This is a genomic window from Psychrobacillus sp. NPDC093200 (genome assembly GCF_050280345.1).
In the GTDB taxonomy this organism is placed as follows: Bacteria; Bacillota; Bacilli; order Bacillales_A; family Planococcaceae; genus Psychrobacillus; species Psychrobacillus faecigallinarum.
The window spans coordinates 751,519-866,861 of sequence record NZ_JBNNVC010000001.1; the positions used below are offsets into that span (position 1 = coordinate 751,519).

Annotated in this window: 100 protein-coding genes and 1 pseudogene (1 of these 101 running past the window's edge); 79 read left to right on the forward strand and 22 right to left on the reverse strand. The window is 36.7% G+C overall.

Features of this window, described 5'->3' with window-relative positions; all coding sequences use genetic code 11:
* From ACQKNZ_RS03765 to ACQKNZ_RS03795, 7 genes are all read left to right on the forward strand, one after another.
* Positions 1–502, forward strand: the final stretch of a protein-coding gene (locus ACQKNZ_RS03765; protein ID WP_144540347.1) for a DegT/DnrJ/EryC1/StrS family aminotransferase. Its footprint begins 626 nt before the window's first position; 502 of the gene's 1,128 nt are visible here — the last part of the coding sequence; the start codon falls outside the window, past its left edge; the stop codon is at positions 500–502.
* Positions 503–762: 260 nt separating this feature from the next.
* Entirely contained in the window at positions 763–1,818 is a 1,056-nt protein-coding gene (locus ACQKNZ_RS03770) for a sugar-transfer associated ATP-grasp domain-containing protein (protein WP_195761947.1), read from the forward strand.
* Positions 1,819–2,734: 916 nt separating this feature from the next.
* Positions 2,735–3,211: a DUF2628 domain-containing protein gene (locus ACQKNZ_RS03775; protein WP_427658218.1), complete on the forward strand. Its 477-nt coding sequence runs from the start codon at positions 2,735–2,737 to the stop codon at positions 3,209–3,211.
* Between the two features lie 161 nt (positions 3,212–3,372).
* On the forward strand, positions 3,373–3,798 hold the full coding sequence (gene fabZ, locus ACQKNZ_RS03780; protein WP_151113754.1) for a 3-hydroxyacyl-ACP dehydratase FabZ: 426 nt from the start codon (positions 3,373–3,375) through the stop codon (positions 3,796–3,798).
* A gap of 197 nt (positions 3,799–3,995) precedes the next feature.
* Positions 3,996–4,436: a hypothetical protein gene (locus tag ACQKNZ_RS03785; RefSeq protein ID WP_340862688.1), complete on the forward strand. Its 441-nt coding sequence runs from the start codon at positions 3,996–3,998 to the stop codon at positions 4,434–4,436.
* Between the two features lie 84 nt (positions 4,437–4,520).
* Positions 4,521–4,700, forward strand: a complete 180-nt coding sequence (locus ACQKNZ_RS03790) for a hypothetical protein (RefSeq protein WP_427658220.1) — start codon at positions 4,521–4,523, stop codon at positions 4,698–4,700.
* 405 nt (positions 4,701–5,105) lie between these two features.
* Positions 5,106–5,261 (forward strand): hypothetical protein, encoded by a 156-nt coding sequence (locus ACQKNZ_RS03795; RefSeq protein WP_154311391.1) that lies wholly within the window; start codon positions 5,106–5,108, stop codon positions 5,259–5,261.
* A gap of 439 nt (positions 5,262–5,700) precedes the next feature.
* On the opposite strand, the gene ACQKNZ_RS03800 is transcribed toward ACQKNZ_RS03795, so the two are convergent.
* Entirely contained in the window at positions 5,701–6,189 is a 489-nt protein-coding gene (locus ACQKNZ_RS03800; protein ID WP_144537252.1) for a hypothetical protein, read from the reverse strand.
* A 351-nt stretch (positions 6,190–6,540) separates the two neighbouring features.
* Between ACQKNZ_RS03800 and ACQKNZ_RS03805 the strand changes: the two genes are divergently transcribed.
* From ACQKNZ_RS03805 to ACQKNZ_RS03830, 6 genes are all read left to right on the forward strand, one after another.
* Entirely contained in the window at positions 6,541–7,845 is a 1,305-nt protein-coding gene (locus ACQKNZ_RS03805) for an ABC transporter substrate-binding protein (RefSeq protein ID WP_427658223.1), read from the forward strand.
* A gap of 80 nt (positions 7,846–7,925) precedes the next feature.
* A complete protein-coding gene (locus ACQKNZ_RS03810; RefSeq protein WP_144537256.1) occupies positions 7,926–8,873 on the forward strand; it encodes a carbohydrate ABC transporter permease in 948 nt (315 codons plus the stop codon).
* 107 nt (positions 8,874–8,980) lie between these two features.
* Entirely contained in the window at positions 8,981–9,712 is a 732-nt protein-coding gene (locus ACQKNZ_RS03815; protein ID WP_427658910.1) for a carbohydrate ABC transporter permease, read from the forward strand.
* Between the two features lie 27 nt (positions 9,713–9,739).
* On the forward strand, positions 9,740–10,768 hold the full coding sequence (locus tag ACQKNZ_RS03820) for a LacI family DNA-binding transcriptional regulator (protein ID WP_427658225.1): 1,029 nt from the start codon (positions 9,740–9,742) through the stop codon (positions 10,766–10,768).
* Between the two features lie 4 nt (positions 10,769–10,772).
* Positions 10,773–11,684, forward strand: a complete 912-nt coding sequence (locus ACQKNZ_RS03825; RefSeq protein ID WP_427658227.1) for an ROK family protein — start codon at positions 10,773–10,775, stop codon at positions 11,682–11,684.
* 13 nt (positions 11,685–11,697) lie between these two features.
* On the forward strand, positions 11,698–13,137 hold the full coding sequence (locus ACQKNZ_RS03830; RefSeq protein ID WP_154311388.1) for a glycoside hydrolase family 1 protein: 1,440 nt from the start codon (positions 11,698–11,700) through the stop codon (positions 13,135–13,137).
* 22 nt (positions 13,138–13,159) lie between these two features.
* On the opposite strand, the pseudogene ACQKNZ_RS03835 reads toward ACQKNZ_RS03830, so the two are convergent.
* A pseudogene (locus ACQKNZ_RS03835) lies at positions 13,160–13,243 on the reverse strand (hypothetical protein); the annotation flags it as partial.
* Positions 13,244–13,454: 211 nt separating this feature from the next.
* Here ACQKNZ_RS03835 and ACQKNZ_RS03840 point away from each other — a divergent pair.
* From ACQKNZ_RS03840 to ACQKNZ_RS03910, 15 genes are all read left to right on the forward strand, one after another.
* Positions 13,455–14,663: a M20 metallopeptidase family protein gene (locus tag ACQKNZ_RS03840; protein ID WP_427658229.1), complete on the forward strand. Its 1,209-nt coding sequence runs from the start codon at positions 13,455–13,457 to the stop codon at positions 14,661–14,663.
* A 42-nt stretch (positions 14,664–14,705) separates the two neighbouring features.
* The gene (locus ACQKNZ_RS03845; protein ID WP_427658231.1) at positions 14,706–16,253 is read left to right on the forward strand and encodes an ABC transporter substrate-binding protein; all 1,548 of its coding nucleotides are present in this window, start codon (positions 14,706–14,708) and stop codon (positions 16,251–16,253) included.
* A gap of 110 nt (positions 16,254–16,363) precedes the next feature.
* On the forward strand, positions 16,364–17,281 hold the full coding sequence (locus ACQKNZ_RS03850) for an ABC transporter permease (protein WP_144537270.1): 918 nt from the start codon (positions 16,364–16,366) through the stop codon (positions 17,279–17,281).
* A 36-nt stretch (positions 17,282–17,317) separates the two neighbouring features.
* Positions 17,318–18,193: an ABC transporter permease gene (locus ACQKNZ_RS03855; RefSeq protein ID WP_144538221.1), complete on the forward strand. Its 876-nt coding sequence runs from the start codon at positions 17,318–17,320 to the stop codon at positions 18,191–18,193.
* Between the two features lie 19 nt (positions 18,194–18,212).
* Positions 18,213–19,223, forward strand: a complete 1,011-nt coding sequence (locus ACQKNZ_RS03860; protein ID WP_144537272.1) for an ABC transporter ATP-binding protein — start codon at positions 18,213–18,215, stop codon at positions 19,221–19,223.
* Entirely contained in the window at positions 19,195–20,232 is a 1,038-nt protein-coding gene (locus tag ACQKNZ_RS03865; protein WP_144537274.1) for an oligopeptide/dipeptide ABC transporter ATP-binding protein, read from the forward strand. Before ACQKNZ_RS03860 ends, ACQKNZ_RS03865 begins: the two co-directional genes overlap by 29 nt.
* Positions 20,219–21,355, forward strand: a complete 1,137-nt coding sequence (locus tag ACQKNZ_RS03870; RefSeq protein WP_427658234.1) for a M20 family metallopeptidase — start codon at positions 20,219–20,221, stop codon at positions 21,353–21,355. Before ACQKNZ_RS03865 ends, ACQKNZ_RS03870 begins: the two co-directional genes overlap by 14 nt.
* A gap of 546 nt (positions 21,356–21,901) precedes the next feature.
* A complete protein-coding gene (locus ACQKNZ_RS03875) occupies positions 21,902–22,243 on the forward strand; it encodes a hypothetical protein (RefSeq protein ID WP_144537278.1) in 342 nt (113 codons plus the stop codon).
* Positions 22,244–22,319: 76 nt separating this feature from the next.
* Entirely contained in the window at positions 22,320–22,535 is a 216-nt protein-coding gene (locus tag ACQKNZ_RS03880; RefSeq protein WP_144537279.1) for a hypothetical protein, read from the forward strand.
* Between the two features lie 207 nt (positions 22,536–22,742).
* The gene (locus ACQKNZ_RS03885; RefSeq protein WP_144537281.1) at positions 22,743–23,600 is read left to right on the forward strand and encodes an alpha/beta fold hydrolase; all 858 of its coding nucleotides are present in this window, start codon (positions 22,743–22,745) and stop codon (positions 23,598–23,600) included.
* Between the two features lie 383 nt (positions 23,601–23,983).
* On the forward strand, positions 23,984–24,472 hold the full coding sequence (locus ACQKNZ_RS03890) for a hypothetical protein (protein ID WP_151111141.1): 489 nt from the start codon (positions 23,984–23,986) through the stop codon (positions 24,470–24,472).
* A gap of 139 nt (positions 24,473–24,611) precedes the next feature.
* Complete coding sequence (locus tag ACQKNZ_RS03895; protein ID WP_225215883.1) at positions 24,612–24,779, forward strand: hypothetical protein; 168 nt, start codon at positions 24,612–24,614, stop codon at positions 24,777–24,779.
* A gap of 26 nt (positions 24,780–24,805) precedes the next feature.
* Positions 24,806–25,120 (forward strand): GNAT family N-acetyltransferase, encoded by a 315-nt coding sequence (locus tag ACQKNZ_RS03900; protein ID WP_225215882.1) that lies wholly within the window; start codon positions 24,806–24,808, stop codon positions 25,118–25,120.
* A gap of 258 nt (positions 25,121–25,378) precedes the next feature.
* Entirely contained in the window at positions 25,379–25,777 is a 399-nt protein-coding gene (locus tag ACQKNZ_RS03905; protein WP_427658238.1) for a hypothetical protein, read from the forward strand.
* A 74-nt stretch (positions 25,778–25,851) separates the two neighbouring features.
* Positions 25,852–26,352 (forward strand): HEAT repeat domain-containing protein, encoded by a 501-nt coding sequence (locus ACQKNZ_RS03910; protein ID WP_154311381.1) that lies wholly within the window; start codon positions 25,852–25,854, stop codon positions 26,350–26,352.
* A gap of 176 nt (positions 26,353–26,528) precedes the next feature.
* On the opposite strand, the gene ACQKNZ_RS03915 is transcribed toward ACQKNZ_RS03910, so the two are convergent.
* From ACQKNZ_RS03915 to ACQKNZ_RS03925, 3 genes are all read right to left on the reverse strand, one after another.
* On the reverse strand, positions 26,529–27,908 hold the full coding sequence (locus ACQKNZ_RS03915) for a Glu/Leu/Phe/Val family dehydrogenase (RefSeq protein ID WP_191696586.1): 1,380 nt from the start codon (positions 27,906–27,908) through the stop codon (positions 26,529–26,531).
* 749 nt (positions 27,909–28,657) lie between these two features.
* Positions 28,658–29,296, reverse strand: a complete 639-nt coding sequence (locus ACQKNZ_RS03920; protein ID WP_427658240.1) for a hypothetical protein — start codon at positions 29,294–29,296, stop codon at positions 28,658–28,660.
* Positions 29,286–29,798, reverse strand: a complete 513-nt coding sequence (locus ACQKNZ_RS03925; protein ID WP_229653935.1) for a sigma-70 family RNA polymerase sigma factor — start codon at positions 29,796–29,798, stop codon at positions 29,286–29,288. The genes ACQKNZ_RS03920 and ACQKNZ_RS03925 overlap by 11 nt, the downstream gene beginning before the upstream one ends.
* Positions 29,799–30,158: 360 nt before the next feature.
* Here ACQKNZ_RS03925 and ACQKNZ_RS03930 point away from each other — a divergent pair, with 360 nt between their 5' ends.
* The 9 genes from ACQKNZ_RS03930 (at position 30,159) to ACQKNZ_RS03970 (ending at position 38,737) form a co-directional block, all read left to right on the forward strand.
* A complete protein-coding gene (locus tag ACQKNZ_RS03930) occupies positions 30,159–30,983 on the forward strand; it encodes a phosphate ABC transporter substrate-binding protein (RefSeq protein WP_144537289.1) in 825 nt (274 codons plus the stop codon).
* Positions 30,984–31,022: 39 nt separating this feature from the next.
* A complete protein-coding gene (gene pstC / locus ACQKNZ_RS03935) occupies positions 31,023–31,934 on the forward strand; it encodes a phosphate ABC transporter permease subunit PstC (protein WP_144537291.1) in 912 nt (303 codons plus the stop codon).
* A gap of 1 nt (position 31,935) precedes the next feature.
* A complete protein-coding gene (gene pstA, locus ACQKNZ_RS03940) occupies positions 31,936–32,760 on the forward strand; it encodes a phosphate ABC transporter permease PstA (RefSeq protein ID WP_144537293.1) in 825 nt (274 codons plus the stop codon).
* 15 nt (positions 32,761–32,775) lie between these two features.
* Positions 32,776–33,585 carry a phosphate ABC transporter ATP-binding protein PstB gene (gene pstB, locus ACQKNZ_RS03945; protein ID WP_151111126.1) on the forward strand — a complete coding sequence of 270 codons (810 nt, stop codon included), beginning with the start codon at positions 32,776–32,778 and terminating at the stop codon, positions 33,583–33,585.
* A gap of 18 nt (positions 33,586–33,603) precedes the next feature.
* Positions 33,604–34,257: a phosphate signaling complex protein PhoU gene (gene phoU / locus ACQKNZ_RS03950; RefSeq protein WP_144537296.1), complete on the forward strand. Its 654-nt coding sequence runs from the start codon at positions 33,604–33,606 to the stop codon at positions 34,255–34,257.
* Between the two features lie 513 nt (positions 34,258–34,770).
* Positions 34,771–35,853 carry a Gfo/Idh/MocA family protein gene (locus tag ACQKNZ_RS03955; protein ID WP_144537298.1) on the forward strand — a complete coding sequence of 361 codons (1,083 nt, stop codon included), beginning with the start codon at positions 34,771–34,773 and terminating at the stop codon, positions 35,851–35,853.
* 169 nt (positions 35,854–36,022) lie between these two features.
* Entirely contained in the window at positions 36,023–36,874 is an 852-nt protein-coding gene (locus ACQKNZ_RS03960; protein WP_154311380.1) for an STAS domain-containing protein, read from the forward strand.
* Positions 36,875–36,973: 99 nt separating this feature from the next.
* Positions 36,974–37,423: a VanZ family protein gene (locus ACQKNZ_RS03965; protein ID WP_427658245.1), complete on the forward strand. Its 450-nt coding sequence runs from the start codon at positions 36,974–36,976 to the stop codon at positions 37,421–37,423.
* Positions 37,424–37,450: 27 nt separating this feature from the next.
* Entirely contained in the window at positions 37,451–38,737 is a 1,287-nt protein-coding gene (locus ACQKNZ_RS03970) for an MFS transporter (protein WP_154311378.1), read from the forward strand.
* Positions 38,738–38,913: 176 nt separating this feature from the next.
* Here the strand turns inward: ACQKNZ_RS03970 and ACQKNZ_RS03975 are convergent, their stop codons facing one another.
* Positions 38,914–39,552: an SGNH/GDSL hydrolase family protein gene (locus tag ACQKNZ_RS03975; protein WP_427658247.1), complete on the reverse strand. Its 639-nt coding sequence runs from the start codon at positions 39,550–39,552 to the stop codon at positions 38,914–38,916.
* A 421-nt stretch (positions 39,553–39,973) separates the two neighbouring features.
* On the opposite strand from ACQKNZ_RS03975, the gene ACQKNZ_RS03980 reads away from it, so the two are divergent.
* The gene (locus tag ACQKNZ_RS03980; protein ID WP_195761946.1) at positions 39,974–42,658 is read left to right on the forward strand and encodes a 5'-nucleotidase C-terminal domain-containing protein; all 2,685 of its coding nucleotides are present in this window, start codon (positions 39,974–39,976) and stop codon (positions 42,656–42,658) included.
* 46 nt (positions 42,659–42,704) lie between these two features.
* Positions 42,705–47,219 (forward strand): endonuclease, encoded by a 4,515-nt coding sequence (locus ACQKNZ_RS03985; RefSeq protein WP_427658250.1) that lies wholly within the window; start codon positions 42,705–42,707, stop codon positions 47,217–47,219.
* 266 nt (positions 47,220–47,485) lie between these two features.
* On the opposite strand, the gene pruA is transcribed toward ACQKNZ_RS03985, so the two are convergent.
* Positions 47,486–49,030 carry an L-glutamate gamma-semialdehyde dehydrogenase gene (gene pruA, locus ACQKNZ_RS03990; RefSeq protein WP_427658252.1) on the reverse strand — a complete coding sequence of 515 codons (1,545 nt, stop codon included), beginning with the start codon at positions 49,028–49,030 and terminating at the stop codon, positions 47,486–47,488.
* Positions 49,031–49,263: 233 nt separating this feature from the next.
* Between pruA and ACQKNZ_RS03995 the strand changes: the two genes are divergently transcribed.
* On the forward strand, positions 49,264–50,595 hold the full coding sequence (locus ACQKNZ_RS03995; RefSeq protein ID WP_144537309.1) for a sigma 54-interacting transcriptional regulator: 1,332 nt from the start codon (positions 49,264–49,266) through the stop codon (positions 50,593–50,595).
* Between the two features lie 104 nt (positions 50,596–50,699).
* Here the strand turns inward: ACQKNZ_RS03995 and ACQKNZ_RS04000 are convergent, their stop codons facing one another.
* On the reverse strand, positions 50,700–51,671 hold the full coding sequence (locus tag ACQKNZ_RS04000) for a proline dehydrogenase family protein (RefSeq protein WP_427658254.1): 972 nt from the start codon (positions 51,669–51,671) through the stop codon (positions 50,700–50,702).
* 243 nt (positions 51,672–51,914) lie between these two features.
* Between ACQKNZ_RS04000 and ACQKNZ_RS04005 the strand changes: the two genes are divergently transcribed.
* Positions 51,915–52,895: a proline racemase family protein gene (locus ACQKNZ_RS04005; RefSeq protein ID WP_427658256.1), complete on the forward strand. Its 981-nt coding sequence runs from the start codon at positions 51,915–51,917 to the stop codon at positions 52,893–52,895.
* Positions 52,896–52,947: 52 nt separating this feature from the next.
* Complete coding sequence (gene brnQ / locus ACQKNZ_RS04010) at positions 52,948–54,297, forward strand: branched-chain amino acid transport system II carrier protein (RefSeq protein WP_427658258.1); 1,350 nt, start codon at positions 52,948–52,950, stop codon at positions 54,295–54,297.
* A gap of 161 nt (positions 54,298–54,458) precedes the next feature.
* On the opposite strand, the gene ACQKNZ_RS04015 is transcribed toward brnQ, so the two are convergent.
* Complete coding sequence (locus ACQKNZ_RS04015) at positions 54,459–55,175, reverse strand: YHYH domain-containing protein (protein WP_427658260.1); 717 nt, start codon at positions 55,173–55,175, stop codon at positions 54,459–54,461.
* A gap of 156 nt (positions 55,176–55,331) precedes the next feature.
* Positions 55,332–57,845 carry a LuxR C-terminal-related transcriptional regulator gene (locus ACQKNZ_RS04020; RefSeq protein WP_427658262.1) on the reverse strand — a complete coding sequence of 838 codons (2,514 nt, stop codon included), beginning with the start codon at positions 57,843–57,845 and terminating at the stop codon, positions 55,332–55,334.
* An 823-nt stretch (positions 57,846–58,668) separates the two neighbouring features.
* Between ACQKNZ_RS04020 and ACQKNZ_RS04025 the strand changes: the two genes are divergently transcribed.
* The 8 genes from ACQKNZ_RS04025 (at position 58,669) to ACQKNZ_RS04060 (ending at position 70,489) form a co-directional block, all read left to right on the forward strand.
* Positions 58,669–59,361: an ABC transporter ATP-binding protein gene (locus tag ACQKNZ_RS04025; protein ID WP_225215878.1), complete on the forward strand. Its 693-nt coding sequence runs from the start codon at positions 58,669–58,671 to the stop codon at positions 59,359–59,361.
* Positions 59,358–60,683, forward strand: coding sequence for an ABC transporter permease (locus ACQKNZ_RS04030; protein ID WP_427658264.1), 1,326 nt, complete (start codon positions 59,358–59,360; stop codon positions 60,681–60,683). Before ACQKNZ_RS04025 ends, ACQKNZ_RS04030 begins: the two co-directional genes overlap by 4 nt.
* A gap of 166 nt (positions 60,684–60,849) precedes the next feature.
* Positions 60,850–61,893: a GDSL-type esterase/lipase family protein gene (locus tag ACQKNZ_RS04035; protein ID WP_427658266.1), complete on the forward strand. Its 1,044-nt coding sequence runs from the start codon at positions 60,850–60,852 to the stop codon at positions 61,891–61,893.
* Positions 61,894–62,094: 201 nt separating this feature from the next.
* Positions 62,095–63,645, forward strand: coding sequence for a PucR family transcriptional regulator (locus tag ACQKNZ_RS04040; protein WP_427658268.1), 1,551 nt, complete (start codon positions 62,095–62,097; stop codon positions 63,643–63,645).
* A 52-nt stretch (positions 63,646–63,697) separates the two neighbouring features.
* Positions 63,698–64,930 (forward strand): amidohydrolase family protein, encoded by a 1,233-nt coding sequence (locus ACQKNZ_RS04045; protein ID WP_427658270.1) that lies wholly within the window; start codon positions 63,698–63,700, stop codon positions 64,928–64,930.
* A 21-nt stretch (positions 64,931–64,951) separates the two neighbouring features.
* The gene (locus tag ACQKNZ_RS04050) at positions 64,952–66,091 is read left to right on the forward strand and encodes a M24 family metallopeptidase (RefSeq protein ID WP_427658272.1); all 1,140 of its coding nucleotides are present in this window, start codon (positions 64,952–64,954) and stop codon (positions 66,089–66,091) included.
* A 22-nt stretch (positions 66,092–66,113) separates the two neighbouring features.
* Positions 66,114–67,514, forward strand: a complete 1,401-nt coding sequence (locus ACQKNZ_RS04055; RefSeq protein WP_154311368.1) for a sodium:solute symporter family protein — start codon at positions 66,114–66,116, stop codon at positions 67,512–67,514.
* A gap of 383 nt (positions 67,515–67,897) precedes the next feature.
* Complete coding sequence (locus tag ACQKNZ_RS04060) at positions 67,898–70,489, forward strand: bifunctional 2',3'-cyclic-nucleotide 2'-phosphodiesterase/3'-nucleotidase (protein WP_427658274.1); 2,592 nt, start codon at positions 67,898–67,900, stop codon at positions 70,487–70,489.
* 60 nt (positions 70,490–70,549) lie between these two features.
* Here ACQKNZ_RS04060 and ACQKNZ_RS04065 read toward each other — a convergent pair whose 3' ends face one another.
* A complete protein-coding gene (locus ACQKNZ_RS04065; RefSeq protein ID WP_144537333.1) occupies positions 70,550–70,738 on the reverse strand; it encodes an acyltransferase in 189 nt (62 codons plus the stop codon).
* A 98-nt stretch (positions 70,739–70,836) separates the two neighbouring features.
* Positions 70,837–71,661 (reverse strand): DUF2599 domain-containing protein, encoded by an 825-nt coding sequence (locus ACQKNZ_RS04070; protein ID WP_427658277.1) that lies wholly within the window; start codon positions 71,659–71,661, stop codon positions 70,837–70,839.
* Between the two features lie 316 nt (positions 71,662–71,977).
* Here ACQKNZ_RS04070 and ACQKNZ_RS04075 point away from each other — a divergent pair, with 316 nt between their 5' ends.
* The 4 genes from ACQKNZ_RS04075 (at position 71,978) to ACQKNZ_RS04090 (ending at position 76,331) form a co-directional block, all read left to right on the forward strand.
* Entirely contained in the window at positions 71,978–72,436 is a 459-nt protein-coding gene (locus ACQKNZ_RS04075; RefSeq protein WP_144537337.1) for a hypothetical protein, read from the forward strand.
* A gap of 427 nt (positions 72,437–72,863) precedes the next feature.
* Positions 72,864–75,074: a hypothetical protein gene (locus ACQKNZ_RS04080; protein ID WP_427658279.1), complete on the forward strand. Its 2,211-nt coding sequence runs from the start codon at positions 72,864–72,866 to the stop codon at positions 75,072–75,074.
* Between the two features lie 172 nt (positions 75,075–75,246).
* A complete protein-coding gene (locus tag ACQKNZ_RS04085; protein WP_144537341.1) occupies positions 75,247–75,489 on the forward strand; it encodes a hypothetical protein in 243 nt (80 codons plus the stop codon).
* Positions 75,490–75,674: 185 nt separating this feature from the next.
* On the forward strand, positions 75,675–76,331 hold the full coding sequence (locus ACQKNZ_RS04090) for a ribonuclease H family protein (RefSeq protein ID WP_427658281.1): 657 nt from the start codon (positions 75,675–75,677) through the stop codon (positions 76,329–76,331).
* A gap of 88 nt (positions 76,332–76,419) precedes the next feature.
* Here ACQKNZ_RS04090 and ACQKNZ_RS04095 read toward each other — a convergent pair whose 3' ends face one another.
* From ACQKNZ_RS04095 to ACQKNZ_RS04105, 3 genes are all read right to left on the reverse strand, one after another.
* Entirely contained in the window at positions 76,420–77,244 is an 825-nt protein-coding gene (locus ACQKNZ_RS04095; protein ID WP_427658283.1) for an aldo/keto reductase, read from the reverse strand.
* A gap of 144 nt (positions 77,245–77,388) precedes the next feature.
* Positions 77,389–77,790: a hypothetical protein gene (locus tag ACQKNZ_RS04100; protein ID WP_342578124.1), complete on the reverse strand. Its 402-nt coding sequence runs from the start codon at positions 77,788–77,790 to the stop codon at positions 77,389–77,391.
* Between the two features lie 201 nt (positions 77,791–77,991).
* Positions 77,992–78,474, reverse strand: coding sequence for a sigma-70 family RNA polymerase sigma factor (locus ACQKNZ_RS04105; protein WP_427658285.1), 483 nt, complete (start codon positions 78,472–78,474; stop codon positions 77,992–77,994).
* A 294-nt stretch (positions 78,475–78,768) separates the two neighbouring features.
* Here ACQKNZ_RS04105 and ACQKNZ_RS04110 point away from each other — a divergent pair, with 294 nt between their 5' ends.
* The gene (locus ACQKNZ_RS04110) at positions 78,769–79,212 is read left to right on the forward strand and encodes a competence protein ComK (protein ID WP_342578126.1); all 444 of its coding nucleotides are present in this window, start codon (positions 78,769–78,771) and stop codon (positions 79,210–79,212) included.
* A gap of 211 nt (positions 79,213–79,423) precedes the next feature.
* Complete coding sequence (locus ACQKNZ_RS04115; protein WP_427658287.1) at positions 79,424–79,936, forward strand: hypothetical protein; 513 nt, start codon at positions 79,424–79,426, stop codon at positions 79,934–79,936.
* A 266-nt stretch (positions 79,937–80,202) separates the two neighbouring features.
* On the opposite strand, the gene ACQKNZ_RS04120 is transcribed toward ACQKNZ_RS04115, so the two are convergent.
* Positions 80,203–81,516 (reverse strand): hypothetical protein, encoded by a 1,314-nt coding sequence (locus tag ACQKNZ_RS04120; RefSeq protein WP_427658289.1) that lies wholly within the window; start codon positions 81,514–81,516, stop codon positions 80,203–80,205.
* Positions 81,517–81,623: 107 nt separating this feature from the next.
* Between ACQKNZ_RS04120 and ACQKNZ_RS04125 the strand changes: the two genes are divergently transcribed.
* The 6 genes from ACQKNZ_RS04125 (at position 81,624) to ACQKNZ_RS04150 (ending at position 90,091) form a co-directional block, all read left to right on the forward strand.
* A complete protein-coding gene (locus ACQKNZ_RS04125; protein WP_225321714.1) occupies positions 81,624–83,159 on the forward strand; it encodes an AbgT family transporter in 1,536 nt (511 codons plus the stop codon).
* A 24-nt stretch (positions 83,160–83,183) separates the two neighbouring features.
* Positions 83,184–84,500, forward strand: coding sequence for an amidohydrolase (locus tag ACQKNZ_RS04130; protein ID WP_313955881.1), 1,317 nt, complete (start codon positions 83,184–83,186; stop codon positions 84,498–84,500).
* Positions 84,493–85,929 (forward strand): M20 family metallopeptidase, encoded by a 1,437-nt coding sequence (locus tag ACQKNZ_RS04135; RefSeq protein ID WP_427658291.1) that lies wholly within the window; start codon positions 84,493–84,495, stop codon positions 85,927–85,929. The genes ACQKNZ_RS04130 and ACQKNZ_RS04135 overlap by 8 nt, the downstream gene beginning before the upstream one ends.
* Before the next feature lie 381 nt (positions 85,930–86,310).
* Complete coding sequence (locus ACQKNZ_RS04140) at positions 86,311–86,739, forward strand: aldehyde dehydrogenase family protein (RefSeq protein ID WP_427658912.1); 429 nt, start codon at positions 86,311–86,313, stop codon at positions 86,737–86,739.
* 192 nt (positions 86,740–86,931) lie between these two features.
* Positions 86,932–87,411, forward strand: a complete 480-nt coding sequence (locus ACQKNZ_RS04145; protein ID WP_144537361.1) for a metal-dependent hydrolase — start codon at positions 86,932–86,934, stop codon at positions 87,409–87,411.
* 436 nt (positions 87,412–87,847) lie between these two features.
* The gene (locus ACQKNZ_RS04150; RefSeq protein WP_427658293.1) at positions 87,848–90,091 is read left to right on the forward strand and encodes a hypothetical protein; all 2,244 of its coding nucleotides are present in this window, start codon (positions 87,848–87,850) and stop codon (positions 90,089–90,091) included.
* A gap of 70 nt (positions 90,092–90,161) precedes the next feature.
* Here ACQKNZ_RS04150 and ACQKNZ_RS04155 read toward each other — a convergent pair whose 3' ends face one another.
* Entirely contained in the window at positions 90,162–91,460 is a 1,299-nt protein-coding gene (locus ACQKNZ_RS04155) for a S8 family peptidase (protein WP_154311357.1), read from the reverse strand.
* 110 nt (positions 91,461–91,570) lie between these two features.
* On the opposite strand from ACQKNZ_RS04155, the gene ACQKNZ_RS04160 reads away from it, so the two are divergent.
* A complete protein-coding gene (locus tag ACQKNZ_RS04160) occupies positions 91,571–92,791 on the forward strand; it encodes a helix-turn-helix domain-containing protein (protein ID WP_144537367.1) in 1,221 nt (406 codons plus the stop codon).
* A gap of 15 nt (positions 92,792–92,806) precedes the next feature.
* Positions 92,807–92,998: a hypothetical protein gene (locus tag ACQKNZ_RS04165; protein WP_144537369.1), complete on the forward strand. Its 192-nt coding sequence runs from the start codon at positions 92,807–92,809 to the stop codon at positions 92,996–92,998.
* 130 nt (positions 92,999–93,128) lie between these two features.
* Here the strand turns inward: ACQKNZ_RS04165 and ACQKNZ_RS04170 are convergent, their stop codons facing one another.
* Together ACQKNZ_RS04170 and ACQKNZ_RS04175 are read right to left on the reverse strand one after the other, a co-directional pair.
* Complete coding sequence (locus tag ACQKNZ_RS04170; RefSeq protein WP_144537371.1) at positions 93,129–93,893, reverse strand: Yip1 family protein; 765 nt, start codon at positions 93,891–93,893, stop codon at positions 93,129–93,131.
* Between the two features lie 20 nt (positions 93,894–93,913).
* Entirely contained in the window at positions 93,914–94,723 is an 810-nt protein-coding gene (locus tag ACQKNZ_RS04175; RefSeq protein WP_427658297.1) for an alpha/beta fold hydrolase, read from the reverse strand.
* Between the two features lie 107 nt (positions 94,724–94,830).
* On the opposite strand from ACQKNZ_RS04175, the gene ACQKNZ_RS04180 reads away from it, so the two are divergent.
* The 5 genes from ACQKNZ_RS04180 to ACQKNZ_RS04200 all read left to right on the forward strand — a co-directional run bounded on the left by ACQKNZ_RS04180 (position 94,831) and on the right by ACQKNZ_RS04200 (position 100,407).
* Entirely contained in the window at positions 94,831–95,787 is a 957-nt protein-coding gene (locus ACQKNZ_RS04180) for a bile acid:sodium symporter family protein (RefSeq protein WP_144538228.1), read from the forward strand.
* A 203-nt stretch (positions 95,788–95,990) separates the two neighbouring features.
* On the forward strand, positions 95,991–97,412 hold the full coding sequence (locus tag ACQKNZ_RS04185; RefSeq protein WP_427658299.1) for a serine hydrolase domain-containing protein: 1,422 nt from the start codon (positions 95,991–95,993) through the stop codon (positions 97,410–97,412).
* A gap of 120 nt (positions 97,413–97,532) precedes the next feature.
* Positions 97,533–98,489 carry a dipeptidase gene (locus ACQKNZ_RS04190; protein ID WP_154311354.1) on the forward strand — a complete coding sequence of 319 codons (957 nt, stop codon included), beginning with the start codon at positions 97,533–97,535 and terminating at the stop codon, positions 98,487–98,489.
* 70 nt (positions 98,490–98,559) lie between these two features.
* Complete coding sequence (locus tag ACQKNZ_RS04195) at positions 98,560–99,261, forward strand: gamma-glutamyl-gamma-aminobutyrate hydrolase family protein (RefSeq protein ID WP_144537378.1); 702 nt, start codon at positions 98,560–98,562, stop codon at positions 99,259–99,261.
* A 138-nt stretch (positions 99,262–99,399) separates the two neighbouring features.
* Positions 99,400–100,407, forward strand: coding sequence for a M23 family metallopeptidase (locus ACQKNZ_RS04200; RefSeq protein ID WP_154312341.1), 1,008 nt, complete (start codon positions 99,400–99,402; stop codon positions 100,405–100,407).
* A 32-nt stretch (positions 100,408–100,439) separates the two neighbouring features.
* Here the strand turns inward: ACQKNZ_RS04200 and ACQKNZ_RS04205 are convergent, their stop codons facing one another.
* A complete protein-coding gene (locus tag ACQKNZ_RS04205) occupies positions 100,440–100,778 on the reverse strand; it encodes a DUF5658 family protein (protein ID WP_144537380.1) in 339 nt (112 codons plus the stop codon).
* A gap of 357 nt (positions 100,779–101,135) precedes the next feature.
* Between ACQKNZ_RS04205 and ACQKNZ_RS04210 the strand changes: the two genes are divergently transcribed.
* On the forward strand, positions 101,136–103,256 hold the full coding sequence (locus ACQKNZ_RS04210) for a hypothetical protein (protein WP_427658302.1): 2,121 nt from the start codon (positions 101,136–101,138) through the stop codon (positions 103,254–103,256).
* Positions 103,257–103,541: 285 nt separating this feature from the next.
* Complete coding sequence (locus ACQKNZ_RS04215; protein ID WP_151111049.1) at positions 103,542–104,009, forward strand: divergent PAP2 family protein; 468 nt, start codon at positions 103,542–103,544, stop codon at positions 104,007–104,009.
* 96 nt (positions 104,010–104,105) lie between these two features.
* Here ACQKNZ_RS04215 and ACQKNZ_RS04220 read toward each other — a convergent pair whose 3' ends face one another.
* On the reverse strand, positions 104,106–104,585 hold the full coding sequence (locus tag ACQKNZ_RS04220) for a YusW family protein (RefSeq protein WP_144537386.1): 480 nt from the start codon (positions 104,583–104,585) through the stop codon (positions 104,106–104,108).
* Between the two features lie 245 nt (positions 104,586–104,830).
* On the reverse strand, positions 104,831–105,316 hold the full coding sequence (locus tag ACQKNZ_RS04225; RefSeq protein ID WP_427658304.1) for a YusW family protein: 486 nt from the start codon (positions 105,314–105,316) through the stop codon (positions 104,831–104,833).
* Positions 105,317–105,576: 260 nt separating this feature from the next.
* Here ACQKNZ_RS04225 and ytxJ point away from each other — a divergent pair, with 260 nt between their 5' ends.
* From ytxJ to ACQKNZ_RS04265, 8 genes are all read left to right on the forward strand, one after another.
* Positions 105,577–105,909 (forward strand): bacillithiol system redox-active protein YtxJ, encoded by a 333-nt coding sequence (gene ytxJ / locus ACQKNZ_RS04230; protein WP_144537390.1) that lies wholly within the window; start codon positions 105,577–105,579, stop codon positions 105,907–105,909.
* Between the two features lie 15 nt (positions 105,910–105,924).
* On the forward strand, positions 105,925–106,752 hold the full coding sequence (locus ACQKNZ_RS04235) for an STAS domain-containing protein (RefSeq protein ID WP_144537392.1): 828 nt from the start codon (positions 105,925–105,927) through the stop codon (positions 106,750–106,752).
* Between the two features lie 329 nt (positions 106,753–107,081).
* On the forward strand, positions 107,082–108,863 hold the full coding sequence (locus tag ACQKNZ_RS04240) for a mechanosensitive ion channel (RefSeq protein WP_427658307.1): 1,782 nt from the start codon (positions 107,082–107,084) through the stop codon (positions 108,861–108,863).
* A 237-nt stretch (positions 108,864–109,100) separates the two neighbouring features.
* Entirely contained in the window at positions 109,101–110,249 is a 1,149-nt protein-coding gene (locus ACQKNZ_RS04245) for an acyl-CoA dehydrogenase family protein (RefSeq protein ID WP_144537396.1), read from the forward strand.
* A gap of 21 nt (positions 110,250–110,270) precedes the next feature.
* Positions 110,271–110,855, forward strand: coding sequence for a TetR/AcrR family transcriptional regulator (locus ACQKNZ_RS04250; RefSeq protein ID WP_229653932.1), 585 nt, complete (start codon positions 110,271–110,273; stop codon positions 110,853–110,855).
* Positions 110,856–110,886: 31 nt separating this feature from the next.
* Positions 110,887–112,383 carry a class I adenylate-forming enzyme family protein gene (locus ACQKNZ_RS04255; protein ID WP_427658309.1) on the forward strand — a complete coding sequence of 499 codons (1,497 nt, stop codon included), beginning with the start codon at positions 110,887–110,889 and terminating at the stop codon, positions 112,381–112,383.
* 9 nt (positions 112,384–112,392) lie between these two features.
* Positions 112,393–113,577 carry an acetyl-CoA C-acetyltransferase gene (locus ACQKNZ_RS04260; protein ID WP_427658311.1) on the forward strand — a complete coding sequence of 395 codons (1,185 nt, stop codon included), beginning with the start codon at positions 112,393–112,395 and terminating at the stop codon, positions 113,575–113,577.
* A gap of 205 nt (positions 113,578–113,782) precedes the next feature.
* Positions 113,783–114,622, forward strand: a complete 840-nt coding sequence (locus tag ACQKNZ_RS04265; protein WP_186318104.1) for a 3-hydroxybutyryl-CoA dehydrogenase — start codon at positions 113,783–113,785, stop codon at positions 114,620–114,622.
* Positions 114,623–115,343 lie beyond the last annotated feature (721 nt).

Below are 115,343 nucleotides of genomic sequence, written 5' to 3' on the forward strand. Positions count from 1 at the left end.
AGCAGAGTTGTTACAGTCTCTAAAAGTACATGGAAAAGGAAGTAATAAATACGACAATGTAAGAATCGGTGTGAACTCGAGATTAGATACTATCCAAGCTGCCATTCTTCAAGTCAAACTAAAAGCCTTTGATAAGCATGAGGTTACAGATGTCAATCGTGTAGCAAGTCATTACAATGAACGCTTAAAGGATGTCGTTGAAATTCCTTATATTCCTGAAGGCTATGTTTCTAGTTTTGCTCAATACACGATTAAGCTTAAGAATAAGACTGAACGAGATAATCTCCAAAACAAGCTAAAAGAAGAGAATATCCCAAGTATGGTCTATTACGTCAAACCAATGCACAAACAAGAAGCATTTGAAAACTTAGAGTATATAGAAGAAGATTTCATCGTAACAAATGAGCTATGTGATACAGTACTTTCCTTACCGATGCATCCGTATTTGAGTGAAGCGGAAGTCGATCAAGTTTGTAAAGTTATTAAAGAATTTATGAGTTAAAATCATGAGCAGTCGAAGTAATTCGACTGCTTTTCTATACTTGATAAAGATCTAATTGGAAATTATTATTTGCTGATTTAGTTTCATAGTTTCATCAATTTAGATAAAGAAACAAAGAAGAATATTACTGGTTAAAGAAGTTAATGTGCATCTGTCACGCAATCAACCAAGTAATAAAAATTAGTACTTCACTGAACAAGTGTACTATCTATGAAATTAACACAGCTATTTATTTAATTCAAAAAGGTGGATGTGCTTTTATGATAAAGAATAAAGCGATTAATCTATACCGTCAAACTAATATCTATCGTACTTTTATGAAGAAAAACTTAAAATCCTCTGTGAATAAAGGAATTAGTAAGAAAATCAATTTTTCTAGAAAAGGTTTCTTAAGTGAGTCGGCGATAATTTATAATTTTACTAAAAATGATCCGAAAGAGTACTTATCCGATATCCAACGATTAAATACTAGATACTTAAATAGCCCTTATAGTTTTATTTTAGATGAAAAGTTAGTGTTCGAATCCATGTACAAGCAACATATTACTATTCCTAAAAATTTTAGTTTAATTGAAAAAGGAAAGTTTTTATGCTTAGAAAATGAGGAAAAAATTGATTCGGCATTTAAAATTTTAAATTACTTAGACAAACATAATGCCTGTGTTATTAAGCCTATACGCAATGGCGGTGGATATGGGATTTTTGTTTTAAAGAAAATCAAAGAAGAATATTACTTAAATGAAAAACAAGTAGATGAAAAAGAATTAGAAAAAGTAATTTCTAAGTTGCACAATTATGTAGTTAATGAGTTCGTAGGACAAAGTAATTTCAGTAAAGAGTTTTATCCAAAGACTACTAATACTATTAGAATCCTAACTATGATAGACCCAGTCACTAACAAACCTTTTATACCTATAGCTGTTCAAAGAATGGGGAACTTAACATCCATTCCTGCTGATAATTGGACGCAGGGCGGTTTAAGTGCAGAGATTGATCTGAATAGTGGAGAGTTAAGCGAAGGTGTGACGTATCCTAAAAACGGAAAACTAGAATGGTATAGTGAACACCCAGAAACTAAGTCTAAAATTAAGGGAAAGATAGTTCCCCATTGGCATGAAATTAAAGAAAGTATATTAAATGCAGCCTCTCTCTATCCATATATTAAATACGTTGGTTGGGATATTGTAATTACAGATGATGGATTTTCTGTACTTGAGGGAAATAATTTTAGTGACGTAAACTTATTACAGGTCCATCGACCATTACTAAGCGATGAAAGAGTATCAAAATTTTATAAATACCATGGAATCATATAGTAATGATTTCCGCTTTTATTTCTTTCCTCAGGATGAACAGTTAAAATTTTTTAGAAAGAAAATAAAGACGAGGTCACAGAAATCATTAATTCTGTGGCTTTTTTATATTTAAATGGAAAGTAAGTTTATAAAAACTATTAATTGTATCTAGTACAAGAAAGATGACAAAGCTTGGTGGGCCATATTGTATATGGTTGGGAACAGTAGATAGCTTAATGCGGTAAAGAGACATTGACAGTCTGGGGATAAAGTAAGGGCTACACGAAGCCGACCACAAAAATTGTGAAGCATTGTTAGTTGAATTGACGAAGATTCTAAGTGAACAATGACTAAGACAAAATTATATCATAGGAAAATCGTTTATAGAAAAAGAAGCAGTTATTTTGGTAGTCTAATTAGCTGCTTCAATTAGATTAGTTTTTAGAGTTAAACTCAAACCGTTTTATATAATTACAACCCTCACAAGCCATGCCAAGTTGTTTATTAGTTTCTGGATCGATAAAATAATATTCATCATAGCCACAAATTTCACATTCTTTTATGTGTAGAATTTTTCGAGGCCCAATCTCCTTGTCTAACTTAGAACGAAAGTCTGATAACAATCTTTACACCCCTTCATATAATCTCTTTTATTTCCCTTATAATTCGACAAAAATCTTGTGCATTTAATAATATTTTGTGCATATATTCGACGAAATCATGTCTTTTACTTTCAATTTTATCTTACAAGAAAATTAATCAGGAAAAATAGAAGTTTTAAAAATATAGATTTCATATTTTGTGATTCATTTCATAAATAAATTCATAAAATTAACATTTAAATAGATTTTTGTGTTTATGAAGTGGTGAAAATAGGTATAAAAGAAATGGTTCAAAAATATAATGAACATTAAAATTATAATGGGGAGGTACACAGGTGGTCAACAAGAATTTCCCAGAGATAGAAGAGAGGTTGCTAGGGGCTTATGTTGGAGCTAAAAACAGAGGGTATTATTTTAATAAATGGGCGAAGAGTGCTCAATCTTGGAACTGGGCAGCTTTTTTCCTTTCTTTTTTATGGCTAGGCTATCGTAAAATGTATTCCTATATTTTCATGGTGGTTGGTATTTTCCTTTTGTACGACATAATCATTGTTTTTAGTGGATTTGAATTTGGTATGGATAGCACGATAGGTATAACATTATCTGTTATTTGTGGGCTATTAGGCAATTATTTATATCTAATGCATGCAAACAAGGAAATAAAAAGAGTTACTGAACAGAATTCAGCGAGTATGGAAAATATTCATGCAGAGCTCGAAAAGCGTGGGGGAACTAGCTGGCTAGGGGGGCTAGTAGCTTTTGGAATGATAATTATGTATATCATACTAGCAGCATTTATATATGGAGTTTAATAAAATAATACTTTCGTAAAAACCGATGCAGTTACGTTACTGTACATCGGTTTTGTCGTTTTTAATACATAATGATTAATATTGAAATTTATAGTATCAACTATTAGGAGTAAGTGCTAATATAAATGGTAAAAGTATTATTAGGAGGAAAGAGTTTAATGATATTAGACATTCAAAAAATTAAAGAAGTAATCAGACATCGCTATCCATTTCTTTTAGTGGATAGAATTTTGGAATTAGAAGAAGGAAAACGAGCAGTTGGTATAAAAAATATTACTGCTAACGAGAATTTTTTTAACGGACATTTTCCGGATTATCCAGTGATGCCAGGTGTATTAATAGTGGAGGCATTAGCTCAAGTAAGTGCAGTTGTAATGTTAACAAAAGAAGGGAACGAAGGACGATTAGGGCTTTTAGCAGGTATAGATAAATGCCGTTTCAAAAAGCAAGTTAAACCAGGAGACCAACTTAGGCTAGAAATCGAGATTACAAGATTAAAGGGTCCTATAGGGAAGTGCAAAGGTATAGCAACAGTCGATGGAGAACTGGTTTGCGAAGCAGAAATAACATTTGCGTTCGGTGATTAAAAAATACTAGGGAGAACTTATTCAACTAACGGATGTTTAAAATTTGACCATCGTTTCGATGGTCTATTTTTATGTACAGAACATTAAGTTGATCCCAGATATGCATTGTGAGATGTTACACTTAGACTAACGGGCAGATTAGTTCGATAAGAAGATGTAAAATCAATGAATAGTATGTTTCAAAATGAGGTGATAATTTGTTATATCAAGATTTAATGAAGTTAAAAAACATTGACTTAATTGGAAAGACAGAACTACAAGTAAACAGCCTTAGACTCTTTTTTGAAAGGCGCAAAGTAATTGAAACAGAAGAGAAATATGTAATTGGAGATGTGTCGATTGAAGGATATCCTGTAACTACAGATGAAAGTTTACCTATCATTCAAATTCATTTCGAAAACTATATAAGCTACTCTGTAACGAATGAGTCCTTTACTCAATGGGATGAATACGAGGAATTTGAAGGAAAAGCATTTAGAGTTTATAGTAAATCACATTTCCTTGATTTTGTTCAATCCCATACGTTTGCATCAAAAGATTATCCAGGACCCTTTAAACATTATGGAATGATCTGTATTGACCATATTGTGAACATTGCTTCTACTTCCATACCTATCATTACCGAAGTAGAAAAATAGGTCATTTCATGTATTCTTACTCAACTAACGGCGCAGTTTAGTTCAATAAGAGGAAAAGTTAAAAATATTAATAGGAGTAAATTAATGCGTACAATAAATGATCTTAGAGAAATATGTAAAAGATTCAAAAATGGAGAATTTGATTTGCAAGAATTACAAGGAAGGTTAAACACTGTTGTAATGCCAGAGCCTGATCTACCTCAATTATCTAAGCTGTTATCAAGTCTAGAAAATGATATAGAAGAGATATTTTTACATCATTAGAAGGCGGTCAGCGTAAAAATGGCTTACAAGTTATTAGTGTTTTTTTACACAGACTTAATGATATAGCAAGAAATTTTTGACTATTCTAACGGGTGCTTTACTTCAAGAAGGAGTAAAGCCTTTTTTTCTAATTGAACTAAAGCGGCAGTTTAGTTTAATAAACACAAATGAAATTTTAATTGGAAATTAACGACTTATTATGAAAAGGGGGGAAAGCGTATTAGAATAAAATACTTTTTCTTTTTATTATTAGCTATTGCTTTCTTATCGGGTTGCACCAACGATTCAACAGCGAAAGAAACCACTGAAGAGCTCATAATCGGTGAACCTCTTCCACTGCAATGGATAAATTATGATGGTGAGAAGTATGTTTTTAACAGGATTATTCCAAAAGATGAAGTGGATATGAGTCAAATAGTCTCAACAAACACTTTAACAGCATTAGGAGATGGTGCTGAATCTGGTAATGAAATTTTTCTTTATAAGAAAGACGGTAGTTTATTCATAATAGATAACACAGGACCTACTGAACAATGGGCGAACTTCACTAAAAATGATTAAAAGTAGCTATTTTTCTTGTTGAACTAACGGGTGCTTTAGTAAAAAGGAAATCAAATTAAAATGAGCTTGGAGAAAATATCCCAGCTCATTTTTTGTGTCTTAAATCAACCTTTGCCTTTAACGTAGCTATATTAATTTAACTGAAGATGTCCTCTTTTATTTCTGAGATTATATACAGTTTTCACCTGAATAAAGAATTTTAGTTGTTTTGAGCAAGGCGGCGAATCCTAGGGGACAAGCGCGTAGGAGATACTACAGGCTCGCTCCGTGTCCCCAGAAAAGCGTTCACTGTAGCGGAGAACACAGCCTCTTGAATTTCTAAGAAAGGTTTTGCCCTAGCCTTTCAACTTCATAAAATGTTCATACAAGGATTCTAAGCGTCTCTTAAAATAGCTAATCAGTGAGGTGCAAAGAACCCCGGGCATCTATATTCGTCCTTCTAACACCAAACAATAATTTTATACGGCGTGGTTTGGGCAGGAATGCTTCGGGTGGTGGGGCCATAGATTACAATTAGATTTCGGTTTGCTGGACTTTTTGTAAAAGCTTGCCCGTTTGTCAAAATTATGGGGGTATACGGTGAAATATTTAAGCTCAATTGACCATCGCTACTAACAAACTGGCTGTTAAAGAAGTCAACTTTTACAAATTGATTTGGATTATTTTTTACTATAACAAGTGCCTGATATTGTGGTGGAAAGATTAAAGGAACGGGTGCATTTCCATCATAGTATCCAGTAACCCAATCTCCAACCCCTACCATTTCTTGGTCTACAAAATAAGTAGAGGGTGATACTACAAAATTTACTAAAGCCCCGTTACCGTTGTCTACTGACATTAACGTATAACAACCATCTTCTCCATTTAACCCTGTTGCAAAATCACTTATCATAGTAACAATCCCATGAAAAGATTGGAAACTCACCATACTTTATCCCTCCAACGCTATTTAAGCATTTCCTTATACATGTTATGCATTTCTAAGACTTTGTGTTATCCGTCCTCAGTTATGGAAAGCGTTTTCTAAAAGTATTAAGAAAATTCTTGATTTTATATCAATCTAGTTTTATAATTCAAATTGAAAGCGGTTTCACCTTCTAATAATCGCTCTTTTTCATCAAGTTTAGAAACCGGTTTCCGAAGTATGGTAAATAAGTTTAGTTTTTATGAGGAAAACAATATGGGAGGTGAATGATACAAAAATAATAACTTTCATTATTTTTGTTGAAGAATTACAACCTGTAAGAAAACATTAGTCAAAAAAATAGGGGGAATCAAATTGAAAGGTTTGAAAAAATTAAGTGCAATAGGCTTGTCAACAGTTCTTGCATTTTCATTGGCAGCTTGTAGTGGAACCGAAAAGGAATCGTCTAATAGAGAAAAAGGCGGAGACAAACAAGAACAAGTTACATTAAATTTTTGGACTTTTGGTGCTACTGGTTATGAAGACTTGGCGAAAGCATATGAAGAAGAAAACCCTAATGTGAAAATAAAAGTAAGAGCTGCTGAAACAGCAGAGCATCATGATGCATTATTTACGGCATTATCGGCTGGAAGCGGAGCTCCAGATATTACGATGTTAGAGATTGATCAATTAGACCGTTTTAAAGTAGCACAAGACCAATTTGAAAACCTCTATGATCTTGGTGCAAAAGATATTAAAGATCAATACCTGGATTGGAAATGGAACACAGGGGAGAATAATGCTGGGGATTTCTTAATCGGCTTACCAACAGATATTGGTCCTAAAGCTTTATACTATCGTACAGATGTATTTGAAGCAGCTGGTTTACCAACTGAACCTGAAGAAGTAACTAATTTAATCAGTACTCCAAAAGCTTTTGAAGAAGCGGGTATAAAGGTGAAGGAAAAGACAGGAAAACCATTCGTAGATAGTATAGAAATGGCATTCAGAGCTTACTTAGACGCAGCTCAAGAAACCTTCCTTAATCCTGAGGGTGAATTACTACTAGAGCAAGATGAAAATGCTGTTAAAGCAGCATATGATTACGCTGTACATTTAAATGAGCTTGGAATTGTTGGGAAATTTGAAATGTGGTCACCGGAGTGGGCAAATGCTGTGAATAAAGGTGAATTTGCAGCTGAATTAGGAGCTGGTTGGTTAAAAGGTTGGATGGAAGGTAATGCACCGGAAGCTGTTGGCAAATGGAGAGTAGCTACTTTACCAACTGAATTTGCTGCAAACTGGGGCGGTTCTTTTATCTCCATTCCAAAGGAAACTAAAAATGCTGATGAAGCTTATAAATTCGCAGAATGGTTAATCTCTCCAGACAATCAATTGAAATCATTCCAAACAAAAGGATTATTCCCATCTGCACCAGCTGTTTATGATATGGATGCCTTCAAAAACAATGAAGATGAATTCTTTGGAGGACAATCGACAGCACCAGTATTTGCAAAAGCTGCCCAAGACATTAATGGAGCAGTTTATAAAGGAGAGAAATACTTCCCACTTTATCAGGAAGTGTTGAATGCCTTGAAGAATGTTCAATCTAAAGAAGCAGATCCAGAAAAAGAATGGACATCGGCAGTTAAACGTGCAAAAGATTTATTAAATCGCTAGATAAAAAGATTACTAGATATGAAGGTGGATGAGGGGTTAATGAGCTCCAATTCCACCTTTGATAGGGATGAGGTGAGTACATGAATACTGTAAGTAATAAGGAAAAGGTAAGAAAAAAAAGGTACATGTCTGAACAGAAAAAAGATATGGCTTCAGGCTATTTATATATAGCCCCTTTCTTTATTATTTTTGCTATTATTGGGTTATATCCAGCATTATTTAGTATTTATTTAGGGTTTCAAAAATGGAACGGATTAAGTCCTATGACATTTGTTGGCTTAGCTAATTTTAAAATAGTCTTAACCGATCCTCTTTTTTGGAAATCAGTTTACAATACAATCGTCATGGGAATCATGGGTACCGCCCCACAATTGCTGTTCGGAATCATTTTTGCCTATTTGTTGAATCTTGCATTTCTTAAGTTTAAGAACTTCTTTAGAGTAACGATTTTTATGCCGTATATTACTTCCATGGTAGCTGTAGCTCTTATTTTCAGTGTGTTGTTTAGTGATCATGAATCTTCTTTAGCCAATTATGTGTTAAGTTTGGCGGGTCTAGATCCTGTGAACTGGAGCAGCTCTGAATGGGGAACGAAAATTGCCATATCGATTATGGTATTTTGGAGATGGGTAGGGTATAACACCATTATTTATCTTGCTGGTATTCAAAGTATTCCAAATGATTTGTATGAAGCTGCAACGATTGACGGAGCAAATAAATTTCAGCAGCTTATGTACATTACCATACCGATGCTTAAGCCATTTATCATCTTAACTGTATTCACATCGACTGTAGGGGCTTTGCAGTTATTTTCTGAACCAACTATCTTTTTAGGAACTAGTGCTTTCACAAGAGACGAAGGCATGACTATTGTGATGTATTTATATCGGGATGCCTTTAAATTACAATCTTTTGGAACAGCGTCAGCTACAGCTATTATATTATTAGTATTGATAACTGTTTTTGCTGCCATAAATACTTTCTTAACCTCAGGTATTGGCAGGAAGAAAAGAGGTGGAAACTATTGAATAAATCGGAGAAGGGAAAAAAACCGTCCATTAGCAGAATCCTTGCTTATGTACTATTATCCATTGCATCGCTACTTTCGTTGTTTCCGTTTTATTGGATGTTTGTAATGGCAACAAGCCCTAGTTCTGCTTACAATTCCATTCCACCAACGGTTACACCAGGGAGCTTGTTAATAGAAAATTTTAATAAGGTCTTGGATAAAATCGATTTCTTTCAAGCGATGTGGAACTCATTTATTGTTTGTTCCATTGTCACCATTGTGGTTTTATTTATTAGTTCATTAGCTGGGTTTGCCTTTGCGAAGTTTAAGTTTCGAGGTAAAAATGTACTTTTTACAGCTATCCTCTTAACGATGATTATACCGCCGCAATTAGGGTTAATCCCACAATATTTCCTGATTTCTAAGGCAGGATTACTTGATACATTACCAGGTGTGATGGTATTGTTCTTCCTTAATCCTCTAGGAATATTCCTGATGAGACAATATATTAGTCAATCTGTACCGGATGAGTTAATTGAAGCAGCAAAATTAGATGGGTGTTCCAATTTTAAAATTTATCGTAGTATTGTGCTTCCAATTATACTTCCGGCATTTGCAACTTTAGGGATAATTGTCTTCTCAGCTGCATGGGGCGAGTTTTTATGGCAATTTACCGTTTTAAGAGATCCAGAGATGTATACGATTCAAGTTGCTTTAGCCCAGTTAAGTAATACACAATATGCAGATTTTGGCATGATCTTATCAGGTGTTTTTTGGGCAACTGTACCACTTTTGATTATTTTCCTATTGTTTAACCGCTTATTTATATCAAGTATTACTGAAGGATCTGTGAAATAAAGTAACGTGAAATAGAAGGGATTAGAGATGAATTTAACAATTAAAGATATAGCGCAAATGGCAGGTGTTTCCCAAGGTACTGTTTCAAAAGTCATCAACAACTATGAAGGCATTAGTGAGAAAACAAAGAAACAAGTAATGGATGTCATTAACCAAAAGGGTTATGAACCCAACTTTTCTGCAAGATCACTGGCAACAAAAAAGTCAAACCTAATCGGACTGATCTATGCTGGGAAGATTAATGTTGAAATGACACATCCTTATTTTAATGAAGTTATATCAGCTTTCAAAAAGAATATTGGTCTACTAGGTTATGATATTATCATGTTTTCAAATGAACGCTTTCAAACGGGGCATGGCAGCTATTTAGCAAGATGTCGACATTTTCATGTCGATGGCTGTATAGTGATTGCGGGTGAGGAAGTGGAAGAGGCTATCTATGATGTGGCAAAGGAAGGAATTCCGTGTATTGGGATTGATATTGAGTTAAAAGGTCCAAAATCTAGTTACATCATGACAGATAACGTGGATTTATCGAGAAAAGTGATCGAATTTTTTTATTTACATTCTGTAAGAAAGATTGGTTATATAGGCGGCAAATGGGATTCAGCTATTTCTCGTTATCGGAAACAAGGTTTCTATGAAGCCATGCAACAATTTGGTCTTGAAATACGCGGAGAATGGATTCAGTATGGTGACTTTCATGAAGAAAGCGGATATGAAGCGATGAAGAAAATACTTCGATGCAAAGAGTATCCTGAAGCTGTTTTTGCCACATCTGACTTGATGGCGTTGGGTGCTCTGAGAGCGATAAAGGAAGAGGGACTTAGTGTTCCACAAGATATTCAAATTGTCGGGTGTGATGACATTGTAGCTTGCCGCTATAGCGAGCCAAAACTTACGACAGTAAAGCAGGATAAAGAAAAATTCGGGAAATTATCAGCTTATATGTTGAATGATTTGATAAATGGAGAAACACAATTAAAGCCAGTATTGATTGACTCAGAATTAATCATTAGGGAGTCGTGTGGAACGAAAAGGGTTGATAGGAGGTAATTGTGTGAATTACTACGCTGTTTTTGATGTTGGAGGTTCTTCTATTAAATATGCCCTTATGGATGAGGTAGGATTATTTATTGAAAAGTCCTCTGCTCCTACACCTGAGACTAGTCTTGAACTGTTTGTAGATACGGTAGAATCCATCGTGAAGAATTTTCAAAAAAGGTATGCATTAAAAGGTATCGCTATAAGTTTGCCTGGTGCAGTGAATGTAGAAACAGGACATATTGGTGGAGTCACAGCACTTCCGTATATCCATGGACCGAGTATAAAGGAACTTGTTCAGGAACGGACACATATACGTGTTGAAATTGAAAATGATGCTAATTGCGCTGGGTTAGCAGAAGGATGGATCGGTGCTGCAAAGGATGTCCAGGATTATATTTGTATTGTGATTGGCACTGGTATCGGAGGCGCGTTAGTTCTTGATAAAAAAATCCGGCATGGTAAGAATCGATTTGCTGGAGAATTTGGTTATATGATCATGGAGGATTATTTCGAAGAGCCAATGGGGAAAACATGGAGCACTTTAGCTGCAATCGGTGGATTGATCAACCAAGTGGCAAAACGAGAAGGAATGGATCCGAATTCACTTACCGGCAAAAACGTGTATGAAATGGCCGAAGATGGCAATAAAGAAATACGAGATGAGATAGATAAATTTGTGAAGCGATTAGCAGTAGGGATTTATAATTTACAGTATGTAATTGATCCGGAGAAAATCTTGATAGGTGGAGCCATCAGTACTCGAGAAGGTTTCATTGATCAGATTAATGAAACCTTAAATCAAATGAAACACAATAAGGATAGCTTAACCATCCAAGTAGAAAGATGTCAGTTTGGTAACGATTCTAATTTAATCGGTGCTTTGTATCACTTCTTACAGAGACAATCGATGAATGTGAAAAGATAGGAGGATGAAAACAGTGATACATCAAACGCTTAAACCGTTTCCAAAGGATTTCTTATGGGGAGCAGCCTCTGCAGCCTATCAAGTGGAGGGTGCTTGGGATGAGGATGGAAAAGGTGCTTCAAACTGGGATAAGTTTGTTCGTATACCCGGTAAGACCTTTAAAGGGACAACCGGTGATGTTGCAGTAGACCACTACCATCGTTATAAGGAAGATGTTCGTTTGATGGCGGAAATGGGTATGAAAACCTATCGTTTCTCTGTTGCTTGGACACGTATTTTCCCCAATGGTAGAGGAGAAATCAATCAAAAAGGCTTGGAATTTTATGATCACTTAATCAATGAATTAAAGGTAAATAAGATTGAGCCGATTTTGACATTGTATCACTGGGATTTACCACAGGCACTTCAGGATGAATATGGAGGCTGGGAGTCTAGGAGCATTATAGAGGACTTCACGAATTATAGTGTTGAACTATTTAAACACTTTGGTGACCGTGTGAAATATTGGGTTAGCTTAAATGAACAAAATATTTTCACGAACCATGGCTACCATTTGGCGACACATCCACCAGGTATTAAAGATGAGAAGTTATTTTATCAAGTCAATCACCATGCGAATCTTGCGAATGCTAGTGTGATTAAGGAATTCCATAAATATATTCCCGATGGAAAAATTGGCCCAAGCTTTGCCTACTCACCTTCCTATGCCGCATCTTCTAGTCCAAAAGATATTATGGCAGCTGAAAATGCCGAAGAGCTCAATAGTCATTGGTGGATGGATACGTATGTATGGGGCAAGTATCCAGAAGTAGCATGGAATTACTTAGAGGAAAAAGGACTAGCTCCTTTAATTGAAAAAGGCGATTTTGATTTATTAAAAGAAGGTAAGCCAGACTTTATTGGTTTAAATTATTATCAGACAACAACTTTTGAAGAGAATCCCTTAGAAGGCGGTATTGGTTCATCGGAAATGAATACAACCGGTAAAAAAGGAACATCCAAGGATTCTGGAATACCAGGACTGTATAAAACAATTGCCAATCCAAACTTGGAAAGAACGAATTGGGATTGGAATATCGATCCTCAAGGGTTAAGAATTGCTCTACGTAGAATGACTAATCGTTACGGACTCCCTATTTTGATAAGTGAAAATGGGTTGGGGGAATATGACAAGTTAGATGCGGATGGAGTAGTTCAAGATGATTATCGGATTGAATATCTGCGTTCCCATATAATCGCCATTCAGGAGGCAATTTCCGACGGAGTAGATGTAATGGGTTATTGTGTCTGGTCCTTCACTGATTTGTTAAGTTGGCTAAACGGCTTCCAAAAACGCTATGGGTTAGTTTATGTAAATCAGCATGAAGAGGGTGTACATGATCTCCGTCGCATAAAGAAGAACAGCTATTATTGGTACAAAAAAGTCATCGAATCGAATGGCACCTCCTTGTAGTTGATGAAAATAGTAAGTAAAGTTACACAAATAATTTAACGACTTCTAAGATCTGAGTTCGGTATTCTACTGGATTTAGGTCTTTTAATTTTGCCTTCATTCGTTTGTGGTTTTAATACTTGATATATTCATCTAGTTTTCCTTGGGATTAATAAGATTACTTTCAAGAGAATCGCTTTAAAAAAACAAAAAATGATGTCGAAAAATTGGGAAATTAGTCTTGACTAAAGAAATATTCTAAACTAGTATTAATACAATAATCAGAAAATACTTTTATTTCCGAATATTATATTAAATAAATTAAATAGGAGGATTAAATGAAACACAAAGTAGTAGAAGAAAACGTTTTGCTTAAAGAGGCACTCGACCTTAAGGATAATTTAATACAATGGCGTAGACATCTTCATGTTAATCCGGAACTATCATTTGAAGAATATGAAACTTCAAAGTTTGTTTTGGAAAATTTAAAAGAACTTGGTTTAGAAATTCAAGCACCAGTGGCGAAAACTGGAATAGTTGCTCTTCTACAAGGTACTCATCCAGGTCCGACTGTTGCTTTAAGAGCAGATATGGATGCACTTCCTATACAAGATGAAAAAAATGTTTCATACGCCTCGTCTGTTCCTGGGGTTGCACATTTATGTGGACATGACGCTCATACAGCCATTTTGTTGGGAGCAGCCAAATTACTAAGTAAACATAGACCGATAAAAGGGAATATCAAATTTATATTTCAGCCAGCAGAGGAAGGTTTAGCAGGGGCCCTACATATGGTTCAGGAAGGGGTGCTTAACAATCCTGATGTAGATGTTATTGCCGGTTTGCATGTACATCCTACAGCAAACACAGGATATATAACTGTTGCGAAAGATGTCGCAATGGCATGTGCGGATTCCTTTGACATAGAAGTGATTGGAGAGGGGGGGCATGCGGCTCATCCACATATGTCGATCGACTCGATAACGGTAGCAGCCGAAGTTATCTCTTCGTTACAGCAAATTGTGAGCCGATCAATAGACCCTCTAAAACCAGCTGTTTTGACAATAGGTAAAATAGAAGGTGGCTTTAAAAGAAATGTTATTGCACCGTCCGTCCGATTGGAAGGCACAGTTAGAGTCTTAGATCCTTCGTTAAGAGAGGTCATTTCTCAAAGAATGGAAAGATATATTAAAGGTGTCTGTGAAGGGATGGGGGCTAGTTATAAATTTGATTATCAATTTGGCTATCCTTCCGTTAAAAATGACAATACATTGATCCCATTATTAGATTCAGTTGCTGAGAAAATATTGGGTGCCAGTACGCTTTCAATTGTGAATCCGAGCATGGGGGGAGAGGATTTTGCTTACTATGCTGAGAAAGTGCCAGGTATTTTCTTTAGATTGGGTACTTACAATGAAACAAAAGATTGTATCTATCCAAATCACCATCCAAAATTTGATATTGATGAAGATGCACTGCCGTATGGCTCTGCTTTATTGGCCCAATTCGCTCTTGATTACATAGAGAATAATTCAACCGAACAATAAGTATTTGATTCATGAAAAATATATAGATAAAGGGGTATGAGTATGAGGAAATGGGTAGGGTTAGCTAGTTCTATACTTTTGACAGTGGGCTTGTTGGCAGCCTGTAATGGAGAGGAATCTTCCACTTCGACGCCAAAAAAAGAGGATGATAGAACATTAACGATTGCAATGGGAACGGACATGGTAACATTTGACGTTCATAATCATGTAAATACTTCCACAGAAGCAATTCACGTGAATATGTTTAACTATTTGTTTAAACGAGATAACGAAACTGGAGAGATTTTACCAGACTTAGCAGAAGGTTATGAAAAAATAGATGATAAGACTTGGGAAGTGAAACTAAAAGAAGGCGTTACTTTCCATAACGGCGAAACTTTAGATTCTGAGGATGTTAAATTCTCACTTGAACGTGTTGCACATGATTCAACACTTCTTGATCACATTAACTATAACTCTATTAAAGATGTACAAGTTATTGATGAACTTACAATCCGTATTATTACAAATGAACCAGATCCAGCTTTGCTAAATAGAATTTCAAGAATTGCATCTAGTATCCTTCCTTCCGAATATATTGAAGAAAATGGAATGGATTATTTCTTGGAAAATCCAGTTGGGACAGGACCATTTAAGTTTTCCAAATGGGTACGCGACGATAGAATTGTCCTAGAAGTATATGATGATTATTTTGAAGGAAAAAATGAAGAATGGGACGAAGTGGTATTCCGTGTAATCCCGGAAAACTCTACACGTGTCTCTGAGCTACTAACAGGTGGAGTTGATATTGCAACAAACATGCCTCCAAGTGAGTGGAAACGTATTGAGGATAACGATGGCACCCATTTATCACAAGGAACTTCTAACCGGACAATGATGATATTTTTGCGTTCAACTGAAGGATATCCAACTTCTGATCCTCGAGTTAGAGAAGCTTTGGACTTGACAATTGATAACAAGGCAATAACGGATAATTTATTAAATGGCGCAGGAATACCTACCATTACACGAGTAGCGCCAGGAAACTTTGGTTTTGCTGAAGATCTTTATGACACCTATAACTATGATGTAGAAAAAGCAAAAAAATTATTGGCAGAAGCAGGCTATCCTGATGGCTTTGAAATGACCTTCCATTCTCCAAAAGGACGTTATTTACAGGATGCTGAAATAGCTGAGATGGTTGCCGGAATGTGGACTGCGATTGGGGTAAAAGCAAATGTAGAATTCATGGAGTGGAGTAGTTTCGTTGAACTTCGTAATTCAGGCAAAAATAAGGATGCTTATTTACTAGCTTTGGGTAACTCTATGTTTGATGCTGCGAATGCATTAGATTGGTATAACTACGAAAGATTTAAAGGACAAATTGATTATTACAATGAAGAAGTAGAGGGATTATTGGCAGCTGCTGCTCAAAATATGGACCCAGAAGAAAGAGCACAGCAATATATTAAAGCACAACATTTATTAGCTGAAGACACAGCTCACATTGTTTTACATCAAGAATCTATTAACGTAGGTGTGAGTGATGCAATTGATTATACTCCTACAATGGATGAAATAATTTACGTGGATTCCATTAATAAAAAGTAGGTACGGTTATCGGTAGGGAGAGCTTGCTCTTCCTTCCTTTACTATTTGGTTGTGTAAAAAAATAGTAGGTTACAATAAATCATTTCAAAATATGTGTGAGGTGACAATTGATGAACAATTACTTTGTAAGGCGAATACTACAAATAATACCTGTTTTATTAATCATTTCATTTATTGTCTTTTCACTAGTCTTTATCGCGGGAGACCCAGTTGCATTAATGCTCCCTGATGACGCATCCCAGGAAGATGTGGAGCTATTAAGAGAATCCTTAGGTTTAAACGAATCCTTTATCGTTCAATACACTACATACCTTATGAACCTTGTACAAGGTGACTTTGGAGAATCCTACCGTTATGGTCAGGACGCTATGGAAATCGTCCTTGAGCGTCTCCCCGCAACACTTGAACTAGGTATCGCAGCGCTTATAATCGCAATTGTTGTATCGATTCCACTTGGTATTTGGTCTGCTACAAAACAAAACTCTAGTCTAGACTTAGTGGCGACGGGTGCGGCTGTCATAGGAAAAGCAATGCCGAACTTTTGGTTGGGTATCATGTTAATTTTATTGTTTTCTGTCACTTTAAGTTTCTTCCCGGTTTCAGGAAGAGGGACGCTGTTACATTTGGTTCTTCCTTCCATAACTCTTGCTACTGGGATAGCTGCGGAAATGACACGACTCATCCGGTCTAGCATGATTGAAACCTTGAATCAGGATTACGTACGGACAGCGAAGAGTAAAGGTTTAAAGGATAGAATCGTAGTTTATAAGCATGCTTTCCGAAATTCACTTATTCCTGTCATAACCATTACTGCATTACAAACCTCCACTTTGGTTGGGGGGACATTGATTACTGAAACTGTCTTTTCATGGCCGGGTTTAGGTCAATTATTAATACAGGCTGTAAATACGCGTGATATGGCAATTGTTCAAGCCAGTGTATTTGTCATTGCAACACTCGTAATTCTTATGAATCTAGTAGCAGATATTCTTTACCGACTATTAGATCCACGGATTAAATATAGCTAGGGGGAAGTTAAGTTGACCCAATCACAGACAATAAGCATGACACAAAACAAACCCTCTTCTTTTAAAAGGTGGAGTAGATTACTACTTAGAAGTAAGACAGGCACAGTAGGATTCTTTATCGTTTTCTTTGTTTTCTTAGTGGCCATTTTTGCACCACTACTAGCACCACATGATCCCGCAGCTATTAATGCGGCTAATATGCTAAAGCCTCCTTTCTGGATGGAAGGTGGTAGTACTGCAAATCTATTGGGAACGGATAACCTTGGTAGGGATATTCTTAGTCGGATTATCTATGGTTCTCAAATTTCCTTATTAGTAGGTATTACCTCTGTCGTTGTTGCGGGAATTATCGGTGTTACTATTGGTTTGATAGCAGGGTATTATGGTGGTTTTATCGACAATGTGTTAATGCGCCTTGTAGATTCCTTCCTAGCAATACCAACTATTCTTTTTGCGCTAGTAATACTTAGTGTTTTTGGACCAAGTGTTATTACTCTTATTTTCGTTCTGGGTGCTACGAATTGGGTAAATTATGCACGGCTTGTACGTGGCGAAGTGCTAACTATAAAGGAACGTGATTTTGTAAGAGCTGCCCGTTCAATTGGAGTAAAAAACAATAAGATAATTATTCGTCATTTACTGCCGAATGTTATTTCCTCTTTTATCGTAATTTCTACGTTAAGTGTGGCAACAACGATCATTCTTGAAGCATCACTTAGCTTTTTGGGGCTGGGTGTTCAACCACCGACTGTTTCGTGGGGATCTATTTTAAGTGATGGAAGAGATTATTTAGCGACAAGTTGGTGGCTTGCAACTTTTCCGGGTCTAGCCATTACAGTAACAGTACTAGGAATAATATTCTTGGGTGATTGGTTAAGGGATGTTCTAGATCCTCGCTCTATCAAAAAATAATCTTAAGGAGGAATCCCTAATGGCGGAAGAAGTACTGAATGTAAAAAATCTCAAAACTTATTTCCATACTGAAAATGGGATTGTTCCCTCAGTCGATGACGTTTCAATTAGGATAAAAAAAGGAGAGACATTAGCTATAGTAGGTGAATCGGGATCAGGGAAAAGTGTGACATCCCTATCCATTATGCGTTTAATTGACTCTCCTGGAAAAATTCAGGGTGGCCAGATTTTGTTTAAAGGAAGAGACATTGTTCCTATCTCGATGAAAGAGATGCGTAACCTTCGTGGTAATGAGATTGCGATGATTTTCCAAGAGCCTCTTACTTCTTTGAATCCAGTTTTCACCATAGGAAATCAAATGGCAGAATCCATTATGTTACACCAAAAGAAGGGTAAGAAAGAAGCACGAAAGCTCAGTATTGAAATGCTGAAAAAAGTAGGAATACCAAGAGCGGAAAAAGTAATTGATTCATTTCCACATTCATTAAGTGGAGGTATGAGACAACGTGTAATGATTGCAATGGCACTCTCCTGTAATCCTGAATTATTGATTGCAGATGAGCCAACTACTGCTCTTGATGTAACAATCCAGGCTCAAATTCTTAAATTAATGAAGGGCTTAATTACGGAGTTTGATACTTCTATTTTGTTAATCACCCATGACCTAGGTGTAGTGGCTGAAATGGCAGACCGTGTAGTTGTTATGTATGCAGGTCAAGTAGTGGAGGAAACGGATGTATTTACATTATTTAGAGAACCTAAACACCCGTATACGAAAGGGCTGATGGACAGTACGCCTAAGATTCATGAATTAAAAGATGAATTAACCTCAATACCTGGAACTGTTCCAAATCCGTTAAATTATCCAAAAGGTTGTCGTTTTATGGATCGCTGTCCATATGCTATGCAAAAGTGTGCGGAAGCTCAACCAAAACTTGAAGAAATTTTGACAGATCACAAGGTCAGATGCTGGCTTCATGAAGAAAAGGTGGTTGATTTGTATGAAACAAAATCATTTGCTGGAAGTTAGAGGATTGAAAAAAGCATTTGATATATCTGAAGGTTTCTTAAAAAGAAAAAAACAGTTTCTTTATGCAGTCGATGGCTTGGACTTTTATGTGGACGAAGGAGAAACGCTTGGTATAGTAGGTGAATCAGGATGTGGAAAGTCAACTACAGGAAACTTGATTGGTCATTTACTTGATGCAACGGAAGGAGAAATTCTTTTTGAAGGAGAAGATTTGACTAAGCTAAAAGGAGAGGCTTTAAGAAAGAAACGAGCAGATATCCAAATGGTTTTTCAGGATCCTTTCTCTTCTTTAAATCCACGTATGCGAGTTTTTGATTTGATAGCCGAACCGTTGAGAACTCATAAATCTTTCAATAAAAAAGAACTCTCTGAACGAGTAATGGAACTGATGGATCTAGTTGGTTTAAACCGTTCTTATGTCAATCGATATCCACATGAATTTAGCGGGGGACAGAGGCAAAGAATCGGAATTGCCCGTGCTATTTCCTTAAATCCAAAGTTGATCGTATGTGATGAACCAGTTTCTGCGCTTGATGTATCAATTCAATCCCAAATATTAAACTTACTATCTAAATTACAAAAGGAACTAAATCTAACTTTCATTTTTATCGGACATGGATTACCAGCTGTAAAGCATATCAGTGACAGAATTGCTGTGATGTATCTCGGTAAAATAGTGGAGCTGACGACAAAAGAAAAGTTGTTTCTACATCCGATGCATCCTTATACAGAAGGTCTATTGTCCGCTGTGCCAGTTCCGGATCCTCTTCAACGAAACATTGAGGGAAGACAACTTCTGGAAGGCGATATCCCGAGTCCAGCCAATCCACCACCTGGGTGCAATTTCCATACGAGATGCCCTTATGCTCAGCAAATATGCAGTAAAAACGAACCTGTATTTGAGGAAAAATCACCAGGTCAATTTGTAGCATGTCATTTTCCTCTTAAGGATGGAAAAGGAATTATCAATGAAGAGAAAGTGATGGTAGATACTCATGGACTATCTTAAAAAAAAACTTGAACCAATGCTTAACCTCATTGAAAAATTAGTGAACATCGATAGTGGTTCAACAAATAAAGTTGGAGTCGATAAGATTGGAAAAATACTTATAGAAGAATATAAACAAATGGATTTTACTATAGAAGTTAAAGAAAATAAAGAATTTGGGAATAATATCCTAATTATGCATAAAGAAGCTATGAAGCCTGAAATTCTGCTTATTGCTCATATGGATACTGTATTTCCGATTGGAACAGCAGCAGAAAGGCCGTTTACTATTAAAAATGGCCTTGCCTTTGGTCCAGGAGTGGCTGATATGAAAGCAAGTCAGGTTACATTATTGTATGCTATGAAATATTTGTACGAGAAAAAAGATGCGGCAATGAAAAACGTCATCATTATTTTAAATAGTGATGAGGAAATAGGTTCACCTACTTCAAGGGAGCTCATTGAGGAAATTTCAAAAAATGTTAAATATGCATTGGTTATGGAACCTGCCCGTAAAGATGGATCGATTGTGTCCTCGAGAAGAGGGGGAGGCAGGTATACGTTGCATGTACACGGAAGATCTGCACATTCAGGAGTAGCTCCAGAAGAAGGCAGAAGCGCTATTGAGGAACTTGCGTATAAAACGATAAAACTTAATCATTTAACTGACCACGAACAAGGAATATCAGTAAGTGTAGGCATAGTTGAAGGTGGAGACGCGGTAAATATGATACCAGATAGCGCCACTGGATATGTGGATGTACGCGTCGAGAGTGATGAGCAAAGTTTAGAAATCGCAAAGAAAATCGAAAGTATTTGTTCAGTACCAGATGTACCAGGGACAACTATTGACTTAGAAGGCGGAATTACTCGCCCACCAATGGAACCTGATGAAAAGAACCAGAAATTACTAGAGATAGTTAAGGAAGTCGGGAATTCCTTTGGCTTGATAGTAACGGATTCTCATACGGGTGGAGGATCAGATGCATCATTTCCCTCTCACCTTGGCGTAGCAACTATAGATGGTGTAGGACCAATTGGCGGAAAACTGCACAATGAAGGTGAATACCTTGAAATAGACTCACTGACTGAAAGGTGTTTTCTGTTAGCCGAAACAGTATCAAAACTATCAGAAAGCAATTAGCAAATGATCATGTTTAAATTTATGTACACAATGCAAACTCTCTATTAGAATACGATCTACAAAGATTAATCGGATTAGAACTATTTACTAAATTACATAGTGGTGCGTAAACCTAAAGAAAAATAAACCTTGCAACCTTAGAGCGAGTGTTACTTGTAGAACCTAACTTGCTTTATAATTACTACACAACATGTGATAGTAGAGAAAGATGATACTTAGCGAGATGAGCAAGACACTACAAGCACCGCGTGGAGGCAACATATTATCATCCCACGGAAATCAACCATCTATAGTTCGTTTTTATGTATATAATTCATTAAAAGCCGAGGAGGATTTATTCGCTCGGCTTTTTAGATTTTTAAGGCTATGTTTAAGGCTAGGGTTGTTTTTTTCGTGAATCGATTTAGTTTGTGAAATGTTACACTTAAACTAACGGGGCAGGTTTAGTTTAATAAGAAGGTATATATGAAATGAATCGAAATAGTCAATAAAAGAGAGTTATTTTATATTATAATTAATTTATTAATTGGGGAAAGAGGTAAGAAAATGAAAAAAAATATGTTAATAGCGATTGCATTTACTTTAGTAGCGATGTTTACGTTCAGCATCACTTCAGAAGCTTCATCCACAAAAGTAATGTGGGGTAAAACGGAACTTAAAGCAGGGCAGATTGGTAAAGTAACACTTTACGGAGATATGGGAACATTTAAGACAGATGGCTCTAGAGGAAAAGTGTTACCAGCGGGTGGTGAGTACCGTGTCTATTCATTCCGTAAAGATATTTTCGGAGGAGAATACGGCTTAGGCGGCGGATTGTTTGTCCATATGTACGGTCCTTTGGAGTACAAAACACCTTCTAAGGCTAAGTTAGCATTACTTAATAAGTAATAATTCAATAGATTAAAAGAAATAGAAGGATAGATATTATACAATGTAGTCCAGTTTTAAGCTGGGCTATTTTTTTATGGAGGAAAAAATGTGTTTAGTGAATGCGAGGATAGTACAACGACAAGAAATTCATGAGATTGGTATGTCAATGGTTGAAGTGACAGGTTCTCAAACAAAATTAGGCGATGGTGTACAACATAATCAAGATATTTATCTCAATAAGAAAGATGGTAGTTTATTTGTAATCAGTATAGATGGACCAGTCGAACGGGGGGGTAAGTTATACCAATGAGGGATAGTATAGACCTCTTTGTTCAACTAACGGGTGCTTTGGTAATATATGGCCATCATTTCGATGGTCTATTTTTATGTGCAATATATTAAGTTGATCTCAGAATATGCATTGTGAAATGTTACACTTAAACTAACGGGGCAGGTTTAGTTGAAGAAGGAAAGATCTAAAGAACAATATAGAATCAAGAATAGTAGGAGGTAAAACATGGCTAATGAATTAAAGGGACCAATAGATTTTGTTAATATCAAAGGACAAAAACTGCATGTCAATATTATTGGTGACGGAGAAGCTATCGTCTTCCTTCATGGTGGTCCTGGAAGTGAGCATCGTTTTTTTCTTCCTCACGTTTTACCATTAGCCCAAAAGTTCAAACTTGTTTTATATGATCAAAGGGGTTGCGGTAAATCAGAACACGCTAAAAGTAATACATACTCCATGATGGATGAAGTAAAGACATTAGAATTATTGCGCAAAGAATTGAAGTTGGAAAAAATGAACCTTTTCGGAGAGTCTTGGGGTTCTATGCTTGCCTTGCTTTATGCAACTACCTACCCGGAAAGAGTTAATAAAATACTTCTAACAGCTGCTATAGGAGTTTCGGCAAAAGGATATAAAAGCTTTGAAAAAGAACTTTTGAAAAAAATCTCCTTGAAGGATAAAATAAATCTTTTTAAGGCAGATAGAAAAATGAAAAAAGGTTCTGGATCCTATGAAGATATTTTAAATATTTTAGACCCATACTACGTATTTTCAGTCGATACATTAAAAAGGAAAGAGAAGTCCAGTATGAATAGTTATGTCAATCAATTAATAGGAGAAGATATTGAAAAGAACTATGACTTAAAAAGCGAAATCTATAAATTATCTGAAATACCAATTCTAGTCGCACAGGGAAGTCATGATATTATTACACCTGCAAAAATTAAAGAGTTATTAATAAAGTACGTACCACATGCAAAATTAATTGAAATTGAAAATTGCGGTCATTGGACTGTTGTAGAAAAGCCAGACAAAATGAATACGATAGCAGAAAATTTTTTCAGCCCCAGCTTGTTCAACTAACGGTTGCTTTAGCAGAACAATGATAAACAACTACAAAGGAGTGAGCATATGATTTATGCCTTTATATACATAGGATGGCTTTTAATGCCTATCTAGTGCATTATATTTTGTTTGAATTTGGTTTCTATATTGAAAAAGGTAAAACACGAAGAAAAAACTACGGTCAATACAGTTTGGCTTACAATATCGTTTACTCTTATTATGTGGAGCATTGCAATGACAGCAGCAGGCATTAATTAAGCTAACGGGTGCTTTACTTCAAGATGGAGTAGAGCCTTTTTTCTTATCGAAACAATGACGGAGTTTAGTTGAAGAAGGAATTCGAATATAAAATAAAGAATAAGTAATAATTAAAAAATGGAGATTGTTAAGAGGGAGATGTAATGAAAAAATCATTATTCATTTTTATATTGATGTTACTTACTTTTACGACTGGGTGCAGTTCTACCACTCCGACTAATCCTTACACTGGGCGTGTTTTGAACATTGGTATCATTGGAAATTCACCTACTATAATAGAAAATAAGACAGTAAATTTTGTTCCGATTACTTTTGAAGATTTATCTAACGACAATTATAAAAACTATGATGCTGTCTTTATCATGAAAGAACAATTAGCAGAAGCCTCTAACGATAATTATTCAAAAATTTATGCTGAATTACAGAAACCAATAATATTCATTGGAACCGATTCATTGACCCCCTTCATCTCGGAAGCTATTGACTATCGTCCAAAGGATTTTCAAGAAGGATTGTTGTATTCAGTTGGGTTAATTGAAGGAACTGAATATGGCTTTGGATTATATAACGATAAAGAAAATGAAGCAACGATAAAACTTTTTTATTCTGACCTTTTTAGATTGATAGAGTAAAACAGGTAAAGTTAAAGGGAATTTCCTTCTTCCACTAACGGGTGCTTAGTAAAATGAAGAGCTGGTAGTACAGCTCTCATTTCTTGTTCAACTAAAGACGCAGTTTAGTTGAACAAAGAAATCTATTGGGGATAGTAGAATGAATACTAAAGACAACAATATACGCTCCATAAAAATTAGAAATTTAAGAATAGATGACTATGAAGTTGTTTTAAATTGGAGTAAGGATGACATTTTTGTTCAGCGAATGGCTGGGAGAAAAATAGAAGTGAAGAAGAATTGTATAGATAGTGGCTTCATTGTATAAGTAATGAATCTGAAGACTTTGTTCGAATGGGAATAGAATTGAAAGAAAGGTTAGTTGGGTATGCAGATTTAGCCTGTATTAAAGATAATGCAGCTGAATTAGGTATTGCAATTGGTGAGAGTACATTATGGGGAAAAGGAATTGGGACTAATTCTATTCTATGTATGATGGATTACGCTTCTATAAACTTAGGAATTACAATTTTTAATGCAGAAACCCACGAAGAGAATATTCGCTCCAGAAAAATGCTTGAGAAAATAGGATTTATAGAGATAAGCAGGATTGGCAATGAAGAATACTTAGGAACGGAAAACCAACTAATACAATATAGATATAAATAAATATACTTCTATTTCTTATTGAACTAACGGGTGTTTTGCAAAATATGACCATTTTTTTCGATGGTCCATTTTTATGTCCAAAATATTAGGTTGATCCTAAATATGCATTGTGAAATGTTACACTTAAACTACGGAGCAGGTTAGTTGAACAAGGAAAGAAGAAAATAAAAGGAGGAAGTGATGGAAACTAAAATGTTGTATTATAAAATATTCGAAAAGAAAGTAGAACCTGTCGATTATGTTAATTGGGCTACCCAAATGTCAGAAAATAGTGATACATCTACATCACTAAATATACTTTCTTCCCTAAGTGAAACTCTAAATATTTTTGAGGTAGAAGATTATTTTCATAGGGCAGTAAGAGAATTAAGTATGGAAGAACCCACACAGGATGAGTGTTCTAAGTATTACTTCTGGTATTTGCTAAAACAAATAATAGATAATGAATCTATTGCAATTAACTATGCATATGAAATTTACCAAGTAGTTCGTGAAGAATTTGTTAGCGAAGAATTAAATGTATGGTATGAGATCAGTGAAATGATAGACGACTATCGATATGGTGATAATGTAGAGGGAATTACAAGAGAATCTCTAATTACAACCATTGTAAAAGAAGCGGAAAAACAATTAAATTGTAACTTCTTATTGAACTAACGCGTGCTTTAGCAAAATATGATCATTATATAAAATTTTATTATGGTAAATGACAAGGAGTTTGGATAAGTATTATGGACAATAATTCATTAAGATTTGCAATAGAAAATGAAAAGTTTGATGAAGCAGAAATCATTTTAGAAGAAATTAGCAGAAGTAAGGACATTCAAGCAATTCCTTTACTTATTGAATATTTACAAAGAACTGAAAATCCTTTATTAAGAAACTCTATTGCTTTAACGTTAAGTGATATTGGGAACGAAGAAGTGGTACAACCGTTAATAGATGTTATTAATGACCCAAAAACTTTAGGTTATAGAGGAACACTATTATACGCACTAGAACCATTCGATTGTTCAGCACATTTAGAAACACTAATTTACCATTTGATAAATGGAAACTTTGAAGTACAAGCACAAGCATATCAATTGATAGAATCAATTAAAGGTGAAATATCAGATGAAGTTTTATTGAACTGTATTATAGAGGTAAAAGAAGAGTTAAATGATAAAGAAAGACAAATGGAGATATTATCAGATACGATAGAAACTTTGTGTACTTTTAAGAAAAAATAATTAAGCCTTGTTTCACTATTGGTGCTTACATAAAGAAAGTAGAAATGCTTTGGTGTCTTCTATTTCTTATTCAACTAACGGGTGCTTTAATAAAAAGGAAATAAAATAAAATGAGCTTGGAGAAAATATCCCAGCTCATTTTTTGTGTCTTACATCTACCTTTAACATAGCCATTTTTAATAAAGCTTCCCTTGTCTATACAGCACAGTAGATAAGCGAATAACCGCATGGATATAGCAATTTTGGCGAAGTGGTAAAGGATCTCCAAAATATAATGGCAGTAATGTATCCATAGTATTTTTCATTTTCGCTAGAAGCTGGTTGTACACTTCTTCCTCTGAGTAAAACTGTGTTTCTCGTCCCTGAAGCCATTCTAAATAAGAAACAATTACCCCACCGGCATTTGCTAAAATGTCTGGGATGATGATGACGCCTTTTTTGCTCAAGTAGTCGTCTGCCTCCTTAGTAGTTGGGGCATTCGCTCCTTCTACGATAATTCGAGCCTTAATATCAGCTTTATTGGAGTCATTCAATTGATTTTCTAGCGCTGCAAGGAATAAAACGTCTACATCCATTGTAAGAATTTCTTCTCTGCTTAATATAGACGCGGTGACCCCTATTTCTTTTAGCTGCTCCTCTGAAGTGGGAAGGTCGCCTTTGTTCTCGGATGAAAATTGTGCAAGTGTCTGAATATCCAGCCCATCTGAGTTATATAGAGTGACATTACGATCACTTATTGCAACGACCTTGTTTTGAAGATGTGTACAGCGAGCAGCCTCAAGCGCTGTAACTGATCCAACATTACCGAATCCTTGCACCGCAATTGTTAAAGGGCGGTTGGAATATTCCAGTGCCGTTTTGGCAAAAGGGTTTTCAGAGCTTTCTAATGTTTGCGCATGTTCCTTTACATAATTACTTAACATGTAGCGGAAGGTGAAGTAAACTCCCTTGCCAGTAGCCTCTCTACGGCCTAAAGATCCACCATTTGCAATACTTTTTCCTGTAAAACTGCCCAAGTATGGTTGCCCTTGGTTAATCTTTTTGTACTCTGCCATCATCCAATCCATCTCTCGTTCACCGGATCCAACGTCTGGTGCTGGAATGTCACGATCAGGACCAAGGACATCGTTAAAATAGCGCACATATTTTATGCAAATACGATGTAATTCCTTGTCGGTAAAGTTTTTAGGATTGATGACGATTCCGCCTTTTCCTCCACCGAAGGGTACATTATGAAGTGCATTTTTTAGCGTCATTAGAAATGCCAAATTAATAACCTCTAACTCATTAACCGACTCATGAAAACGAATACCACCCTTATACGGACCAAGGGCATCATTATGATGCACACGATAAGAGGGAATCCGAACAATTTCTCCGCTTTCCAGCGGAACACGCAGGAAAGACTTATGTATCTGATTAGGTGTAGATAGAATTGCATTCAATGAATTAAATGCCTTTGTCCGCATCTCTCCTTGTAAATCAGGCAAAAAGGTCTCGTTCTCCAATAATGCATTTAGCGACTGCTTTACAATTGATATTGTTTGTTCTTCCACTTATTTCAGCACCTCCGTAAATATAGTTCATCGGAGTTAGTTATACCCTAAACTGCTGGGAAAAAACGTAGGGAAGTTCATTAAATTTTGATAAATTCATATCCGAATGGACAAGACAAAAGGGACTTAAACAACGCTTAGATGCAGTACAACAAATTATTGAATATTCAAGGACAATCAGACCTATTAGCGAAAGCAACGCAAGCAGTGTTAAAAGCGAAAGGAAGGTGAATACTACTTCATTATATCCACCAAGTTTATTAGAAAGGGTGATTCATTTGACTAAATCTTATATGTTAAATGAGTTTGAATACACGTTATCAAACTATCGAATGAAATATAATTTAAGTTTCCACGAAAACCGTAGTAAACCTTTTACAGAAGAATGGCTCGGTTACATATGTTCGATATGTGATGTCACTAAAAAGGATAGCATATTGAGAGTTCTGGGTAGAGCGCATGTAACAAGTTTGAAGAAAGTAAGTGATTTAAGAAGGAATGGCCAATTTGAAAATTATTAACGAAAGGGTTTAGACCTTTATCATATGCAATTATATGGGCAGACTGCAGACAAAGTCAAAAAATTTGAAATTGTCTATAGTCTTTTTAATTTTAAAATCATTTATTCAGTAAAACACCTTTATTTCAATACTGGCGGTCCATGTATTAAATATGTTGATTTCTGATTAGAAAATTTGGAAACCCAAAAAGAGATTGGCTACCTTGCAGCAGCCAATCTCTTTTATTCGCTAATTCCCAAACGGTATTTCATTTTCATACTCTATTTTATATTCTTGGATTAGATTATTTTTTTCATCATTATTATTAATTAAAATGTCCCCATACACGGGTACTAAGGTATACCAATTTTCTTCTTGCAGATACTTTGTAACAAATAAATATAATTGTCCCTCTTTAAGTAGTGGATCATTTTCTACTAATATTAATTCTTCTTTTGTGTATCCACCTTGTTGATTCACTATTATGGTTTCTTCAAGATCACCTTTAATGTTATCTGTAACTTCTACTTCAAATTGAGTTTCGGGGATACCACCCAATGATTTAGTACCAGATTGTTTTAAAACTTTTCCAATGAATACATTGTCTGCCCAACCAATAAGGCGAGGAGTGTCCGACAAATCAAAGCTACTGCTGTATTCCATTGTTTTTATTATAGGATTTTCCGGTACTGAGTCATTTGTAAAGTAACTTGAAGTAAAAATACCTATTGCTAATGAAGCTACTATCGCTGGTGCAATTATAAAAGAGCGCTTAAATTTAGGTTTACCTCTTTCTGATTTCACTTTTGAAATTCCTAATTTACTTCTTTCACTAATTTCTTTTGGTATTTCTATTTTACTCATTTCTTGTTTAATTTTATTGCTCATATATATGATCTCCTTCCAAATTTTTTCGAAGTTTATTTAAGGCTCTATACAAAATAGTCTTTGTTGTACCTAAAGGAATTTCCAAAGTTTTAGATACTTCTTTTATAGTTAAATCATCATAGAACCTTAAAATAATTACACTTTTTTCGTCTTCATTTAAACATTCGATTAACTCATTTAACGTTATTTCTTCAAATATATCTTCGTTAAAATCTCCTGCTATAAAGTTTTCAAATTCTGAATTTAGAGGAAGAATATTTTTCTGTTTTCTAAGTAAATCAAGTGCACAGTTTATCGCAATTCTTATCAACCAAGTTTTAAAATATTTAGGTTCTTTTAGATTTTTTATTGATTTAAAGGACTGATATGCTGTTTCTTGAACAACATCAAGGGCATCATTTTGATTTTTCACATATACAAAAGCTACTCTGTAAATGTCATTTTCATACTTTTGAAATAATGTCAAAAATGCGTTGTCATTACCTTTTTGAGCTTTATTCACTAAATTTAAAATTTAAAACACCTCCTTATTTTCTATCAACTATTAGACGGTCTAGAACTCCATTTGGCTTTAATTTCAAGCGGAAATATGGTTTCCAACGTTATTCAGTCCCTATACATATGAACACTTATTGAAGGGCAAACTAAGAGAAACTATATCAGTGTGCATTATATTTTATAATTCACTTGTTTAGAGTAGAAATTAATGTAAATGAGTTTACTTTAATTTTCAATAAATTCACAATATATTTAATTCATTTTTAGAAAGTTTACAATACCTTTACATTCAGTTAATAAAGGGTTAAAAAATTAACATTATGATGGAAAGTAGATAGAAGTCTATAACTCTTGGAGGTTTCCCATGTTATTTAAGAAAACGATCGTTTCTCTTGTTATTCCCTTGGCGATTCTTACTGGCTGTGGAAGTGATGATACAGAACACTCAAGTGGCGATAAGCAAACTATCTCTATATCAGGATCTACTTCGGTCGGACCTTTGGCAGAGAAGTTAGCGGTGAAATATGAAGAAACAGAATCGGTCAATATAGAGGTCAATCAGATCGGATCATCTGCGGGTATTACGAATGCAACAAACGGTGTTTCTGAAATAGGAATGAGTTCTCGTGATTTAAAGGAAGAGGAAGCTGCACAATTAGAGGAAATTATCATTGCCTATGATGGGATTGTAATTGTTACACATCCATCGAATAAGGTTCAGGATTTAACGATGGAGCAGGTGAAGCAAATCTTCACTGGTGAAGTGACGAACTGGAAGCAGCTTGGCGGAGAGGATTTAGAAATTGTGGTAGTATCGCGTGAGGATGGCTCAGGCTCCCGTGATGCCTTTCAGGAAATTGTCGGCTATTCCTCCGGTGAATTGATTCGAAATGCGATTGTCGCAAGTGGGAATGGAAATATAAAGACTACTGTGGCAACTAACAAGCACGCAGTTGGATTTATATCCTTCGAGTATATTGATGAAACGATTTACCCGATGAAGATAAACGGAGTAGAGCCGACTGCTCAAAACGTGTTAGACAACAAATACAGTCTTTCAAGACCATTTTTGTTCGTATACAAAGATGGTGATTTAACGCAAGGCGGACAGAAATTTATCGATTATATTTTAGGCTCTAATGGACAGGAAATAGTTTCCGAAGCGGGTGCTATCCCTATTCTGCAATAAACAACATATGTTGAATTTACAAAATGGGAGGAAACTTGCGTGACTACACCACCATTCGAAAAGCAAACTGAAATAGAAAAAGCAAATAAACGTAAGTATTTTTTAGAAGGTTTATCTGCAAAGGTTTTCCTTGCTTGTGCATTATTATCTGTAGTGAGTTTAGCGTTAATTGTAGGCTTTGTGTTTTATAAGGGCTCTTATCCGTTTATAGCAGAGGGCTACAGCTTTATAGATTTTATTTTCGGCACAGACTGGGTTCCGAGCGAGGATAAATTCGGTATTTTTCCAATGATCGTAGCATCTCTATTCGCTACACTTGGTGCACTAATTATTGGAGTTCCGATTGGTTTATTTACAGCCATCTTCCTAGCGGAAATTGCACCTAAGAGATTAGCCAAGCTCATTTCTCCGGCTATTCAGCTTCTTGCTGGTATTCCATCTGTTTTATACGGAGTATTCGGACTCGCGATTATCGTTCCTTTATTACAGGACAATTTTGGTCTTGCGAGAGGGCAAAGCTTACTAGCAGTTATTCTAGTGCTTGCTATTATGATGCTTCCTACTATTGTTACTGTGGCAGAGACATCGATAAGAGCGGTTCCCAAATCTTACACAGAAGGCTCTTTAGCTCTAGGGGTTTCACATATTGGGACCATTTTTAAAGTAATCGTTCCTGCTGCAAAGTCCGGGATTATGGCGGCAATCGTCCTTGGTTTAGGACGAGCTATCGGGGAGACAATGGCAGTTATATTGGTTGCTGGAAACAGTCTGATTATCCCTACAAGTCTTACAGACAGTGTTCGTCCGCTAACTACGAATATTGCATTGGAGATGGGATATGCGTTTGGTACTCATCAGGAAATGCTATTCGCAACTGGGATAGTGTTATTCTCCTTTATTCTCATCTTAAATTTCGTACTAGCTAGAATTACAGCAAGGGGAGGCAACTAATATGAACAAGGTAAAGGACAATATTCTCCGAGGTCTCTTATGGTTTTCGGCCTTTATATCTGTTGCCATTCTAGTTGTAATTGTCGGCTACATATTCTACAAAGGCTTTCGATTGATCAATTTAGAGTTTATCTTCGGTGATTACTCGCCAACTGGTGGAGGAGGCATTTGGCCTATGATCGTCACCACTGTTTATTCAATTTTAATATCGTTGGCTATCGCTACACCAATCGGGATTTTGGCTGCAGTGTACTTACATGAGTATGCGAAACAAGGTCGACTAGTGAAAATAATTCGTTATGCGACTGAGAGCTTAACAGGGATTCCTTCTATTATATATGGACTGTTCGGAGCGGTATTTTTTGTTGCAACCTTGAAGCTGGGTATGTCTATCATCGCGGCATCATTAACCTTAACCATTATCGTATTACCGGTTATTATTCGAACAACTGAAGAAGCGTTAAAGACAGTGCCTAATACTTATAGAGAGGGATCTTTGGCACTTGGGACAACCAAGCTACAGACTCTTTATAAAATTATTTTACCGAGTGCAATGCCGGGAATTCTTTCGGGAATTATACTATCCATTGGGCGGATAGTGGGCGAATCGGCAGCTATTTTCTTAACAGCTGGTACAGTGGCTGCCATGCCAGAAAGTATTTTTTCTTCTGCTCGTACACTAACGGTGCATTCTTATTTAGTTACTCAGGAGACAGGAAATATTGAACTGGCGGCGGCCATTGGTATTGTGTTAATCGTGATCATCTTAATACTTAACTTATCTGCTACGTATATATCCAAGAAATTCAATAAGGCAAATCATTAAACGAAGGAGACCAACATGAAGAAATTACTTTTTAAATCTACCTCTGAGAGCTTTGGGTCAACGACTACTACTGAGCATTCGAAAATCAATGTGTATGATCTCAATTTATTTTACGGGGAGAAGCAAGCATTGTACGGTGTTTCCCTAGGTATTCAGGAAAAAGAAGTAACAGCATTGATTGGCCCTTCTGGTTGTGGGAAATCAACCTTTCTACGTACGTTAAACCGTATGAATGATTTAATCGATGGAGTTAAAATCACTGGAAAAATTGTAATTGATGAAGAGGATATATATGCAAGTCAGGATGTTATAAAGCTTCGTACGAAAGTGGGAATGGTTTTTCAAAAGCCTAACCTGTTCCCAATGAGTATATATGACAATGTTGCTTACGGTCCACGTATGCAGGGCATTAAAAACAAGAAGGCTTTAAACGAAATTGTAGAAGAAAGTCTTCGTGGCGCTGCCATCTGGGATGAGGTGAAGGACCGCCTAAAAACCTCTGCCCTTGGTCTTTCTGGTGGTCAGCAACAGCGTGTTTGTATCGCTCGTGCTATTGCAATGAAGCCAGATGTTATATTAATGGACGAACCGACTTCTGCCCTTGATCCAATCTCAACATTGAAGGTAGAAGAGCTTATCACCCAAATGAAAAAAGACTACACGATTGTCATCGTAACACACAATATGCAGCAGGCTGCCAGAATCTCCGATAAAACAGCATTCTTCTTAAATGGAGAAGTAATTGAGTACGATAAAACAGACGTTATCTTTTCAACACCGAATGATTCAAGAACAGAAGATTATATAACTGGACGTTTCGGATAACAAGATGGGAGACGGAAAATGATACGCGAAAACTTCGAAAACAATATGCAGGAGCTGGAAAATAAGCTTGCGGAAATGGTTCGAATAACTGAAGAGCAATTGGAGCAATCATACAAAGCTCTAAAAACGCAGGACATTGAGCTTGCTTTGAGAACAATAGAAAAAGACAATACGATAGATGAAATGGAAAAGGAGATAAATCAAATGGCTATTTGGTTTATCTCCAAGGAACAGCCACTTGCACGTGACTTACGCAGAATCATTGGTGTTTTGAAAATTTCGAGCGATATCGAGCGTATTGCTGATTTCGCGGTTAACATTTCAAAGGCAACTATTAAAATAGGAGAGCGACCGTCCCTATTGTATTTGACAGAACTCGAGCCGATGAAGACAGTCTCCATAGTCATGCTACAAAAATCACTAGAATCCTTTGTGAAAGAAAATATTACGCTAGCAAAGGAAGTAGCAGACCTCGATGATCAGGTCGATGCTAACAGCAAGACTAATTACCAAAATATCACACATTATTTAAGTGAACACCCAGAAGACACGAGTCAGCTCGTGCAGCTCCTGTTCATCAATCGTTTCTTAGAACGTACAGCTGATCATATTACAAATATAGCAGAAAGCACTGCCTATCTGATCAAAGGGCAGATGTATGATTTTAACTGATAAATTGATCTATTGAGTAAACTCCATGTAACTTTACCTTTAAATATAAAGGAGCCTTCGAAATTAAATTTTCGGAGGCTCCTTAAAATTGAACTCATTTACATACATGATTTGAAATTCACAAATAGTACTTTGTCATTAAAATACAAATATATATCATTATGTTGAGGAAAGACGATATGGTTAACTCAGACCGGATGAGTATGGCGCATAAGCTATTAAAAACAACGTGTGAACTACGATGGTAGCCTATCACTTATCCCGTGGGAGGTGCCCAGTTGTAGCCAAAATAAACTATATTCAAGGTAAAGGACATAATTCTTTAGTTTCCTCTATATTATTCGTATGAATCAATTATATAATTGATTCATATGTAGTTGATAAAACTATAGATTGAATTATGATATAATAGTGGAGGCTTTATGTGAAGATAATCACTTAGAGTATAACTTTGAGTGTTTGGGTAGCATAAGAGCATATAGACATTGGGTATTCCAAAGGAGGAACACGAAAGTGAGTTTAAAATATGCAATTATCGGGTGTGGACGAATCTCTCCTAATCATGTTGCTGCAGCTATAGAAAATAATTTAGATATCGTGGCATTATGTGATGTAGATGAGAGCAAAATGGATGCAACAATATCCATGTTCGAGCTTCCGGAAACAGTAAAAAAATATACTGATTACAAGGAAATGCTACAGCAGGAATCTCCTGAGCTAATCGGGATTTGTACAGAAAGTGGAAAGCATGCTCAAATCGCTTTAGATTGTATTGAACATGGAAGCAACCTAATCATTGAGAAGCCAATCGCTTTATCTTTAGAAGAAGCAGATCAAATCATTGCATTAGCTAAAGAGAAAAACGTTAAAGTAAGTGCTTGTCACCAAAACCGTTTCAATAAATCTGTTCAAAAAATGAGAGAAGCTGTAGAAGAAGGTCGCTTCGGAAGATTACTTCACGGAACTGCTCATATTCGTTGGAACCGTGGAGAAGATTATTATACACAAGCTCCATGGCGCGGAACTTGGGAGCAAGATGGCGGCGCGTTGATGAACCAATGTATACATAATATTGACTTGTTACGTTGGATGATGGGTGACGAAATCGTAGAAGTCGTTGGTATGACAGACAACTTAATGCACGGCTTCATCGAGGCAGAAGACCTTGGTATGGCTTTAGTTCGCTTTAAAAACGGAAGCTATGGAATTATTGAAGGTACTACTAATATCTTCCCTAAAAATCTTGAAGAAACGCTTTATGTTTTTGGTGAAGAAGGTACTGTTAAAATCGGTGGTAAATCCGTTAATATTATTGAAGAGTGGATGTTTGCAGATAACAAGGATAACTCCGAAGAAGTAAAAGCAAAATACTTCGAAAATCCACCATCCGTTTATGGCTTTGGTCATAACCCACTATATACTGATGTGATCGATGCGATTAAAAATGACAGAGATCCTTATGTAACAGCAGTGGACGGTAGAAACGCACTTGAGCTAGTGTTAGCAATTTATAAATCAGCTGCAGAAGGCAAAAGTGTTAAGCTTCCAATGGAAAAATGCAGCACAATGGATTTTAAAGGAAGATTTTCGAAATAATATAGCGTACTCTAGCAGCCGAATTTACCTTCGGCTGCTTTTTTCATATTTCTTAAGGTGATAATATTATTCGAATAATGTAGAAAATATAGAATAAAATACCTTTTTCCTTCTGAAGGATTTATAATAGAGTTACTTACTATTAATTAGATAGAAAGAAGGGAAGCATTTGTCTTCTATTAACCAGCAACTTTATAGTTATTTAATCGAAAACTCTCAAAATATTACCAAACAGTGGTTTGAGGAAAAAAGAAAGTTTACAGATCCTTTTTACTCGAATAATCCGAACCCTCAGATAGATGTGATACTTCAAGAACAGCATGCGCTAACTATTAGAACGGTAGCTAGTGCTTTATGGGAGGGTGAAAATTCCTTTCCTGAACTTTTAGACATTTGGGCAGAAAATGTTGCAAAAAATAGAGTAGAAAATAGTATAGCTATTCATAATGTAATTGAAGCACTCAATAAAACTAGGGAGACCATTTGGAGTTTTGTAGAATCTTTTGTGAATGAAAAAACAGATAGCATTACTCATGGCGATATATTGAAATGGAGCTCTGTCTATAATATATCTTTCGATCGGTTAATTTTTGAGTTTTCTAAACGCTATTATCTTCTTTCTAATACTCGTTTTAATGCACAGCAAACGCTAATCCGAGAATTGAGCAGTCCAATTATCCCTATTTTAGAAAAGGTTGGTGTATTGCCGATCGTTGGGGATATTGATACATATCGTGCGAAGTCTCTAACTGATGAAATACCACAAAAGTGTATAGAGCTTGGTATAGATAAGCTATTTATCGATATTTCCGCAGTACCGATTATAGATACGATGGTCGCAAATGAGTTGTTCAAATTTATGGAGATTTTAAGCTTACTAGGCATTCAGCCATTTGTATCAGGTATTAGCCCAGAGGTTGCTCAAACTTCTGTCCAATTAGGATTGGACTTCGGGAATATTTCTACTTATAGTTCATTAAGACAAGCTTTGCTACGTACGGGTGTTTACAAAAATATGTAATATTTATAGTGGGGCAGCTGAAGTTCACTCTTTAGCTGCTTTTATTAGGTTTCTCGTGTTTAAGATAAGAAGTAGCTAGAAAGTGCAAGGTGAGTATAAATGTCTAAAGTTCTTTCTTTTGTTGCTGTGATTTTATGGATGGGTTTGATTTTCTTTTTCTCCAGTCAACCAGCTGCGGATTCAAAAGAGTTAAGCTTAGGAGTCACGGAAATGTTTTTATCGATAGTGGAGATGGCAGCTCCTGATTCGGATTTGTTTATGGAGAACTCTCATCATTTTGTACGAAAGAATGCACATTTTTTTATTTATTTCGTTTTAGGAATATTGGTAGTACGTGCATTAAGGTTGAGCAAATTTTGGAACAAGAAAGATATTGGGTTAGCGTTCTTGATTTGTGTCATTTATGCGATTAGTGATGAGCTGCATCAACTGTTTGTACCTGGAAGAGGGGCACAAGTGAAGGATGTATTGCTTGATAGCGCCGGTGCTTTAGTTGGTATCTTGCTATACAGATGGCTGATAGGATTAAGGAATAAACGTAAAGCATAGTATTGTGGAAGATGGGAGTGAAGGGTCATATTAAAGGGAAATAGTTCTACAGAAATTAAGAAATACATAGATTCTCCAGAAGAAATACAGCGACTTTATAAAAGAACTCTATGGATTGTCGTTTTGTCACAGATATTCGGAGGAGCAGGGCTTGCGGCTGGAATCACAGTGGGTGCTTTGATTGCTCAGGATATGCTAGGGACGGATAGTTATGCAGGAGTGCCTACAGCGTTATTTACATTAGGGTCAGCTGGAGCAGCGTTAATCGTTGGGAGAATGTCTCAGCGTTTTGGTAGGAGGTATGGCTTGTCTTCTGGGTTTATCGTTGGTGGTATAGGAGCTATAGGGGTAGTTATTGCTTCTCTGAGTGAAAGTATTGTATTGCTGTTTGTATCACTTTTAATATATGGCGCTGGGTCTGCAACGAATTTACAGGCAAGGTATGCTGGTACGGATTTAGCTAGTGCAAAGCAACGAGGAACGGCAATTAGTGTGGCGATGGTATCTACCACTTTAGGGGCATTTGCAGGTCCCAATTTAGTTGGGGTGATGGGTGAATTTGCTACTTCTATAGGAGTTCCATCGCTTGCAGGTCCTTTTATATTGGCAGCGGCTGCTTATATTTTAGCTGGGGCTGTTCTTTTAATTTTATTGAGACCTGATCCTTTAGTTATTTCGACTGCTATTAACAAGCATAAGGCAGATGTGAGTGCTAGTAACGATTTTGAGGAGCAAGTAGAGGATAAAATGGGTATTTATACTGGAGCCGCGATTATGGTCATCACTCAAGTCGTGATGGTTTCCATAATGACGATGACACCTGTTCATATGAGGCATCATGGGCATGATTTAAATGCTGTCGGCTTAGTGATTGGATTTCATGTGGCGGCAATGTATTTGCCTTCACTGGTTACAGGAATGCTTGTAGACCGCTTTGGACGAATGGCAGTGGGTGTTGCTTCCGGTTTTACTTTGCTTGCAGCAGGGCTTGTGGCTGCGTTTGCTCCCGGAGACTCCTTAGGGATGCTCATTTTGGCATTAGCGTTGTTAGGTTTAGGATGGAACTTTGGTTTAATTAGTAGCACCGCTTTGATAGTAGATTCTACTGTGCCTGCGACGAGAGCTAAAAGACAGGGATCGGTGGATGTATGGGTTGCACTGGCAGGTGTCTCTGGTGGGGGATTGTCCGGTGTAATCGCTGCGCAAACTAGCTACATGATGTTGTCTTTAGTTGCTGGAATTTTGTCGTTCGTGTTAATAGTTGGTTTGTGTAAAGTTCCTAATCGGGTTTGGAGATTTTCTTGGAAAAGTTAAAGATTTTAGTTGAATGGGCTGTCTTTTTTGTCTAATACTCAGTGATTTTAGGTGTTTTACTACAATTTTGGCTTGTTTTACGACAATCGAGACCTATTTTACTACAATCAACACGAATTTTACGACAATCGAATATTAACAAGAAAAAGCTCCCGAATCTAGGAGCTTTTTCTTTTCTATAGTCCTTCTATAAAAGGAATCATTTTAAAGGCTAGTTTCTTATGACCAGCATCATTTAGATGAATACCATCGATCATATAACGCTCACGGTACCAAGTTAGCCATGGATATTGATTGGCTTGGTGATAAAGATTCGAGCAAGGGATTCCGTATTTTGCAGTTACTTCTAACTCAGCTCTCACCATTGCTTCCAGCTGAGGGTTAGTAGGCTGTCCCACATCGCGTCTAAACTGGGTGAATGTAGCGATGGTTGCGTTTGGAAACATATTGATAGCTGTGCTGATAGTGTGATCTAATGCACCATAAAAGGAAGAGAGGGCATCAGTATCACCTAAAGTACCTAAAACAAAGGGCTTCTCCGTTTCAGCATAATCATTACCGCCTCCTAAGAAGGTGATTAAATCTGCCTCTTTATCTACCTCATCTAATCTTAGGTAGAATGCCTCGTAACCAGCCTTCCAAGTATTGAACCACCCAGATCCACTTTTTCCTAAGTTTTGTACTTTTAACCCAAGATCTTCAGAGATGTAGCCGGGATATTTTATTTCACCGGCCCAATTGAGCTCCGTGTTACTGTCACCAACGACTGTCCAATTTTTATTGTTCCATCTGCTTATGAATAGTGGACTATACAAGATTTAACCCTCCTTATAAATAGAATATATGTAACATTTTGAGTTTCGCTTGTCTTCCTAAAACTCCACTAATTTATGTGAATGGTGTAAAAGTTTTTACTAAATCTTAAATTTAACCCCTGCTGTTTGTAATATTTTCAATTGTTATATTAACGGGGAGGTTTTAATTTATAGCTTAATCCAGTTTTAAATTCAAAAGAAAACTTGTGAAATCGTATTTTATTCAGAGCAATCTTTGTTAAAGTTTATAGCTCATAAAATTTATTTTAAATATTACAAATATTTAATAATTTTAGAATTGAACTTAATTGTTTCCCATGTTATGGTAAATATTACATACACATTAATGAAAAATTTCTAATTATTGTAAAATAATTTAATGTGAAATGTATGTTTTACCATTAAAAATTGGAGGGAAATCATGAATAACAAGATGAAGAAATCTGTCATTGCAGCAGTCCTCGTTACATCTATGTTGGCTTCTACGAATGTAGGGCATACAAAAAATTCACTGCAATCTATGGTAGATCAGGCAAGAAAGGATATGAAGGATGCTGCATATGCTTATGTCATTCCAGCGCAGAACAACAAGATTGCAACTAGTACGGATTTATATCCAGTACTGAATACTGCCAAGTTGAATTATCAAAAGGCGCGAAGTGCTATACAAAAATCTAATGCTACCAACAAGGATGCTATGTTAAGAGATTTAGATGTTTTATACGAGGAGCGTATTACTAAGGGTATTATACCTTATATTGATGCTTATAATTACACGGATAAGTATTTAAATCCAATAATGGCTGATATAAAAAGGGCTGAGACTGCAAAAGATTGGGAGAAAATTGAAGCACTTTATCACAAGCTTTCTGTTCAACTAAAAAATAGAACAGTTATACTTTATCGTTTTTCTGGTAAGGCAGCTAGAGATCTTCTATTAGAACAGTACAAGGAGCCTGCAAACCAAAAAAGAGATCAGTTAATGGTTCCCATAACAATTTACATGAAAGTGAAGGAAGCGGATAAATTACTTGGAGCAGGCAAAAAGGAGGAAGCTATTAAGGTTTTAGAATCTATTAAACCTTTAATTAATCGTTTGCCGCCTTCTAGTACGTTTCCTATGGTGAAAGAGCTTATCGATAAGGTGACAGAGGTATCTAAAAAAGCGGGAATTGATATTATTATACCAACTCCTATGCCTACACCAAATCCAAATCCACCATCATCAGGTGGCGGTAACGGCGGAGGAAGTGGTGGTAACACGGGCTCTAATTTTAAATTATCTATTATGCATACGAATGACACGCATGCTCAATTAGATAATGTTGCAAAACGAGTAACAGCTGTAAAAGATTTTCGTAAAGAGAAACCTTCAGCCTTACTGATCGATGCAGGGGATGTATTCTCTGGAACTTTATATTTTAATGAATTTAAAGGTCAAGCTGATGTAGAATTTATGAATCTGATGAAATATGATGTGATGACCTTAGGAAATCATGAGTTCGACTTAGGTTCGAGTTCTGACGGACATAAAGCATTAGCCGAATTTATTCAGAAATCTAATTTCCCTATTGTAAGCTCAAATGTAGATTTTTCTAAGGAAGTAGATCTTAAAGGACTATTTAATGTAAAAGTAGCAAATAGTGCAAAAAACGGTCAAATTTATAGCGGAATTATCAAAGTAGTAAATGGACAAAAAATTGGATTGTTTGGTTTAACGACAGAAGAAACAAAAGATATATCTAGTCCTGTAGATGTAACTTTTAATGACTATATAGAGGCAGCTGAAAAAATGGTTGCAGAGTTTAAAAAGCAAGGTGTCAACAAGGTTATTGCCGTGTCACACCTCGGATATGACGATAATCCTGCTTATGATAATGACTTAGAGCTAGCAGCAAGAGTTGCTGGTATAGATATAATAGTTGGAGGACATAGCCATACAAAACTAGAAAATCCAGTTGTAATTAACAAAGATAAAAGTGGCAAACCTAAGGAACCAACTGTCATTGTACAAGCCTATCAGTATAGTGAGTTTTTAGGTACTTTGGATGTAGAGTTTGATAAAAACGGGAAAATAGTAAAGAATGCTGGGAAATTAATTAGTATAAATGATAAAAAAGAAGACGCAGAAGCAGCTGAATTACTGAAAAAATATGCAGGAAAAATTAAAGAGATAAAAGAGGAAGAAACAGGGGCTACTGCTGTTAAAATCTTAGAGAATCCTCGCGCAAGTGGTAGCAATCTTAACAGTGTTCGAAGCAATGAAACGCCACTTGGAAACTTAATTACTGATGGGATGCTTAATAAGGCAAGAGTATATAACAAAGATGTTATTATGGCATTCCAAAATGGTGGAGGTATTCGCTCCGCTATTAATCAAGGACCAATAACAGTTGGAGAGGTAATCTCTGTACTTCCATTCGGAAATACCTTGGCGACTATGAAACTATCAGGTGCGGAAATAAAAGCTGCATTTGAGATCAGCTTTAAGGAATCTCCAAAGGAAAATGGTGGTTTTCTCCATGTCTCAGGAGCAAAGGTTGTATATGATTCCTCCAAACCCGTTGGAAAAAGAGTTGTGTCTATTGAATACAAAAATGCTACAAATGATTATGTTCCCCTGGAAAATGAGCAAGAATATATGATTGCAACAAATGCATTCACGGCTAAAGGTGGAGACGGCTACGATGTACTAAAAAAAGCGTATGAACAAGGTCGAGTGACTGATTTAGGTCTCTCTGATTGGGAAAACTTCCGTGAGCATCTCGCAGCTCTTAAAAATGTAGATCCTCAAGTCGAAGGACGCATTCTTGATATTGCGGGACAAGGTGAAACAGATATTCCTGGAGGAGATATACCTGCTGCGGACTTCTCTGGAACTCCAGAAAAGCTGAAAGTATACAACGGTGATGTAACAGTTTCTTTATCAGATGTAAGTAAGCTTGAAAATGCTGTAGTTAAAGGAAATCTCACGTTAGTTGGCAGTCCTTCTACAAGTGTGTCCTTCTCAAATCTCACTGTAGAGGGTAATGCAGACTTTACGGGCTTAGATAGTGATAACTACGAATTAGTCGGTTTAACAATCTTAGGTAATATCATTCTATAACTTTTATTTACTACTAAAATCCCTAACTAAAAGGAGAATTATATAGATGATAAAAAGGAATTGGAAAAAGCATTTGAAAGTGCTTTTATCTGCGTCACTTATGGCTGGTTTAGTTTTGCCGGTATTACCCTTAAAGGCAGTTGCTGCTACTAACGCTTCGGACTTGATAATTTCAGAGTATGTTGAGGGAAGTAGCAATAACAAGGCTATCGAGCTCTATAATGGGACTGGCTCTGCTCTAGATTTAACTAACTATTCAATAGAGCTTTATGCGAACGGTAAAACAACAGGACCAGCCTCTTTAGTATTATCAGGTACATTGGAACATGGAGATACTTATGTAATTTACAATGGTCAAGCACATACTAATCTTAAGAGCAAAGGGGATTTATTAAGCAATGCCGTGACGGCCTTTAATGGTGACGATGTTATTCTTTTAAAGAAATCCAATGAGGTTGTAGATTCCTTTGGTCAATTAGGAGAAATGATAAAATGGGGTGAAAACGTTACCCTAGTGAAAAAAGCATCAATTATTTCCGGGGATTCAAATCCTAATGATGTATATGATGTTACAGTACAATGGGATTCACACGGAAGTGACACATTTGATTTTTTAGGTTCCCATACAATGGATGGCTCTATTCCTGTTGAGCCAAATCCAGAGGAACCTGAGGTGCCTTCATTCTCTACGGTAGCAGAGGCACGTACAGGGAATATCGGGGACACCGTTAACATTAAAGCCATTGTAACGGCTAACTTGAAAAACACAGTTTCCGTACAAGATGGTACAGCAGGAATTGCCGTTCGTCCTGCAAGCCTTTCTGCAAAGATTGGTGATGAAGTCATATTAACGGGTAAACTCGCTGATTATCGTGGACTTCTTCAATTAGACAGTACTACTATTGTTAAAAAGCAAGAAAATGTAGGGGCACCATCTCCTAAGACTGTAGCAGGTGCAGAAGTGAATGAAGCAAATGAATCACTTCTAGTCCAAGCTAAAGACATTACGTTAACAGCAGTGAACGCAAATAATTTTACTGCCACTGACGGAACGACAAGTTTTATCGTTCGTGATGAAAACGGAACATTGAATTTAAAAGTTGGTAATGTCTACGAATCTATTACTGGAATCGTTCAACAATTTGATAGTGATTATCAAATTATTCCTCGATCATCTACAGATATCGTAGAAGATAGCTCTATTTTAAAGCCAGTAGTTGCTTCACCGGGAAGCGGGACATATGTAGGAGGAACAACAGTTACACTGTCGACTACTACATCTGGTGCAGAAATCTTTTACACAATAGATGGATCAGTACCTACTGTAGAAAGTATAAAATATACAGCACCATTAAATATTCGATCGAATATGACTGTTAAGGCGGTAGCTGTTACTGCTGAAGGAGCTTCTGAAGTAAAAACTTTTGAATATTCGATTACTGACAGTTTACAAATCCACGATATCCAAGGAGAGGGGCATAGTTCTTCTTTTGACAATAAAACCGTAGAAGGAGTACAAGGGATTGTCACATATTCATTTGTTCTTAACGGATCAAATTACTATACTATGCAAACTCCAGATGATTTAGTGGATAACAATCCAAATACTTCGGAAGGAATCTTGCTTTACAGTGGATCCAAGACATGGCCAATTAAAGTGGGAGATTTAGTAGAGGTTGCTGGGAAAGTTAGTGAGTACGCATATGATGGTTATTCCGATGCTAACCAAACTGATTTAAAAACAACTCAAATCAATGTACGAAATGACCAAGGTGGAAAAGTAGTTGTTGTGGAAAGCAATGTATCTTTACCGGCTCCAATTGTCATCGACGAGTCTAAGATGAATTTACAAGAAATTGATAGCGATTATTTAAAAGTGTTTAACCCAACGATAGATGCAATTGATTTCTGGGAAAGTATTGAAGGAATGAGAGTACAAGTTGGTAATGTTAAGGCGGTAGCTCCTCAGGAGCATGGGGACTTGATAACTGTTTTAGAAAAAGAACCGACCAACTCTCTTCACGGTGGAGTTCTTTTCGAGGAGGACAATCAAAATCCAAATCGTATTCAATTTCGTATGGAGCCAAATGGAACAGCGCGTGAATTTGAGGTAGCAACTGGAGATAAATTTAAGGGACCAATTGTTGGGATTGTCGGATACTCTTATCAAAACTTTAAAATTTACGTTTCTCTAGATCAAATGCAAGCAGCACATATGAAAGGCGCTGCCACTCCAGAGAAAACTACGATTGTTAAAGATGAAAACAAGTTAACAATTGCTTCTTACAATCTGGAGAATTTCTCTAATAACAAATCATCTACTTCAGATGAAAAAGCAAAAAAATTAGCTAGAGCCATTGCTAATGATATGCAAAGTCCTGATATCGTTGGGGTAACAGAGGTTCAAGATAATAATGGAGAAATGGTAGGAGATTCTAAAGCAGATCAAAGCTATCAAAGGTTGATAGCTGCTATTAAAGCTGCCGGTGGAGTGGAATATAAATTTGTAAATATCGATCCTGTCAACAATTCAGATGGGGGAGCACCTAATGCGAATATTCGTGTTGGATTTCTTTATAACCCGGATCGTGTTTCGTTAACAGAAGGAATTCCAACTGGGAATGCAACTAATGCAGTTGGCTATGATAATGGTAAACTAACTCTAAATCCAGGTCGTATTGACCCTATGAATAGTGCGTTTAATAGCAGTCGCAAACCATTGGCAGCACAATTCGACTTCCAAGATGAGAGTGTTATTGTGATTGCAAATCACTGGAACTCTAAATCAGGAGATACTCCTTTATTTGGAGCTATTCAACCACCTGTCTATCAAAGTGAAGTACAGCGGCATAAAATTGCAAATATAGTATATAACTTTGTAAAAGATATTAACACAAAAAATCCGGACGCTAATATAGTTTCTTTGGGTGACTTCAACGACTATCAGTTTTCTCAATCGTTAAGAATTCACGAGGGCGAATTAATGAAGAATATGATCAATGTAGTGGATGCTGCGGATAGGTACACATATTTATACCAAGGGAATTCACAAGTTCTAGATCATATATTGGTCACTAATAATCTAGCTAACAAAACAAAAATTGATATTCTTCATATCAATGCTGACTTTACAGACATGGCAGGTCGTGCATCAGACCATGATCCTGTAATGGTTCAAATTGACTTGCTTGCGGATGATGAAGTGTCACCAATCACTGTAGAAAAATATTATAATTTGAAAAACATTCAATCGAACAGATTAACAATTACTAAACCTAGTGTTTCCATTGAACTAGATGCTCAATCCGAAATAACAGAAGGTATCTTCTTCACTGGTGCTTACGCGGAGTTTAAAGGAGAAGGATTTGCAGGGCATTCTGTGACACTTAACCCTGCAAAAGAGGAGGTAATAACGGATTTTAAAGGTACGACGGTCCTTAAGGTAATTGTTGATGGTACAAATGTAAAAGAAATAAAAGGCGCTGAAAATATCCAGGAATTCGAATTTATTAACGGAGCAACCAGAGATTCTATCAAAATTACCAATTCAAAAGGGGAACCCATCGTGGTTCCTTCTTTGCCTGGCGAAAACCAAGCACCGATAGCTACAACTATACCTAACATGACTTTAAAAGTAGGAGAAACAAAATCCATTAATTTAACGGATTACTTCTCTGATCCAGATGCTGATAGCCTTACTTTTAAGTCCACTTTAGGAACAATTAAAGGGACAGTGTTAACTCTAAACTTAGAAGAGGGAACTCACCTTATTGGAGTTACGGGATCAGACGGAGATAAAGAAGTAACAACAAGATTTAGTGTAGTTGTATCAGCTGCAAGTTCTCCTACAGATGATTATTACAAGGACGCACTAGGTAAGGAAGGGGCTGCTCTAAAAGCGGCGTTGCATGAAATTATAGATGACCACACAGAATTATCTTATAGCCAAGTATGGGAAGCATTACGTGAAACTGACGAGGATCCAAATAATAGAAATAACGTTCTTTTATTTTATTCTGGGCTGTCTCGTTCTAAAACTGCCAACGGTGGCAATGTAGGGCAGTGGAACCGAGAACATACATGGGCTAAATCCCATGGGAATTTTGGAACAACTAAAGGTCCTGGAACAGACATTCATCATCTTCGTCCAACAGACGTTCAAGTGAATAGTGCAAGGGGGAACTTAGATTTTGATAACGGTGGTAATCCTGTCAACGGATGTAATGGATGCTACAAGACAAACAATTCGTTTGAGCCACCAGATAGAGTGAAAGGAGATGTCGCTCGTATTCTGTTTTATATGGCGACACGGTACGAAGTAGGAGATAAAGTAGATTTAGAGCTAAATGAAAAGCTTAATAATAACAGTGCTCCTTATCATGGAAAGCTATCAGTCTTATTAGAGTGGCATGAGCTAGACCCAGTTGACGAATTTGAAAGAAATCGAAACAATATTATCCAGGAGTGGCAGGGAAACCGCAATCCATTTATAGATCATCCGGAATGGGTGGAATTAATATGGGGGCAAGCAAGTTCTACTAAAATTCCCAAAGCTTCATAAGGCATCAAGCGAAAATTAAATCAAATAGTTCAATATTTCTTCGTCTCTCATAGTCAGCTATATGAGAGACTTTTCTTTTAAAGACAAACTTTTAAGCGGACTTGTTATGTCAGAATGGTTACAGGTGCCTGGCACCTGTAACCATTCTGTAACCAATGTGGTGAGTATTTTCCAATTCTGGTATGATGGAAGATGTGTTAGGAAGTAAAAAGGCCTGCAAGGTTGCAGGCCACAAAAAGAGTATCTTCCTATTAAATATAGAAGTATTATAGAGCTTCGGATGTAGTTTTTGCTTGCATGTGAAGCTGTAAGTAGTCGGGACCACCGGCTTTAGAGTCTGTTCCAGACATATTAAAGCCTCCGAAAGGTTGGTAGCCTACGATAGCACCTGTACAACCACGATTGAAGTATAGGTTTCCTACATGGAAGCGTTGGCGTGCATATTCAATGTTCGTTCGATTAGTAGAGATAACTGCACCTGTTAGACCGTACTCTGTAGCGTTAGCAATCTTTATTGCTTCTTCGAAGTTAGCTGCTTTCGTAATGGCAACAACTGGTCCGAAGATTTCTTCCTTCATGATTCGTGCATCAAATGAAATGTCTGCAAATACTGTTGGATGTACGAAGTAACCTTCTGATTGGTCAGAGGTACCACCAGCAATTAGGCGTCCTTCTTGCTTTCCGATTTCAATATAGTCTGTAATTTTGTTAAAGGCAGCCTCGTCAATAACTGGGCCTGTATAGTTTGTTGGATCCAGTGGACTTCCAACATGTAACGCCTTTGTTTTTTCTTCGACTCGTTTCACGATTTCGTCGTATACATCTTCGACTATAACTGCTCGAGAACAAGCGGAGCATTTTTGACCACTAAAACCAAAAGCTGATTTGACAATAGAGTCAGCTGCTAATTCTAGATCTGCTTCCTTGTCTACGACAATGGTATCTTTTCCGCCCATTTCAGCAATGACGCGCTTAATCCAAATTTGACCTTCATTTACAACAGATGCTCGTTGGTTGATACGAAGACCCACGTCACGTGATCCAGTGAAGCTAATAAAGCGAGTATGTGGGTGATCGACTAGATAATCCCCGACCTCTGCACCAGATCCTGGAATGAAGTTCACTACACCTGCAGGAAGTCCTGCCTCTTCTAACACTTCTACAAATTTGTAGGCTATAACAGGGGTAGTAGAGGCAGGTTTTAATAGAACTGTGTTACCAGTTACAACAGCTGCCACTGTAGTGCCGGCCATAATTGCAAATGGGAAATTCCAAGGGGAGATAATAACGCCCACACCTAACGGAATATAATCATAGCGATTTCTTTCACCGGGACGGCTTTCTACTGGTTGTCCGTCCTTGATAGTTAACATCTGACGTCCATAATATTCTAAAAAGTCGATTGCTTCAGCAGTATCAGCATCTGCTTCATTCCATGGTTTCCCGGCTTCATAGGTTAACCAAGCAGAAAATTCATGCTTGCGACGACGAATGATTGCTGCAGCTTTGAATAAAATATCTGCACGAACCTCTGCAGATATGTATTGCCACTCCTGAAAGGTTGAGTAAGCAGACTTCATTGCTTTTTCAGCTAATTCTTGAGTTGCCCTTGAAACAGATCCGATTAGCTCAGATTTCTTGGCTGGATTATATGAATTTATCTTTTGTTCGGTAGTTATTCTTTCACCATTTATAACTAAAGGATAATGATTTCCTAATTGATTTTTCACAAGCTCTAGAGCTGCTTTATATGCTTCAGTGTTTGTATTGACTGTAAAATCTGTGAATGGTTCATGTTTATAAGAAATCAATTTTATCCCCCTAAGTGAAAAGCTGCAAACTCATTTTGCACTTTTGCGAAAAGTATATATATAATAATGCAATAACATTTGGCATATTTCAACTACTAAATTTAGAAAACTTTAATAAATTTCGAACAGTTGTAGTTTTTGGTCACTTAACTACTATATTTTGTTTATATACTGTCTAATTTTCATACATATTTGCTTTATCCATATCTAAGAGTAAAGGAGCTGTGAATCCAGTGGAGCATAAACACCTACTTCAAATATATGAATTCATCACAGAGATGAGTGATAACGGAATTCGTGCAATCGATATACAAGGCAGACCTGTTGTCTACAATCAAAAAATGAAAGAGCTGGAGGGACTAACTAACGAAGAAGCGGAGAAGCGTATCGCCAAAGAGATTATTCAGTTTGGAATGGAAGAGAGTATTCTACAACAAGTTCTTCAAAGTGGACAGTCCATCAAAAATCAGAAGAAGACCTTTTGGAATGAAAAGGGACAAGAAATCACTACCATTCGTAATATCTTACCGATAGAGAATGATGGTCATATTTTAGGAGTAGTAGAGTTTGCGAGGGATATTTCAGCACAAGAATTTATGATGTATCAACCGCTTCGTAGATATGGACAGCCACTCATGTTTGAAACGATTACAGCTGTTTCGGACGTAATGAGAAATGTTATTTCAACAGCAAAGGTGGCAGCAGCTAATCGAATCCCTGTTATGCTAATCGGTGAATCGGGCACAGGGAAAGATATGATTGCAGAGGGAATCCATCATGCATTATCTGAACCAAACTCCCAGTTCATTACGCTGATTTGTAGAAGAGATGAGGCAACTGTCATAGCCCAGCTTGAAAAGTATGTAACTGAGCTATCTAATATTACTTTTTTTGCCGAGCGAATTGAATATTTATCAATGGATGCTCAAGAAAAAATTGTGAAGATGCTTAAACAACATGAGAAAAAGAATCATGTTTTTATTGCGAGTATTGGTGATGATCCAATTGAACTTATCAGTACTGGTAAGCTTTCTAAGAGGCTATATTATTTCTTTTCTACCATCACGATACAGATTCCATCACTTCGTGAACGAAAGGAGGATATTATGCCATTTGTTGTCGATTACCTTTCTAGACTTCGGCAAAATGTTGGTTGTATTGTGAAGGGACTTGAAGCAGACGTTGAACAAATCTTTTTATCTTACGACTGGCCTGGAAATCTAAAGGAGCTGGAGGTGCTACTCGACGAGATTGCCTCCCTCATTACTACAGAAGAATATATAACGAAGGATATGTTACCGATTTATTTTCGTTGGAAGACACAGGAGATTAATCCGAAAGACCAGCATACAGATACCGATTTATTTATCGTTCAATCGGAAAAGGATCTCCGACCACTCGACCAATATATTCGAGAAGTTGAAGATTATTATATTTTAAATGCGTTGAGCTTCTTCAAGGGCAATGTATCCCAGACTGCTAAAGCGCTAGGGATAAAGCGTCAAAGTTTGCAATATCGCATGAAGAGGATGAAAGCAGTGGAAGAAAAAGAATATAGTGAATAAAAAAACTGGACCACCTGTAAAGAGGAGGTCCAGTTTTTTTAGGATAAGAGAATATACTAATACCCATCTGATTGCTGATGTAGAAATAGATGCTTGTACTTCTCTTATTTGCGTTTTGTTAAACGTCCAGCTAGGAATGCAGCAGCAGCTAATCCAATAACTGTGTTTGTTTTTTTAGTGAAGACCTGCTTGGTCACAAGGGTTAAATTTTGTGGGCGTTCAGCTAGACGGCGCATGAAGTAACCATACCAATCACGACCAAAAGGAACATAAGTACAGAAATTATATCCTTCTTTTGCTAGCTGTAGCTGCATGTCCTTACGGAAGCCGTATAGCATTTGGAACTCAAATTTATCATTAGGAATGTTATTAGCTTTTACAAATTGCTTTACATGATCAATAACGTTATGGTCATGTGTTGCAATCGATGTAAATTTGCCATTTAGTAAATGATACTCAATCAATTCAATAAACTTTTGGTCAATTTCCGCTTTGTCCTGATATGCGATGTTAGCAGGCTCTTTATAAGCACCTTTAACAATTCTTAAACGATAGTTTTTATATTTTTCAATATTTTCATCAGACTCGTGGAAGTATGCTTGAATTACAGTTCCCACGTTTTTATGCTCTTCGTTCAACTCCTCCATCAATTCAAAAGAAGGATGTAAACGGTCATAGTTTTCCATATCGAAGTTAACAAAAATATTGTATTCGTCAGCAAGAGCGACAATCTCTTTTAAATTTTGATAGCAGAAATCACGCTCAATATCTAAGCCCAGTTGAGAAGGCTTTAGAGAGATATGCGCATCCACTCCGTTTTCGTGAATTGCTTTAATAACTTCGAGAATTTGCTCCTTAGCCGCAGTAGCCTCAGACTTTTCATATACAAACTCGCCTAGGTTGTCAACCGTGCAAGAGATTCCTTGTTTGTTTAACTCTTTAATACTTTCGATTGTTTCTTGAATGTTAGTTCCCGCAACAACGCTTTGGGCTCCCATTTTTAAACCATACTTTTGAGCTGCACTATTTAGTGTGCGGTTTTCTGATAAAGCGATAAAAAAGTCACGTAATGCCATCTAAAACCTCTCCCTTATTTTGGTGAAATAATTTCCAGAGCATTATATCACAGAAATTAAAAAAACAATAAATTTCTCTTATTTATTTTTAGAATATTTGTTGATTAAGCCGCTGACCTACAGGCTTTGTTATATATAAATAATTATTTTATAAGAAATATATGAATTCATTATACTTTTCAAAAGATATAAAATAATATATGTTTTTAATTATGTAAAAAAATTTTGTAAAGGAGGAATAGTATGGAACAGTATATTTTAAGTATTGAAACAATCGATACACATACTATGGGAGAAGCTACACGTATAGTTATCAACGGTTTTCCAAAGATTATTGGGAAAACGATGATGGAAAAAAAGGAATATGTTAAGGAAAACTATGACCATATTCGCAAGTTGTTGATGAATGAACCAAGGGGACATAAGGATATGTTTGGTTCCATTTTGACAGAGCCGACAAACGAGAAATGTGATATTGGAATAATTTTTATGGATAGTGGATCATACTTAAATATGTGCGGCCATGGAACTATTGGCACGGTAACGATGTGCTTAACTAAAGGTATTATTCCCAAAAAAGAACTTATATATGTGGATACTCCATCAGGAATAATAGAATGCAGAGTGAGCTTCAATGGAGAAAGAGTGGAAAGCGTAGAATTTACGAATGTGCCTGCATTTATTCTACATAAAGGCTTGTCCATAGACTTAAAAGAAATTGGAAATGTACCAGTGGACATAGCATTCGGAGGAAGTTTTTTCGGAATAATAAATTCCTCTGATTTAGGGGTCAAAATTGATTTGTCTGATAAACATAGAATAATAGAGCTGGCTACAGAGGCTAGAGATTATATTAATAAAAATATAAACATTGAGCACCCGACTATTCCCAATATCCGAACAGTGGATTTAATCGAAATTACTGACAAGATTAGTGACAACCACTATAAAAACGTAGTTGTTTTTGGAGATGGACAAATCGACCGCTCCCCTTGTGGAACGGGAACCTGTGCAAAAATGGCAGCATTGAATTTAGAGACTGGGGCGTCGATTATTCAAGAAAGTATTATAGGTTCTACATTTGAAGGAAAAGTTTTAGGGAAAACAAAGGTTGCAGAAATGGAAGCTATTATTCCAGCCATTAAGGGATCTGCTTGGATCACTGGCGAGCACAAATTTATCCTACAAGACGCAGATATTTATGCGGAAGGTTTCGCTATATAATTATATTGAAATATCTTTTGTTTAAAAGTTTTTAAAAAAAGGGAGAAAATAAATGGAAAAAAAATTATCGTTTTTTCAAATTGTAGCCATTGGGTTTATGTTATTCGCCATGTTCTTAGGAGCTGGTAATGTAATTTTTGCTCCAGTTCTAGGGCAACAAGCAGGTACAAATACGCCGATTGCTATGGCAGGTTTCTTGGTAACAGGGGTAGGGTTAGTTTTGTTGGCAATTATTGCACTTACAAAGGGTGGAGGCACTGTAGAAAAACTTGCAAGTCGTGTCTCTCCTAAATTTGCTGTTGTTTTCTCGGTGTTATTATTCCTAACTTTAGGGCCAATATACGTTATTCCAAGAACTACGTCAGTTGTCTATGAGATTGCTATAAAACAGCTTATCGCCGACAGTAGTCAAATTGGTTTGTTTTTACTTATCTTTTCTATTATTTTTATCGCTTTAACGGTTTACCTCTCATGGGAAACTACTAAATTTGTTGATAGATTAGGGAAGTTAATCACACCTGTTTTTGCAACTCTTTTAGTGATCATTGTTGCAAAATCTATTTTTACTCCAATGGGTTCTGTTTACGGACCGATAGAAGGAAAGGGCTACGAAACTGCTAGCGATGCATTTCTGAAAGGTTTTACTCAAGGTTACTTTACTATGGATGTGCTAGCTGCATTTGTGTTTGGTGGAATTTTCATTAAATCGATTGATGCTTTGGGGATTCGTTCAAAAAAAGAAGTATCCAAAGTATTCATTAAGGCAGGCCTCATCACTGTGGTGGGACTAGTTCTTCTGCAGGTGTCTATGTCATGGATAGGTGCAACTAGTGTGGATGCTGTTGGTTATACAACAAATGGTGGAGAACTGATTGCGCTTGCTTCTAAGGCGTTATTTGGACAAATCGGTATTTATTTAATTGGAATAGTTATTTTCTTAACAGGTATTACAACAAATGTAGCATGTTTAGCTGCTGTTGCAGAATACTTTGAACGCATTATTCCGAAAGTTTCCTATAAAAAATGGTTAATAATCTTCTCACTTGGAAGCTTGATCATCACAAACTTTGGATTAACAAAAATATTAACAATGGCTTCCCCAATATTAATGTTACTCTATCCAATTGCCATTGCGTTAATAATACTTATTTTTACAGATAGCTGGTTCAAGGGATCACGTTCGGTTTATGTAGGTACTATTATCGGAGTTGGTATGGTAGCAATTACAGATGCGCTTAAAGAAGCAAACATTGCTGTGGAAGCGCTTAATAACGTATTTGGTTTTATTCCTTTATTTACAAGTGGAGCTGGCTGGATCGTGACAGGACTTATCGGTGCGGTGATCGGTTACTTCTTTAAAAAGGAAAAGCAAGAAGAGACAGGGGAATTGCAGGAAGTATAGAAATTTTGACATAACGTTTGATCTTGGTGGCTATGAGATTGGATTGCAAATCGACATAGAGCGAATAACGGAAAAAAGACTTTAACGATATATTAAATGATTTTAAAAATGTCCCTGTAAGATTTACTCTTCGCAGGGACATTTTTTTGTTAAAAACGATGCTAGTTAGTTATATTAAACTTTTTAAGCATTGCTTCGCGTGTACTTTTACCATATACGCGATAAATCATTGTATTAGTTTTTTGTGTTTGCTTTTGAAATGCTACATATGCTTGTTTTGTTTTCTCGCCGTTTGAATCAAGTTTATTGAGTGATTGATAATCTTGAAATTGATTTAATAGTTTTTCTCCCGAGTTAATAGCATCGATATATGCCTGAGTTCTTAGGTAAATCTCTGTTACTTTCTTCAGTCTCTCTTCTAAATCATTATATAAAGTAACGTTTGAATTAGTTCTTGCAGCAGTGATAGCATTTTTAGTATTGTTGTAAAGCTTCATATCAATTTGACTAATTGGGTTATTAGAATATTTTGTTGCTCTATAATCGTAAGAAGTTTCCCATTTAAGTGACCCAGCGTAGCTTTCTGCTTGTTTTATTAGTGCCTCAGCTTCTGTGTAAGGATCGATGGATACTATATTCTTTTGGCTACTTGCAGTATTACTTGTATTGCTTTTAGTAGTCTTGTTAGTCGCTGGCTTCTTGGTCGTGCCTCCATTATGGTAATGATACTCTCCATAATCTAATCCCCATTTTCCACAATTTGTCCGACAAGTGTGTCCACCGTTTGAATCTGTTCGCCCTGGGTGTGCCATAGCAGGTGTGGTCAGCCCTACAAATAATAAAGTGAAGGTTAATAATGATACAACTAGTTTTTTCATAGTTTCTCTCTCCTTTTTATGTAAAACAAGTGTTAATTTTACCATAAAAAATACAAAAAGAAATATAAAAAAGTAAATTAAAGGTAAAAATAGAGACAAAAGAGGTGATTAATATTTGCTTTTGAAAAATTGGCGTTGCGTGACAAATATAAATAGTTACTTCAGTAATATCGCCTTTGCTCTAGAAGTGACACCAAGCTTACTATAAATAGTTGTCAAGTATACACGAACGGTTCCTTCTGTTAGAAAAAGCTTTTTTGCAATTTCGCGATTGGTTGCACCATCTACAAGCAGATTAAAAACTTCCATTTCTCGTGGTGTGAGTAAATCTAATAAATTATCCGCTTCCCTTGAATTTTCTATTAGAAGTTCTACGTAGCTCAACGGCACTGAATTCCAAGATATTTTTTTATTCTTTTGGCGCATTTTCAAATAAGCTTTTAACAGATTTAAACTGGCTTCTTCATCTAAAAAAGTTCGGACATACCCATAAGCTGAGCCATGGCTCAATGCTTCATGCAATGCTTTTACAGCACTGTCTTTATGCCCCATCTGCATTTCACATATTGCCTCTAACATAGTAGCTTCTATAATAGTAGATACTTGCTCTTCCTGTAATGCTTTCGTTTTTACCTGTATTATTGTCTTTAGAGCCTCTTCTAACTTTGCTTTTGCTAATAAAAAGCGAACATGCGCGAGTAACCAAAAAGGTTGTTTCGACTCCGCTTTTCTCAACTCGACTTCCGTGCGTAACATATCTCCTTCAAGTAGATAACATCGTGCTTTCATCGTGCGCAATATATTCAACCAATGCTTCTCACTTACCAAATCCATCACATTATCTATTAATGCATGAGCTGCTATATAGTTTTTATTTAGGACGTAAATCTGAGCTTTTAATACATACATAGGTATAAATAATCCTGGATCTTGTAGGCTGTGGCCATATTTTATAGCCACTTCTAATTCGGATTGGGCTGCATCTAGATAGTTTTTTTCATACATTGTTTCTGCAGAAACCCCGTAGCTAAAAGCGGTCATACTTTTATCTTTGAATTCTGTTTCTCGAAATAACTTGGCAAACGGAATGGATTGCTCCCAAGACCAAAATTTACCCTTTGATCCAATGCTCGTGCGCAAGATCTTATGTTCAAATAAGTTATATTGCATCGGAATATGGTCCCATCTAGAACCAACAATTCCTTTTTCTAATTGTTTTTGAATTATTTCTGTCGCTTGTTCAATATCCTTACCCATTCCAATAAGACCATACGCCTTCACTGTAACAAAAATATCTGCAATTCCTCTATTTTTCTCTTGGTCCATCCATTGGCCTATACGTTGTTTTTCATCCAACTCATAAATAAGTAGACCAGCCTCTACTATTTCAAATGTAGATATTAATGTGATTATATACATAACGAGTATTTCAAAATTAGCATCGTAATGATTACTACGTAAAATTTTTACCCACCTTGCAAAGGTAGCGGTTTGCCCTGTCTGAAATATATCTACAAGATGTTCTATTATCCACGATTCAGCAAGTTCATATTCACTTTCATTTAAAGCTATTTCAATCGCAGCGATAAAATCCCCTTTGTTATGCAGAAGTGTTGCAGCCTCCAGATTTATCGAAGAAACGATTTCCTTAGAATAACGGTGTCTTAGTTCAATTTGTAAAGCTTCGGCAAATAAATGATGATATCGAAACAATGGTTGGTTAGAATTTAATCGGACAGTAAATATGCCCTTTTTTTCAAGCTCTATTAGCACTGTATAACTATCCGTTCGATTCGTTAGGATATTACAAATTTCTGGCTCTAAAGATTGTAACAAAGAGGTGCGAAGAAGAAAGTCCTGTATTGATGAAGGGAGCGTATTCAGAATCTCCTGCAATAAAAAATCAGTTATAGAGGGCTGCAAATGATCAGTTCTATCAACTATTAAAGCATTTTTTGAGGATGCGATCTTCGAAATACTTGTTAATTGGATTCCGGCCGCCCAGCCTTCTGTTGTATTTAACACATGAGAAAGTAATTTATCTTCCTTGTAAAAGAGGTTTTTATTTTCATAATACTGTTTTATTTCTTCGAAGGTAAAACATAGCTGCTGCGTATTGATCTCCCAAAGCCAAGATTTAACGCGCCATTTGGCGATAGGGAGGGGTAGATTAATGCGAGTAGTTAGATAAATGTGAACGTTGTCAGGTAAGTTTTCAATTAATTGAACGAGCATTTGATGAATAACATCATTTTCAATTAAATGATAGTCTTCCAATACGATACATATTCTGTGTTTGATTTGACTCATTTCGTATAAAAATGAGTCAATTAAAAATTCTAAAGTAGAAGGATCCTGCGATTGGAGCAAAGAGGAAAGAGTATTATACATATTGCTTTGAGTGATATTAGATGTTGTATGAATGACATATTTCCAAAATCGAATTGGATCATTATCCGAGGTATTTAAGGAAATCCATGCAACAGGTTCGGTTGAATAACTAAACCATTGGCTTAATAAAGTTGTTTTACCATAGCCTGCTGGAGCTTGAACAACGGTGATTTTTTTTGCTTGATTGTTGCGAAGTAATTCATATAACCGTTCTCTTTCAACAGCTTCAGCCATAGCTCTAGGCACCGTTGTTTTAGAACTCAACCAAACCATTTGCATTCTCTTACCTCCATGAAATTATTTTTTTGCAAAACATAAGGATAAATCACTAGTTAGTATAGCTATTATACTATTAAGGTATGTCTTTTTCTTCTAAAAATTCAAAAATATTAACATTCTTCCATGTTTAAATGATTTCGACTATTTTAGAGTTTAACGGTATTTGTTTATGGCAGAGCATCAACAGATGAGCAAAGAATTTTAAAGAGAGGGGAGAAATATTGAATAAACTCTGGTCATCTATTAAAGACAACCACGTTAATAAGTAACCGAAGCGTGTTAATGCAAGTAAGTAGAAAAAATGGTACATATCAGGAAGGATTTTTTAAAAGAGGAATGTATTTAAAAAGACAACAGCAGCAGCTTTATTGGCAAGTTCCATAATGGCATTTTCCCCGACTGCCTTTGGAAAACTATTTCTGTGGATTAATCTATACGAATGTGAAAAATGATATGAACATGGCAGCGAGCCAATATGTTTTTCGAGCACTTGAATTAAATTATCTCCAAGCGATCCATATCTTTCTGAAAAAATTTACACCCTAAGCTGTGGCTATAATTAAAAAGAGGTTATGCAAATTTATATGTTTGCATAACCTCTTTATTTTTTACCTATAGAGTGAAAACAATATTATTTATTCTTATTGTTTATATCCATATAAATTAGACTGAGGGTTTAGGGAGAGATAAAACCTAAAGAAGGCTGGTCTTGAACAGTCAAAATCTCTTATACACTTTTTTTATTATGGGAGTATAGAGTCATTTTCTCCATTAAATAAAGGATTTCAACTAGGTTTGTCGAATCTTGGGAGGGGGATTGAGGATGCTTATGGGTGTAAGAAATGAGGGATGCAAGATGATTGAACTACGTGATGTGCAAAAGAAATATCGATCAGGAACTAAGCAGTTAGAAATATTGCGTGGGATGAACCTCCGAGTAGAGCAAGGAGAATATGTGGCTATTATGGGGAAGTCGGGCTCAGGCAAGAGTACAATGCTCAATCTATTAGGGACATTGGATTTATTAGATAAAGGAATATATGAACTAGCTGGAAAATCTGTACATAAAATGGGAAAGGCTCGTCGTGCAAGACTTAGAAACGAGGAGATTGGATTTGTGTTTCAGCATTTTCAGCTCATCCCAAACTTGTCAGTTTATCAAAATGTGTTACTCCCCTTAACATATGGGAAAAAAAGATTTAAAAGGAAGAAAGCAAGAGTTCTTGCAATGCTAGAAGAAATGGGCATCCTGGATAAGAAAAACCAAAAGCCTGACCAATTATCTGGTGGTGAAAAGCAACGGGTTGCTATTGCAAGAGCTTTGGTCAATGAACCATCGCTTATACTTGCAGATGAGCCGACAGGGAGCTTAGATGAAGAAACCACCGAAAGCATTTTAAAGCTGTTTGACCGTGTGCATGAAAAAGGTGCGACTCTTATTGTTATTACACATGACATGGAAGTGGCTTCTCGTGCTCAACGTGTTTTACAGCTGCAGAACGGGGTGCTCGTATGAAACTACTTACTTCGTTTAAACTAGCCTGCTTTGGTTTATGGTCTAATCGCTTTCGAGTATTGTCGGCCATGATGGGCGTGGTCATTGGTATGTTTGCTGTTATTGTTTTAACTGCGATTGCCATCGGGGTCAAAGATACATTGATGAAGCAGATGGGTAGTCTTGGGGCAGAGCAGATTCTCGTAATGCCAGGACGGCTTCTAGACACCACAACTGGTGAGAAGGATTTACTTAGCGGATTGACTAGCGTGCCTAGCACACTTACATATGAGGATGCCGAAGCGGTGGCAGAGGCCGAAGAAGTTAAAACTGTTACTCCTATTTTAGAAACTATTAATGTGGTGAAGTATGGAGAAAAAAGTGCTCAGTCTTCAATGGTCGGGACAACTGATCAATTCTTGCGCGTTCAGCATGCAGAGCTGTCGGAAGGTCGTTTCTTTACACAAGAGGAGCAGGATGCAAAGGCAAGGGTAATCGTGCTGGGTAACAACATACATAAGACTCTTCTTGATAAGGAAGTGTCTACCACGGAAGGAGAGTCTCCGGAGGATACCAAAGTGGAGCCAGAGCCCTGGTGGAAGCGAATAATGAACAAGATTCTAGGAGAGAGCGCCTCTGCAGAGGAACTTTCTACGTTGGTTGGTCGAACCATCACGATAAATGAAGAAACGTATGAGGTCATAGGTGTATTGGCGCCAAACGCCACTCTTGGCTCTAGTACTGACAATAATGTCGTTATTCCTATTCAAACTGCTCTTGAAACTACCGATATGAAAAATTTAACCAAAATCATTGTAGAAGCATCTAGTGTGGGAGCGGTTGATCGAGTGGATAGTGCGGTGTTTGGTGCAATTAAGACCAATCATTCAGAAATAGACTTCAGCGTCGTAAAGCAGGAGCAAATGCTTGGAGCATTAGGGAAGGTAACTACTATTTTACAGGTTATGCTGTTTGGTATCACTGCAACTGCATTGGTAATTAGTGGGACTGGTATTATGAATGTAATGGTCATGTCTGTTAGAGAAAGAACAAAGGAAATCGGTATTAGAAAGGCGCTCGGTGCAACTACCTTTGAAATTTTGATGCAGTTCTTCTTTGAGACCTTGTTGCTTTGTATCTTAGGAGGAGCGGTAGGGATCGGCCTCGGCTATGTGTTCATAGAATTCTGGAACAATAACGTGGAGATTTTCGCATTGGTGTTACCGCTTTGGGCAGTAAAACTTGCACTGTATACTTCTTTTGGAATTGGAAGCTTGTTTGGAATTTATCCTGCCTTAAAAGCTGCACGTATGAATCCTAGTGAGGCTTTGAGATATGAATAATTTTAAGTAATATTTAAGCAGTCGAGTTTTTTCTCGGCTGCTTTTTATCATTTTTTAATTTTACAGGATTTAAAAGCAAATATAGGGAAATAAATAAGGTATAGAGCTTTTAATATATATGTAGGGAAAATTGCTTTAGAGAGTTCTAATGAAGGGAGTTTTGGGAATGAAGCAAAAAATAATGGTTGTGATGGCTTTATTATTGTTGGTGTTTAGTATCAACATGCCTGCTGCCTATGCGAACAATGCAAAGGTGGATTACGTAGCTCTGGGAGATTCGATTGCAAGTGGTCATACTCCTTACGGGGAAAAGATCGGTCGAGGCTTTACAGATATGATTGCAGAGAGACTTGAGAAGGAAGGGAAGTTAGGTTCATTTACTAAAGAGTTTGCTACATCTGGCGAAACAACTAATGGACTTTTAGAAAAATTGAAGCGAAAAGACGTTCAGCAGTCTCTAAAGGATGCTGAGCTTGTTACCATTGTCAGTGGAGCGAATGATTTTATAAAAGCCTTTTATGATCCAAAAGATGAGAGTGTGGATGTAGATTTAGCGGCTGCAACATTGTTATTGAACCAGGTTTCAGAAAATTTAACTTCTGCGGTAAAACAGGTAAAGGCAATAAACCCAAATGCGGAGATTTACTTGTTTGGCTATTATTTTCCATTCCCTTATTTAAAGGATCCAGCAACGAAGCAGCAGATGCAAATGGTCTTCACTATTGTGAACAATCAAATAGCTGCTATTGCAGAACGTGAAGGTGTCCATTTTGTCAATGTAGCCCCCGCCTTTGATATTAAGGGTACTGACTATTTGGAGAATCCAAAGGATATTCATCCTAATGAGGCAGGCTATCAAGTGATTGCAGATCAATTTTTCTTAAATACTTTACCAGAGTTACCAATTGGCTGGGGCAAAGTGATGGAAAAAAATATTCCGGTAGCTTCTAACAAGAAGTGGACAATTACGTTGAGCCAAGAAATCGACCCAACAAGCTTGGACCAATCGATTTTCGTGACGAAAGACGGAGCAAAGGGAATTTCAGTTGAGAAATCTGTTTCTAAAGCAAACGGAATGCAAATAGAGGTATACGCCCCTAAAGAAGGATATTCCCCAGGTGCATACGAGCTAATGATCACCAATGACCTGAAGGGGAAAAGCGGCACTGCGTTAACTGAAAGTGTTTTAGTCAAGTTTGTAGTGAAATAAGCATATATATCAAAAAGCGTTTTCCATCCTTATTAATAGGTGGGAAACGCTTTTTCATTGCCCATTTGTGCAATTTTTTATGTAACAAGTGGATTACAGGTGCCAGGCACCCGTAATCTATCTGTAATTATATTTTCTTAACTTTCTGCTAATATAGTATTTAAGTATATTAATAGTCGTGTGAATGGGGTGAGTGATTTGATGTCTATTGAGCGATTTGCTCCGAGGTTAGAAAAGTATGGCATTCGTTTAGTTAGTGGTTGGCAAGGGGAACAGAGAGAAATAGATTATATAAATATACAGGAGCTGCCGCTTAGAAGTGAGCGGGTTCATCCAGGTGGGTTCATTTTGACAACGTTTGCTGCTTTTAAAGATGAGTATGAAATTTTATCTCATGTAGAATGGTTAATCACTCGAAAGATTTCCGCACTAGGGATCCATGAAGCTGGCTGGGCGGTTATTCCAGATAGCTTGTTGCAGCTTTCTAATACGAACGGTCTACCTATTTTCACAATCCCAGTGGATTTATCCTATAAAGAGGTTTTTAAGGAGTTTAATGAATTGCTGTTAGGTGAAAATGATGCTCTTCGTGTTCGAATTGAGGAGATGAATCTTCAATTACTAGAAGCAGTTGCCAGGGATAAGGGAGTCAGTTATATTGTTGCTACATTAGGTAAGTATCTTTCCTGTCCCATTGTATTTCTAGATCAAAGCTTAAGCATTGTTTCCATTTGGACTAACAATAATTTTAATCGTCAGGAATTTAGCCTATTAGTAAAATCTGTTTTAGAGAGAGAAAGAGACTCTCTATACAGAGAAAAATACTTGGAGGTCGGGAGCGCCTTGACAGAGTCCTTTTCTTTGCAGCATGATTTAGTGTTTTTCGTCCTTCCTATTATGGAAAAAATCGAAAAGCATGGATATTTAATCATAGGTAATAACGGGGTAGAAGAGTTAATGATCAACTCAGCTATTCAATATGGAAAGACGGCCTTGTTGCTTGATGCGGTAAAGAAAAAGTCTTTAGAGCGTTTTTTAAAGAATCAAGAGATACAGTTGTTAGAAGCGGTTTTTGAGAACAGGAACAGTTTACCTAATCGTACCTCCAATCTATCCTCTTCTCTAAAAAAAATGTCCCAGATTTATGTGTTTCATTTTGAAAATGAAGACCTAATCAATTATGGATTTACTGTGATTTATGATAAATTGGATGGAAGAAATTCAGACAAGATTATTTGGATTTATCAACAAGAAGTAATTTGTATTGCCTCCACCCCTATAGAAATACATAACCTACAGGAAATATTGTCTTCTCTACAAGGCACCTATTGTGGTGTCAGTGAGTATATGACTAGTAAAGTAGAAAAAGATCTCCTTCTAAAATATAAGCAAGCGAAGCATTGTATAAAGCTAAGTGAACAAATGAACGTAAAGCTTATACTCTTTCAGGATATAGGTGTAGATAGGTTTTTGTTTATGATAAAAGAAGAAGATTCTATGCAGGAGGCAGCGAAAGAGTTACTCCAGCCCTTGTTAGATTTTGATAAACATAACCAGGCAGACTTAACCAAAACTTTGGAGGTTTATTTGAAGCATTTCTTTAGCCTTAAAAAAAGCGCAGAGGAATTATTTATTCATCGTAATACCGTAAGCTATCGAATGGAAAAAATCCAAGAGCTTTATCCGGGAATTATTTTTGAAAATCAAAATGAATATTTACTTTTTTCTATTGCATTGCGCTTAATCAAATAGCTTATTGTCCAGAGACTATAAAAAAGTCTCTTTTTTTTGTGCTCTAGATACAATGAAAAAGATTTTAGAAAAATCTAAAATTTCTATTAATAAACAGAAAGAAGGGATGAAGATGCAGACCATCTTATATAACTGTTCATTAATTAATGGACTGGATGAAGAAATTATAGAAAATGCTTATTTAATTATAGAAAATAAGAAAATTAAAGAGATTGGGACTGGAGAGATAGAAAAAGACGAGTCAGCAAATTTAGTCGATATAAAAGGTCAATATGTTATGCCGGGACTAATTGATTGTCATGTACATCTAGTATGGGATGGAAGTGAGGACCCTCAAAAGAAAATACAGCATTTAGATGAGTCCACTATTGCATTGGAGGCTTACTCCCATGCACTCCTAACTTTAAAGGAGGGTATTACTACCGTTCGCGATGTTGCCTCTCCAAAGAAAAGTATATTAAATCTTCGAGATGTTATTAATAGTGGGGATTTGATTGGACCAACCATTATTGCTTCAGGACCAGCTATTTGTATGACTGGGGGCCATGTTCATTATTTAGGAAAAGAAGCAGATGGACCAGACGATGTTCGGAGGGCAACTCGTCAGGTGATGAAGGAGGGAGCGGATCTTATCAAGCTGATGGCGACGGGTGGAATTTATACGTTTGGTGAAGAGCCAGGATCTCCACAGCTAAATGTGGACGAGCTGAAGGCAGCAGTTGAGGAAGCACATAAGAAGAATAAGAAAGTGGCTGCCCATGCAGAGGGTCTAGAAGGTATCCATAACTGTATTGAAGCAGGCGTGGATACAATAGAGCATGCTATTTATGCAGATGAAAGTGCACTTCAGAAAATGAAGGAAAATGGAACTTATTTAGTGCCTACGATGATAGTGATGAAAAGATTGGCAACAGATGAAAACATACCAGAATGGGCTCTAGAAAAGGCAAGACATGTAGTGCAGCCTCATGAGGAAATGCTCGAAAAAGCAGTAAAGCTTGGTGTGAAAATTGCTACGGGAACTGATTGTGGTTCACCGGTAACTCCGCCTAATTATTATTTTGATGAATTACAGATTATGGAGGACGCAGGTATGAGCCGAATGGAGGTTATACATGCATCTACTCAAATAGCTGCTGAGTGCTTAGGATTGGAGGACAGGGGAGTCTTAAAAGAGGGCATGTTTGCAGATTTATTAATTGTAGAGAGTAATCCATTAGATAGTATATTAGCTTTAAAAGATTCTAAAAGAGTTATGAAAAACGGTCTTTTTATTAATAGTTAGGTAGAAAAAAGAAAGGGGTTTATGAATGTGAATTTAGAAAAGAGGATTTATCAATTGCGAGAGGTGATGGCTAAGAAAGAGGTAACTCTTTCGGTCATTATGAATTTTGAAAATCAATATTATTTTAGTGGGTTTAAAGCCATTACTTATTCTCGACCAATTGTTTTATTTGTAGATGAACAAAACACAAAGCTAGTCGTGCCATCCTTGGAAGAAAATCACGCAAAAGATAAATCAATAGCGGATCAACTACTAGTCTATTATGAAACGCCTTTACATCAAACTCAGGCAAATTCTTATGTAGAGCTTTTTGAAGAAGTAATATCAACTTATCCTGAAAGTTCTAGAGTGGGGGTAGAGTTTAGTGCCTTGCCTTTTGAATTAGCAAGAAGATTACGTGATAAGGGATATGAGTTAGTTAGCTTAGATGAAGAAATAGTACAGATGCGAGCTATAAAAGAGGAGGAAGAAATAGAACAAATTATCGAATCCGGTAAATTGGTAAGCCTTTCGTTGACGGCATCCCTAGCTCATGCAGCTCCAAATATAACGGAAATGGAGTTAGATCAATTTGGAAATACAGCACTATTTTTAGAGGTCGCTAAGAATCATCCGAACTCTACATTAGATTATTTTGTTATGTCTCCATCCGGTATAGAGAGAACTAATATGCCACATGTGTTTTCTAATACTAGAGCTCTAGATACTAACGATATTATCATTCACAGTCGGCAGGTTGGAATCAATGGCTACAGAGCCGAATGTGAACGTACTTTTTTTGTTGGGAAACCAACAATTGAGCAGGAGGAAGCGTTCAAGCTGTCACAAGAGGCGCAGCAGGCTGCGCTGGATTTTATACGAGTAGGGGTGACTGCAGCGGAGGTAAATGAAGTTGCATTGAATGTATTTAAAGATGCGAATGTGGAGCAGTATGTCAGACATCGCACAGGACATGGAATCGGGATAGGACTTCATGAAGAGCCATCGTTAAAATATTCAAATGATCTTGTCCTACAAGAGAACATGGTATTTTGCGTAGAGCCGGGGCTTTATATTCCAGGAATTGGAGGTTTCCGTCACTCCGATACTGTCATTTTGACCAAGCAGGGAACTCAGTTAGTCACTCATTATCCAAGTAAGCTGGAAGATTTAATTCTTTAACTAATTTAGGGGAGGGAATAAAATGAGTATTTATTTAATCGCAGTTGTAATTTATTTAGCTGTAATGGCCTTGATGGGGGTATATTTTAGTAGAAATTCGATTGATACAAGTCAGGACTTTATGGCAGCTGGACGATCACTCCCCTTATGGGTTATGACTGGAACTCTGCTAGCTACCTTTGTTGGCTCTGGGACAGTGGTCGGTGGGGCAAGCTTCATATATCAGTACGGTCCATGGGCCGCAATTTTCAATTTATCAGGTGGGATATTCGGCATTATTGTTCTTTATTTTATCGCAGGAAGGGTTCGCAAAGGGGAAGCATATACGGTTCCAGAAATTATTGAGAAACGGTTTGGAAGTCAAGCCCGTCTTGTTGCGAGTATATTAATACTTCTTGCATATGTGGGAATTACCGCTTATCAGTTCACTGGTGGTGCGTATGTACTGCAAATTACGACTGGGTTACCGATTGAGACTGGTGCGATTATTATCGCGGTGCTTGTTATTTTCTTGACGGTGAGCGGTGGGTTATTCTCTGTTGCCTATACAGATGCTTTAAGTGCTCTATTAATAGTTTTTGGATTTTTAATAGGTTTACCTTTCGTGTTGAACGGAGTAGGGGGACTGGAGGGATTATCTTTAAATCTTCCGGAACAGGCCAAGCAATGGAATGGAGGGCTTAGTCCACTACAATTGTTAGGGTATTTCCTGCCCCTGTTCCTGCTTATTTTAGGGGATCAAAATATGTATCAGCGTTTTGCTGCGGCAAAGGACGAGAAAACGGCGAAAAATTCAACAATTGGTTTTTTCTTAGGTAGTGTACTTGTCATTGGGTTAACTATTACATTTGCCACTGCGGCTATTGTAATGTTTCCGAATATCACACCAGATACAGCTGTGTTGAATATGGCTATCAATGGATTGCCGATAGCAATAGGATTAGTTGTGCTCTGTGCGTGCGTTGCCTTTATCATAACCACAGGAACATCATATCTACTCTCTGCTTCAGGGAATATTGTGTATGACTTGTATAAGCGCTATAGCAAAAAAGAGATTTCCGATAAAAAACTATTAAAAATGAATCGTTATGTAGTTGTAGCATTAGGGGTTGTTGCATATGTGCTTGCTATGTACTTCCCCTCTGTGTTAGCTATTCAAATGTACTCTTATACAATGTACGGCGCATCCGTTACACCTGCACTGCTTGCCACCATCCTATGGAAGCGAGCAACTACAACTGGAGTGTTAAGCTCGATGGTGGTTGGTGGTGTAAGTACAATCGTCTGGGAGGTTGTCTTAAACAAACCATTTGAGCTAAACAGCGTCTTATTTGCCTTACCAATGGCTGTAATCACATTAGTAGTCGTGAGTCTATTAACTCAACCAAAAGAAAACATGTCAGGAATCTTAGCTAAAAACTAACCTATATTGTTTCAAAAGTATTACGGGTGCCTGGCACCTGAAATATATTAGAATACTAATATATTTGGAAATTCTGTCCCAGTTTGGAGGGATGGAGGTTTTATCGAACAATATCAACTTTTAATATTATAGAAAAATTATTACAGGTGCCAGGCACCTGTAATAATTTATACATACTTTGGAAATAGATAGGTTTTTATGTATTTTTACCCATAATATAAATCTTTTGAGTGTAAATAGTTTGATTTTACGATATTTTTACATTTATTGCATTGTTTTGATTAGAGTATTTGATTATCTTTAGATAGTAGCCCAATTGTTCGTTATTTATGAATAGAATGATAGGCTGGGGGATTTTAAAAATCAGAAATAGGGGTGGAAATGTGAATAGGAAATCTTTAAAAAAATCGGTAGTCTCGGCTGTGCTTGCAACGTCTTTATTTGCTTCTGCAAATGTAACTTTTGCTAGCAGTTCGACTCAACAGATCGTCGATCAAGCTCGTATGGACATGAAAAATGCAGCGTATGCTTATGTGGTGCCTGCCCAAAAGGGGAAAATTGTTACTAGTAAAGAATTATACCCTGCTTTAAACAAGGCGAAGGCAAGTTATGCAAAAGCGAAGGCTGCAATTTCAAAATCCAATGCTAAAAACAAAGCTACTATGTTAAAAGATTTGGATGCTTTGTATTATGAAAAAGTAACAAAAGGAATTGTTCCTTATATTGATGCTTACAACTATGCGGACAAGTACTTAAATCCAATTATGAAAGACATTGAAAAGGCTGAAGCAGCTCGTGATTGGTCAAAGGCAGAGAAATCTTATCATCAATTATCTGCTCAACTGAAATCACGTACAGCTATTCTTTACCGTTTTACTGGTAAGTCAGCTCGTGATCTTTTGTTAGAACAATATAAAGATCCGGCAAATGCTAAGCGTGATGAGTTAAAAATACCTGTCACTATATATATGAAGGTTCTAGAAGCTGAGAAAGCTTTAGCAGCTGGTAAAACAGAAGAAGCTAAAAAAGCTATACTTTCTATTTATCCTTTAATTGATATGCTGCCTCAATCTAACTCTTTACCAATGATTAAAGATTTGATTGACCGAGCTTATGACAATAAATTTGGTGTTGATAAAGAAGCTGCGACAGGGACATTTTCCCTACGTATCCTAGGTACTTCTGATATTCATACAAATATTGTAAATTACGACTACTATAAAGACACAGCTTCAAATAGCTTAGGTCTTGCTAAAACTGCGACATTAATAAAAAAAGCACGCACTGAAAATAGTAATACATTATTATTCGACAATGGTGATTCTATTCAAGGAACTCCGCTAGGATCTTATAAATCTTCAGTGGACAAGCTAGAGGATGGGGAAGAGCATCCATCTATTACAGCTATGGAGCTTTTAGACTATGATGGAGCTACTTTCGGTAACCATGAATTTAACTACGGCCTTGATTTCTTAGATGAAGTTTTAGATGATGCAGACTTCCCTTATGTAAATGCGAATGTTCGTGACGCAGCTACGGGTAAATTAGCATACACTCCTTACGTATTAATCGATAAAGAAGTGGTTGATGCGAAGGGGAATAAAGCAACAGTAAAGGTCGGGGTAACTGGTATTGTACCTCCACAAATCCTGAAATGGGATAAATCACATTTAACAGGAAAAGTAACAGTAGATGATTCTGTGCAAGCTGTGGAAAAAGTTGTTCCAGATATGAAAAAAGCTGGAGCAGATGTAGTAGTAGTTCTTTCTCACTCAGGTATGGGAGATGCTACTCATGAGGTTGGTGAGGAAGATGTAACCTACTTATTGACTAAAGTAAATGGCGTTGATGCGATTATCACTGGTCACGCTCATCAAGTATTCCCTGGAAAAGTAGATGCTTCTTTAACTAATGTGGATATTGCAAAAGGAACTATGAACGGTGTTCCAGTAGTAATGCCAGGTAAATTCGGAAGCCATTTAGGTGTAATTGATTTGACATTGGAAAAAGACGGACAAGGCTGGAAGGTTGCTTCATCTAAAGCTGAGGTTCGTACGATTGCAAAGGATGCATCTGATGTAGACCAAACAATCGTGAATGCAGTGAAGGAGGCTCATGAAGGGACTATTTCTTATGTGCGCCAAGCTGTTGGAACAACAACGGCAGATATTCATAGCTACTTCTCACAGGTGCAAGATGACCCATCCATACAAATCGTAACCAATGCACAAACGGAATATGTAAAAGCAAAGCTTAAAGGTACGGCAAATGAAAAACTTCCGGTTCTTTCTGCTGGAGCTCCTTTTAAAGCTGGAACAAGAAGCGACCCAGAATATTACACTTATGTACCTACAGGTGAGTTAGCAATTAAAAACGTTGCAGACCTATACTTGTATGACAATACAATCTCTACTGTAAAGGTTACAGGAGCTGATGTGAAAGAATGGTTAGAAATGTCTGCAGGACAATTCAATCAAATCAACGCAACTAAAAAAGATGAGCAGCAGCTTATTAATACAGATTTCCGCTCATATAATTATGACGTGATTGATGGAGTAACATATGAAATTGATGTAACACACCCAGCTAAATATGATCCAGACGGTAACTTGGTGAATAAGGATGCTTCGCGTATCGTTAACCTTCAATTCGACGGCAAGCCTATTGACTTGAAGCAGCAATTTATCGTAGCAACAAATAACTACCGTGCGAACGGAACATTCCCGGGTGTGCGTAATGCGACAGAAACAGAAGTATACCCAGATGAAAACCGTCAAGCAATTATAGACTTCATCCTAGAGAAGAAAACAATTGACCCTTCTGCAGACGGAAACTGGAAATTTGCAACACTTCCATCAACTGCAAAAATCATATTCGAATCTTCTAAAAACGCAGCGAAGGTACTTCCTGCTGACGGAAGCATTCAATATATTGGTGAAGGTACTGACGGATTTGGTAAGTACTCTATCAAATAAATAAAAACATAAAAGATCCTTTCTAGCGCTCTGGCTAGGAAGGATCTTTTATACTTTGAGCTATTCTACTTTAAATTCAAACTTCTTTACATAGTTACATTGTTCACATGCCATCCCATTTTGTTTGCTAGTATCGGGATCTTGATAGTAGATTAAATCAAATCCGCAAACATCGCATTCCATTTGATGAAAAATAATACGTGGACCTATAACTGAGTCAAGTAAATTAGTAAATTCTATATGTTGCATTCTCCATGCTCCTTATTGTTGGTATGTATAAATATAGCAAAAACGTTTTTCAAAATTCGTCGAAATTTGGAGGAAACTAAATTATTTCCGTAGACAATTTATTTTGTACTTGGATTACATGAAGCCATAATAGTTGAAAAATAGCCGACATTTTTTCTAGCAGGCTCTAAATTCCACTCGCCCTTAGTTTTTGCAAAATCGAAATGACAATCAAATTGATTTTGTAATCCACTTATATTGCTCCATTTTTCATCATACTTATGAAGATCGACAAGTTTGTTCCACGCATCCAATCTCTTTAATGTCGAAATTTCATAGTTAGCAGAAGTTAATAGATAAGGACTAGGTATCATGCTGACAGAATCTAGTTTGCCTCTTGTAATCCACTGATTTTTAGAAAAGTAGGTAGTAATATCTGGACTGGAAATTTCTATATCAATAGTTACTGGGTCTAAAAGTTTATTTGTTTCAATTTTTAATTCGAGTATGTTTTTATTTTTTACATTTGTAGTCACTTTTAATTTGTTTTGAGCTTTTTCTGTTGAAATGAAAAATAAACTGATAGATTCATTTTTCTTATTGAATATATGTCCTGCATTGTATTGCTTCCCTGAATCCTCTTTGTAGAGAACTAGATATTCATCATTATAGAAACTAAAAGGAATTTCTACTACGGTAGATGATGTTGAAGGAAGTACTGTAATAGATTGTTTTATACGAGCATCTTTTTTTTCTTTTATAGTTTCTTTAGGCAAAATTATAAAAGGAGAAACCTTTTGAGTAGTCGGTGACCCAACGCCTATTTTGTTTCCTGAAGATGTAGTTATAAAGGCATTGTTGTTTGATGGATGTGCAGAAGCAGTACTACCAAATAACGTTAGTGAAGCGAAAAATACGATGAATATGTACCTATTAAATTTCATGATATAAATTACCCTTCTATGTTTTATAAATTACATTATAGCAGGACTTATTTCATAAAAAAAGACATTTTTAATTAAAAAAAGGAAAAAAATTGATTTAGATTTATTAAATAGTATTAATGGCTTATTCTTTGTGACTAAAAAAAGTCTAAACAAATAGTTCTAGTTTTTTAGGCCTATTATTTCAAATGTATTACAGGTGCCAGGCACCTGTAATACATTTGAAATAAGTTGGAGGGTATTTTGTTATTTTTTTCTTAAATATATGTTATTCTAGTAAGTAGAATTAATATTCTGATATTAAGGTGGAGGGCTTATGACAATGGAAATTAAAAGGTATCTCTCTTTGTTTGTAATTACAGTTTCTTTTATTCTTCTTACTAGTGTGTATGCTGAAGCCGCGGTAAAAGTCATGTGGGGAAAAACAGAATTAAAAGTAGGGCAAATTGGAAAAGTAACTGTACAATCTAATACAACTCTTTGGAAAATAGGTCCGGATCAGTCATTGATAAAGGTGAGAGATTTGAAGAAGGGAGAGGAGTATCGAGTGTATCGTTATACAAATGATCACAATGGTCTTTATGGGGTAGGCGGAGGGAACTTTGTGAAAAAGGATATTTCTATTAAATATGAAACACCTAGCAAAGCTAAATTAAAGCAGTTAAACGGTGACAAGCCGGATGTAGTAGAAACTCCTGCTAACCCAAAACCTGGCGATACTCTCCCAGTTGAGCCACCTATAACCGATAAGGTGGAGGTTATTTCTGTGGATTAATGAAGTGACTGTCTTATTATAAGGGGCAGTTTTTATAAAAATTTTATACTTCTAGAAAATATACCGTGAACTTAATGTTCGCGGTATTTTTATTATTTAGAGCGAAACCACTCTAGTATATATCCGGATTATTAGTTATAACAAGGCAAGTAATTATTCAATAATCTTAAAGTCCAATTAATTGTACATTTAAGCAGGAGGATAAATATACTTTATCGTTCGTACTCAATGTAAAAAAGGTCTTAATCGGAACGCTTGATAAAGTCAGCTTCCGGATTTTTTTGTAGGCACACTGTTTCGGTAGTTTAAGGATAATAAAGGAAATTAAATAAAATTAATTGGTAAAAAATTCTTCCTTAATTTAGTAAAAATTTTACCTGAATTTACATGTTATGATTAAACAAAAAGAAGGAGCATAATACTATCTATGATTAAAGCTACTAAAATTGCAGTTATTGCCACGGTCTTTATTGCTACGGCCCCCGTCCCTTCAGTTAATGCTGCTGGGAATGTAAATCAGTTAGTCACCAATGCGATAAACGCAGGCACTATATTAAAATGGGCAATATCTGTTGAAGGCTTTGCGAACTTTAAAACAAGGCCGTATGCGGAATATAATACAACGAAAAATTACATAGAAGCTGCCGAAAAAGCTTCGTCACAACTTTCCCAATCGGAAAAGTTAAATGTGCAAGCTAGATTGGTCGATGCTAAAATACAAGTAAAACGAGCTCAGGCATACATAGACGCAATCACCTCCAGTGAAAAAATTAAAGAACTCACCAATAATATGAATTCATCTATAGCATCGGGGGAACTTGATAGGATTGAGGCAACGTACCATTTGGCAACTGCCGAATATCGAAAACAAACTAAGCTACTAGATCGAGTCTATGGGCAGTCCACACGTGATGGAATTCGGAACTCAGTGAAGCCTACTTTTGAAGCACTAATGAATTCTGTTCAATATGATGTAACTATACATATGCATTTAGAAAAGGCGAATAAATTACTAAAGGAAGAAAAATACATAGAAACTGATCTTGAATTAATGAAGGCTTATGAATACTTAACTGGCTATAAGGATAGCTTAAGTTTTTACTCAAAGTTACAAAATAACTATGAATCCACACTAAATTCAGTTCCGTTGCTTCCACTTTTTGTAACTACAGATGGAAAAAATACTGTGACTGTGAAACTATCTAAAGCTCTGTTAACCAACTCTTCTAATTTAGAGGCTGGCCAGTTTAAAATTTCCGGGGAAATTGTTCAGCATGCCAGATTATCGGAGGATAAGAAGTCCATTACATTAACAACCACCGATTTAAACGGAGACACTGATTATTTACTTACCTGGAAAGGAAGTGAAATAATCTTTACTACACCAGAGGTTCCGGATAATTCTGGTATATTGTTAAATGATTTAGAGGAGCGATATCTCGAAACTACAGATACGCATGTATACATCGCTAAACTTACGAACAGTGATAATTCTCCTTATAATGGCCGGGTAAGAATAAGTCTAGCAAATAATAATGGAGAACCAACGACTGGAGTAATAACTTCAGTAAATGGCCACGTAGAAGAAGCGAGTCAGGAGTGGAGATCCTATGCGGATCAGAATGGACATGTTGTTTTCACTGTTACGGCAGGTGCTGGTACATATACTAATGTGCAGCCAACCATTCAAAAGCTAGATGGCAATGAAACGAGTAAACAAGCAGCGGTCACTCATTTTTATCAGCTGCAAACTAACTCAGGTGTATATGATTTTCAGATAGAAAATGAAACCATACATAAGGAAGCTGGTTATATAGTAGTTAATGGGATGAAATATAAATGGGATGCGAATGATTTATTCTTTATTCATGGTCAGCTTATCTCTAAGGAAGAATTTGAAAGAGCTTTGACTAAGGGAGATATGCTAACCTTGGGCTATGATGTGAGATTAGAGAATGCATCCACTTGGAATATAGTATCTGATATCACTCAACACGCAGCTGTAAAAATTACAAACCCGGCTCAAAGCCCACTTACCTTTGATGGTTCTTTCTATGAAATAAGTGGCACAGCACACCCAGGTAACAAGGTGAAGGTTTATCGGAACAGTGTTTATGTAGGAATGGTAACAGTAGATGAAGATGGATATTGGAGCCTAGGAACAGTAAGCCTTCTTCAAAATATGGAAAATACATTTGTTGCCTATCAGTATACACCTGGACAGGACGGAATTGATGGTGAAGGGGCAATCAATACTGCAACTAATACTATTTTGGAAGGAGCTTTTGCCTCTACAGCAATTACTTACCATGATGAAGGATCTAATGGTATCTCTATAACAGACACGTTTGATTTTTCCTTTTTGAATCCTTCCTACGGTCATTCTTTTAAACGGTCATTATCTGGAACGTTAACTATTAATGACGGGTTAGGGAAATCTGTTGTGGTAAAAGTAGATTACATAGACGGGAACACATTAAAGGTAATCGACTTTATCTCCAGAGAAGAAGGCTTTAACTTTAAATCCTCTTTGTTTGTTATTACGTCCACTACAGGAATAATTAATCAAGACCAGTTAAAGTATAGTGTGGAGGCTTCAAAATTAGAGGGAACACTTCTAAAAAAGACATCCTATTAAGCTATTCCTCGACATATTTCCCGGGGAATTTTATTAAAGCAGAGGATAGTTTTGTCTAGGAAAAATTATTAAAAAATATTTATTGGGTTTCTGACCGGTTTCGACATTTTTTTTAGTATCCTTTCTATAGAATATAAAGTAGCAATATCTAATATTGAAAAAGGGTGATAAAGTGCTAAAGGTAAATGTTATTCTAGGTAAAACATCCTTTACGGAGTACATGATTAAAAAATTACAGGAGGACTACGAGAATATCCTAATTGTCATGGACTATAATCATTTGGATGAAACGGAGCCCATTATTGAAAACGGAGCTCTCTATTGTTCGCCGAATCAAGCAAAAACTTACATAGAAATTGCAGGAGAAGTTTCATTTCATCGATATGGTTACGTTAAACCACGGCTTAATAACTAAGAACAAGCAAATAGTCGTTCATGGTCAAACCATGAACGACTATTTTAGCGAAGGACAGCCTCATCTAAATTGGATTTTATTGCTTTTCCGGAAGTCTATAGATTAGTAACATAAAGTGTTGGAAAAAGGGTAAACTATTAGAAAATATTCCGTAAGTAGCAACAAAATGTGAGGAGGAGCTAGAGATGAAAATTCGTATAGAATGGACCTATACTACGCCTAGAGGAGCAGAAACATTTTTTCGCTCAGATGAAATGCCTGTTGCTCAGGCGCTTCTCATGGCGGAGGATATACAGAAAACTGGCAGGGTAAAACATCTAGATTTCATCGATCAGTATGATAGTTCATGGATGATGAAGGAGTTAAAAAGCTATCTTAAAAGTATCGAAACCGAGCCACACAATGTACGTGTATTTTTTGATGGGGGTTTTGACATACAAACAAAGATGTCAGGCATGGGATGTGTTATCTATTATGAACAAAACGGAAAATTCTATAGACTTCGAAGCAATGCGCCATCCGAGCATTTAATATCAAATAATGAAGCAGAGTATGCAGCACTCAATATGTGCTTACAAGAGCTAGATATACTAGGTGTTAACCATATACCTGTGACATTTATTGGGGATTCCCAAGTGGTCATTAACCAATTGAGTGGAGAGTGGTCAGTGATTGAGCCAAGTCTTTCAGGATGGGCAGATCGTATAGAAGCGAAAATGAAGAAACTAGGAATTGATCCTACATACGAGCTAATTCCCCGTAAAGAAAATAGCGAGGCAGATCGATTAGCAACCCAGGCGTTAAACGGGATAGAAATCCTGGCAAACAGCGAATTATTATAAAGCTACTTAGAGCAAATTCAAGGCTTAAATTACATTAGAAAAACCCACATCCAATAAGTCAAGGATGTGGGGTTTTTTATGGCATGTATTAACGAAGATTCATCTCGTTTGGATGAGAGCCTTTTCGTCGGTCCTTATTTAAGTTGTTAACAAGTTCTATTTCATTATTGGTCAGCTCAAAATCAAAAACCTGGAAATTCTCTTCTATTCTAGAAGGAGTCACCGATTTAGGAATAACGATTGTATTGTTTTGTAAATGCCAACGCAGCACAATTTGTGCAGGTGATTTGCCATGTGATTTTGCTATTTGTAGAATAGTCTCATCCTGCAAAACTTCTCCACCTTGGTCAAGTGGGCTCCAAGCTTCCACAAAAATATCATGTTGGGCGCAGAAATTCTTAATTTCATTTTGCGCTAAGTATGGATGGCATTCAATTTGGTTCAATACAGGCTTAATTTCACACTCTTTTAATAGACGCTCTAAATGTTCTACTTCAAAATTACATACACCAATTGCTTTTACGCGCCCTTCTTTATAAAGCTTTTCCATAGCTTTATAAGTCTCAACATATTCATCAAACTGGGGAGTCGGCCAGTGAATCAAATACAAGTCTACATAGTCCAGCCCTAAACGTTCAAGGCTCTCATCGAATGCACGTAATGTATTTTCATAGCCTTGGTCGCTGTTCCAGACCTTTGTAGTGATGAATAACTTCTCGCGAGGAACATCTGAATCCTTTAAAGCTTTTCCTACACCATGTTCATTTTTGTATATCATTGCAGTATCAATTGAACGATAGCCCACTTCAAGGGCTGTGGAGACAGCAGCAGTTGCTTCATCATTAGGTACTTGCCAAACTCCGAACCCTAGCTGAGGCATTGTTAATCCATTGTTCAAAGTAATAAAGTTCATTCTACATTTCTCCCATCCTGCTTAGATTAGTTTACTTTTGTTATTACCCTTTAAGTTTAATAGATAATCTTACAAGACGCATCTATTTGGTATTAATATGAAAAGCCTGTACTTTGCAAATAACAAAGTACAGGCTTTTCATCATTATTTAGGTGGTATTCTTTTAGTGTTTTCTTGTTTAGCGGGGGAATCATTGTTATCTTCCTGCAGAGATTCCTCCGTAATTGGTGCTTGTTTCTTTTTCTGTGATTTAGGGAAATCTTTTTTGCCATTCCCGTCTTGTACTTTTTCATTGTAATATTGCACGCTTGTCATTGCACCTTCTTCAATCATACGGTTATCATCTGGATCTCCAGGATCCGAGAAACCTGCTTTTGTCATTTGAGTAGGTGCGTGTCTTCGTGAGTCTCTATAAGATTCCACTTTAGCTTTAGTGTTTTTCATTGCAACCTTTGCTTTTTCACGATTTTCTAATTTATATAAATACATAATGGCGAAGGCAGCGATGCCTCCAATGAGTACTGCTTGCTTGTCGATTTTTGACATTCCTATCACTCCCTCTTGGTCTTGTTCTAATAATACCCATTTAAAAAGTTAACCAAACACAGAAAAATTTAAATGTGCTGGAGCTATTTACTAATGTAACGTTCTTAAAGCAGTAAATTCTTAGGTATTCTAAACTTATAAAAATAAAAACAAACGGTGGCACAAGCGCTAAGAGGATTTCATTTACCAGTAATGATGCAGTTAATTACTCATCTCCTTCCTCAATTTTTTTAGCAACCGTTCTTTGCGTTTTTTTATACCGGAAAGAGATATTCCGGCTTTTATTGCAGCTTGCTGTAGGGAAACTTCTTCAACATATATCCATAGTAATAATTCTATTTCGTGGGAAGGAAGTCTTTTTAACACGGTTGCCAATTGCTCATTTTCTATATGCAAAAGCTGGTCATGATCTATCAGATTGCTCAACCGGTCATGTTCTAGTAATTGAAATCGTTCTTCTATAAGGTTTTCTTTTTTTAATTCATCTAGCATTGCTCCATAAATGGTTCTATTAGCAAATGGAGTAAAATCTCCTTTCGAAGAGTCATATTTTATCCAAGCCCTCCATAGAGCGATAAATCCTGCTTGTTTGAATGCATCATGATTTTTATAAATGTTTAATCTTCTTAAGCAGGCAGAAATCATTGGTTTATATTTCTCTAGAACCTGTTCAAAATTATTCACTATATATCCCTGTTCCATCATGCATGATTGTTTTTTCCTAGGTAGCAACAATATAACCTGTCAAAATAAAAGGAGCGAACAACCGAATTTAAAGTATGCCTGGGGAAACGTGAAGAACATACTAAGAAATCTTAATATAAGATAATAAAATATATAAAATTACATAATATATTAATAATTACAATTATTCAGTATAATTTAACTATACAAGAGATAAATGTTTTAGTATTATTTAACTAAGGAGAAACTTGGGGAGGGAGTTAGCTGATTTATTGTGATTCTTTGTTCATAACGATGAATACTCTTATGCTTGAGTCAGGTTTTACTAATGGATATAATTCCAGAATAACTACTAAGCATGGGATCCTTCAATCCAATTTATCAGTGGTTCAATTGCTAGAAAATGCTTGTCTTCGTCATGCTTCTACACTAGAAGGTCGAATGCAGGCGACTAAAAGGTTAATGAGTTATTTTCAAAAACCTCCAATTATAATAGAACCAGGGAAGATTGCTGCTTTTCCAACGATGTCCTATAATAATTTGGAGTGTATATGGATATTTAATCACTTGTTTCATATAGAGGAGCTAGGACAAGGGGAATGTCTTCTTACGTTTTATAACAGAATGACTGTTAAGGTTGCCGCTTCCAAATACGTCCTTATTAAACAACAGGAAAGAATGCACGCGATGATTAATACTTTTGGCTTGTTAGGCAGATACTCCGACATACAAGGATGACTTATTGCTGACTGCTTGACGAAAAAATATATAGGGTTTCTCCTTGAGGAAACGACTGTTGGCTCCATACGCAGTCGCTTTTTTTTTATTAGATAATAAATTTGAAGTTCATATTATTGTCAAAAATAACTATACTTTTAAGTCTAAATATCTATTATGATAAATGAAGATAGAAAATAAGAACTATTCACAATACTAAGGGGAGAAAATGATGGATACAGCTAATGTGTACATAGATTATCAGCTTAATATGGAGGAAGGTACTTCTCTCATTAATGTTCTTGCTCAGGGAATTGTATATGAGGATGGAACAGAAGAACCAATTCAAATCGGTGAAGCTTGCTTACATTTATTCAATACGCAAAAGAGTTCTTATATAGAAGTTTGTGGTGAAGCAGATTGTTTATCCTATTCTCTCCGAAACTTAGACAGGTTATGCGATATTAATATACTCTCTGGACTTATTGCGATTTTTCATTCTTTAAAAATTGATGCTAGCTGGAGTGGCAAGGGGGTTGGTCAAGTTTTTTATAAGAAGATTGAGGAGCAGCTTGCTTTATTAAATGTTGAAATGATCTTACTTACCACCTGTGAAGATGAAATAAGTAAGGATAATACTAGCGAACTACCTGTTTATTTTAAACATCTTGGCTTTTACCCATTTCAACAAAGCGGAGAACCTATTATGTACAAAAAGCTTTTAAATCCATATATTAAAATATAGAAAACAGCTGAGTTTTTCAGCTGTTTTTCTTAAGGATAGAGGATAGTTTTAAAGTCTTGCTGCGATGCCTTGTCCCTTTAGGTCAATTAGGAAAGTTGTATTATTATGTTGAAGCATTCTCAGCTAATATTAATAACTTATTTTCTTTATTAAGCGATCAAATAAGCACTTAGAAAGCTGTATGAGCTTCAAATTATAAAGCAGAAATAATTAATCATGCTTTAAAAATTGCATAGATGGAACACGAATCTTAAATCAAACAATCTTTAAATATCTTCCAACTGGATCTGATAAACTTTTTTAGGTCTCCCTCTCAGCTTCTTTTGCTGTTGAGTTGTAACAATTGCAGCACCACTCTCCTCTAATTTTTTTAAAACTCGGTTGGCAGCTCTATCGGTAATACCTAAATGAATGCTTAAATCCTCTGCCGCAAGGATGTTAGTTTGCAATTTGTCCATCACGGCTATTATTTTTTTTATTTGTAGCGACGAGGTGTGTAATTTTGCGCTTAATAGTTCTATTTTGGAATCGTATTTTGTGTCTACAAGAATCTGCTCCTCGTTACCTAAAGGTCCTATCAAATGAGCTTCCTTTGTTAATATGTAAGATTGTGTTTCGGTTGCTGTACATAGATGAGATGCCTTTTCTGCGTTTAACTGAGCAACCTGTATGGAATGACCAATTCCCCAACCAATTTTAACTGCAAAGGGTAGTTCGGTTGTTAGAAAAGTAACTAGCTGACATTGTTTCATTTCCCCGGTAATAATTTTGAAATCGCTAAAGTTTGTAATAACTTCATAATATAGAGCGCTTTGATGAATGATAAACTTCATATTATTCTTTCTGCTGAAATCTAATATCGCCTTATAAAGTGACATTTGGCGGTATTCTAAATCTCGGATATTATCGCGGCTGATGGTAAACTCCAAATGGGCAATGACTACTTGATTTTCGATTAGTTGTAGAAGTTGAATTTCTTTTAGTAATGCCTCAATCTGGATAATCATACTTCTTTCTGATGGAACAACTAGTATAAGGTTAACTCCGTAAGGCTTTAACATGTCAGGTAGTCGGCTTAGTCTAGTCATACATACATCTACTTTATTTTCCTGCCATAGCTTTATGTGATATTCTGACATTTTTTCGTACACTTGCTGATCAGCATAAGATTGCATAGTAGCTCCAAAGATATATGGAAAGTCCTCCTCGGTTGTCCATTCCTTTACCCCTAAATAATCGTTCTCATCATATAAAAAATCAATCAAACATCTTTTCATTTGAAAGTCTTTGTTAGTATACATATACTCCGTCAATGTGCGATAGAAATCATTTGGAGTGACATCAAAATGCAACATAGGGATGTCAACTTGAGGGAAGTGCTCTTTCACAAAAAAATGTGGGATTTGACCACTAAATAAAATACCGTCGACTAAGGTAATTTGCTTTAAAAATATCTCTTTTAAATGTTCAAGAGATTCATATACCCTAAAAATATATTCACAAGGATCAGTCGGAAGAAATTCTACCTTCTTGACCCATCCCAGTGAGTTTTCAGTCGTAAAAATTAATATACGAGGCATTGTTTTAATGTTCTCCTTTTTCTAAAAATTTGTTGAATTTTGTTTTATTATAGTTTACCCTATTGTTTAAAGACAGGTGCAAAAAGTGTCTTTTAATAACAGAAGGGGTGATTATTATTACAACTAACAGTGTAGAGGTGAATGAGAACGGCAAGTTTTCCAAGTTTCTATCTTTGATTGAAAGGATAGGTAACAAGTTACCAGACCCATTTATTCTTTTTTTCTATCTAACTCTTGCATTAACGATAGTTTCTTGGATTTTAAATTTCTTCCAAGCAGAGGTCATCCATCCGAATACTCAGGAAACGGTTGTAGTTAAGAGTATTTTGTCAGGGGAAGGTCTGCAGTTTATTCTAGCTAATACTCTTACAAATTTTACTAGTTTTGCTCCACTTGGTCTAGTACTGACGATCATGTTGGGAATTGGATTAGCTGAAAAAGTAGGCTTGTTAGAAATGCTTATGAAGCGTGCAATTGTTAACACACCTAAAAAAATTATTACCTTTGCTGTATTCTTCATTGGTATTTTAGGAAATATTGCTTCAGATGCTGCTTTCGTAGTAATTCCGCCATTGGCTGCCTTAGTTTTCTTATCGGTCGGAAGACATCCTCTTGCTGGTTTAGCTGTAGGGGTAGCGAGTACCGGCATTGGTTTTACAGCAAATGTACTTATTGCTGGTACGGATGCATTACTTTCCGGCATTTCCACAGAAATTGCTAAGGGAATAAATCCCGACGTAATAGTAACACCTTTAGATAATTGGTTTTTTATGAGTGCCTCTACGTTTTTACTCGCAGCTGTAGGTACGATTATTACTGAAAAATATGTTGAACCGCGCCTTGGTACTTATACAGGGGAGCAACAAGCGTTTACAAAAGAAATTAGTCCTCTGGAAAAGAAGGGCTTACGTAATACGCTAATTGCTGCCATTATTTTTATTGCCATTGTAGTTATTGGTATGCTAATTCCGAATTCACCACTTTTAAATGAGGATGGCACTCTTTTACGCTCTCCATTTTTGTCAGGAATTGTTCCAATATTATTCTTGTTCTTTGTAACTGTTGGTATTGTATATGGCGTTTCTATTAAAAAAATACAATCCACAGCTGATGTACCTAAAATTATGACAGAGGCTATTGGTAGTTTGTCTGGTTACATAGTGTTAATCTTTATGATTGCTCAATTTGTTGCCTATTTTAACTGGTCTAATATAGCCATTTGGTTAGCCGTCAATTGTGCGGATATTTTGAGTGCACTCAATATGACGAATATTTTTGTCATTGTATTATTTGTTATTTTGGTTGCATTTCTAAGTTTATTTATCATCAGTGGTTCGGCATTATGGGCACTAGTTGGTCCAGTGTTTATCCCAATCTTTATGCTATTAGGGTATCATCCAGCGTTTATCCAGCTTGCTTACCGTATCGGGGAATCCTCGACGAACATGGTGACTCCCCTAAATCCTTATTTTGCGATTATCTTATCGTTTATGCATATTTATGATAAGAAAGCAGGAATTGGTACGCTTATGTCGTTAATGATTCCATATACGATCATCTTCTTAATCGTATGGATAGCTCTAATGTTAGTTTTTGCATTTTTCGGAATTCCGATTGGACCAGGAGTGTCTTTATATTTATAAATAAATGAATGAGGAGTGAACGTATTGAATTTATTTACAATCCCTTCTAATTCATTGAAGCAAATGATTGCATGGAGAAGAGATTTTCATAAGTATCCGGAGGTAGGCTGGACGGAGTTTCGTACAGCCTCAATTATCGCCTATGAACTGCAGAGTTTAGGCTTTCAAGTGCAGGTTGGAAAAGAAGTGGTTTCGGAGGAGCGCATGGGTGTCCCTTCAGAGGAAATTTTGACGAAGGTTTATGAAAGTGCTAGAACGAATGGCGGATATATTGGATTTATAGACAAAATGGTCGGTGGCTATACTGGAGTAGTAGGTACGATAGAAGGAACTAAAACAGGACCAACGATTGCCTTCCGTTTTGATATGGATGCTTTAGACATTTTGGAATCAAAAGAAGCAGGTCATGCTCCTGAGTTAAACGGGTTTAGCTCTACTCATGCTGGAAGGATGCATGCTTGTGGTCATGATGCCCACAGCTCGTTAGGCTTAGGACTGGCAACCATACTATCGCAAAATAAAGACAAGATAGAAGGTACCATTAAAATTATATTCCAGCCAGCAGAAGAAGGGGTTCGTGGAGCAAAATCGATGGTAGATGCAGGTGTTGTGGATGATGTCGATTATTTCCTAAGTATGCATGTTGGCACCGGTGCCCCTTTAGGTACAGTTATTGGGGGATCAAATGGGTTTTTAGCTACTTCCAAAATAGATGCAAAATTTACTGGGAAGGCTGCACACGCTGGAGCAGAACCTGAAAAGGGAACAAATGCATTATTGGCAGCAGCGTCTGCGATTCTTGGTCTCCATTCTATTTCACGACATAGCGGAGGAGCCTCTCGGATTAATGTAGGAACTTGTGTGGCAGGGGATGGCCGAAATATTATTCCCTCTCATGCCACATTGAAGCTAGAAACTCGTGGTGAGAATAGCGAGGTGCATACATATGTTCATGACCAGGCTATTTCTGTATTAGAAGGAGCAGCCCAAATGCACGGTGCAAACCTTTCCTATGAAATTGTTGGAGCCGCAAGAACCTGTTCGTCTTCAAGAGAATTGGCAGAACTTGTGATAAAGGCAGCCAAAGATGTGTCAGATGTAAATCAAACAATTCCAATTGCTGATTTTGCAGCTGGCTCTGAGGATGCGACATTCATGATGGAGCGTGTCCAACAAAATGGCGGTCTGTCCACTTATTCCATTTTTGGTACTACACTAGCAGCTGGCCATCATCATGAAAAATTTGATATCGACGAAGCGGTGCTACCCATTGCATTGCATACTTGGTTAGCTACAATCGAACAAATTTATCAACATGAAAGAAGGGGCGCTAATGATTAACATAGAAGATCAAATTGCTAGTTTAATAGAGTCATATCAAGAAGAAGTTATTCAATTGAGTGATCGCATTTGGGATATTCCTGAAACACGCTTTCAAGAATATGAATCGTTTAAGATATTGAGTAATTTTCTAGAGAGAAAGGGCTTTAAGGTAGAGCGTGGAGTAGGTGACATTGAGACAGCATTTACTGCTACCTATGGTGACGGTGGACCGGTCATCGGCGTATTAGGTGAATTTGATGCGTTGTCTGGTCTTAGCCAAAGAGCAGGTTCGCCAGTAAGAGAGCCACACATTGAAAACGGCAATGGCCATGGCTGTGGGCATAATTTATTGGGAACTGCAGGCATTGCCGCAGCCCTTGCTTTAAAGGATTTAATAAAAGAAGGCAGAGTGAAGGGAACGATTAAATACTTTGGATGCCCTGGAGAAGAAGGCGGATCAGGTAAGACATATATGGTTCGTGATGGAGTGTTTGAAGGAATTGATGCCGCTCTTACATGGCATCCAAATTCATATTCAGGAATATTTTCTTTTTCATCTCTTGCAAACTATCAGGTATATTTCTCGTTTGAAGGGAAGGCAGCCCACGCAGCAAACTCACCTCACCTTGGCAGAAGTGCTTTAGATGCGGTGGAGCTTATGAATGTCGGGGTTAACTATTTAAGAGAGCATATTATCTCAGAGGCAAAGGTTCATTATGCGATAACCAATTCAGGGGGAGCATCACCAAATGTTGTGCAATCAGATGCGGAGGTATTGTATTTAATCCGTGCCCCTCATTTAAAAGATGTGGAATCCATCTACCAGCGTGTTGTTAAAATTGCCGAGGGAGCTGCATTAATGACAGGCACCAAGATGACCGTGAAATTTGATAAAGCTTGCTCTAACTATATCCCTAACCATGCGTTGAATGTTGTAGTAAATGAAAAGCTACAGTACTTTGGCTTGCCTACTTATAATGAAGAAGAGATGGCATATGCTAAGGCGATGGCTGCAACGATTACTGCCGAGGAAGTGGAGGCTGCAGTGATTGATGCAGAAAAGCTTTCGGCATACACAGTATCGGAAGGATTTTATTCTGAGGAATCACCATTTTTCACTGAAATCATTCCTTATGTGAAAAATCGTGAGGTTATGCAAGGTTCTACGGATGTTGGCGATGTCAGTTGGATCGTTCCAACCGCTCAATTTTTCACGACTTGTTTTGTAGCAGGAACACCGTTGCATACATGGCAGCTTGTTTCACAAGGGAAAACCACTTTGGCACATAAAGGTCTCCTCAATGCAGGTAAAGTAATAGCAGCAAGTGCAGTGGAACTATTTGATAATCCACAGCTCATTGATGAAGCGAAGAAAGAATTGTTGAAGCAGGTAGGAGATGGGTACAAAAATCCTTTACCGGCAGATTTACGCCCAAGCGTCATATAAAATAGTAAAGCCCTCTGACAATTAAGTTTGTCATAGGGCTTTACATGTGATGATTTGGTGTTCGTTTTTATTTTATTCGAAAGTTCTGGGCTGCTTTACGACAATGCCTTTAAATTGGAATCACTCCTGGCTGCTTTACTACAATCAGAGCCTAGTTTACGACAATTGGTGGCTGATTTACTACAATCCGAGCCTATTTTACGACAATCGGTAGCCGGATTACTACAATCCCGCGGTACTTTACGACAATGCCTTCTTGTTGGGACAACTCCTCGCTGCTTTACTACAATCAGAGCCTAGTTTACGACAATCGGTGGCTGATTTACTACAATCCCGCGGTACTTTCCGACAATCCGTTCCAATTGTGACAAATCAGGGGGGATTTACGACAATCATAGATTAGTTTACGGTGGAAAAGCGATACAAGTAAATGACTTTGAGAATGGCTTTTATATTAGCCCCACAATCATTGAGTCGTCTAGTCATGATGATAATTATGTACAGGAAGAAATTTTCGGTCCTGTTTTAAGTGTTGTCCGCTTTCATTCAATAGAAGAAGCAATTGAGCTTGCCAATGATACGGAATATGGTCTCGTTGCGGGCGTATGGTCAAAGGATATTGACGTTGCTCATTATGTGGCTGCCCGTGTGGAGGCAGGTCAGGTGTTTGTAAATACATATGGAGCAGCTGGTGGTGTGCAGATGCCTTTTGGTGGCTATAAAAAGAGTGGGATTGGAAGAGAAAAAAGTCATTTAGCCGTTCAAAACTATGTGCAAATTAAAAATCTAGCAATTCATATAAAATTATAAAATGAAATAACCAATCTTCTGAGCAGAGGATTGGTTGTTTTTTATAGGGGAGAAAGATTATTTTTAAAAAGTCGGAACGATATACCTAAACAGATTGCTAGGATGCGAGATTTCACCTATTTAGAAATAAAAACAAATAGTGTAGAATGATTCATGCTTTGTCATACATAAGAAAAAGGAGAATAATTTAGCATGACAGGAAACACTCACATCATTGGCGGTCTTGCAGCAAGTCTTGCTATTTCACAGGTAACAGATTATGACCCAGTGCTTTTAGTAGTAGGGGGTGTAATAGGAGCTATTTTACCGGACATTTGTCACGGTGGAAGTAAGATAGGAAGAACTTTCCCTTTCTTGTCCAAAATTATTAACAAGATTTTTGGACACCGCTCCTTCACACACAGTCTGTTATTTATATTACTATTAGCTGCTATGATGAATTATTTTAGTTGGAATAAGGCAATCATGATGGGGATATCCGTTGGAGTAGCTAGCCATCTTATATTGGACATGGCGACAAAGAACGGAGTAAAACTATTTTTTCCATTAAAGGTAACAGTACGATTACCAATTACGACTAGAACAGGTAGTACAGTTGAAAGTATTGTATTTGCCGTATTATCGTTATTGACAGTTTACTTTGGATATGGAGCTTTTACTAATTACTTTTAATGGATTGTTATCTTTTAATAAACGAGTAAATATCTAATAGTAATTAAGCTTAATATACTGGAAAAAAAGATAGGCAACAAAAGTTAATAATATATCTTTCTCGTGAAGCCTAACAAATTACTTTAAATATCTGCTTACACAGGTTTGATTTAGTCAGAAACTAGTACCTAAAAAAGCAGAAGAATTATATTTGCCTAAAACTTAATGTACAAGACTCCACTTATAGCTTATGAGCTTTGGTGGAGTTTTTTGATAGTGAAAAATAATTCTTTTATTTTAAATCTATTTGTCTAGGTGACTTCCTTTCATAGTAAGGCTTTATCGTTCGGTTAACTTTATGGGCTAATAGTATGGAATATCTATTATTTTCATAAGTTTATTTGGGAGTAACATATATTAACTTAAGCGACAAACGAAAGGAAGGGAGAAATATTCAATGAGGGAAAAAATGAAAAGGATGACCGCTTCAGCAATGGTTGCTGCTTCTGCCATTGTTGTTGTGTCACCCACTTTGCAAGTGGAGGCTGCTATTAATATAAAACAGCTAGTGGTTGATGCCCAAAACGCAGGAAATGTGTTGAAATGGGCTATTTCTGTAGAAGGCTCTGCAGATGGAATAACTCAGCCATGGGAACAATTTAATAATGTTAAGCAAGCAATAGGAAATGCGGAGGCAGCAATTGCAAAGGAAAGCTTTTCAGAGAGATTGAAGTATGAATCTATGTTAATAGAGCCAAAAATTCAACTTCAGCGAGCTCAAGGTTATTTGGATGCTATTACGGCAAGCACTAAAATTCATGCCAAAACAAATGCACTTTCCTTAGCTGTACAGGCAAATAATTTAGAACAGGTGGAAAAAGCCTATCATGAAATGACTGCAGAATTCCGAAAGCAGACGATACTGTTAGATCGGGTTTATGGTCAGTCGACTCGTGATCGTATAAGAGGTGCAGTTAAAGGACCGGCTGAAAAGCTAATTGAAGAGTTAAAAAATGATGTGACGGTTCATATGCTAGCTAAGGGTGCAGAAGAGGATATGAGGAAGAACAGACATACAGAGGCCGCGAAAAAAATAAATGAGGCACAGGCCATTTTAAATGCTGAAACATTAAGATGGGAAAACAGCCTCCAGGCTAGAATAAATAATATCCAAACTATTTTACCGATTCAAGTTGTTTCTGTCTCTAGAGTGGATAACACAACTGTTCTTATTAAATTGAACCGGTCTATATCTTCGGTAAAGGCAGCTGAATTTACAGCTAATAATGGTATGACCGTTAGCAGTGCTACGTTAAGTGGCGATGGTTTTAGCGTTACATTAAAAACTTCCGTTCAACTTCCAGGCACGGCTTACACGATTAAATACAAAACTAGTTCAGTCAGTTTTACTGTTCCTGGTAATATTTCACCGATTTTTATTGGAGACCAAACTGTCCAACACAAAGAGACAACTGATGTTTTAGCGCTTACTGCTGCTTTTAATAACGCAAGTAACCAATCTATTCGGATTGATGTGCCAACTGGTCTCAAATTGATTTCTGTTAATGGAGTGGCAAATAACACCGCAGGATCTAAGTCAGTAAATGCAACTACTGATAATAATGGGGTAGTCAGCATTGTATTCACCGCTAAGGATACTAGCACTCCAGCTTTGGATAAGACAGTTTCCTTTCATAAAATCAGTAAAAATAAAGTAGTAGAATCTCAAACTTCAGGAGTATTTAATCTTTATTCTCCTGCAAAGGAAGCTGCAATTACCAAGAAAAAAATAAGGTATATTGACATTAAAAATAATTATTTTGTGTCTACGGAAGGGGTCAAATATAGCTGGAAGCTTTATAATGATATATTCCAAAATGAAGGAGTGAATATTTCCTTAGATTCATTTAAAGCAGAGCTTGATATTGGTGATGTGATTAACGGGACCTATCATTTGACATCCAGTTCATTATTTAATATTTCCGCTAATGTCTCTGTAGCCCCAGTCAAGCTGGATACTAAGTTTAACGTTAAAGCAGGAACATCTGGTTATCGTATTAACGCCAACAAAATGGAGTTAAAAGGCACAGCACAGCCAAACTACGAATTATTCTTTTTCCAAAATAATGGGCTTTCTATTGGGAAAGTAAAGGCTGATAGTAAGGGTAATTGGACATTTACTGCAAATGTAGAAACAAATTCGATAACTGATTTCTCCATTCTTCAGCAACCAGCCGGAAAAGCAATTCCAGCATTTGTTGGATGGGGGGAAGTAGCTTTAAGAGTGATAGAAGGACCATTCTCAATTGGAGAAGTAAGTGAAGGGAAAACTAAGGATAACGACCTGGATAACGAAAAGATTACGTTTACGTTAGCACCAATAAAGTATTTAAATGGGGCAGTTCTAGCCCAAGATCAAGCTACTATTTCCAAACAGGCATCCATAATAGTGGTTGATGCAGATGGTACAAAGGTGAAATATACAAACAGCCAAAACAAAACTGTCTTTGCCACAGAAAAAAATGCTTTCTCTATTGACTTTGGTCCGATCAATCCAAAAAGAAACGGAGAGCAACTAATAGACAAAGGCAAGGATGGCAAACTATCTGGTCCATTATCTATTGTATCAATTGAAGGTGTTACAAACGAATACGGTCTAATGCTCAAAACCAAAAACGGAGACCAAATCATCAACTACTAAACAACAATATTACAGGCTTGTATCAGGTGCCTGGCACCTGATACAAGCCTGTAATAATTCTATTTAGTTATTATTGTACGCGAGCAAAACCAAAGCCAGAAGCGTAGTCGTCTCCAGTTGCTGCTCCGTATCCGCCTTTAATGTCTACTGCTTTTGCTCTATTTTGTAAGTTTGAGCGTAGTTGAGTATGAGACCATGAAGGATTTTGTGCCCAAATTTTTGCAGCTAATCCTGCGACATGTGGTGTTGCCATTGAGGTTCCGCTAATTGTGTTGTACCCACCGTTATACCAAGTAGAGTATACAGCTGAGCCTGGAGCTGAGATTTCGATGTCACCTTGTTGGATGACATAGTCACCGTCTGTGGAAGTATATCCGCGAGAAGAATAGTTAGCTACGCGATAAGTTCCATTTTCTTGTGTATTTTCAAGAGCTGCTACCGCTACTGCATTGACTAAAGCACCTGGGTAACCGATTGTTCCTTGTGAGTACCCAGAGTTACCAGCTGCAGCGATGATTAAAACACCTTTACCATAAGCGTAGTTAACGGCATTTGATATTAAACTATTATTTCCAGAAGATCCTAAAGACATATTAATAACTGTTTTTGTTCCTGTAGAAGAAGCTTGATCTGCAGCGTGTCTGATTGCTGCTGCAATATCGTCCGAATAACCAGAACCGCTATCGCTTAGTACTTTGTATGCCCATAGGTCAGCAGCAGGTGCTACCCCATATACTCCACCTTTGTCACTTCCTCCATCTGCGAGAGCTGTTCCCGCAACGTGGGTACCATGACCATTCCCATCCGCACAGCTATTATTGATGACTGTAGTTGCTCCAGTAAAGTTTTTACATTGTTCTACTCTATTAGCTAAATCAGGATGGGCTACATTTGCTCCAGTGTCCAGTACGGCAATATTGATACCACTTCCTCCAGAAGTAGTAGTTAAACTACTATCATTATAAATAGCTTTAATGCCCCAAGGAACTTGCTGGGATGCTCTAGCAGAAATCTCGTTATCTGCTATTTCATTAATAGATGATTTTTCTGCTGGTAAATCTAGCGTTACAACAGGTACCTTTGTAACAGTAATATTTTTATTGTTTTGTAGAGCCTGGAACTGCTTTTCGTTCATATCGGTAGAAAATCCATTATCCGAAAGCTCCCACCTAACTTCATATTGGCTTGCTAGAGATGCTTTGGATGACTTGTTGTTAGTTTCTACATAAACTCTAAACTTTTCTTGGACGATTCCAGAATTTCTGTCCTCGCTAGAAGATGGTGTTTCTGCCACAGAGCTAGCTTGTACTGGTGCTGCTAGTGACCCTGCGATTAAGAGACTTGCGATTGCCATTTTTACTTTGCTCATCTGTGAAAACTCCTTTTCGTTTTAGTTTTGTAGTACAATAATAAAACTACCATATTTTGAATATTTTGTTTATTGGGAAATAATATTTTGCAATAATCAGGAGGGATACCATGAGGATTGGCTCTTTGATCAAATTTTATCGTACAAAAAGAGGGTTAACACAAAATAGTCTTGCCATGGGAATATGTTCCGTGCCTCATCTCAGTAAAATAGAAAACAATAGCAAGGAAGCAAATGTAGAGACAATCCGCTTGTTGCTTGAACGGTTAAGCATCGACTTACAGGACGTTCAAGCTAACGAATGGAATATTCTAGAATTATTAAAAGAGTTTTTAAGTCATATCCACTATTTAGAAGAGGAAAAGGCAAAGAATGCTTATAAGCAACTAGAAGGTTATAGAGAAATAATCGTTTTTACGGACTTTATCTATTTATATGAGCTTTATAAATTACGCTATTATTTATTAATAAATAACAGAGAAGCAGCAGATTATCAGTTAAAATGGCTCCATGCACAAAGGCAAAATTTTTCCCAATATGAGAAGTATTTACTTTTATACTTTGGTGCTTTAATTTTAATGTTAAGGGGGAGATATGAAGAGGCAGACAGGCAGCTAACGCGAATCATTCAAGATAAAGCAGAAATGGGAACATTTGAAGGCGAGATTTATTACCATCTTGCAGTAGTGAAGGGGCATGTGGATGAAGCTAGCCTAGCCATTATTTATGGCAAAAAAGCATTGCAATTTTATAGCAATCAATACAATTTTAAGAGAATCCTTCATACACTAATGTCACTGGCTATAAACTATTCACGTGCCAAAATTTTTAATGAGGCTTTGGAAACATATAATCATTTATTAAGAAGCATAGAGATGCTAAATCAGAAGCACTTGCTTCCAAAAATTTATCATAATATAGGTGATCTCCATCAACGTATGGGAGATTACAAGCAAGCTGTGGAATACTTTCAGAAAAGCGCCGCGATTATCCCCAAAGATACGGAAAATTATCTCCTCTGTTTATATAATTTGGCACAAACCCAGTTTCGTTTGGAACAATGGGATGAGTGCCGGGAGAGTTTTACATTATTGAAAATGGAGACGAAAAAACAGAAAGTCATACATTATCGTTTGTTCACAAACTTTTACTTGTTATTGTTAGATGATGAAAAGGAAAAGGCTATGCTTTTTTTAGAGGAAAAATTAGTACCTTATACAGCAAGGGTAGAGGATTTTAAAGAGGCCCACCATCAATTTTTAGTTATTTTGACAGATTACTATAGACAAGAAGGGAAGTTTGAAAAGGTAGTTCAGCTTACTAATCAATAGAGGAGAGTGTAAACCATGAAAAAATCAGTAAAGGCTTTGTTTTTGGCTACACTAACAGGTGTAGTGATTACACTGATACCGATTCATCCACCAATTGGATCTAGCGCAGCAAGTGATGTAGCATCCATTCCAATTCATCCGCCAATTGGTCACAGTTTTAGTCCAGATGATTCTAATTCCATTCCAATTCATCCACCTATTGGGTGAATTAAAAAAAGAGAAATCCTTTTGGGTTTCTCTTTTTTATATTAGTCTAGCTCCAGTTACGCAAAACCTTTCGCTAGTTTGATATTGCTTACTTAAAATTAACAACCGTGTAAAAGGATAGACAATGCAGCTACTTCAACAAATAAGTTAAATTTTGTACATAGCTATTAATGGTCAGATTGCCAATCATCATAGTAATCATTAGCATAAGCATAAAGAAAAGAACAATATATAAAAGGAATCCATACAATGGTTCAAAGCTTTCTTGTTTGCTCGTCAATATAGCGCTAATGATATAAAGGGGTATAAATAATATAGCCAAAATTAAACAAATAGTAAGAATCCCATTTCCAAAGGAAAATGATTTTAAAAACATAAGGATAAGGGATAGCGTTGCACCTATTAATAAAATTGGTAACTGCCCACCATAAAAGCTGATAATACTCTTAAAAGAATGCTGCGGTCCAAAAATAGTATTAATAAAAAATATCGAAAGTACCGCTATCACTACTAAAATAATGGTGACAAAATACATTTCTGTAAATGAAGATAGGAAGCTCGGTGGATTACTCCAATGTTGATTGATTGTAAATAAATAAATAGATATACAAAAAAGAGCTACAAATAATAGAATACTGACAACTGCATTTGAATAGTCACCTTCCCCTTTGCTGAATGCATGCGAAGGGCTTTTTAACTGGCGAATAAAGTAGCTACTATATTGCCTTGCATAATTCTTTAAAGTGGCTAAGTGATCTTTTGCTGCAACGGAGGGAATGCTTGTAGCGATTACCGATTCCTTGACAGCCTCTCTTTGATGTCTTAACAAATAATTACCACAACCTGAGCAATAATTCCCTACCACTTGATCATGACTACAATTTGGACATATCATCTTTTTCCTCCTATTTGATTTTAGTCTATAAACTTTGCAATTTCTTCGTTAAATTTCTCTTTTTCCTCGTAAAACAATCCATGACCGCTATATTCAAATGACACTAATGTAGAGTCTTTAATATAGACATGCATGAGTTCACCTAGTACATAGGGACAAATTTTATCCCATTTACCATGAAGGATGAGTGTTGGTACTTGAATGCCAGGGAGATCTCTCCTTAAGTCTTCGTCTCGTAACGTTTCAAGACACTTTGCTGTTGCGTGTCCGGAAGCGGTTAGGCATAGACTTTGAAACCAATGTTGGAAACTTTCGCTTAAGTAACTTTTAAAGAAGATGTCACTAAAATCCTGTACCATCCTAGGTCTATCACTATTAGTCTTGTTTAATAATTCATTTACTACTTCTACTGAGGTGCCATAAGGGAAGTCGGGCTGCATTGTGAAAACCGGGGCTGCTGCACCAGCAAGAGTAAGCTTATTTACTTGGTGTCCTTTATAACGGGACATATAACGGATAGCTACCGCTCCCCCCATCGAATGACCGACTAGAGTAATACTTTCTAGCTGAAGGGTGTCTATAATAACTCGAATGTCGTCTGCCATCCGATCGTACGAGTAGCTACTCCATGGATTGGAGGATTTTCCAAAGCCGCGCAAGTCAACGCCGATGCAACGATATCCTAGTACAGGGAGTTGGTTGAATTGATATTCAAACATTTGATGATTAGCTGGCCATCCATGAATGAATAAGATGGTTTTATTAGCGGAAGGATTGACATCCTCTATGTAAATATTCACACCTTTTTCAACCTTTACATAATATCCCATATAAGCCTCCCTTTTTAACCGATATATAAATATATGAAAGAATAGATATGGTTATTCTTTTGTGTGAGGTTCATGAAATACATAAAAGACAGATGGGGAGGGCTGCAATCATGTTCCACATAAATAAATTTCTTGAGAAGACGATGGCGTATTTTATTCCAATAAGTGTGGTTATCGGCGTACTGATCTCTGACTATATTGTAGATTTTGCTTGGTTAATACCTTGGATTTTCGCGTTCATGACCTTTGCCGGAAGTTTAAATTCAAACTTTGCTTCGTTTAAAGATGCTGTTTTACACCCGTTACCAATATTTGTTACATTAACTATTTTGCATATTATCATGCCACTAGTCTCACTTGGAATCGGTCATCTAATGTTCCCGGGAGAAACCCTAACTATTACAGGGATGGTCTTAGCCATGGCGATTCCTACTGGAATTACGAGCTTTGTATGGGTTGCAATTTCAAAGGGAAACAATGTGCTAGCACTGACTATAATTTTAATAGGTGCACTTCTTTCTCCAGTTATTGTTCCTCTAACGCTAGACCTCCTTGTAGGAGGAACTGTGGAAATTAATGCAGTGGGTATGATGCTTGGTTTACTTTGGACTATAGTTATCCCATCTATTGCAGGGATGATTTTAAACCAGGTGACCAAGGGGAAGGTAGTAGACATTTTAAGTGCCAGGCTATCACCATTTTCGAAATTAGGGATGAGTATTGTAGTCATGCTAAATGGTGCAGTTGTTGCTCCGTATTTATTGGAGGAGAACTATAGGTTAATAGGACTTGGAATAGTAGTAATTATTATTTCCATATTAGGCTATGTCTTTTCCTTTCTAGCTGGAAAGCTATTAAAACAAGAAAAAGTTACCGTTATCGCGATGACCTTTACGGGAGGAATGCGCAATATTAGTGCCGGTGTAGTGCTAGCAACTACGTATTTCCAACCAGCCGTAGCCATACCAGTAGTTCTTGGGATGTTGTTTCAACAAGTGCTGGCTTCTATTTTTAAAGGGTTTCTACAACGGTATTACGATAAGCTAGATCAACAAGAGGATTGAGTTCTAGCTTATCCTTGTACTTCATATATATTTTTGGACGATTGCCTTATTTGAGATGAAGAGTCCTATGTTTTCAAACGAATATAGCAAAATATTGTTTTTGTTTTCTAAAAATTTAGTCTTTTGAAGTTAGTATTATGATAAAATATTTCCAAGAGAATGGACAAGCTTAAATGTGCTAGCTAATAAAGGGGGACTTCAGAATGGTAAACAAAATTGAAAAGATGGATCTTTTCGAGCAATATGCGAATGATTTAATAGAAGAGCATTTGATCCCTGGAGTGGGAATTGCTTTTAACCAAAACAATAAACGAATATATGAAAAAGCATTTGGATATAGAAATGTCGAGAATCTTCTCCCAATCAATGCTGATACTGTATTTGGGATAGCCTCTATGACAAAATCCTTTACCTGTGTTGCGATTATGCAGCTTCAGGAGGCTGGAAAACTATCTGTTCATGATGAAATTGTAAAGTATCTCCCTGAATTAAAGACCAAGGATGAAAAGAAAACAAAGAAAATCACGATTCACCATCTAATGACCCATACCTCAGGGCTACCCCCTATTGCAACTCATGTTTATGCTAGGAAGCGAAGCATTGACCAAGATCCGTCGGCCAAGGATTATGGGCTGGATTTAGTAAATAATCCGGAGGCGGCTATTGATACGTACGAAGAGCTAATCTCTTACATCTCTAATCAAGATTTTCAATTGCTTGGAGAACCAGGCATGGAGTTTAGCTACTCTAATGATTGCTATGGGCTGCTTGGGATTATCATTAATCGTGTCAGTGGACAAACCTATGAGGACTATATTATAGAACATATTTTACAGCCGATTCAAATGGATAATAGCTTTTTTGACCTATCAAAAATAGAAGAAAAAGATAATGTAACGAGCTTATATATGTCTAAGCACACCTCTAAGGGACTAGAAGTTTATGAGGCTCCCCTATGGTGGGATGCGCCTTCTATGAGAGCGGCAGGTTATTTAAAATCCACTCAAAATGACATACTTAAGTATTTGAACATTTTTCTAAACAAAGGCATGGCTGGGGATAAGCGAATCCTTCAAGAGCAAAGTGTAGAGCAGATGATCTACCCACATGTGGAGTTTGAAAAAGGACGCTTTTATGGTTATGGACTACGTGTGGTTCCTGACTATTTTGGAACAGCCTTTATTAATCACGGTGGTGGATTGAAGGGAGTATCTTCTTTTATGGGTATCTTACCCGACAAAGGAATTTCTGGTGTGCTATTAAGTAGTTTAGCGGATGTCCCATCTGACAAGCTTTTCCTAGGAGCATTAAATGTGCTGGAGAGTAGGGAGCCAACTGCAAAGCATATTCAGTTTACAACCAAAGATTTGCCTTTAGAAAAGCTTCAAAAATACAGAGGAAAGTTCGTATCTGGTGAAGGTATGAAGGTTAATGTAGACATTGTGGATGGCAGTTTGGCTATTATATCTAATGCAGGCAATAATCCTCTCCGATTTATAGAGGGTAATTTATTTATCGGTACGTTGGAGGACCAAGAAAATCTAATCGAGTTTTTAAAAGACGATAACGGGGAAATAAATCGTATTTTTTATAGCTCTCGTCAAATATTTAAAAGTTACGCTTAAAATTTGTCCTATTAAAAGTGTAGTGTCTGCTTATGATAGCGAGCGGTCCGATTATAGAGGCAACTCTCTCCATTATGAGAATAAATAAGAAGCAACTCGCTCGGGAAAGGAAATGAAAAAATGAAAATAATTGATACGCATTGTGATGCACTGTTAAAACTACAGCTAGCCAAACGTGGAAGAGTTTATCAAGTAAATCCCCTTTCCTTTACGGATGCTCCTGAAATAGAAACAAATGTTGAGCGATTGTCAGAGGGAAATGTCCTTGCACAATTTTTTGCCGTTTTTATTTACCCGAATATACCAGATGATCAGAAATGGGCACATGCTTTAGAGCAAATCGATTTGTTCTATACGGAAGTGTTGGGAAAAAATCCAAGGATGAAGCATATAAAAAAGTGGGAGGACTTAGGAAAGTTAAAGGATGGAGAGATTGGTGCCATTTTAGCATTAGAGGGAGCAGATGCGTTTGGGAATGATCTGATGAAGTTGCGTCATTTATATAGGCTCGGTGTGCTTTCCATTGGACTAACGTGGAATAATGCCAATTTATGCGCAGATGGAGCAGGAGAGCCAAGAGGAGGAGGACTAACGCTACTTGGTAAGGAGGTTGTGCTCTTAAACAATGAGCATAAAGTTTTAACAGATGTGTCGCATCTAAGTGAAAACGGATTTTGGGATGTGATGAATCTAGCGAATTATCCATTTGCTTCTCACTCGAATACAAGTAATCTATGTGAACATCCAAGAAATTTAAATGATGAACAAATAAAATCAATGTTTGATAAGGGTGGGCATATCCATGTCGTTTTTTATCCTCCTTTTATTAATGGTAAGGACACAGCCGAAATATCTGATCTCATCAAGCATATTGATCATCTATGTTCGTTGGGAGGAGTTAAGCGAATTGGATTAGGCTCTGATTTTGATGGCATGGATTTCTATACAAATGGTCTTCACAAATCCTCTGATTTCCCAGTTTTGATAAATGAGTTATTGAAATGCTATTCAGAAGAAGAGGTACAGGGATTTGCTTACAAAAACTTTATGAATTTACCTGTTTTACAGAAGAATTAATAGTCATTTTACATTATTCACTATATTTATATTTATTGTATAATTATAGGAAAATTTTAAGGAGGTTTCTATGAAACCAGTCATTGGTGTTTCCTCGAATTTAACGGATCTTGTACTTTCTGTACCGACCGACAATATTCATGCGATTGCAAGATTCGGTGGCGTCCCTATTGTGTTACCAAATATGGAGATCGATGTCATTGAGTCTATTTCAAATTTAATAGATGGACTACTATTAACAGGTGGCGGAGATATTGACCCAACTCTTTTTGGCGAAGAGCCCCATAGAGGTCTCGGAAATATCGTACCAGAACGGGATGAATTTGAAATAGCTCTGATTAAAAAGATGCTTGAGCAAAATAAACCAATCTTAGGAATTTGTAGAGGGGCTCAAATCCTAAGCATAGCTGCTGGCGGTGATATGTATCAGGATATATACGATCAGGTGAAAGTAGATCTCCTGCAGCACGATCAAAAAGCAACAAGAACTCACGCCTCACACTATGTTCAGGTCAATGAAGGAACAGTTCTGAAGCAAATAATTGGAGAAAATCGCATAAAAGTAAACAGCTTTCACCATCAGGCTGTACGAGAAGTTCCTAAGGGATACAAAATTTCGGGTTTAGCTAGTGATGGAATTATAGAAGCATTTGAAAGTGAAAATCATCCTTTTGTATTAGGTTTACAGTGGCATCCAGAATGCTTGGTAAATAAAGAAGATGCCCCATCCATTGCCATTTTTAAAAAATTTATTGAAGCGTGTAAAAATTGACTTTAACGACTGTCTTACATTGGACAGTCGTTTTTATTTTGTTCAAAAGACCATTAAATATGTTTCCATTTTTGATTCATGAAATTAGTTTGTTTGGGGAAACTACTGAAAGAATAAAAAAGGAGGTATTTTGATTTGATGCGCTTACTTGTAAAATCTTTATCCATCGGCTTCCTATTTCTGTTCTTTACCTCCGAGGTTTCGGCAGCCGAGGAACTCACGCGCGAGCAAATTTTAGACAAGCGGATGGATTATTATATAAGGTATTCTACAGATACATTACCTTGGTATTACTTGGCGGCAGTGGACCAATACGAAAGAAATATTCAAGAGGTTAGAAAAGATTTACCAGAGCGTGATGGAGTTGTAGCTATTCAGTTTACAGATGACTTTTGGGTGGGACCACTGAATCCGCTAGGGGATGATACTAATTTAACCACTATTTCATTTTTTGATGGACAAGGCCGAGATGGTAATAATGACGGATTTGCTGATCGTCAAAATGATGAGGACGTCATGTTTACGCTTGTCCAGTATTTAAGTCCAAGAGTGCATTCTGAAAAGGATTTCCAAAGGGCTTTAAGGGAATACTACGACAAAGAAATAACGGTAAAACAAATCATGACGAATGCTAAAATTTATAAGACATATGAAGTGTTAAATTTAGATAAAAGAGCCTTTGTACTATCTATTCGGCATGACTACAGCTACCGCAGTACGTGGGGAGACCGACGGGGATGGGGAGGTAGACGTATGCATGAGGGTACAGACCTTTTTGCCTATAGCGGAGTTCCAGTAAAATCAGCAACGTACGGGATAGTGGAAACTAAAGGGTGGAATGACTATGGCGGCTGGCGTGTAGGGATTAGAGATGTTAATAATACTTATCATTATTATGCCCATCTTTCAGGCTACGCTAAAGGAATAGAGGAAGGAAGCATTGTAGAGCCAGGCACAGTTGTCGGCTATGTCGGAAGTTCTGGCTACGGCAAGAAAGGTACGTCTGGTAAGTTTGCACCACATTTACATTATGGAATGTACAAATACAATGGACGTACAGAATGGGCCTACGATCCGTTTCCTTTACTGCAAAAATGGGAACGTGAAGAAAAAATCCGATATAAGCTAAATCCAGCGGCTCAATAGTTGCTGGATTTTTTTCGCCATGCAAATTTTACTCATGCAATAAACAACATATATAACCAAAATATATGTTTGAACAGTACAAATGCATAAAGGAATAGGGCACCCGCTATAAGGAGCTGCAAATAAGCTTTAGGCTTTAATTTTGTCATAATATACATAAACAGAAGTGGCAAAACGATTTTAATCGAGAAGAATATAAATACACTGTTTTCATATACATAGCGCATAAGTGGATTGGATTCTTCTATATAGCTGTTACTTAAACCGAAATGGGTGATTAAGCTATCGCAAATAGCTAATACTAAAAGAAGAAACGTTGTAAAAAGCCACCTATTTTGTTCGATAGGCTCGTTTTTAATTTTTATATCCATCTGAGAATAACTCCCTAACATTGTTTTATTTCTTGAAAAATTAGTCTTAGTAGTATGATATTTAAAAAATCTTTTTAACCCTTTTTATGGAATAAAATTAAAATAATATAACCTGAAATATTTAATTATTTTAAATTTTTTGTATTATTTTAATATTTTAAATAATATTTTTACATTTATATTTTTTTACTTTGAAAAGAGAAATGCCTTTGGAATCATAGGTCATTTATTAATAAACTAAATTTTCTTGAAATTAAAAGTAGAGATAGATAGAATTGAGAATAATATGTATATCTTTGGAAAATATTCAAGTTTGATAATATTTAAAGAAGATTCATACAAAATAGGGGGAATTCGATGATTGGGAAGCATATGAAAAAAATAGTAGTTGCGTTTGTCTTAGTAATATCTCTTCTTTCTAATTCTTTTGTGGGTGCAGCTTATGCATCTCCAATTGATACTGTAGAAAAGGCTCAAATCCAAATAGAAAATACGATGAAGACTTCTTCTAAGTCTCCTATTTTGAGTTCAATAATTGATCAAACTGTAGCAAAGCTATTTATGGCAATGCTCTATGTAGTACCACCAGCTTCAAAGGTGAAGGAAAGCGATGAAAAAGTTATTAAAGTAGTCCGTGCTACGTATGAGAAGTTGACCAAAAACCAGAAAAAGCTAGTAGATATAACTAGATTAGTGGACGCAGAAAATGCATTAATAGCGTTAAAAGCGGCTAAGGAAGATAAGTTAATTGCTGCAAAGGTAGTAGCATTAATTGATCAAATTAAAAAAGATTCAAGTGCTTCAGAATATAAAAATGCGATTTCAGTAGCGCAAGCTGAGTATAGTAAACTAACTAATAATCAAAAAGCTTTAGTTACAAACTCGGACAAGCTAATTAAGGAAGTAGCTGATTTGAAAGCTGCTGAAGCAGAGGCGGCTAAAATTACTCCAAGCACAATTGGAGAATTGGTAGAAGGAGATATTTTGCTCGATAAAATATCAGCTTTAATTGGTGAAGATTATTCAGTGGCATTAACATCTACACCTGAGGGTATGGTTGTAGACGGTCGAATTGTACAGCCGGAAATTGGTGAAGAAGCGAAGTCAGGCACAGTTGTAATGTTGTTGACTAGAGCTGATGGCACAAAGGTTGAGCATTCCGTAGAGCTTACAGTAAAGGCTAAAGTAAAGGTTGAGAAAGGTCTTGTTCACATAAGTTTATACAAGGATAGTACCTCTTCTATGAATAAAATTGACTTTGCAACTGTTTCTAATTTTGCATTGAAGAATAAAAAAACAAACAAAGTTTATAATGTAGGGACTTCTCCAAGCAATCAGAAGCATGTATTTCAAATGAAGGACCTCCCAGCGGGCTCTTATACGATCGAGGTAAATACTCCAGACGTATTCCTTGTAGAGCGCATTGACCTTGGTGATACTTATAAAGAAACAGTCTACCACCCAGATACTAATCCTGTAGTAATTGCGAAGGATAAAACGACTTATGTAAAAATTGTATTAAAATCAGAGATTACATTACAGGATATTAAACCATTAGAGAACATAACTGTTCCTTATGATATTACCTTCGAGGAGTTCCAAGGAGCCTTACCAAAACAAGGTAAAATTGTCGATTCAACAGGCGAGGAACATGCTGTTGCATTGAAATGGGACATACGACCTTTTCAATTTGAAAATTATAAAAAGCCGGGGACTATGACCCTTTCCAGTGAATTCTTCAGTTTACCTATAGAGGTATCTAATAGTACGCCAGCACAACGTCTAGATATGACAATTCAAGTGACTTTTGCAGAACCGGAAAAGGGGAATACACAAGTCAGTTTATTCAGAGATAGCACTTCCTCTATGAATAAGATAGATTTCACCAATATTAGCAACTTTAGCTTAAAGAACAAAAAAACAAATAAAGTTTATCAAGTAGGCACCACGCCAAGTAATCAGAAGCATGTGTATCAAATGAAGGACATTCCAGAAGGTGCTTACACGATTCATTTCGATACGTTAGATACGATGAGTGTAGACAAAATTGAATTAGGAGAAGCGTATAAAGAAACAACTTATCATGCAGACTCCAACCCACTGGTAATTACGAAGAATAAAACGGCTTATGTAAAGATTGTTTTAAAGTCAGAGGTTACTTTACAATCTATTAATCCATTAGAGCCTTTAACAGTTCCTTCTGACATTACTTACGATGAGTTCCTTGCACAACTGCCGAAGCAAACGACTATTGTTGATTCGGATGGTGATGAGCATACAGTGGCAATTTCTTGGGATGTTCGACCATTTCAGTTCACTAACTATAAAAAACCTGGTACAACTTCTTTAACTAGTCAGTTCTTCCAGCTGCCAGTGGAGGTGTCTAACAGCACTCCTGCACAGCGATTAGAGGTAGGCTTACAAGTAATATTCGAAGCACCAGAGACATCTAATATAGTACAAGACGAGGAACAATAATATAAGGAAATCTCTTTAGAGCCGAGTGCTTTAAAGAGATTTTTTAATTTATAAGAAAGCAGAAATTGTATATCTTTTCACTCGAAGATAAATAGGAAGAAGCTAGTGATTGGAGAAATAATATTCGAGGTGAGCCTATTTAAATGTATAAGAGTTATATATATTTACGTGTTTCTTATAGCTGGAAAGATTATTTTTCTGTATATAGGGTACTTTAATAAGGCTATAATTATAATTAATTATTCTTAAAACAATAAAATACATAGTTCAATGGAGGTTGCATAGATGACAAAAATGAATCGAGGCATTATTACTGCTTTATCGGCAATAGGGTTGGCTCAAGGTTTAAAGGTGCTCACGCATAAAAAACTAACAGGGGAATGGGACATCAAGCAGGCATTTACAACAGGAGGAATGCCAAGCTCTCACTCAGCAGGTGTTGCAGCCCTTGCATCATATGTAGCAGCCAACAAAGGAACACGACACACAGAAACAGCCTTAGCCGTTGTTTTTGGTGCAATCGTCATGTACGACGCACAAGGTATTCGTCGTCACACTGGGGAAATTGCACAACTAGTAAACGACCTAGAGGACAATGTCGTGGCGCTTTCTGGAAATTTTCCAAGCTTCGAATTAGTTCAAAGAGAAGAAGAACTAAAAGAGCTACTAGGTCACCAACCAATCGAAGTGTTGGCGGGAGCAGCCCTAGGCACAGTATTTGGCATTGCATGCGCCCGTTTCGAAGACCGATAACCATGCCAAGTATATTACAGGTGCCTGGCACCTGTAATATACTTGAAATATAAAAAAGCGCCAAGGGGAAAAAATGTCCCCTTGGCACTTTGTATTTTAGTTAACTGTATAATTCATGGTTTCACCGTCATCGTATTGTACATCTAAGTTAAAGGCTGTATATTCATCTACTTCGAATGCTGCTGTAACCTGTTGCACAACTTCTTCGGTGTTCATGTCTTTTTTCAGGTTTAATTCCTTAAAGACTGGGTCTAGCGTTTCTGCAGCTCCATCTCCTTCTGTATTTACAGCAGTATGCATATTTTTATACACTGCTGAAGAAGAATCTACTTTATATTCGACTATTACAGATTTCTGGTTATCAGGTGTATCAATGGTTAATGTAAATTCTTGAAATCCATAATCCGTTTCAGGTTCAGAAATTGCTTCTCCTGACTTTTCTTCTGGATTAGGTTCAACAACGTCCGATTTTAAGACATTTTCATCTTTGTCATCGTTATTATCACCACAAGCTCCTAACAACAAGGCAGTGGAAAATATAGATGCCATTATTAACGTTCGTTTTTTATATATCATTTAAATATTCCCTCCTAGACGTTATAGTGCCTATTCTTTTAATATCCAAATATAATATAGGTTAAACAATTATTTACCATTTATTAATGAAGCTATTTTTAAAAACTATGGTCATAATCTATTGAAGCGGTAAAATACTATCAGTGAATGGAGTTCTAGTTAGCTAATGCGGATAATTTTAACATGGTCACTAAAGTAAAAAACCTAGCATGGGAGATTCAAGATTTCTCCAAGCTAGGCTAGTTTTATTTTGTTCGATTATATTTAATTTCTTTTCCCCCCACGTAGTCCATCTCCAATTCGAAGCTAGAATAATCTTCCGCTCCAAAAGTATTCATCACATGCTGAATAACTTCCTCTTCGCTCATCTCTTGATTTAACTGAAGCTCGATGAGAATGGGCTGTAAAAGAGCAAATGCAGGGTCTCCCTTAAGATCGGTAGAAGCATAATCATTACGATATATAGCCTCGGTTTCACCGTCTTTTTTATCAAACTCTGCTAGCACAGTTGCATCCTTATTTTCTTTTGTATAGATAGCTAGCTTAAATTTATTATATGGAAGATCTTTAATTTGCTCTTCCACATTAGCTGGCTGTTCAACAGTTGCATCTTGTTTTGGATCTGAAGCCATGCCTTCCGGAATTGCTTGAGTATCCTCTTTACTATCCCCACAACCTGAGAGCAACAAAGTAGAGACCAAAAATAATGAAGAAACTAAGCTATTTTTCATTGGTAAACCTCATTTCTAAAGTATTTAATATATATTTAATATTCTCTTCTTGATAGAGCCCTAAACAATAATTAAACAGGATAGATGATTTGTACAAATACTGTACCTTTTTAACAGCAAAGAGCGTAAGAATGAATTTTGTTTGGGAGGATATTTTTATTACAAAAGTGTTACTGGTGCCTGGCACCAGTAACACTTTTGTAATAATTGTTTAAAGTGGCTTATGGAGGGTAAGAGTAAGGAATAAGGAAGGTGATTTAGTGTCCAATTTTAAGGAAATTACAAATATTGAAGAGTGGAAAGATGTGTTGGAACAGTCAAAAAGCCATAAGTTATTACTTTTAAAACATAGCACTACTTGTCCGGTTAGCGCTCATGCATATGCAGAGTTTACTTCTTTTGAATCGCCAGTGGAAAAATATTTAGTGAAGGTAATTGAAAGCAGGGCTGTGTCTAATGAGATTGAACATGATCTTGGAGTTAAACATGAGTCTCCACAGTCCTTTTTGATTGTAGATGGGAAGGCCTCCTGGGGGGCATCACATTGGAAGATTACAAAAAAGGAACTAGCTAACGCCACGGAATCTTTCTAGAGGGTGTGTACTTAAATGAACGAGATTTTAACAGTAAGCGAGTATTTAGTAAAAAATGCAGAATCCATTGGTGATGAGCTTACAGAACGAATATTAGCAGAATTAAATAGTATAGAAAAAAATATTAAGCTTGAACCCTATTTGATCAATAAAAATAAAAATCAACAGCTCATTGCCATTCTTGGTGATGCTTTAACTAAACCGAGAGCGCTTGCAGAGGAACAATTAGTTAGTTGGATTAAGGAAGTTAAAGAAGAAGGGATAGCAGATTTTTATAGCTTTTCTGCTTATATTAAGCCGAACGTGAAAAGTAAGTCTATCTTTTTGGAATATATCAATGAAGTGTGTTTAAAGCTAAAAATTTCAGCTGAAAACATAGTGAATATTAACAACCAAGTTAGCCATCTAATTGATGTGTGGCTCGTAGATAAGATGTATGCCTACGAGGGATTTAAAGACCAAATGATGAGAGAACATCAAAAAGCAATCAATGAATTAAGTGCTCCAATCGTTCCAATTCAAAGTGGAGTAGCAGTTCTTCCGCTTGTTGGAGCAATCGATTATATTCGTGTTCAGCATTTGTTATCTTATGTCCTTCCTACTATTCCCAACATGAATATTGATGTATTAATCATTGATTTTTCAGGTATTTTAACCATTGACGAAGAAATTGCCCAACATATCTTTGCTATTCACAATGTGCTTCAGCTACTTGGTATCCAAGTGCTGTTTACAGGAATCCGTCCTAACTTATCGATGGTAATTGTTAAAGCAGGTATAGATTTTTCTTCTTTTCAAACCTTTGGAAGTGTCAAACAAGCGATAGAAAGTGTAAAACTCTAATTCACCGTTCTACTGGAACGGTTTTTTTTGTTAGTGTTTTTAATTGCAGGATGGAGATCAGTCTAAACTATTTTAAAAGTGTTTAATCGGTCTTAAGAAACTTTCTCTGTCCAAAGGACATACAACTTCAAATAAGTTGGAATAAGGAAGGAAGAGGATTTGTTTTTGTACATAAAGCACTAAGAAAAGGGGGGAAATAGGTTTTCATTTTTGAATATAAAGTGGGGTATTTTTACTTTTAATAAATTATTGAGAATTTATAGTTTGAAGTATAAAGCTAAGGGTAATTGGTTATTGTGAACATTTAACAAACAAAAGGAGGACACAGAATGTTTGATGAATTCTATTGGAGGGACACTCTTCATTTCTTACCAGAGTTTTTATTAGCATTATTAGTCTTGTTAATAGGATTTTTTGTAGCCAAGCTACTAGAAAATGCTACGTTTAAGCTTTTAAGAAAATATCGAGTAAATGAACGTCTTGGAAATGTTAAAGGGGAGTGGTCAGTAGAGAAAATACTTAGCAAGGTAGTATTCTTTATTGTTCTAATCTTTGCATTTATTCTATTCTTCTCTATTCTAAACATGGGTACCTTAGTATCTCCATTTGTATCTATGTATTCAGGGATTACAGAAGCTATATTAAATATTTTAAAAGCAGGTCTCATCTTACTGTTTGCATGGGTTCTAGCTACGTTAGTTAAAAAAGTGATTAAAATGGTTGGTAATAAGTTTAGCCTAAATAAATACATTATGAAAACTGGAGGAGATCCTTCAAAGGTAGACCAAGTAAAATGGACAGATACTGCAGCGAATGTTGCGTATTATTTAATCTTCCTTTTATTTATTCCAGCAGTATTAAGCGCACTTGGAATTGATGGATTAAGTGGACCTTTTGAAGGTATGCTTGCTAGCTTCTTTAATTTCATTCCTAAATTAGTGTCAGCAGCAATCGTGTTTGCTATTGGATGGTTTGTGGCTAAGCTTGTTCGCACTTTAGTAGAAAAATTTCTACAGGCTGCTGGAGCAGATAAACTAGCAGACAAATTAAAGCTTTCTAGTTTCATAGAAGGTACAAGTATTTCTAAGATTGCAGGAATTATTGTATTCGTACTGATTATAATTCCAGTTTCAATTACAGCACTCGAAATTTTAGATTTACAAGGAATATCACAACCAGCGATTGCAATGTTAAATAATATCTTAGCAATGCTACCTAAGATTTTCGTAGCAATTGTGCTTGTTCTTGTTGGTATTGTAGTTGCTAAGTGGATTAAAGATGTAGTTGTTACTTTACTGCAAAACCTAGGAATCAATTCTATCTTTGGCAAAATGGGCTTTTCTTCTACTGGAGGTTCAGCACCCTCGTTTGCGGGTATAATTGGTACTATCGTACAGGTTGTCATTATTTTATTGTTTGTTGTTGAAGCATTACAAGTGTTAGACCTAGAATTCATGGTAACCCTTGCTACGGCAATATTTGCTTATTTACCACATGTCATTGCAGCGGTAGTTATATTGGCGGTAGGCTTCTGGCTAGCTAATCTAGCAGAGAAATTAGTAGGAAGCGTGATGAAGCATTCTTCAGGAACTCCACATTTCTTACGCTACGTTGCTAAATATGCTATTCTAGCATTTGCGTTTTTCATGGCATTGAGTCAGCTAGGGATCGCAGCAGCAATCATTAACTCTGCTTTTATATTAATTCTTGGAGGAGTTGCACTAGCATTTGGCCTAGCGTTTGGTCTAGGTGGACGCGAGCACGCATCTCGTTACTTGAGTAAAATGGAAAAAAGCATAGAGGAAGCTGATGTTTCAAAGGAAAGATACGAAACAGAAAAAGAAGGCATAAAAGAATCATTTAAAGAGAATTTTCGTGATCCTTCAGAAGCGGAAAAGAGTTTAAAAAGAGGAAAAGGACCTCACATTGACGAGGTCAAACCAGTAGGTGATTTTGATCAACAAACTGGCGAAGACTACCCAACTGGAAATCCTATGAAGCAAGCTCATGAAGAGGATTCTCCAAGCACAGGCTATAATATCCCATCAACGGATGACTTACATCCATATGAGGACTTGCCTCCAAATGATAATAATAAACCGAATAAATAAGCATTTTAGGAACACTCTAGCATTAATTGCTAGAGTGTTTTCTTGTGCAACAGATGATGCGATATTTTAATTGATTGATAGTGGGAGCTAGATTACAGATATATTACAGGTGCCTGGCACCTGCAATATATCTGTAATTTGAACGGCGTTCAATTTTTAGTTTTATTTTGTTTCTCTAATCTATATAATAAATAATAATGACAATTTTCTGAATAATATACGGAAGGGTGTGATTAAATGAAGGGTACGTTTTTAACAGAGGAGCATGAGCTGTTTCGAAAGTCTTTAAGGAAGATGTTAGATAAGGAGGCTTATCCTTTTTATGAGAAATGGGAGGCTGAGCGAGAGATACCTCGTTCCTTTTGGACTAAGATGGGGGAGAATGGTTTCTTGTGTCCTTGGGTCGATGAGACATATGGCGGATTAGGCTTGGATTTCTCTTATTCTATGGTGTTAATAGAAGAGTTGGAACGTGTTGGACAGGGTTTAGCTAGTGGTATGTGCCTCCATTCTGATATTGTAAGCCCTTACATCGCGGAGCTTGGAACAGAAGAGCAAAAGCAAAGATGGCTACCCGGTTGTGTTAGTGGGGAGCTAATAAATGCGATTGGTATGACTGAACCGGGTGCTGGCTCTGATTTGGCAGGCATCAAAACAACTGCACGTCGAAATGGTGACCATTATATCTTAAACGGAGAAAAGACCTTTATCACAAATGGTACGATAGCTGATTTTGCTATCGTGGTTTGTAAGACAGATCCAACAGCTCAGCCTGCCCACAGAGGTATTAGCTTACTTGTTGTGGAAAAGGGGATGGAGGGCTTCAAGCATGGAAAGAAGTTAGATAAAATTGGGATTCATAGTGGAGACACTGGTGAATTAATATTTGAGGACGTCAAAGTTCCCGTAGAAAATTTACTTGGGGAAGAGGGCAAAGGGTTTTATTATTTAATGCAAAACCTTCAACAAGAACGACTGATTGTGGCTATTCAATGTCAGGTGGAAGCAGAGGAAATGCTTCGAATCACGATAGATTATGTAAAAAGTAGAAAAGCCTTTGGACAGTCTATTAGTAAATTTCAAAACACCCAATTTAAAATTGCTGAAATGGCAACGGAAATTGATATCGGAAGAACCTATATAAACCAATTGACAGCGCGTCATATTGATGGCGAAGATTTAGTCAAGGAAGTTTCTATGGCTAAATGGTGGATTAGTGAAATGGCAAAACGTGTTGCAGCAGAGTGCTTACATCTTCACGGTGGCTACGGGTATATGGAAGAGTATGAGATTGCTAGAAGATATCGAGATATTCCAGTAGCTAGTATTTACGCCGGTACGACGGAGATTATGAAAACAATAATAGCTAAAAAGCTAGATCTATAAGGCATGCAAGGAGGTTCTATTTTGACGCTCTCTGAGAATAAAATCAGGAAGAAGAAAGAGGAAATTATCTTATCAGCGGTCAAAATTATGAATGAAAAGGGATATCAGCGAGCCACGATGGAAGAAATAGCAGCTGAGCTACAAATGACGAAGGGATCACTCTATTATTATTTTAAAAATAAGGAAGATCTTATTTTCCAATGTCATGAGCTAGTACTGGAACAAGCCATCGGAGAGCTTCGAGAGGTTTTTCATAATGGTATTTCAAATGAAGAAATACTTCGCCAAATGATTGCTGTTCATATTAAATATGCGGTGCTAGAGAAGGAATCCTTTAATATGATTATCAAGCCAGATGAAACATTTTCTACAGATCAGCTTCATCCGATTTTGAAGAAAAGAAATGAATACGCTAGTTGGTTCGATCGCGTTATTATAGCAGGAATTGACTGTGGAGAGTTTAGCATTAAAGAATCTAAGATGGCAAGAATGCTTTTATTGGGATCCTTAAACTGGATTCAGCAATGGTACAAGAAAGATGGGGAGAATTCTCTTTTAGAATTGCAAAATATTTATAGTGATTATCTATTGAAAGTAATGAAGTAAGTCTAATCAATTAAAAAGGGGATTGGTTAAAATGTTTATTACTGAAAAATTGGCATGGCATGTAAAGGAGCAACCTAATCACATTATCACGCAATTCAATGGAAAAGAGACAACCTATAGGGAGTTTTATGAGCAAGCAAAACGTCTAGCTGGTTACTTTCAAGAAAAAGGCTATAAACAAGAGGATATTATCGCCCTATACCTACAAAACTCCGATTATTTTTTAGTTTGTTATTACGCATGTCAGCTAGGTGGTTTTACGGTGATGCCAGTCAACACCAAGTTAGCTGCTCCTGAGATAGAGTATATATTCAAGCATTCGGAGGCAAAGGCCCTTATATATGACGTTCGATTAGAATCTGTGCTAAATGAAATTACGGAGACATTTGAAAGTTTTCATGATGTACTTGAGGTTGGTGAAGATAACACGCTAGAAGCCATCCTTGGAGACTCGAGTATACAGATGAATGAAATACCACCAATGGAAGAGAAAACAAGTGTGATTTTTTATACTTCAGGAACTACTGGCAAGCCTAAAGGAGTTATGCTATCTGCTAAGAATGTATATTCGACGGCACAAATATGGGGAGAGGCAATGGAGCTGAATGGCAGGGATAGAATGCAAATAGTAGCTCCGCTGTTTCATTGTGCAGCAAGTCATGTATTTAGCATTCCAGTTATTTATGCGGGAGGAACTATTGTCATAGAAGAGGCTTTTTCTCCAGAGCAAGCGTTAAATACGATGGAGAAAGGGAAAATTACCATTTTCTTTGGCGTTCCAGCAATGTATAGCATTCTATTAAACACACCAAAAATTCAGCAGATGAAGCTTCCTCACTTAAGGTTATTGACTTATGGAGCTGCTCCTATGCCCTATGAACTTGTTCGAAAGGTGAAGGCTTTATTTCCAACGGTAAATGTACAAAATCTGTATGGTCAAACGGAAAACTCTCCAGCTGCAACTACGTTGAAGGACTATTATGCTTTGGAAAAAGTGGGTTCAGTTGGAGAACCTCTACCGCTGACCGAAGTTCAAGTTGTCGATGAGTTTGGTGAGTCTTTGCCGACTGGGCAGGTTGGAGAAATAGTTATAAAAGGTCCTCAGGTCATGAAGGGCTATTTAAAAAATGAGGAAGAGACAAACAGAGCTATCCAAAATGGCTGGCTATATAGCGGGGACCTTGGGAAGTTTGACGAAGAGGGTCTGCTTTATATTGTAGATCGTAAAAAGGATATGATCATTCGCGGTGGTGAAAACGTGTATCCAGTCGAGGTCGAAGAGGTATTGTATCAAATCCCTGAACTGCTAGAGGCTGCTGTAATAGGGGTCCCTCACCCGGTTTACGGAGAGGTTCCGAAGGCGTTTGCAGTGATTAAAGACGGTCAGCAAACTACGGAAGAAGAGGTTTTAGCTTTTTGTTCCAAACATTTAGCGAAATTTAAGATGCCAGCAGAGGTAGATTTCATTGATGGCTTACCTAGAAATGCAAGCGGAAAGGTTTTGAAGAATTCTCTTCGAAACGGTTAGGAGGAAAATATGAAAACAGTATTTTTAATTGATGGTGCAAGGACGGCTTTTACGAGTTTTGGTGGGTCCCTAGCAAGTGTAAAAGCGGATGATTTAGGAGCAGTAACTGCAAAAGAGGCGATGGAGCGGTCACAAGTTAAACCGGACCAAATAGATCATGTTATTTACGGAAATGTCATACATTCCAGCACCAACGCCGCTTTTCTTTCTCGACATATCGGTTTAAAAGCAGGAATACCAATTGAGGTTCCAGCCATGAATGTCAATCGCCTATGTGGCTCCGGTTGTCAATCTATTGTTTCTGCGGCTCAAATGATTTTGCTGGGAGAAGCTAATATAGTTCTTGCTGGTGGTGCAGAAAATATGTCGATGTCACCTTATGCAAACTTTACTGCTAGATTTGGTGGTAGCAAAATGGGAACAATGAAGTACGAAGATATGGTACTGAGCACGTTAACGGATGAGTACATCGGAAGTGGTATGGGGTTGACTGCGGAGAAATTAGCAGAACAATACAGAACATCACGAGAAGAACAGGATGAGTTTGCTCTACTTAGTCAAAAACGTGCAGCCTATGCACAAGAGTCTGGTAGATTTGCAGAGGAAATCGTAGGCGTTGAAGTATCGAGTAGAAAGGGCACAACTTTAGTCGATCAGGATGAGCATATTAAAGGTCAGGTAACTGCAGAAAAGCTCGCTTCATTAAAGCCTTCATTTCAGAAGGACGGTACAGTTACTGCTGGTAATGCAAGCGGCATTAATGATGGTGCTGCCTCAGTAGTGATTGCAAGCGGAGAAGCTGTAGATGAGCATGGTCTAAAGCCAATTGCAAAAATTGTGTCTTGGGGCATAGCTGGCGTAGACCCTTCCATAATGGGAATTGGTCCCGTTCCAGCAATTAAACAAGCACTTTCTCGAGCAGATTTAACTTTAGAGGATATGGATCTAGTAGAAATAAATGAAGCATTTGCCTCTCAATATTTAGCTGTGGAAAAAGAATTAGGTCTTAACAGAGAAAAGACTAACGTCAATGGGGGAGCAATTGCTTTGGGACATCCTGTTGGAGCGAGCGGAACACGTATCTTTATTTCTTTGGCATATGAGCTAAAAAGACGAGGGTTAAAGTATAGGATAGCCAGCCTTTGCATCGGTGGCGGTCAAGGTATTGCTATTATTATTGAAAATGTGAGTTAAGGAAGAAATTTGTGCAAGGATTCTATAAGCTGTCCCTAGGGCTAATAATAATTTACCAATATTTATCATGTTTCGCTAGATAAGTATTTCTATTGGAAGTATAATAATATTATCGGGCAATTTTCTGATAATTGAAGTGGCTTTAAATAGTTATATCAAAAGAGAAGTTAGAAAGAACATCTTAGAGTTTTAGGAGGTAACCATGATGAAGATTGGTGTATTAGGAGCAGGAACCATGGGGAACGGAATCGCACAAGTGATGGCTTCAGCAGGGCATGAAGTGACGCTATGCGATATTGACAACGAAACACTGAGAACAGCAGCTTCCACGATTGATGCTAATTTATGGAGACTCTATAAAAAAGAGAACAAAGAGTTTAGTGAAATTGGACAGGTGCTAGGTAGAATCACATTTACAGCTGATAAAACAAAGCTAGTAGGGTTAGACATCGTAATAGAAGCTATATTAGAAAACAGCGAAATAAAGAAAAGAGTGTTTGCTGAATTAGATGTTATTTGTGATTCAAAGACAATTCTAGCTTCTAACACTTCAGGCCTTAGCATAACAGAAATAGGAGCAGCAACTGAGCGTCCGGACCGAGTGATCGGAATGCATTTCTTCAACCCAGTGCCTGTGATGAAGCTAGTAGAGATTATAAAAGGCTCTGATACAAGTGATGAGACGTATGAAATGGTGAAAGGGTTAGTCCAGCACATCGGGAAAGAAAGTATAACGATACAAGATGCTCCGTTATTTGTTGTTAACCGTATTCTAGTTCCTATGATCAATGAAGCAATTTTTGTCTTAGGCGAGGGAATCGCAACCGCTGAGGATATAGACAAAGGTATGATGCTTGGAACAAACCAACCAATCGGTCCACTAGCATTAGCTGATTTGATTGGTTTAGATACACTTTTATCAGTAGCAGAAACATTGTTTGAAGAAACTGGAGACAGCAAATACAGAGTCCCACCTCTACTTAGAAAAAATGTAAGGGCGGGTAAACTTGGTCGAAAAACTGGCAAAGGGTTCTATACTTACTAAATTAAAAACCATCATCTATTAAAAAATAGATGATGGTTTTTTCAGTTCTATATATTAAATAGATAATCGTGTCAGGAGTGTTACAGGTGCCTGGCACCTGTAACACTTTTGTAATATAAGGGTGTTTAGTGATGGAGTTTGAGTTGGGATTTGTCATAGGTTCAAGTATCTTTGAACTAAGATATTTGGGCGATGCTATATTACAGAAAATGAGGCAAATTACTTGGTTTATGTTAAGGATAATAAAATGTTGATATTTAGAAAAAGTTTTTATGGAGATAATAGCTAGAAATTTGTTATAAATTTTAATTATTAAAAAAACGTGACGAAAGTCTGTGAGTTATTAGTGCTAGAAATTAAAAATAGCAATTTTGGAATTCTTTGACTCCTTAAAAAGAGAATGTTATTTATTATATTAGGCAATGGAAATAATGTGTTTTATACCCCTTTAAAAATATTTTTATTAATAGGTTTATAGATTGCCAAACAGGGGGATAAGACTATAAGAATTGGATTTATTTAGTATAATTCATGGCAAAAAGTATCAAAAAGTAAAATATATCCATTCGCAAATATTTTATGTAAAATATTTGTAATCTAATTGGATAAAGGAGTAAAAAGAGGAAGTACCTGTGGAGGAACATAAAGAACTTCTTTACGTTAGCTATCACAGTTATTTTATAAATTGCTAAAAAACTTAAACACAAGGGAGATGTAATGA

Bases quoted from the DNA above. Each gene is read 5' to 3' on its own strand.
- ACQKNZ_RS03795 (WP_154311391.1), top strand. From the start codon at position 5,106: ATGAGTCAAATAGTCTCAACAAACACTTTAACAGCATTAGGAGATGGT.
- ACQKNZ_RS03910 (WP_154311381.1), top strand. From the start codon at position 25,852: ATGGACAATAATTCATTAAGATTTGCAATAGAAAATGAAAAGTTTGAT.
- ACQKNZ_RS03900 (WP_225215882.1), top strand. From the start codon at position 24,806: ATGGGAATAGAATTGAAAGAAAGGTTAGTTGGGTATGCAGATTTAGCC.
- pstA (WP_144537293.1), top strand. From the start codon at position 31,936: ATGAACAAGGTAAAGGACAATATTCTCCGAGGTCTCTTATGGTTTTCG.
- ACQKNZ_RS04030 (WP_427658264.1), top strand. From the start codon at position 59,358: ATGAAACTACTTACTTCGTTTAAACTAGCCTGCTTTGGTTTATGGTCT.
- ACQKNZ_RS03820 (WP_427658225.1), top strand. From the start codon at position 9,740: ATGAATTTAACAATTAAAGATATAGCGCAAATGGCAGGTGTTTCCCAA.
- ACQKNZ_RS04095 (WP_427658283.1), bottom strand. From the start codon at position 77,244: ATGAACTTTATTACTTTGAACAATGGATTAACAATGCCTCAGCTAGGG.
- ACQKNZ_RS04110 (WP_342578126.1), top strand. From the start codon at position 78,769: ATGAATACTCTTATGCTTGAGTCAGGTTTTACTAATGGATATAATTCC.
- ACQKNZ_RS03850 (WP_144537270.1), top strand. From the start codon at position 16,364: ATGAACAATTACTTTGTAAGGCGAATACTACAAATAATACCTGTTTTA.
- ACQKNZ_RS03985 (WP_427658250.1), top strand. From the start codon at position 42,705: ATGATAAAAAGGAATTGGAAAAAGCATTTGAAAGTGCTTTTATCTGCG.
- ACQKNZ_RS04205 (WP_144537380.1), bottom strand. From the start codon at position 100,778: ATGGATATAAAAATTAAAAACGAGCCTATCGAACAAAATAGGTGGCTT.
- phoU (WP_144537296.1), top strand. From the start codon at position 33,604: ATGATACGCGAAAACTTCGAAAACAATATGCAGGAGCTGGAAAATAAG.
- ACQKNZ_RS04100 (WP_342578124.1), bottom strand. From the start codon at position 77,790: ATGTCAAAAATCGACAAGCAAGCAGTACTCATTGGAGGCATCGCTGCC.
- ACQKNZ_RS04120 (WP_427658289.1), bottom strand. From the start codon at position 81,516: ATGCCTCGTATATTAATTTTTACGACTGAAAACTCACTGGGATGGGTC.
- ACQKNZ_RS03930 (WP_144537289.1), top strand. From the start codon at position 30,159: ATGTTATTTAAGAAAACGATCGTTTCTCTTGTTATTCCCTTGGCGATT.
- brnQ (WP_427658258.1), top strand. From the start codon at position 52,948: ATGGAAAAAAAATTATCGTTTTTTCAAATTGTAGCCATTGGGTTTATG.
- ACQKNZ_RS03855 (WP_144538221.1), top strand. From the start codon at position 17,318: ATGACACAAAACAAACCCTCTTCTTTTAAAAGGTGGAGTAGATTACTA.
- ACQKNZ_RS03890 (WP_151111141.1), top strand. From the start codon at position 23,984: ATGAAAAAATCATTATTCATTTTTATATTGATGTTACTTACTTTTACG.
- ACQKNZ_RS04005 (WP_427658256.1), top strand. From the start codon at position 51,915: ATGGAACAGTATATTTTAAGTATTGAAACAATCGATACACATACTATG.
- ACQKNZ_RS03905 (WP_427658238.1), top strand. From the start codon at position 25,379: ATGTCAGAAAATAGTGATACATCTACATCACTAAATATACTTTCTTCC.
- ACQKNZ_RS04135 (WP_427658291.1), top strand. From the start codon at position 84,493: ATGATTAACATAGAAGATCAAATTGCTAGTTTAATAGAGTCATATCAA.
- ACQKNZ_RS03920 (WP_427658240.1), bottom strand. From the start codon at position 29,296: ATGAGCAATAAAATTAAACAAGAAATGAGTAAAATAGAAATACCAAAA.
- ACQKNZ_RS03770 (WP_195761947.1), top strand. From the start codon at position 763: ATGATAAAGAATAAAGCGATTAATCTATACCGTCAAACTAATATCTAT.
- ACQKNZ_RS04200 (WP_154312341.1), top strand. From the start codon at position 99,400: ATGCGCTTACTTGTAAAATCTTTATCCATCGGCTTCCTATTTCTGTTC.
- pstB (WP_151111126.1), top strand. From the start codon at position 32,776: ATGAAGAAATTACTTTTTAAATCTACCTCTGAGAGCTTTGGGTCAACG.
- ACQKNZ_RS04065 (WP_144537333.1), bottom strand. From the start codon at position 70,738: ATGCAACATATAGAATTTACTAATTTACTTGACTCAGTTATAGGTCCA.
- ACQKNZ_RS04020 (WP_427658262.1), bottom strand. From the start codon at position 57,845: ATGCAAATGGTTTGGTTGAGTTCTAAAACAACGGTGCCTAGAGCTATG.
- ACQKNZ_RS04075 (WP_144537337.1), top strand. From the start codon at position 71,978: ATGACAATGGAAATTAAAAGGTATCTCTCTTTGTTTGTAATTACAGTT.
- ACQKNZ_RS04190 (WP_154311354.1), top strand. From the start codon at position 97,533: ATGAAAATAATTGATACGCATTGTGATGCACTGTTAAAACTACAGCTA.
- ACQKNZ_RS03810 (WP_144537256.1), top strand. From the start codon at position 7,926: ATGAATACTGTAAGTAATAAGGAAAAGGTAAGAAAAAAAAGGTACATG.
- ACQKNZ_RS04145 (WP_144537361.1), top strand. From the start codon at position 86,932: ATGACAGGAAACACTCACATCATTGGCGGTCTTGCAGCAAGTCTTGCT.
- ACQKNZ_RS03800 (WP_144537252.1), bottom strand. From the start codon at position 6,189: ATGGTGAGTTTCCAATCTTTTCATGGGATTGTTACTATGATAAGTGAT.
- ACQKNZ_RS04055 (WP_154311368.1), top strand. From the start codon at position 66,114: ATGAGTATTTATTTAATCGCAGTTGTAATTTATTTAGCTGTAATGGCC.
- ACQKNZ_RS04035 (WP_427658266.1), top strand. From the start codon at position 60,850: ATGAAGCAAAAAATAATGGTTGTGATGGCTTTATTATTGTTGGTGTTT.
- ACQKNZ_RS03840 (WP_427658229.1), top strand. From the start codon at position 13,455: ATGAAACACAAAGTAGTAGAAGAAAACGTTTTGCTTAAAGAGGCACTC.
- ACQKNZ_RS04185 (WP_427658299.1), top strand. From the start codon at position 95,991: ATGGTAAACAAAATTGAAAAGATGGATCTTTTCGAGCAATATGCGAAT.
- ACQKNZ_RS04265 (WP_186318104.1), top strand. From the start codon at position 113,783: ATGAAGATTGGTGTATTAGGAGCAGGAACCATGGGGAACGGAATCGCA.
- ACQKNZ_RS04015 (WP_427658260.1), bottom strand. From the start codon at position 55,175: ATGAAAAAACTAGTTGTATCATTATTAACCTTCACTTTATTATTTGTA.
- ACQKNZ_RS03880 (WP_144537279.1), top strand. From the start codon at position 22,320: ATGGAGGAAAAAATGTGTTTAGTGAATGCGAGGATAGTACAACGACAA.
- ACQKNZ_RS03815 (WP_427658910.1), top strand. From the start codon at position 8,981: ATGGCAACAAGCCCTAGTTCTGCTTACAATTCCATTCCACCAACGGTT.
- ACQKNZ_RS04210 (WP_427658302.1), top strand. From the start codon at position 101,136: ATGATTGGGAAGCATATGAAAAAAATAGTAGTTGCGTTTGTCTTAGTA.
- ACQKNZ_RS04235 (WP_144537392.1), top strand. From the start codon at position 105,925: ATGAACGAGATTTTAACAGTAAGCGAGTATTTAGTAAAAAATGCAGAA.
- ACQKNZ_RS04155 (WP_154311357.1), bottom strand. From the start codon at position 91,460: ATGAGCAAAGTAAAAATGGCAATCGCAAGTCTCTTAATCGCAGGGTCA.
- ACQKNZ_RS04170 (WP_144537371.1), bottom strand. From the start codon at position 93,893: ATGATATGTCCAAATTGTAGTCATGATCAAGTGGTAGGGAATTATTGC.
- ACQKNZ_RS03870 (WP_427658234.1), top strand. From the start codon at position 20,219: ATGGACTATCTTAAAAAAAAACTTGAACCAATGCTTAACCTCATTGAA.
- ACQKNZ_RS04115 (WP_427658287.1), top strand. From the start codon at position 79,424: ATGGATACAGCTAATGTGTACATAGATTATCAGCTTAATATGGAGGAA.
- ACQKNZ_RS04215 (WP_151111049.1), top strand. From the start codon at position 103,542: ATGACAAAAATGAATCGAGGCATTATTACTGCTTTATCGGCAATAGGG.
- ACQKNZ_RS04070 (WP_427658277.1), bottom strand. From the start codon at position 71,661: ATGAAATTTAATAGGTACATATTCATCGTATTTTTCGCTTCACTAACG.
- ACQKNZ_RS04090 (WP_427658281.1), top strand. From the start codon at position 75,675: ATGAAAATTCGTATAGAATGGACCTATACTACGCCTAGAGGAGCAGAA.
- ACQKNZ_RS03790 (WP_427658220.1), top strand. From the start codon at position 4,521: ATGCGTACAATAAATGATCTTAGAGAAATATGTAAAAGATTCAAAAAT.
- ACQKNZ_RS04040 (WP_427658268.1), top strand. From the start codon at position 62,095: ATGTCTATTGAGCGATTTGCTCCGAGGTTAGAAAAGTATGGCATTCGT.
- ACQKNZ_RS04080 (WP_427658279.1), top strand. From the start codon at position 72,864: ATGATTAAAGCTACTAAAATTGCAGTTATTGCCACGGTCTTTATTGCT.
- ACQKNZ_RS04045 (WP_427658270.1), top strand. From the start codon at position 63,698: ATGAAAAAGATTTTAGAAAAATCTAAAATTTCTATTAATAAACAGAAA.
- ACQKNZ_RS03980 (WP_195761946.1), top strand. From the start codon at position 39,974: ATGAATAACAAGATGAAGAAATCTGTCATTGCAGCAGTCCTCGTTACA.
- ACQKNZ_RS04000 (WP_427658254.1), bottom strand. From the start codon at position 51,671: ATGGCATTACGTGACTTTTTTATCGCTTTATCAGAAAACCGCACACTA.
- ACQKNZ_RS03875 (WP_144537278.1), top strand. From the start codon at position 21,902: ATGAAAAAAAATATGTTAATAGCGATTGCATTTACTTTAGTAGCGATG.
- ACQKNZ_RS03860 (WP_144537272.1), top strand. From the start codon at position 18,213: ATGGCGGAAGAAGTACTGAATGTAAAAAATCTCAAAACTTATTTCCAT.
- ACQKNZ_RS03965 (WP_427658245.1), top strand. From the start codon at position 36,974: ATGTCTAAAGTTCTTTCTTTTGTTGCTGTGATTTTATGGATGGGTTTG.
- ACQKNZ_RS03865 (WP_144537274.1), top strand. From the start codon at position 19,195: ATGAAACAAAATCATTTGCTGGAAGTTAGAGGATTGAAAAAAGCATTT.
- ACQKNZ_RS04260 (WP_427658311.1), top strand. From the start codon at position 112,393: ATGAAAACAGTATTTTTAATTGATGGTGCAAGGACGGCTTTTACGAGT.
- ACQKNZ_RS04050 (WP_427658272.1), top strand. From the start codon at position 64,952: ATGAATGTGAATTTAGAAAAGAGGATTTATCAATTGCGAGAGGTGATG.
- ACQKNZ_RS04225 (WP_427658304.1), bottom strand. From the start codon at position 105,316: ATGAAAAATAGCTTAGTTTCTTCATTATTTTTGGTCTCTACTTTGTTG.
- ACQKNZ_RS04195 (WP_144537378.1), top strand. From the start codon at position 98,560: ATGAAACCAGTCATTGGTGTTTCCTCGAATTTAACGGATCTTGTACTT.
- ACQKNZ_RS04240 (WP_427658307.1), top strand. From the start codon at position 107,082: ATGTTTGATGAATTCTATTGGAGGGACACTCTTCATTTCTTACCAGAG.
- ACQKNZ_RS04220 (WP_144537386.1), bottom strand. From the start codon at position 104,585: ATGATATATAAAAAACGAACGTTAATAATGGCATCTATATTTTCCACT.
- ACQKNZ_RS04165 (WP_144537369.1), top strand. From the start codon at position 92,807: ATGAAAAAATCAGTAAAGGCTTTGTTTTTGGCTACACTAACAGGTGTA.
- ACQKNZ_RS04160 (WP_144537367.1), top strand. From the start codon at position 91,571: ATGAGGATTGGCTCTTTGATCAAATTTTATCGTACAAAAAGAGGGTTA.
- ACQKNZ_RS04150 (WP_427658293.1), top strand. From the start codon at position 87,848: ATGAGGGAAAAAATGAAAAGGATGACCGCTTCAGCAATGGTTGCTGCT.
- ACQKNZ_RS03885 (WP_144537281.1), top strand. From the start codon at position 22,743: ATGGCTAATGAATTAAAGGGACCAATAGATTTTGTTAATATCAAAGGA.
- ACQKNZ_RS04025 (WP_225215878.1), top strand. From the start codon at position 58,669: ATGCTTATGGGTGTAAGAAATGAGGGATGCAAGATGATTGAACTACGT.
- ACQKNZ_RS03845 (WP_427658231.1), top strand. From the start codon at position 14,706: ATGAGGAAATGGGTAGGGTTAGCTAGTTCTATACTTTTGACAGTGGGC.
- ACQKNZ_RS04245 (WP_144537396.1), top strand. From the start codon at position 109,101: ATGAAGGGTACGTTTTTAACAGAGGAGCATGAGCTGTTTCGAAAGTCT.
- ACQKNZ_RS03895 (WP_225215883.1), top strand. From the start codon at position 24,612: ATGAATACTAAAGACAACAATATACGCTCCATAAAAATTAGAAATTTA.
- ACQKNZ_RS04175 (WP_427658297.1), bottom strand. From the start codon at position 94,723: ATGGGATATTATGTAAAGGTTGAAAAAGGTGTGAATATTTACATAGAG.
- ACQKNZ_RS04255 (WP_427658309.1), top strand. From the start codon at position 110,887: ATGTTTATTACTGAAAAATTGGCATGGCATGTAAAGGAGCAACCTAAT.